Source organism: Sphingomonas sp. SP3 (assembly GCF_058514305.1).
Map to the genome: position 1 here is coordinate 717,268 of NZ_JBZSOE010000001.1, position 109,223 is coordinate 826,490.

General features: G+C 64.0%; 113 protein-coding genes and 2 tRNA genes (2 of these 115 only partly in view). 53 read left to right on the forward strand and 62 right to left on the reverse strand.

Going from position 1 to position 109,223, the window contains the following annotated elements; all coding sequences use genetic code 11:
- On the reverse strand, positions 1–840 hold the 5' end (the start) of the coding sequence (locus AC4K8G_RS03815) for a TonB-dependent receptor domain-containing protein (protein WP_491732846.1). Its footprint begins 1,800 nt before the window's first position; the window shows 840 of its 2,640 coding nt (coding positions 1–840); its start codon is at positions 838–840; the stop codon falls past the left edge of the window.
- A gap of 103 nt (positions 841–943) precedes the next feature.
- Entirely contained in the window at positions 944–2,527 is a 1,584-nt protein-coding gene (locus AC4K8G_RS03820) for a tetratricopeptide repeat-containing sulfotransferase family protein (RefSeq protein ID WP_491732847.1), read from the reverse strand.
- A 63-nt stretch (positions 2,528–2,590) separates the two neighbouring features.
- Between AC4K8G_RS03820 and AC4K8G_RS03825 the strand changes: the two genes are divergently transcribed.
- Positions 2,591–3,040, forward strand: coding sequence for a MaoC family dehydratase (locus AC4K8G_RS03825; protein WP_491732848.1), 450 nt, complete (start codon positions 2,591–2,593; stop codon positions 3,038–3,040).
- Here the strand turns inward: AC4K8G_RS03825 and AC4K8G_RS03830 are convergent.
- From AC4K8G_RS03830 to AC4K8G_RS03855, 6 genes are all read right to left on the reverse strand, one after another.
- Positions 3,037–3,534 carry a hypothetical protein gene (locus tag AC4K8G_RS03830; protein WP_491732849.1) on the reverse strand — a complete coding sequence of 166 codons (498 nt, stop codon included), beginning with the start codon at positions 3,532–3,534 and terminating at the stop codon, positions 3,037–3,039. The genes AC4K8G_RS03825 and AC4K8G_RS03830 overlap by 4 nt on opposite strands.
- A gap of 114 nt (positions 3,535–3,648) precedes the next feature.
- Complete coding sequence (locus AC4K8G_RS03835; RefSeq protein ID WP_491732850.1) at positions 3,649–5,244, reverse strand: M20/M25/M40 family metallo-hydrolase; 1,596 nt, start codon at positions 5,242–5,244, stop codon at positions 3,649–3,651.
- A 92-nt stretch (positions 5,245–5,336) separates the two neighbouring features.
- Positions 5,337–6,278 (reverse strand): cytochrome c1, encoded by a 942-nt coding sequence (locus AC4K8G_RS03840; protein ID WP_491732851.1) that lies wholly within the window; start codon positions 6,276–6,278, stop codon positions 5,337–5,339.
- A 16-nt stretch (positions 6,279–6,294) separates the two neighbouring features.
- Positions 6,295–7,611 carry a cytochrome b gene (locus AC4K8G_RS03845; RefSeq protein WP_491732852.1) on the reverse strand — a complete coding sequence of 439 codons (1,317 nt, stop codon included), beginning with the start codon at positions 7,609–7,611 and terminating at the stop codon, positions 6,295–6,297.
- A gap of 16 nt (positions 7,612–7,627) precedes the next feature.
- Positions 7,628–8,203, reverse strand: coding sequence for a ubiquinol-cytochrome c reductase iron-sulfur subunit (gene petA, locus AC4K8G_RS03850; RefSeq protein WP_491732853.1), 576 nt, complete (start codon positions 8,201–8,203; stop codon positions 7,628–7,630).
- A 161-nt stretch (positions 8,204–8,364) separates the two neighbouring features.
- Positions 8,365–8,685 carry a hypothetical protein gene (locus AC4K8G_RS03855; RefSeq protein WP_491732854.1) on the reverse strand — a complete coding sequence of 107 codons (321 nt, stop codon included), beginning with the start codon at positions 8,683–8,685 and terminating at the stop codon, positions 8,365–8,367.
- On the opposite strand from AC4K8G_RS03855, the gene AC4K8G_RS03860 reads away from it, so the two are divergent.
- The 3 genes from AC4K8G_RS03860 to AC4K8G_RS03870 all read left to right on the forward strand — a co-directional run bounded on the left by AC4K8G_RS03860 (position 8,684) and on the right by AC4K8G_RS03870 (position 11,525).
- Positions 8,684–8,944, forward strand: a complete 261-nt coding sequence (locus tag AC4K8G_RS03860) for a hypothetical protein (protein ID WP_491732855.1) — start codon at positions 8,684–8,686, stop codon at positions 8,942–8,944. The two genes, AC4K8G_RS03855 and AC4K8G_RS03860, sit on opposite strands and share 2 nt — an antisense overlap.
- 118 nt (positions 8,945–9,062) lie before the next feature.
- Positions 9,063–10,475 (forward strand): type I glutamate--ammonia ligase, encoded by a 1,413-nt coding sequence (gene glnA, locus AC4K8G_RS03865; RefSeq protein ID WP_491732856.1) that lies wholly within the window; start codon positions 9,063–9,065, stop codon positions 10,473–10,475.
- A 135-nt stretch (positions 10,476–10,610) separates the two neighbouring features.
- On the forward strand, positions 10,611–11,525 hold the full coding sequence (locus AC4K8G_RS03870) for a PilZ domain-containing protein (RefSeq protein ID WP_491732857.1): 915 nt from the start codon (positions 10,611–10,613) through the stop codon (positions 11,523–11,525).
- Here the strand turns inward: AC4K8G_RS03870 and AC4K8G_RS03875 are convergent.
- The 7 genes from AC4K8G_RS03875 to AC4K8G_RS03905 form a co-directional block, all read right to left on the reverse strand.
- Complete coding sequence (locus AC4K8G_RS03875; protein WP_491732858.1) at positions 11,522–12,907, reverse strand: hypothetical protein; 1,386 nt, start codon at positions 12,905–12,907, stop codon at positions 11,522–11,524. The two genes, AC4K8G_RS03870 and AC4K8G_RS03875, sit on opposite strands and share 4 nt — an antisense overlap.
- Positions 12,907–14,202: an MFS transporter gene (locus AC4K8G_RS03880; RefSeq protein WP_491732859.1), complete on the reverse strand. Its 1,296-nt coding sequence runs from the start codon at positions 14,200–14,202 to the stop codon at positions 12,907–12,909. Before AC4K8G_RS03880 ends, AC4K8G_RS03875 begins: the two co-directional genes overlap by 1 nt.
- Complete coding sequence (locus AC4K8G_RS03885) at positions 14,195–15,607, reverse strand: amino acid permease (RefSeq protein ID WP_491732860.1); 1,413 nt, start codon at positions 15,605–15,607, stop codon at positions 14,195–14,197. The genes AC4K8G_RS03880 and AC4K8G_RS03885 overlap by 8 nt, the downstream gene beginning before the upstream one ends.
- A 132-nt stretch (positions 15,608–15,739) precedes the next feature.
- Positions 15,740–15,976, reverse strand: a complete 237-nt coding sequence (locus AC4K8G_RS03890; protein ID WP_491732861.1) for a hypothetical protein — start codon at positions 15,974–15,976, stop codon at positions 15,740–15,742.
- Between the two features lie 14 nt (positions 15,977–15,990).
- Positions 15,991–20,166, reverse strand: a complete 4,176-nt coding sequence (locus AC4K8G_RS03895) for a translocation/assembly module TamB domain-containing protein (RefSeq protein WP_491732862.1) — start codon at positions 20,164–20,166, stop codon at positions 15,991–15,993.
- A gap of 2 nt (positions 20,167–20,168) precedes the next feature.
- On the reverse strand, positions 20,169–22,181 hold the full coding sequence (locus tag AC4K8G_RS03900) for an autotransporter assembly complex protein TamA (RefSeq protein ID WP_491732863.1): 2,013 nt from the start codon (positions 22,179–22,181) through the stop codon (positions 20,169–20,171).
- 101 nt (positions 22,182–22,282) lie between these two features.
- Positions 22,283–22,492, reverse strand: a complete 210-nt coding sequence (locus tag AC4K8G_RS03905) for a hypothetical protein (RefSeq protein WP_491732864.1) — start codon at positions 22,490–22,492, stop codon at positions 22,283–22,285.
- Positions 22,493–22,609: 117 nt separating this feature from the next.
- Here AC4K8G_RS03905 and AC4K8G_RS03910 point away from each other — a divergent pair, with 117 nt between their 5' ends.
- Positions 22,610–22,783: a hypothetical protein gene (locus tag AC4K8G_RS03910; protein ID WP_491732865.1), complete on the forward strand. Its 174-nt coding sequence runs from the start codon at positions 22,610–22,612 to the stop codon at positions 22,781–22,783.
- Here AC4K8G_RS03910 and AC4K8G_RS03915 read toward each other — a convergent pair.
- Positions 22,780–23,427, reverse strand: a complete 648-nt coding sequence (locus AC4K8G_RS03915; protein ID WP_491732866.1) for a S24 family peptidase — start codon at positions 23,425–23,427, stop codon at positions 22,780–22,782. The genes AC4K8G_RS03910 and AC4K8G_RS03915 overlap by 4 nt on opposite strands.
- A gap of 335 nt (positions 23,428–23,762) precedes the next feature.
- Here AC4K8G_RS03915 and AC4K8G_RS03920 point away from each other — a divergent pair, with 335 nt between their 5' ends.
- Positions 23,763–24,032 carry a hypothetical protein gene (locus tag AC4K8G_RS03920; RefSeq protein ID WP_491732867.1) on the forward strand — a complete coding sequence of 90 codons (270 nt, stop codon included), beginning with the start codon at positions 23,763–23,765 and terminating at the stop codon, positions 24,030–24,032.
- On the opposite strand, the gene AC4K8G_RS03925 is transcribed toward AC4K8G_RS03920, so the two are convergent.
- Both AC4K8G_RS03925 and AC4K8G_RS03930 read right to left on the reverse strand, forming a co-directional pair.
- A complete protein-coding gene (locus tag AC4K8G_RS03925) occupies positions 24,029–24,550 on the reverse strand; it encodes a hypothetical protein (RefSeq protein WP_491732868.1) in 522 nt (173 codons plus the stop codon). The two genes, AC4K8G_RS03920 and AC4K8G_RS03925, sit on opposite strands and share 4 nt — an antisense overlap.
- 54 nt (positions 24,551–24,604) lie before the next feature.
- The gene (locus tag AC4K8G_RS03930; RefSeq protein WP_491732869.1) at positions 24,605–25,186 is read right to left on the reverse strand and encodes a DJ-1/PfpI/YhbO family deglycase/protease; all 582 of its coding nucleotides are present in this window, start codon (positions 25,184–25,186) and stop codon (positions 24,605–24,607) included.
- Between the two features lie 87 nt (positions 25,187–25,273).
- On the opposite strand from AC4K8G_RS03930, the gene AC4K8G_RS03935 reads away from it, so the two are divergent.
- Genes AC4K8G_RS03935 through AC4K8G_RS03960 form a run of 6 tightly spaced genes read left to right on the forward strand, consistent with a single transcriptional unit; the run spans position 25,274 to position 30,688 of the window.
- Positions 25,274–26,275 (forward strand): DNA topoisomerase IB, encoded by a 1,002-nt coding sequence (locus AC4K8G_RS03935; RefSeq protein ID WP_491732870.1) that lies wholly within the window; start codon positions 25,274–25,276, stop codon positions 26,273–26,275.
- A gap of 32 nt (positions 26,276–26,307) precedes the next feature.
- The gene (locus tag AC4K8G_RS03940) at positions 26,308–27,351 is read left to right on the forward strand and encodes a mechanosensitive ion channel family protein (RefSeq protein WP_491732871.1); all 1,044 of its coding nucleotides are present in this window, start codon (positions 26,308–26,310) and stop codon (positions 27,349–27,351) included.
- Positions 27,351–27,806, forward strand: a complete 456-nt coding sequence (locus AC4K8G_RS03945; RefSeq protein ID WP_491732872.1) for a MaoC family dehydratase — start codon at positions 27,351–27,353, stop codon at positions 27,804–27,806. The genes AC4K8G_RS03940 and AC4K8G_RS03945 overlap by 1 nt, the downstream gene beginning before the upstream one ends.
- Positions 27,807–27,816: 10 nt before the next feature.
- Positions 27,817–28,995, forward strand: coding sequence for an acetyl-CoA C-acyltransferase (locus tag AC4K8G_RS03950; RefSeq protein ID WP_491732873.1), 1,179 nt, complete (start codon positions 27,817–27,819; stop codon positions 28,993–28,995).
- A 44-nt stretch (positions 28,996–29,039) separates the two neighbouring features.
- Entirely contained in the window at positions 29,040–29,294 is a 255-nt protein-coding gene (locus tag AC4K8G_RS03955; RefSeq protein WP_491732874.1) for a hypothetical protein, read from the forward strand.
- Positions 29,291–30,688: an MFS transporter gene (locus AC4K8G_RS03960; RefSeq protein ID WP_491732875.1), complete on the forward strand. Its 1,398-nt coding sequence runs from the start codon at positions 29,291–29,293 to the stop codon at positions 30,686–30,688. The genes AC4K8G_RS03955 and AC4K8G_RS03960 overlap by 4 nt, the downstream gene beginning before the upstream one ends.
- On the opposite strand, the gene AC4K8G_RS03965 is transcribed toward AC4K8G_RS03960, so the two are convergent.
- Positions 30,685–32,535 carry a DUF885 domain-containing protein gene (locus AC4K8G_RS03965; protein ID WP_491732876.1) on the reverse strand — a complete coding sequence of 617 codons (1,851 nt, stop codon included), beginning with the start codon at positions 32,533–32,535 and terminating at the stop codon, positions 30,685–30,687. The genes AC4K8G_RS03960 and AC4K8G_RS03965 overlap by 4 nt on opposite strands.
- 55 nt (positions 32,536–32,590) lie before the next feature.
- A complete protein-coding gene (locus AC4K8G_RS03970; RefSeq protein ID WP_491732877.1) occupies positions 32,591–33,820 on the reverse strand; it encodes a polyhydroxyalkanoate depolymerase in 1,230 nt (409 codons plus the stop codon).
- A gap of 151 nt (positions 33,821–33,971) precedes the next feature.
- On the opposite strand from AC4K8G_RS03970, the gene AC4K8G_RS03975 reads away from it, so the two are divergent.
- The 3 genes from AC4K8G_RS03975 to AC4K8G_RS03985 all read left to right on the forward strand — a co-directional run bounded on the left by AC4K8G_RS03975 (position 33,972) and on the right by AC4K8G_RS03985 (position 38,669).
- Positions 33,972–35,750, forward strand: a complete 1,779-nt coding sequence (locus tag AC4K8G_RS03975) for an ABC transporter transmembrane domain-containing protein (RefSeq protein ID WP_491732878.1) — start codon at positions 33,972–33,974, stop codon at positions 35,748–35,750.
- A 106-nt stretch (positions 35,751–35,856) separates the two neighbouring features.
- Positions 35,857–37,989 (forward strand): M13 family metallopeptidase, encoded by a 2,133-nt coding sequence (locus tag AC4K8G_RS03980; RefSeq protein WP_491732879.1) that lies wholly within the window; start codon positions 35,857–35,859, stop codon positions 37,987–37,989.
- Positions 37,990–38,177: 188 nt separating this feature from the next.
- Entirely contained in the window at positions 38,178–38,669 is a 492-nt protein-coding gene (locus tag AC4K8G_RS03985; protein ID WP_491732880.1) for a hypothetical protein, read from the forward strand.
- Positions 38,670–38,972: 303 nt separating this feature from the next.
- On the opposite strand, the gene AC4K8G_RS03990 is transcribed toward AC4K8G_RS03985, so the two are convergent.
- Positions 38,973–39,437 carry a hypothetical protein gene (locus tag AC4K8G_RS03990; protein ID WP_491732881.1) on the reverse strand — a complete coding sequence of 155 codons (465 nt, stop codon included), beginning with the start codon at positions 39,435–39,437 and terminating at the stop codon, positions 38,973–38,975.
- Between the two features lie 5 nt (positions 39,438–39,442).
- Entirely contained in the window at positions 39,443–39,961 is a 519-nt protein-coding gene (gene phaR / locus AC4K8G_RS03995) for a polyhydroxyalkanoate synthesis repressor PhaR (protein WP_491732882.1), read from the reverse strand.
- Here phaR and AC4K8G_RS04000 point away from each other — a divergent pair.
- Positions 39,960–41,024 (forward strand): alpha/beta hydrolase, encoded by a 1,065-nt coding sequence (locus tag AC4K8G_RS04000; RefSeq protein ID WP_491732883.1) that lies wholly within the window; start codon positions 39,960–39,962, stop codon positions 41,022–41,024. The genes phaR and AC4K8G_RS04000 overlap by 2 nt on opposite strands.
- An 8-nt stretch (positions 41,025–41,032) precedes the next feature.
- On the opposite strand, the gene AC4K8G_RS04005 is transcribed toward AC4K8G_RS04000, so the two are convergent.
- Positions 41,033–41,109, reverse strand: a tRNA-Arg gene (locus AC4K8G_RS04005).
- Between the two features lie 86 nt (positions 41,110–41,195).
- Here AC4K8G_RS04005 and AC4K8G_RS04010 point away from each other — a divergent pair.
- Both AC4K8G_RS04010 and AC4K8G_RS04015 read left to right on the forward strand, forming a co-directional pair.
- Positions 41,196–41,981 (forward strand): nucleotidyltransferase, encoded by a 786-nt coding sequence (locus AC4K8G_RS04010; protein ID WP_491732884.1) that lies wholly within the window; start codon positions 41,196–41,198, stop codon positions 41,979–41,981.
- The gene (locus AC4K8G_RS04015; protein WP_491732885.1) at positions 41,971–42,699 is read left to right on the forward strand and encodes a metallophosphoesterase family protein; all 729 of its coding nucleotides are present in this window, start codon (positions 41,971–41,973) and stop codon (positions 42,697–42,699) included. The genes AC4K8G_RS04010 and AC4K8G_RS04015 overlap by 11 nt, the downstream gene beginning before the upstream one ends.
- Here AC4K8G_RS04015 and AC4K8G_RS04020 read toward each other — a convergent pair.
- The 8 genes from AC4K8G_RS04020 to paaI all read right to left on the reverse strand — a co-directional run bounded on the left by AC4K8G_RS04020 (position 42,696) and on the right by paaI (position 50,846).
- Positions 42,696–43,859, reverse strand: coding sequence for a dihydrolipoamide acetyltransferase family protein (locus AC4K8G_RS04020; RefSeq protein WP_491732886.1), 1,164 nt, complete (start codon positions 43,857–43,859; stop codon positions 42,696–42,698). The two genes, AC4K8G_RS04015 and AC4K8G_RS04020, sit on opposite strands and share 4 nt — an antisense overlap.
- A 1-nt stretch (position 43,860) precedes the next feature.
- Positions 43,861–45,936 (reverse strand): alpha-ketoacid dehydrogenase subunit alpha/beta, encoded by a 2,076-nt coding sequence (locus AC4K8G_RS04025; RefSeq protein WP_491732887.1) that lies wholly within the window; start codon positions 45,934–45,936, stop codon positions 43,861–43,863.
- Between the two features lie 7 nt (positions 45,937–45,943).
- Positions 45,944–47,143 carry an amino acid aminotransferase gene (locus tag AC4K8G_RS04030; RefSeq protein ID WP_491732888.1) on the reverse strand — a complete coding sequence of 400 codons (1,200 nt, stop codon included), beginning with the start codon at positions 47,141–47,143 and terminating at the stop codon, positions 45,944–45,946.
- Between the two features lie 19 nt (positions 47,144–47,162).
- Complete coding sequence (locus AC4K8G_RS04035; protein WP_491732889.1) at positions 47,163–48,236, reverse strand: 2Fe-2S iron-sulfur cluster-binding protein; 1,074 nt, start codon at positions 48,234–48,236, stop codon at positions 47,163–47,165.
- Positions 48,237–48,245: 9 nt separating this feature from the next.
- Positions 48,246–48,989, reverse strand: a complete 744-nt coding sequence (gene paaC, locus AC4K8G_RS04040) for a 1,2-phenylacetyl-CoA epoxidase subunit PaaC (RefSeq protein ID WP_491732890.1) — start codon at positions 48,987–48,989, stop codon at positions 48,246–48,248.
- 82 nt (positions 48,990–49,071) lie between these two features.
- Positions 49,072–49,371 (reverse strand): 1,2-phenylacetyl-CoA epoxidase subunit PaaB, encoded by a 300-nt coding sequence (gene paaB, locus AC4K8G_RS04045; RefSeq protein ID WP_491732891.1) that lies wholly within the window; start codon positions 49,369–49,371, stop codon positions 49,072–49,074.
- Positions 49,368–50,348, reverse strand: a complete 981-nt coding sequence (paaA, locus tag AC4K8G_RS04050; protein ID WP_491732892.1) for a 1,2-phenylacetyl-CoA epoxidase subunit PaaA — start codon at positions 50,346–50,348, stop codon at positions 49,368–49,370. Before paaA ends, paaB begins: the two co-directional genes overlap by 4 nt.
- Positions 50,349–50,399: 51 nt before the next feature.
- On the reverse strand, positions 50,400–50,846 hold the full coding sequence (gene paaI / locus AC4K8G_RS04055) for a hydroxyphenylacetyl-CoA thioesterase PaaI (RefSeq protein WP_491732893.1): 447 nt from the start codon (positions 50,844–50,846) through the stop codon (positions 50,400–50,402).
- A 27-nt stretch (positions 50,847–50,873) separates the two neighbouring features.
- Here paaI and paaG point away from each other — a divergent pair, with 27 nt between their 5' ends.
- Genes paaG through AC4K8G_RS04080 form a run of 5 tightly spaced genes read left to right on the forward strand, consistent with a single transcriptional unit; the run spans position 50,874 to position 54,741 of the window.
- Positions 50,874–51,653 carry a 2-(1,2-epoxy-1,2-dihydrophenyl)acetyl-CoA isomerase PaaG gene (paaG, locus tag AC4K8G_RS04060; RefSeq protein WP_491732894.1) on the forward strand — a complete coding sequence of 260 codons (780 nt, stop codon included), beginning with the start codon at positions 50,874–50,876 and terminating at the stop codon, positions 51,651–51,653.
- The gene (locus AC4K8G_RS04065) at positions 51,653–52,057 is read left to right on the forward strand and encodes an OsmC family protein (protein ID WP_491732895.1); all 405 of its coding nucleotides are present in this window, start codon (positions 51,653–51,655) and stop codon (positions 52,055–52,057) included. The genes paaG and AC4K8G_RS04065 overlap by 1 nt, the downstream gene beginning before the upstream one ends.
- Positions 52,054–52,674 (forward strand): sulfotransferase family 2 domain-containing protein, encoded by a 621-nt coding sequence (locus AC4K8G_RS04070; protein ID WP_491732896.1) that lies wholly within the window; start codon positions 52,054–52,056, stop codon positions 52,672–52,674. Before AC4K8G_RS04065 ends, AC4K8G_RS04070 begins: the two co-directional genes overlap by 4 nt.
- Position 52,675: 1 nt before the next feature.
- A complete protein-coding gene (locus AC4K8G_RS04075) occupies positions 52,676–53,287 on the forward strand; it encodes an aspartyl/asparaginyl beta-hydroxylase domain-containing protein (RefSeq protein WP_491732897.1) in 612 nt (203 codons plus the stop codon).
- Positions 53,248–54,741 carry a class I SAM-dependent methyltransferase gene (locus AC4K8G_RS04080; protein WP_491732898.1) on the forward strand — a complete coding sequence of 498 codons (1,494 nt, stop codon included), beginning with the start codon at positions 53,248–53,250 and terminating at the stop codon, positions 54,739–54,741. Before AC4K8G_RS04075 ends, AC4K8G_RS04080 begins: the two co-directional genes overlap by 40 nt.
- On the opposite strand, the gene AC4K8G_RS04085 is transcribed toward AC4K8G_RS04080, so the two are convergent.
- Positions 54,736–55,686, reverse strand: coding sequence for a threonine ammonia-lyase (locus AC4K8G_RS04085; RefSeq protein WP_491732899.1), 951 nt, complete (start codon positions 55,684–55,686; stop codon positions 54,736–54,738). The genes AC4K8G_RS04080 and AC4K8G_RS04085 overlap by 6 nt on opposite strands.
- A 47-nt stretch (positions 55,687–55,733) precedes the next feature.
- Between AC4K8G_RS04085 and paaZ the strand changes: the two genes are divergently transcribed.
- Together paaZ and AC4K8G_RS04095 are read left to right on the forward strand one after the other, a co-directional pair.
- Positions 55,734–57,755 carry a phenylacetic acid degradation bifunctional protein PaaZ gene (gene paaZ / locus AC4K8G_RS04090; protein ID WP_491732900.1) on the forward strand — a complete coding sequence of 674 codons (2,022 nt, stop codon included), beginning with the start codon at positions 55,734–55,736 and terminating at the stop codon, positions 57,753–57,755.
- 59 nt (positions 57,756–57,814) lie between these two features.
- On the forward strand, positions 57,815–58,243 hold the full coding sequence (locus AC4K8G_RS04095; RefSeq protein WP_491732901.1) for a CBS domain-containing protein: 429 nt from the start codon (positions 57,815–57,817) through the stop codon (positions 58,241–58,243).
- Positions 58,244–58,258: 15 nt separating this feature from the next.
- On the opposite strand, the gene AC4K8G_RS04100 is transcribed toward AC4K8G_RS04095, so the two are convergent.
- Genes AC4K8G_RS04100 through AC4K8G_RS04120 form a run of 5 tightly spaced genes read right to left on the reverse strand, consistent with a single transcriptional unit; the run spans position 58,259 to position 60,703 of the window.
- Positions 58,259–58,804, reverse strand: a complete 546-nt coding sequence (locus AC4K8G_RS04100; protein WP_491732902.1) for a F0F1 ATP synthase subunit B family protein — start codon at positions 58,802–58,804, stop codon at positions 58,259–58,261.
- On the reverse strand, positions 58,797–59,288 hold the full coding sequence (locus AC4K8G_RS04105) for a F0F1 ATP synthase subunit B family protein (RefSeq protein WP_491732903.1): 492 nt from the start codon (positions 59,286–59,288) through the stop codon (positions 58,797–58,799). The genes AC4K8G_RS04100 and AC4K8G_RS04105 overlap by 8 nt, the downstream gene beginning before the upstream one ends.
- Positions 59,289–59,315: 27 nt before the next feature.
- The gene (locus tag AC4K8G_RS04110; protein WP_294072892.1) at positions 59,316–59,552 is read right to left on the reverse strand and encodes a F0F1 ATP synthase subunit C; all 237 of its coding nucleotides are present in this window, start codon (positions 59,550–59,552) and stop codon (positions 59,316–59,318) included.
- A gap of 23 nt (positions 59,553–59,575) precedes the next feature.
- Positions 59,576–60,325: a F0F1 ATP synthase subunit A gene (locus tag AC4K8G_RS04115; protein WP_491734406.1), complete on the reverse strand. Its 750-nt coding sequence runs from the start codon at positions 60,323–60,325 to the stop codon at positions 59,576–59,578.
- A gap of 30 nt (positions 60,326–60,355) precedes the next feature.
- Positions 60,356–60,703: an AtpZ/AtpI family protein gene (locus AC4K8G_RS04120; protein WP_491732904.1), complete on the reverse strand. Its 348-nt coding sequence runs from the start codon at positions 60,701–60,703 to the stop codon at positions 60,356–60,358.
- Between the two features lie 148 nt (positions 60,704–60,851).
- Here AC4K8G_RS04120 and AC4K8G_RS04125 point away from each other — a divergent pair, with 148 nt between their 5' ends.
- Positions 60,852–61,565, forward strand: coding sequence for a PdaC/SigV domain-containing protein (locus AC4K8G_RS04125; RefSeq protein ID WP_491732905.1), 714 nt, complete (start codon positions 60,852–60,854; stop codon positions 61,563–61,565).
- Here the strand turns inward: AC4K8G_RS04125 and AC4K8G_RS04130 are convergent.
- Genes AC4K8G_RS04130 through AC4K8G_RS04140 form a run of 3 tightly spaced genes read right to left on the reverse strand, consistent with a single transcriptional unit; the run spans position 61,553 to position 65,354 of the window.
- Positions 61,553–61,915, reverse strand: coding sequence for a YdbL family probable chaperone protein (locus tag AC4K8G_RS04130; RefSeq protein ID WP_491732906.1), 363 nt, complete (start codon positions 61,913–61,915; stop codon positions 61,553–61,555). The two genes, AC4K8G_RS04125 and AC4K8G_RS04130, sit on opposite strands and share 13 nt — an antisense overlap.
- The gene (locus tag AC4K8G_RS04135) at positions 61,915–62,130 is read right to left on the reverse strand and encodes a YnbE family lipoprotein (protein WP_491732907.1); all 216 of its coding nucleotides are present in this window, start codon (positions 62,128–62,130) and stop codon (positions 61,915–61,917) included. The genes AC4K8G_RS04130 and AC4K8G_RS04135 overlap by 1 nt, the downstream gene beginning before the upstream one ends.
- Before the next feature lie 2 nt (positions 62,131–62,132).
- Positions 62,133–65,354 carry an intermembrane phospholipid transport protein YdbH family protein gene (locus AC4K8G_RS04140; RefSeq protein ID WP_491732908.1) on the reverse strand — a complete coding sequence of 1,074 codons (3,222 nt, stop codon included), beginning with the start codon at positions 65,352–65,354 and terminating at the stop codon, positions 62,133–62,135.
- A gap of 117 nt (positions 65,355–65,471) precedes the next feature.
- Here AC4K8G_RS04140 and radC point away from each other — a divergent pair, with 117 nt between their 5' ends.
- The 3 genes from radC (at position 65,472) to AC4K8G_RS04155 (ending at position 68,492) form a co-directional block, all read left to right on the forward strand.
- Entirely contained in the window at positions 65,472–66,167 is a 696-nt protein-coding gene (gene radC, locus AC4K8G_RS04145; RefSeq protein ID WP_491732909.1) for a RadC family protein, read from the forward strand.
- Between the two features lie 33 nt (positions 66,168–66,200).
- Positions 66,201–67,526 carry an adenylosuccinate lyase gene (gene purB / locus AC4K8G_RS04150; protein WP_491732910.1) on the forward strand — a complete coding sequence of 442 codons (1,326 nt, stop codon included), beginning with the start codon at positions 66,201–66,203 and terminating at the stop codon, positions 67,524–67,526.
- Positions 67,527–67,607: 81 nt separating this feature from the next.
- Positions 67,608–68,492, forward strand: a complete 885-nt coding sequence (locus tag AC4K8G_RS04155) for a hypothetical protein (RefSeq protein ID WP_491732911.1) — start codon at positions 67,608–67,610, stop codon at positions 68,490–68,492.
- On the opposite strand, the gene dnaJ is transcribed toward AC4K8G_RS04155, so the two are convergent.
- The 4 genes from dnaJ to fabD form a co-directional block, all read right to left on the reverse strand.
- Entirely contained in the window at positions 68,489–69,610 is a 1,122-nt protein-coding gene (gene dnaJ, locus AC4K8G_RS04160; protein WP_491732912.1) for a molecular chaperone DnaJ, read from the reverse strand. The two genes, AC4K8G_RS04155 and dnaJ, sit on opposite strands and share 4 nt — an antisense overlap.
- A gap of 67 nt (positions 69,611–69,677) precedes the next feature.
- On the reverse strand, positions 69,678–71,627 hold the full coding sequence (gene dnaK, locus AC4K8G_RS04165; protein WP_491732913.1) for a molecular chaperone DnaK: 1,950 nt from the start codon (positions 71,625–71,627) through the stop codon (positions 69,678–69,680).
- A gap of 129 nt (positions 71,628–71,756) precedes the next feature.
- The gene (fabG, locus tag AC4K8G_RS04170) at positions 71,757–72,497 is read right to left on the reverse strand and encodes a 3-oxoacyl-[acyl-carrier-protein] reductase (RefSeq protein ID WP_491734407.1); all 741 of its coding nucleotides are present in this window, start codon (positions 72,495–72,497) and stop codon (positions 71,757–71,759) included.
- A complete protein-coding gene (fabD, locus tag AC4K8G_RS04175; RefSeq protein WP_491732914.1) occupies positions 72,497–73,435 on the reverse strand; it encodes an ACP S-malonyltransferase in 939 nt (312 codons plus the stop codon). Before fabD ends, fabG begins: the two co-directional genes overlap by 1 nt.
- A 71-nt stretch (positions 73,436–73,506) precedes the next feature.
- Here fabD and AC4K8G_RS04180 point away from each other — a divergent pair, with 71 nt between their 5' ends.
- Complete coding sequence (locus AC4K8G_RS04180) at positions 73,507–74,820, forward strand: APC family permease (RefSeq protein WP_491732915.1); 1,314 nt, start codon at positions 73,507–73,509, stop codon at positions 74,818–74,820.
- Here AC4K8G_RS04180 and AC4K8G_RS04185 read toward each other — a convergent pair.
- The gene (locus AC4K8G_RS04185) at positions 74,753–75,931 is read right to left on the reverse strand and encodes an aromatic ring-hydroxylating oxygenase subunit alpha (protein ID WP_491732916.1); all 1,179 of its coding nucleotides are present in this window, start codon (positions 75,929–75,931) and stop codon (positions 74,753–74,755) included. The two genes, AC4K8G_RS04180 and AC4K8G_RS04185, sit on opposite strands and share 68 nt — an antisense overlap.
- A 166-nt stretch (positions 75,932–76,097) precedes the next feature.
- Between AC4K8G_RS04185 and AC4K8G_RS04190 the strand changes: the two genes are divergently transcribed.
- From AC4K8G_RS04190 to AC4K8G_RS04210, 5 genes are all read left to right on the forward strand, one after another.
- The gene (locus AC4K8G_RS04190; RefSeq protein ID WP_491732917.1) at positions 76,098–77,741 is read left to right on the forward strand and encodes an amidohydrolase; all 1,644 of its coding nucleotides are present in this window, start codon (positions 76,098–76,100) and stop codon (positions 77,739–77,741) included.
- Between the two features lie 151 nt (positions 77,742–77,892).
- Complete coding sequence (gene rpsF / locus AC4K8G_RS04195; RefSeq protein ID WP_491732918.1) at positions 77,893–78,297, forward strand: 30S ribosomal protein S6; 405 nt, start codon at positions 77,893–77,895, stop codon at positions 78,295–78,297.
- A complete protein-coding gene (gene rpsR, locus AC4K8G_RS04200; RefSeq protein WP_491732919.1) occupies positions 78,297–78,521 on the forward strand; it encodes a 30S ribosomal protein S18 in 225 nt (74 codons plus the stop codon). The genes rpsF and rpsR overlap by 1 nt, the downstream gene beginning before the upstream one ends.
- 12 nt (positions 78,522–78,533) lie before the next feature.
- A complete protein-coding gene (rplI, locus tag AC4K8G_RS04205; RefSeq protein ID WP_491732920.1) occupies positions 78,534–79,178 on the forward strand; it encodes a 50S ribosomal protein L9 in 645 nt (214 codons plus the stop codon).
- Between the two features lie 171 nt (positions 79,179–79,349).
- Entirely contained in the window at positions 79,350–79,778 is a 429-nt protein-coding gene (locus tag AC4K8G_RS04210; RefSeq protein ID WP_491732921.1) for a hypothetical protein, read from the forward strand.
- A 53-nt stretch (positions 79,779–79,831) separates the two neighbouring features.
- On the opposite strand, the gene AC4K8G_RS04215 is transcribed toward AC4K8G_RS04210, so the two are convergent.
- On the reverse strand, positions 79,832–80,317 hold the full coding sequence (locus AC4K8G_RS04215; RefSeq protein ID WP_491732922.1) for a DUF6456 domain-containing protein: 486 nt from the start codon (positions 80,315–80,317) through the stop codon (positions 79,832–79,834).
- Positions 80,318–80,408: 91 nt separating this feature from the next.
- Between AC4K8G_RS04215 and AC4K8G_RS04220 the strand changes: the two genes are divergently transcribed.
- Both AC4K8G_RS04220 and AC4K8G_RS04225 read left to right on the forward strand, forming a co-directional pair.
- Positions 80,409–80,972 (forward strand): helix-turn-helix domain-containing protein, encoded by a 564-nt coding sequence (locus AC4K8G_RS04220; protein WP_491732923.1) that lies wholly within the window; start codon positions 80,409–80,411, stop codon positions 80,970–80,972.
- 41 nt (positions 80,973–81,013) lie between these two features.
- Positions 81,014–81,089 (forward strand) — tRNA-Val (locus AC4K8G_RS04225).
- Positions 81,090–81,600: 511 nt separating this feature from the next.
- Here AC4K8G_RS04225 and cysQ read toward each other — a convergent pair.
- Positions 81,601–82,425 carry a 3'(2'),5'-bisphosphate nucleotidase CysQ gene (gene cysQ, locus AC4K8G_RS04230; RefSeq protein WP_491732924.1) on the reverse strand — a complete coding sequence of 275 codons (825 nt, stop codon included), beginning with the start codon at positions 82,423–82,425 and terminating at the stop codon, positions 81,601–81,603.
- Between the two features lie 2 nt (positions 82,426–82,427).
- Positions 82,428–83,207, reverse strand: a complete 780-nt coding sequence (locus AC4K8G_RS04235; RefSeq protein ID WP_491732925.1) for an SDR family NAD(P)-dependent oxidoreductase — start codon at positions 83,205–83,207, stop codon at positions 82,428–82,430.
- Positions 83,208–83,406: 199 nt separating this feature from the next.
- On the opposite strand from AC4K8G_RS04235, the gene AC4K8G_RS04240 reads away from it, so the two are divergent.
- On the forward strand, positions 83,407–84,696 hold the full coding sequence (locus AC4K8G_RS04240) for a L,D-transpeptidase family protein (protein WP_491732926.1): 1,290 nt from the start codon (positions 83,407–83,409) through the stop codon (positions 84,694–84,696).
- A 3-nt stretch (positions 84,697–84,699) separates the two neighbouring features.
- Here the strand turns inward: AC4K8G_RS04240 and AC4K8G_RS04245 are convergent, their stop codons facing one another.
- The 5 genes from AC4K8G_RS04245 to AC4K8G_RS04265 form a co-directional block, all read right to left on the reverse strand.
- A complete protein-coding gene (locus tag AC4K8G_RS04245; protein WP_491732927.1) occupies positions 84,700–85,308 on the reverse strand; it encodes a GTA baseplate fiber-binding domain-containing protein in 609 nt (202 codons plus the stop codon).
- A gap of 14 nt (positions 85,309–85,322) precedes the next feature.
- A complete protein-coding gene (locus AC4K8G_RS04250) occupies positions 85,323–86,123 on the reverse strand; it encodes a phage tail protein (RefSeq protein WP_491732928.1) in 801 nt (266 codons plus the stop codon).
- Between the two features lie 272 nt (positions 86,124–86,395).
- Positions 86,396–87,223 carry a hypothetical protein gene (locus AC4K8G_RS04255; protein ID WP_491732929.1) on the reverse strand — a complete coding sequence of 276 codons (828 nt, stop codon included), beginning with the start codon at positions 87,221–87,223 and terminating at the stop codon, positions 86,396–86,398.
- A 37-nt stretch (positions 87,224–87,260) separates the two neighbouring features.
- Positions 87,261–88,586, reverse strand: coding sequence for a DNA-packaging protein (locus AC4K8G_RS04260; RefSeq protein ID WP_491732930.1), 1,326 nt, complete (start codon positions 88,584–88,586; stop codon positions 87,261–87,263).
- A complete protein-coding gene (locus AC4K8G_RS04265) occupies positions 88,583–89,092 on the reverse strand; it encodes a hypothetical protein (protein ID WP_491732931.1) in 510 nt (169 codons plus the stop codon). Before AC4K8G_RS04265 ends, AC4K8G_RS04260 begins: the two co-directional genes overlap by 4 nt.
- Positions 89,093–89,358: 266 nt before the next feature.
- Here AC4K8G_RS04265 and AC4K8G_RS04270 point away from each other — a divergent pair, with 266 nt between their 5' ends.
- The 3 genes from AC4K8G_RS04270 to AC4K8G_RS04280 all read left to right on the forward strand — a co-directional run bounded on the left by AC4K8G_RS04270 (position 89,359) and on the right by AC4K8G_RS04280 (position 90,369).
- Positions 89,359–89,532: a hypothetical protein gene (locus AC4K8G_RS04270; protein WP_491732932.1), complete on the forward strand. Its 174-nt coding sequence runs from the start codon at positions 89,359–89,361 to the stop codon at positions 89,530–89,532.
- A 210-nt stretch (positions 89,533–89,742) separates the two neighbouring features.
- The gene (locus tag AC4K8G_RS04275) at positions 89,743–90,114 is read left to right on the forward strand and encodes a cupredoxin domain-containing protein (protein WP_491732933.1); all 372 of its coding nucleotides are present in this window, start codon (positions 89,743–89,745) and stop codon (positions 90,112–90,114) included.
- Positions 90,115–90,180: 66 nt separating this feature from the next.
- Positions 90,181–90,369 carry a hypothetical protein gene (locus AC4K8G_RS04280; protein ID WP_491732934.1) on the forward strand — a complete coding sequence of 63 codons (189 nt, stop codon included), beginning with the start codon at positions 90,181–90,183 and terminating at the stop codon, positions 90,367–90,369.
- On the opposite strand, the gene AC4K8G_RS04285 is transcribed toward AC4K8G_RS04280, so the two are convergent.
- Together AC4K8G_RS04285 and AC4K8G_RS04290 are read right to left on the reverse strand one after the other, a co-directional pair.
- Positions 90,347–92,605, reverse strand: coding sequence for a glycosyltransferase (locus AC4K8G_RS04285; protein WP_491732935.1), 2,259 nt, complete (start codon positions 92,603–92,605; stop codon positions 90,347–90,349). The genes AC4K8G_RS04280 and AC4K8G_RS04285 overlap by 23 nt on opposite strands.
- Positions 92,602–93,672: a phospholipase D-like domain-containing protein gene (locus AC4K8G_RS04290; RefSeq protein ID WP_491732936.1), complete on the reverse strand. Its 1,071-nt coding sequence runs from the start codon at positions 93,670–93,672 to the stop codon at positions 92,602–92,604. Before AC4K8G_RS04290 ends, AC4K8G_RS04285 begins: the two co-directional genes overlap by 4 nt.
- Positions 93,673–93,803: 131 nt before the next feature.
- On the opposite strand from AC4K8G_RS04290, the gene AC4K8G_RS04295 reads away from it, so the two are divergent.
- Together AC4K8G_RS04295 and AC4K8G_RS04300 are read left to right on the forward strand one after the other, a co-directional pair.
- Positions 93,804–94,061 carry a hypothetical protein gene (locus AC4K8G_RS04295; protein WP_491732937.1) on the forward strand — a complete coding sequence of 86 codons (258 nt, stop codon included), beginning with the start codon at positions 93,804–93,806 and terminating at the stop codon, positions 94,059–94,061.
- Positions 94,058–94,306, forward strand: a complete 249-nt coding sequence (locus AC4K8G_RS04300; protein ID WP_491732938.1) for a YdeI/OmpD-associated family protein — start codon at positions 94,058–94,060, stop codon at positions 94,304–94,306. The genes AC4K8G_RS04295 and AC4K8G_RS04300 overlap by 4 nt, the downstream gene beginning before the upstream one ends.
- Here the strand turns inward: AC4K8G_RS04300 and AC4K8G_RS04305 are convergent.
- A complete protein-coding gene (locus AC4K8G_RS04305; RefSeq protein WP_491732939.1) occupies positions 94,297–94,836 on the reverse strand; it encodes a GNAT family N-acetyltransferase in 540 nt (179 codons plus the stop codon). The two genes, AC4K8G_RS04300 and AC4K8G_RS04305, sit on opposite strands and share 10 nt — an antisense overlap.
- A 20-nt stretch (positions 94,837–94,856) precedes the next feature.
- On the reverse strand, positions 94,857–95,414 hold the full coding sequence (locus tag AC4K8G_RS04310) for a PadR family transcriptional regulator (RefSeq protein ID WP_491732940.1): 558 nt from the start codon (positions 95,412–95,414) through the stop codon (positions 94,857–94,859).
- Between the two features lie 103 nt (positions 95,415–95,517).
- Between AC4K8G_RS04310 and AC4K8G_RS04315 the strand changes: the two genes are divergently transcribed.
- Entirely contained in the window at positions 95,518–96,591 is a 1,074-nt protein-coding gene (locus AC4K8G_RS04315; RefSeq protein ID WP_491732941.1) for a hypothetical protein, read from the forward strand.
- A gap of 5 nt (positions 96,592–96,596) precedes the next feature.
- Here the strand turns inward: AC4K8G_RS04315 and AC4K8G_RS04320 are convergent, their stop codons facing one another.
- The gene (locus AC4K8G_RS04320) at positions 96,597–97,151 is read right to left on the reverse strand and encodes a hypothetical protein (protein ID WP_491732942.1); all 555 of its coding nucleotides are present in this window, start codon (positions 97,149–97,151) and stop codon (positions 96,597–96,599) included.
- 907 nt (positions 97,152–98,058) lie between these two features.
- On the opposite strand from AC4K8G_RS04320, the gene AC4K8G_RS04325 reads away from it, so the two are divergent.
- Entirely contained in the window at positions 98,059–100,401 is a 2,343-nt protein-coding gene (locus AC4K8G_RS04325) for an ATP-dependent helicase (protein ID WP_491732943.1), read from the forward strand.
- Positions 100,402–100,404: 3 nt separating this feature from the next.
- On the opposite strand, the gene AC4K8G_RS04330 is transcribed toward AC4K8G_RS04325, so the two are convergent.
- On the reverse strand, positions 100,405–101,079 hold the full coding sequence (locus tag AC4K8G_RS04330) for a PilZ domain-containing protein (protein WP_491732944.1): 675 nt from the start codon (positions 101,077–101,079) through the stop codon (positions 100,405–100,407).
- A gap of 36 nt (positions 101,080–101,115) precedes the next feature.
- Between AC4K8G_RS04330 and AC4K8G_RS04335 the strand changes: the two genes are divergently transcribed.
- The 3 genes from AC4K8G_RS04335 (at position 101,116) to AC4K8G_RS04345 (ending at position 103,610) form a co-directional block, all read left to right on the forward strand.
- Positions 101,116–101,436 carry a GNAT family N-acetyltransferase gene (locus AC4K8G_RS04335; protein ID WP_491732945.1) on the forward strand — a complete coding sequence of 107 codons (321 nt, stop codon included), beginning with the start codon at positions 101,116–101,118 and terminating at the stop codon, positions 101,434–101,436.
- Positions 101,437–101,549: 113 nt separating this feature from the next.
- Positions 101,550–102,104: a L,D-transpeptidase family protein gene (locus tag AC4K8G_RS04340; RefSeq protein WP_491732946.1), complete on the forward strand. Its 555-nt coding sequence runs from the start codon at positions 101,550–101,552 to the stop codon at positions 102,102–102,104.
- A gap of 201 nt (positions 102,105–102,305) precedes the next feature.
- Positions 102,306–103,610 carry a L,D-transpeptidase family protein gene (locus AC4K8G_RS04345; protein WP_491732947.1) on the forward strand — a complete coding sequence of 435 codons (1,305 nt, stop codon included), beginning with the start codon at positions 102,306–102,308 and terminating at the stop codon, positions 103,608–103,610.
- A gap of 77 nt (positions 103,611–103,687) precedes the next feature.
- Here AC4K8G_RS04345 and AC4K8G_RS04350 read toward each other — a convergent pair whose 3' ends face one another.
- A complete protein-coding gene (locus tag AC4K8G_RS04350) occupies positions 103,688–104,200 on the reverse strand; it encodes a hemerythrin domain-containing protein (protein ID WP_491732948.1) in 513 nt (170 codons plus the stop codon).
- Positions 104,201–104,295: 95 nt separating this feature from the next.
- Between AC4K8G_RS04350 and AC4K8G_RS04355 the strand changes: the two genes are divergently transcribed.
- The gene (locus tag AC4K8G_RS04355; RefSeq protein WP_491732949.1) at positions 104,296–104,523 is read left to right on the forward strand and encodes a hypothetical protein; all 228 of its coding nucleotides are present in this window, start codon (positions 104,296–104,298) and stop codon (positions 104,521–104,523) included.
- Here AC4K8G_RS04355 and AC4K8G_RS04360 read toward each other — a convergent pair.
- Positions 104,520–105,764 (reverse strand): serine hydrolase domain-containing protein, encoded by a 1,245-nt coding sequence (locus AC4K8G_RS04360; protein ID WP_491732950.1) that lies wholly within the window; start codon positions 105,762–105,764, stop codon positions 104,520–104,522. The two genes, AC4K8G_RS04355 and AC4K8G_RS04360, sit on opposite strands and share 4 nt — an antisense overlap.
- A 192-nt stretch (positions 105,765–105,956) precedes the next feature.
- Between AC4K8G_RS04360 and AC4K8G_RS04365 the strand changes: the two genes are divergently transcribed.
- The 4 genes from AC4K8G_RS04365 to AC4K8G_RS04380 are packed head-to-tail and all read left to right on the forward strand — an operon-like array spanning position 105,957 to position 109,016.
- Positions 105,957–106,256 (forward strand): lipopolysaccharide assembly protein LapA domain-containing protein, encoded by a 300-nt coding sequence (locus AC4K8G_RS04365; RefSeq protein WP_491732951.1) that lies wholly within the window; start codon positions 105,957–105,959, stop codon positions 106,254–106,256.
- Positions 106,253–106,942 (forward strand): orotidine-5'-phosphate decarboxylase, encoded by a 690-nt coding sequence (gene pyrF / locus AC4K8G_RS04370; RefSeq protein ID WP_491732952.1) that lies wholly within the window; start codon positions 106,253–106,255, stop codon positions 106,940–106,942. Before AC4K8G_RS04365 ends, pyrF begins: the two co-directional genes overlap by 4 nt.
- Positions 106,939–107,796, forward strand: coding sequence for an acetyl-CoA carboxylase, carboxyltransferase subunit beta (gene accD / locus AC4K8G_RS04375; RefSeq protein WP_491732953.1), 858 nt, complete (start codon positions 106,939–106,941; stop codon positions 107,794–107,796). The genes pyrF and accD overlap by 4 nt, the downstream gene beginning before the upstream one ends.
- On the forward strand, positions 107,796–109,016 hold the full coding sequence (locus tag AC4K8G_RS04380) for a bifunctional folylpolyglutamate synthase/dihydrofolate synthase (protein ID WP_491732954.1): 1,221 nt from the start codon (positions 107,796–107,798) through the stop codon (positions 109,014–109,016). Before accD ends, AC4K8G_RS04380 begins: the two co-directional genes overlap by 1 nt.
- Here the strand turns inward: AC4K8G_RS04380 and AC4K8G_RS04385 are convergent.
- Positions 109,013–109,223, reverse strand: the end of a protein-coding gene (locus tag AC4K8G_RS04385; protein WP_491732955.1) for an AmpG family muropeptide MFS transporter. Its footprint extends 1,157 nt past the window's final position; the window shows 211 of its 1,368 coding nt (coding positions 1,158–1,368); its start codon lies beyond the right edge, outside the window; its stop codon occupies positions 109,013–109,015. The two genes, AC4K8G_RS04380 and AC4K8G_RS04385, sit on opposite strands and share 4 nt — an antisense overlap.

Genomic DNA, 109,223 nt, shown 5'->3' on the forward strand with positions numbered 1-109,223 from the left:
GAACTGGCTGTTGTCGAAATGGACCGTGTCTTCGGGATGCGGTGCAACGTAGGTCCGCTCACCGAAGATATTGTCGAAATAGCCGGCGTCGCGCTGGTAAAAGGCGGAGGCGCGGAATGCTATCCGGGACGCAATCGGCAGGTTGATCATGCCTTCGAGCTTGCCGCCGATGCCGCCGTGAGAGACCGAGTTCAGCTCACCGTCGATACGTCCAGTGGTGACCCCAAGTTCGGGCTTGTTGGTGATGATGCGGATTGTCCCCGCTTCGCTCGATGCGCCGTAGAGCGTACCCTGCGGACCAGCGAGGCTTTCGATGCGGGCGATGTCGTAAATGTGAACGTCAAGCGTTCCGCCGATCGTCGTGACGGGTTGCTCGTCGAGGTAGGTGCCGACCGATGGCAGCGAGCCCGAGTGGTTGCCGTCGCCGCCCGCGGCGACGCCGCGAATGTAAACCGTGGTGAAGCCCGGTTGCGCCGTTTGGAAGGTCACCGACGGGAGCTGCTTCGTATATTGCTCGAAGTTCGAGATGTTGAGCTGATCGAGCTTGCGGGTGCCGAGCACCTGGACGCTGATGGGGACGTTCTGGAGATTCTCTTCGCGTTTGGTCGCGGTGATGATGATCTCGCTCTCGTCAGGCACGCCGGCCGCGGCCTGCGCCTGCTTCACCGGTTCCGGAAGCGACGTGACATCGGTCGCGTTGGTCCCTGGCGCGGGCGACTGCGTCGTGGGCGTTGCCGGCGTTGCGTCTGACGGAGCCGGGGTCTGAGCAAAGGCCGGCGAACCAAGTGCGGTAGAAGCGAGAAATCCGAGCGTAAGTGCGCGGAACGAGCGATCAGTCATGCGAATGCCCCCATTCGGCTGTGTGTCAGCATTGCGACAGAGCGATGATCGATTGTCAACGGCTACCTATCGAAGGGCCCCAATTATTTCGCCACCGTTGCGCTCAGGACGCGGGAGCCTCGGGATAGGCGTCCAATATCGGCCCCAATGCTTGCTTGAGGTCACCAAGAAAGGGCTCGTAGTCACGCCACTCTTCCGTGGCGTCCCGGTATATCGGTTTTCTGACCTGCTCGGAGCTTGGGGTGCGGACCGCGCGGTCCGTATTATAAAACTCGAGAACCTGCGGCTCGAACTCCACGCCGCAGTACTCGAGCAGTCGACGCACCTCCGCCTCGGTATCCTCGACCATGTTCTCGTAAATGACGCGGTGGACCCGCCCCGGCAGCACCGCATCGATATGAGCCATGAGGCGAACGTAATCAGAGTAATAACGGCCGACGTCGCTAAGACTGTAAGTGAAGTCCTGGCCTCGCGCGAAATGCTGCCGGAAGTTTGAAAAGCAACATGAGAGCGGGTGCCGACGCGCGTCGATGATCTTGGCGTTGGGCAGGATCAGCTGGATGAACGGGACGAACAGCCAGTTGTTCGGAAGCTTGTCGATGAAGAGAGGGCGTTCGGTGCGACGCTGGACGCTGGCCCGCTTCAAATAGTCCTCGCCCAAAGCGCGGCGGGCATCGCCATCCAAATTCAGCACGTCGTCCGGATAATCGCCGACGTGGCGCGCAAGCGCCGGAATGTCGGGAAGCTCCGTCGTGCCTTCGATTTGGCTGTGGCTGGATAAGATCTGCTCGATCAGGGTCGACCCGGAGCGGGGCAAGCCGACGACAAAGATCGGATCTGGCGCGGTGCTCCCACCGGGCCTTTCCGCGAACGCCTTGGCGCTGAACGCTTCGACGCACTTATCAACTGTGCGCGTGATATGTCCCGGACGATAGGGACGCGATTCCAGACGCAGGGCATTGCCCTTCGAATAATGCTCAAACGCCTCGCTCGTCCGCCTTGCGTCGTGCATCGCTTTGCCGAGTGCAAAGTGCAGATGCAGACGGTCCTCATCGGTCGCCCGCGGCGCATCGAGCGCAGAGCGCATTGCGGCGATATCGGCTCGCTCGAACTTTACCGTCTTGAGGTTAGCCAGGCTCCACCATGCCTCACCCAGCGCCGGCCGCAGCGCGATCGCGTTCCGGTAAGCGGCCATCCCATCGGCGAGCCGGCCTACCGTCTTGAGCATATGGCCGTACCCGACCCAAATGCGAGGCTGCCGGGGCGAGCCGGCGAGGACGCGTTCATAGACCTCGATCCCCTGCTCGAAGTCACCGAGGCGGCCGAGCGTCGCGGCCCTCAGATTCCAATGAGCGAGGTCCTCCGGCTCTTCCGCCAGCACTTCCTCTAGCAGTTCCATCGCCTCGGCCGGTCTTCCCATACGTCCCAGAAGGTTGGCGAGATTGGCCCTTGCGGCGACCCAAGCCGGAGACAGCTCCACGGCGCGGCGCAACAATGTTTCCGCGTCACGAACTCGTCCAACACGCGCCGCAAGCTCGGCCAGCATGCGGATTGCGCGAACGTCGAATGGATCTTCCTTGAGATGCGGCTTGAGCAGCCTTTCAGCGACGTCGAGCCGGTTCTCGTTCAACGCCATCGCGGCCTCGATGAGGCGCGGATGGAAATGACTGGGAAGAGACGTTGCCACCTCCGCAGCCTAGGCAAGCCGCCGCCTCGCGCCAAGACGCATCGCCCGCTATGCCCCGCATCCATGATCTACTTCGAAGACCTGGAAGTCGGCACCGAAACCTATTTCGGCTCCTACGACGTGACGCGAGAAGAGGTGCTCGAGTTCGCCCGCAAGTACGACCCCCAACCATTTCACCTGTCCGATGAGGAAGCGGCAAAGACGCATTTTGGGCGGATCGCGGCCAGCGGCTGGCACACTTGCGCGATGACGATGGCTGTAATCGCCCGGTACGTCGTCGGCGAGAAGCAGGCCGGCCTAGGTTCGCCGGGCATCGACGAGCTGCGGTGGCGCCGCCCGGTATTTCCGGGCGACACGCTCCACGTTCGTGCGAAGATCGTCGACAAGACGCCGTCCCGGAGCAGGCCAGGCATCGGCTCCTTTCGCTCCGAAACGGTCGTTACCAACCAGGACGATCAACCGGTGATGACGTTCACCTCGATCGTCCTGATCAGGAAGCGTCCAACCGACTAGCGGTTGTCGCGGCGGTCGGCGCGGCGTTGTTCGCGCGCCGTTTGGCGGTCAGATCTCGCGGTCTGGCGATCGCTTCGCGCGGTCTGGCGCTGATTGAACGCGCTCCAGTTCGGCTTGGCGCGCGTAGTTGTCGTCGTGCTCGTCGAACGCAGTGCCGGCGAACGGGTCGACCAATATTGCCGCTGGGTGGTCGTCATCGCGTACGGACGGCGATAGCTGTCGTAAACGTAGTAGCCGGAGCCCGGATAATAATAGCCGTCGTTCCAGCCGTAGTAAGACGAGCCGTAGCCGTCGCCATAATAAGGCGAACCGTAGCCATAACCGCCATAGTAAGGCGAGCCGTAGCCGTAGCTTGCACCATAATAAGGGCTGCCGTAGCCGCCATAGCCATTGCCGTAGCCAAGGCCGACACCGAGGCCGCCCATGTCACCATAGGCGCAACCGCCGAGCGCAACCGCGCCGACGGCAATCATCGAGATAAAGGGGATACGCATGTTACACCTGCCAAAATCACTGGGGTCAGCTGTGCAAACGATCCGTCGCGGCCCGCGTTCCTAAGGATGAACGCGAATTCACATGAACCTAGAATAGCTTAGCGTCGGTAAAAGCTATTTGGGCTCGGGATAATCATATTTGAACGGGTCGCTTGCCAGCGGCTGTGTCGGCAGCGGCGGGCGCGGAAGCTCCCTGTCGCTGTTGGCCGCCGAGAGCAGCATGCCCGCCATTATGACCGCCGCCTGGCGCAGGTCATCGGCCTTCATATGATCGAGCGTGTCGATGCTCGAATGGTGGACGCGGGTCTCGTAATCGAGCGGATCCTGGATGAACTGGTAACCGGGGATCCCGACCGCCTGGAACGGTTCGTGGTCGGTGCCCGTCGTCGGCCCGGCGACCACCGCGCTGGCGCCCATGCTCTCGAACGGTGAGAGCCAGTCGCGGAGCATCGGCACCGCGGCGGCATTGCCTTCGGAATAGATGCCGCGGACTTTCCCTGAGCCGTTATCGATGTTGAAATAGGCCTTGAGCGAGCCATAGCCGGGCAGCGGCGTCGCCGGATATTTGCGGATCAACTCATCCCAGAGGAGCACGCCCCCTGGACCAAGCACGGGCGGGCGGCTGGCGAGATGCTGCTGGACGTAATTGGCGGAGCCGTAGAGTCCCTGCTCCTCACCCGTCCACAGCGCGAAGCGGATGGTTCGCTTGGGCCGCACGCCGAGCTGGCGGAGGATGCGCGCCGCTTCCATGACCACCACGGTGCCCGCACCGTTGTCGGACGCACCGTCGCCCGCGACCCAGCTGTCGAAGTGCGCACCCGCCATCACATAGCCCGCTTTCGGGTCGGTGCCGGGAAGGTCGGCGATGATGTTGTAGGCGTTGCGGTCGTCGTCGAGGTAGCGGACGTTGCTGTTGATCGAGAGCGTCGGGTTCTCGCCGAGCTTCGCCATTCGCGCGAGCCGACGATAATCTTCGGCGGCGATTTCAACGCCGGGAAGCTTGGGGCTGTCGCCGACCGCGTGCTGGTATCCTTCGCCAAACACCAATTTCCCGTCAGCCCTTGCCTTGCGCACCCACGCGACGGCGCCCTCGGCGGCGAGGAACTTGTCCATCTGGCGGTAGAAATCGATCCGCTTGAGGAAGCCGTTCTCCTCGTCCGGATCGAAGTGAGACGGCTGATATTTGTCTTCCTTGCCGATTTCCTCGTCGGTCAGGCGATGGAACGGCGGATCGGTAGTTTCACTGCCTTCCCCCGGAATTGTCACGAGCACGATCTTGCCCGCGAGCTTGCCGTGATAGGCCGCGAAATGCTCGGGGCGGTTCATCGGCGCGACGACGATCGGTGCGGTCAGCGCGCCATCGGTCGGCGGAGTCCACGCGATCGGGATTGCGGTGAGCTTGATCGGCCGGGGAGAAACCAGCCGCACGTCAGAATCGACGATGTCCCACCCGCGCCCGAACACGAACGGCTCGCGGTGAACGTTAGTTAGTCCGTAGCTGCTGAACTTTGCGAGCGCCCATTGCTGGGCACGATTCATGTTCGAAGAAATGGTCAGCCGCGGGCCGATGTCGTCCATCAGCTCATGCGCAGTGACCATGATCTGACTGCGGTTCATGCCTTCGTCGATAATCCGCGCGGTGTCGCTGGCGGCCGAGGCCGGGGCGGCAAGCAGCGCCGCCGACGCAAGCAAAAGCTGATTGAACCTCATCGCTTCATTCCCCTCCACGAAGCACACAAAAGAAGACCGCCGGTGCGCTTGTCGGCACTCCGGCGGTCAGTGTTTCTCAATCCAATTCAAATTTAACCGACTACGCCCTGCTTGGCTTTGGCGCCGCGGCTCTTCGCCTGATTCTTCGGTTCCAGTGCGCCCGTGACCCGGACCGCCCGCTTCGCGTCGTGCCAGATCTGCTGGTACGCTAGATAACCGAGGATCGAGGCAAACAGCAGGAAGATCGCGACCGCGATGCCCGCCGCATGCCGCGCCTCGAGCTTGGGCTCAGCCGTCCACACCAGGAAGGCCGCGACGTCGCGCGCCATCTGGTCAACCGTCGGCTTGGTCCCGTCCGCGTAGCTCACCTGCCCGTTGGCGGTGAGCGGCGGCGGCATCGCGATGTTGAGGTTCGCGAAGTACGGGTTGAAGTGAAGGTTCGGGGGCGTCTTGGCGTCCGGGAACTCTTTCAGGAGCTCCTCGCCCTTCTCGTTCTTGTAGCCCGCCTGGTTCGCGTAGCCCGTCAGCAGCGAATAGACGTAAGCGGCCCCACCCTCGCGAGACTTGGTGATCAGCGTGAGATCCGGCGGAAGCGCGTTATTGTTCGCCGCGCGGGCCGCAACCTCGTTCGGGAACGGCGCCGGGAAATTGTCGGACGGCAGAGCCTTGCGGGTGGCGGCCTCACCGGTGTCCGGGTTGATCGACGGAACCTGGGTCTTCCAATCCGACGCGATCTTCTTGATCTCGGCGTCGTTGTAGCCAATTCCCTTGAGGTCGCGGAAGGAGGCGAGGTGCAGGCTGTGGCAGGCCGAGCAGACCTCCGAATAAACCTGGAAGCCGCGCTGGACTTGAGCCTTGTCGAACTTGCCGAAGGGCCCGTCGCTCGAAAGGTGCAGTTCCTTATGCTCGCGGTGGAACTCGTCGGCCGCCAGCGGTGCCGGCGGGTTGCTGAAGTAACCGGCCGCATTGCTGATCATCGAGATAAGCAGCACGCCTGCAAAAACGGCGCCGATGAAACCAAGGATGAAACGCATGTGCTTGCCTGCCCCCTTAACCGGCGGTCGCCACTGAGCCGCGGCGCGGCTTCTTCTGCCCCAGGGGAGCAGCCTCGGCCTCCTCGCCGTGAAGCACGCTCGCCGAGATCGAGCTCGGCAGCGGGTCGGGCGTCTCGAACGCCGAAACCAGCGGCAGGATGACGAGGAAGTGGAGGAAATAGTAAGCCGCTGCCGCCTGGCCGAGCGCCGTGCGGAACGGTGAGATCGGCGCGCCGCCGACGTAGCCGAGGATGACCACGTCGATCACCAGCAGCCAGAAGAACCGCTTGAACACCGGGCGGTAGCTGCCCGAACGGACAGGCGACTTATCGACCCACGGCAGGAAGAACAGCAGCACGATCGAGCCGAACATTGCCAGCACGCCCCACAGCTTCGCCGGCAGGATGAAGTCCAGCGTGAAGGAGCGAAGGATCGCGTAGAACGGCCAGAAATACCATTCGGGCACGATGTGCGCGGGCGTCGCCAGCGGGTTGGCCGGAATGTAATTGTCCGGGTGCCCCAGATAGTCGGGCGCGAAATAGGTCACCAGCGCATAGACAAGCAGGAAGGCGCCGGCGAACCAGCCGTCCTTCGCCGTGTAGAACGGGTGGAACGGAAGCGTGTCGCGCTCGTCCTTGACGTCGACGCCCGTCGGATTGCCCGAGCCCGGAATGTGCAGGGCCCAGATGTGCAGGATCACGACCGCGGCGATCACGAACGGCAGCAGATAGTGAAGCGAGAAGAAGCGCGTCAGCGCGGCCTGGTCGGGCGCATAACCGCCGAGCAGCCATACGCGGATCGGCTCGCCGACCAGCGGGAAGGCCGAGAAGAAGCCGGTGATGACCTGCGCGCCCCAGTAGCTCATCTGGCCCCACGGCAGGACGTAGCCCATGAAGGCGGTCGCCATCATCAACAGGTAGATGACCAGGCCGAGCATCCACACGAGCTCGCGCGGCGCCTTGTACGATCCGTAGTAAAGGCCGCGGAAGATGTGGATGTACGTGACGATGAAGAAGAAGCTCGCGCCGTTCATGTGGGCGTAGCGAAGCAGCCAGCCCGCGTTGACGTCGCGCATGATCAGCTGGTTGACCGAGTTGAACGCACCGTCGGCGCTCGCGGTATAATGCATCGCGAGAACGATGCCGGTGACGATCTGGATCGTCAGGAATATCCCGGCGAGAACGCCAAAATTCCAGAAGTAGTTGAGGTTGCGCGGAACCGGATAACCGCCCCCGATCGCACCATAGACCACGCGCGGAAGCGGCAGGCGCTCGTCCAGCCACTTCATTGCCGGATGCTTGGGTTCGTACTTCTTGGCCCAGGAAAAGCTCATTTTCTGCTCAACCCCCTCAGCCGATCTGCACGGTCGTCGGCGACGTGAACTTATATTCCGGCACTTCGAGATTCTTCGGGGCCGGCCCCTGACGGATGCGGGCAGCCGTGTCGTACATCGAGCCATGGCACGGGCAGAAATAGCCGCCGAACGGCCCCTTATTCTCGCCCTCGCCGATGCCGAGCGGTACGCAGCCGAGGTGGGTGCACACGCCAAGCGTAATCAGCCAGTTGGCCTTGCCGGGCTTGGTCCGCTGGGCGAGCGTCTGCGGGTCGCGAAGCTCGGACATCTGGACCGCATTGGCCTCGGCGATTTCCTTTGGCGTGAGGTTGCGGACGAATACCGGCTGCTTCCGCCAGCTGACCTTGATCCCCTGCCCCGCCTGGACCTTGGAAATGTCGACCTCGGTAGTCGACAGCGCGAGGACGTCGGCCGACGGCGACATCTGGATGACCAGCGGAGCGAGTGCAGCAACCGCGCCGACGCCGACGAAGGCGACCGGAGCGATGTTCAGGAAGTCGCGGCGGCGAAAACCGTCGTCGCTTGAATCTGTGGCTGCGGAAACCTCAGCGGATTGTGCCTTGGTGGCCATCGTTCCCCTTTTGACGCTTGCTTGCCTTGAAGCCGGAACCGGCTCTCGGCGAACGCCGCTCCGGCGTTGCGCCGGCGCGATTGGCGGGCGTGATAGCGGCGGGTTTCGGGGATGTGAAGTAGCCGCGCCGGACTAAATCAAAACGCCGGCCGATATGGCCTTCATTCCTCCGGCGGAGGCGGCGGCGGGACCCAATCCTCCTCGCGAACCTCGACCACGATCAGGGTCGCGATGTGAACGACGAGAAGCACGATCATTGCCACGACTCCGGCAACGTTGACCCCGAAGTACAAGGTTGCGAGCGCCACGACAAAACAGGCCAGGATCGCCCCTCGCGAGATCCACAAGGTCGTCGGCGCCGGACCCGCCAGCCAGAACCACATGACGCTGCCGCGGTGGCGGTAACGGAAGTCGACATAGCTGAAATGGATCAGACAGACGGCAATGACGATCGCCAGGCTGGCCACTTTTGAGTGCATCATGAGGTCCGGACTGGCACGCCTGTTTCGCTATCGCAACAAGGGTCGCATGCGCTTTGGCCGAAAGCTGGTTCGATTAGAAATGGTGCGTGCACAAAGCGAGCAGGAGGATGATCGGGATCGGGATGCCGATCAGCCACAGGAGGATGGAACGCATGCTTTACTCCTCTACATCCCCGCCGCCGCACAATCGTTGGCTGCCCGTATCGGTTCCCTCACCGAAAGCGTGCGCGCCCAAGTGAAATATTCGCGGCCCTCCTGACTCTTTGAAGCTCCTCGGGAATCTGAAGGGACAAGCTCGAATCGCGCAATTGCCTCCCGGCACTGTCGGGTGAGCGGCATTTTGTTTCGGGCGTAGGCGAAGAGAGCGAGACGGCAAAATGGCGACTAGCGCGAGCAAGATCCTTTCGCGGATCAAGGACGATGAGATCGACTGGATCGACCTCCGATTTACCGATCCGAAGGGCAAGTGGCAGCACCTGACGATGGCGTCGGCAGTCATCGACGACGATATGCTGACCGACGGCTTCATGTTCGACGGGAGCTCGATCGCCGGCTGGAAGGCCATCAACGAAAGCGACATGATCCTGAAGCCGGATCTCGACGCCGTTTACGTCGATCCGTTCAGCGCGACACCGATGCTCGTGCTGTTCTGCAACGTCGTCGAGCCGTCGACCGGAGAACTTTACGGCCGCGACCCGCGCTCGACCGCCAACCGCGCCGAGGCGTACCTTAAGTCGACCGGCGTCGGCGACACCGTGTTCGTCGGGCCGGAAGCCGAATTCTTCATGTTCGACGATGTCCGCTTCGAGGACGGCTACAGCGCGAGCGGCTTCAAGATCGACGATATCGAGCTGCCAACTAACACCATGCGCGAATATGACAGCGGCAACCTTGCCCACCGTCCGCGCGCCAAGGGTGGCTATTTCCCGGTCGCGCCGGTCGACAGCGCCATGGATATCCGCGGTGAGATGGTCGCCACGATGCTCGAGATGGGCCTGCCGATGGACAAGCACCATCACGAGGTGGCCGCTTCGCAACATGAGCTCGGCCTCACCTATGGCGGGCTGGTCGAGACCGCCGACCGAATGCAGATCTACAAGTATGTGGTTCACATGGTCGCGCATGCCTACGGCAAGACCGCGACCTTCATGCCCAAGCCCATCGCCAAGGATAACGGCTCGGGCATGCACACCCACATGTCGATCTGGAAGGGCGGCAAGCCCTTGTTCGCGGGGAACGGTTATGCCGGCCTCAGCGAGACCGCACTCTATTTCATTGGCGGCGTGATCAAGCACGCTCGCGCGCTGAACGCGTTCACCAACCCGACGACGAACAGCTACAAGCGCCTGGTCCCGGGCTTCGAAGCGCCGGTTCTGCTGGCTTATTCGAGCCGCAACCGCTCCGCTTCATGCCGCATTCCGTACGGCGCCGGCGAAAAGGCCAAGCGTGTCGAGTTCCGCTTCCCCGACGCGCTCGCCAATCCGTACCTCGCTTATTCGGCTTTGCTGATGGCCGGCCTCGACGGGATCCAGAACCGCATCCACCCGGGCGATCCGATGGACAAGAACCTCTATGACCTCCCGCCGCAGGAGCTCGTCAACGTTCCGACCGTGTGCGGATCGCTCCGCGAAGCGCTGGTCAATCTGCAGGAGGATCGCGCGTTCCTCACACGCGGGGACGTGTTTAGCGACGACCAGATCGACAGCTACATCGAGCTAAAATGGGAAGATGTGATGCGTTGGGAAACGACACCGAGCCCTGTCGAGTTCGACATGTATTATTCTGGATAATTTTGAGGTAACATCATCCTTTCGGGACGCCGATGGGGGGAACCCTCCCACCTTCCCTTTCCTCCCATCGGCATCATCCGCGGCAATTCGCCGAAAACTTACCTTTCGATAACCTTATGGGTCCATTCTGGACCTATGACGGCTGAGCCGACCGCGAACAGCTTCCGGTCCGCCGTGCTCTCCGGACGCGGCGGACGGCACGACGACCTGGTCGTGCGCGACAAGCACGGCCGAATCGACTCGTCAGCCGAAGGCCTCGTCGGCGTGCCGGTTCCGAGAGCGGAATCGCGCCGTGGCGATCAGCGCGACGGCGACCGCCACCGCCTTTCAAGCGAGCAAGCCGTCCTTCGTCATGCTGGTTCCGAACACGCGGTTGAACTGATCAATCTCTCCGGCGGCGGCGCGATGGTGTCCGGCCAGCTTGATCTGATGCTGTGGGACGCGGTTGGCCTGGTGCTGGGCGAGGGCGAAGAGCTCGAATGCGCGGTCCGCTGGATCAAGGGCAAGCGGGTGGGCCTCGAGTTTGCGCACGAGACCCAGATCCGCTGCGACGACCAAGGCCGCGACGCGCTGCTGCGGGCCGTGATCCAGAAGAGCTTCCCGGATGCGGTGATTAAACCGCTGAGGCATGACACGCCCGCGGAAGAAGAGGTCCTCGAAGAGGCCGAAAAGCGCCGCGCCGCGACCCGCCATCCGCTGATCTGGAGCGGAGTCGTCTATCACGACTATGATTCAGAGCCTGTGCGCATCCGCAACATCTCGGTGACCGGCGCGCTGGTTCAAGGCAGCTATGACTTGCCGGAAGGTGCGCTCGTGTTCCTCGATCTCGGACCGGCCGGAAATCTTGAGGCAACGGTCCGGTGGACCCGCGGCGGACAATCTGGTCTCGCGTTCAGCCAACCGTTCGACGTGCAAGAACTCGCCCGGTCGAAACCCAAGGTCACGGCAAACACCGCCACGTCGGAAACCGCCTTCGGCAACCAAGAGCCGTGGGCGCCCGGTTGGAAGCGCTCGACGATCGATCAAATGGCCCGTTCGCTCGGCGGCTAAGCTCGAACGTAGATCAGTCCCGCTTCGTCTTCCTTGATCCGCCGCCAGCCGGGCGACCGGTCGAGCAACGCCACCAGCTTCGTGTAACGACGCGGCAGGATCGCCCAGCGGAGATTCCAGCGCTTCACCGCAGCATCCAGAGACGCCGCATCGCCGTCAGTGATCCGCTTGTAATCGAACACCAAGGCATCGCCGTACATATCGCTACGTCCGTCGATGTACGGGCGCATTCCTGACAGAATGAGCGGACCGCCCATCGCATAGCCGTTGAGCACGGGCTGTGACCTGAGCTCGGGCGGGATTGCAGCGATCAGCCGCCAGGGATTGGCCTCGTTTTCCGGAACCGTGACCGGAAGAGACGCCCGCACGGCAGCAGCGAGCGCCACTGCGGCCGGCACGACCCAACCCGCCACCGAAGAACTCCTCTCGGCGCGTCTCGCGAAACCGCTCGGGACGATCATTGCCGCGACGATCGCAAGGATCGCCTGGTGCCTCACCTGAAACAAGGCGAGCATCAGCAGCGCGCCGAGCAGCAGCCACCTTATCGCGGGAAGTTTCGGGCGCTTGATCCACAGCAGGGCCAGCACCGCCGCGAGAACGACGAAGAAGATTGGCGTGACCAGCGGGCTGGAGGGCTTCCACTCGTCGATCAGGGGGAGCGTCTGCAGCCCCGCGACCCGAAAGGGATGAAGCACCCCGTCAACTCCGTTCGCATTGACGCATGAGGCGACAAGGCAGGCCAGCCCGAACAGCCCCCATTGTTTCAGGACCCTGGCCTTGTCCTCCGACCCGACAAGCGCCTCCAGCCCAAAGGCTCCGGCGATGGCGAGGCCCATCACCCAGCTGCCGTGAAGGTTCACCCAGACGACCATGAGCAAGGCCGCCGCGAGCGGCGGGGCACGGTCCTGCTCCCGCGTGCGCAGCATCAGCCAGGTCCAACCGGCGACCAACGGCCAGGCCAGGACATGCGGCCGCGCGAGCATCATGGGGATCAGCACCAGATCCATCGCAACGACCGAACCCGCCGCGACCCACGGCCGGACGTACCTAGTCGCGTTCAAGAAGACGAAGGCGTGCAGCGCCATCAGCGCCGCCGTCACCAGCGCCGCGACGCCGCTATAGCGCGCAATAGCGAAAGCGCCCGCCAGCAGCACTTCGGCAAACCACTCAAATGCCACCCACGGTTTGCCGCCCCAGGTAAACGAGAATGGGTCGGTGTGCGGGATGGCCTTGTGCGCGAAGATCCACTGGCCCGTCGCGATGTGCCAGCTGACGTCGCCGTCGTTGAAGATGGTGGCCGAGCTCCCGAGAACCATCGCGACAAACAGCGCCACGATCAGCGCGAGGTTGAAGCTCCGCCGCGAGGAATCGGCGGCGTCCATCAATCTTCCTCGATCAGGCTGCTGGTCTTTGTCTCGCGCATCCTGACGTAGGCAATCAGCGACATCGCGGCGAGGCCCGCGATGTAGATGTAGAACCAGCGCTCATGCCCGATGTTCTTGAGGTAGAGCGCCACATATTCCGCCGTGCCGCCGAAGATGGCGTTGGCGATCGCGAACGGCAGAGCCACGCCGAGCGCGCGAATGTCGGCCGGAAACATCTCGGCTTTGATGATCGCGTTGATCGAGGTGTAGCCGCTGACGATGATCAGGCTCGCCATCACAAGGGCGAAGGCGGTCATCACGTTGTTGGTCTGCTCAAGCGCGACGAAAATCGGGTAAGTGAACAGCGTCGCGCCAACGCCGAAAAAGATCATCAGCGGCTTTCGCCCGACCGCGTCGGAAATCCGACCGCCGATCGGCCCGATCACAAGCATCACCGTCAGCGCCACGGTCATGATCCGCGAGGCGGTCGCCTTGTCGAAGCCACTCGTGTTGGCGAGGAATTTCTGCATGTAGATGGTGTAGGCATAGAAGGCCGCGGTCCCGCCCGCGGTCAGCGCCATCACCAGGAATGCCTCGCGAGGATGGTCGCGGAACAGGTTGCCAACGGTCGAGCGGCGGCGGTCGGCCTTTGCCGCGACATTCTCGTAGCTCAGCGTTTCGTCGAGCCCGCGGCGGATGAAATAGACGACGATCGCCAGGACGGCGCCGGCAGCGAACCCGATCCGCCATCCCCACGCCTGCATCGCCTCGTCGCCGAGGAAGATCTGAAGCACCACCAGCAGCGCGAGCGCGGTCAGCTGGCCGCCGATGATCGTGACATATTGGAAGCTCGACCAGAAACCGCGCCGGTCGCGGTCGGCCATTTCGCTCAAATAGGTCGCGCTCGACCCATATTCGCCCCCGAGGCTCAGGCCCTGGATGATCCGCGCCAGCACCAGGATCGTCGGCGACAGCACCCCGGCGCTGGCATAGCTCGGCGCGCAGGCGATCATCAGCGATCCGATGCACATCAGCGACACCGACAGCATCAGGCCCGCCTTGCGGCCCTTATGATCGGCGTAGACGCCCATCGCCCAGGCGCCAATCGGCCGCATCACGAAGCCGACCGCGAAGATTGCCGCCGTATTCAGCAGCTGCGCGGTCGCATCGCCCTTGGGAAAGAAGATGTGGGCGAAATAAAGCGCGAAGGCCGAATAGACGTACCAGTCGAACCATTCGACCAGGTTGCCGGCGCTGCCCCCGACGATGTTGCTGAAGCGACTCCGCCGGGGGCGAGCGACGACGTCAGGCACGGGAGCGAGCCCGCTCCGCCGCGCCGCTGCCGTAGATGCCGTACAGCACTAGCCCGATGATCTGCGCGCAGACGAAGAAGATCTGCGTCCGGTTGGGCAGGCTGATGAACAGATAGATGCAGCCGAAGATGCCGATGACCGCGACAAGGGTGGCGGCGGGGGCGCGGAACTTGCGCACGGCATTGGGCTCGCGCTTGCGAAGGACCAGCATCGCCGCACACACCGCGATGAACGCCGCGAGTGTGCCGGCATTGGCCAGCGCCGCGATTGCGGTCAGCGGAATCAGCCCCGCGAAGATCGAGGTCACGATCGCCGTGAAGATAGTGATCCGGACCGGCGATCCGCGGCTCGACACCTTGGCCAACGACGGCGGCAGCAGGCCGTCGCGAGCAACAGTGAAGAAGATGCGGCTCTGGCCGAAGAAGAAGGCTAGGATGACCGTCGGCAACGCGATCACGGCGGACGCGCCGAGAATTCGCGCGGCCCATGGCTGGCCGATATCGCGCAGGATAAGCGCAAGTGGCTCGGCGCTGTCGGCAAAGCCCGAATAAGCGACCGCGCCGATCGCGGCGGCGGCGACCGCCATGTAGATGATGACACACACCACCATCGATCCGACGATGCCGATGGCAAGGTCGCGGCTCGGGTTCTTGGCCTCTTCCGCGGCCGTCGCGATCGCGTCGAACCCGTAGAAGGCGAAGAAGATGATCGCCGCCGCGGCCATCACGCCGACCTCGCTACCCGACGGGCCGCTGCGCGGGAAACCGTAGGGCATGAAAGGCTGGAAGTGGTCGGCGTTGAACACCGGCAGCGCAACCGCGATGAACAGGGCCAGCGCGGCGAGCTTGATCAGCACCAGGATGGCATTCAGCGTCGCGCTTTCACGCGTACCGGCGATCAGCAGGCCGGCCACGACCCAGATGATGAAGATCGCGGGGACATTGACGACCCCGCCCAGCTCCGGCCCCTGTATGAGGGAGTCGGGCAGGGCCATCCCGACCGATTTGAGGAAGCCGGCGGCGTAGCCGGACCAGCCGACCGCGACCGCGCTGACGACAAGAGTATATTCAAGGATCAGCGCGACCCCGATCATCCAGGCGATCAGCTCGCCGAACACAACGTAGGAATAAGTATAGGCCGATCCCGACGCCGGGATCATCGTCGCGACTTCGGCATAAGCGAGCGCGGCGCAGGCGCAGATCGCACCGGCAATGGCGAACGACAGGATGACGGCGGGACCGGCCTTGCCCGCGCCGACGCCGATCAGTGTCAGGATTCCGGTGCCGACGATCGCACCGACGCCGAGCGCGACGAGGTGCGGCCAGGAGAGGGTCTGCTTGAGGCGATGCTGTTCGGGCATGTCCTCGCGAGCGACTACGGGCTTGCGGAATTTCCAATTCTTCATGTTTAGGGCTCCCCCCTCCCCTCGGATTGGAGCCTAGCCGCGCGGACGCCGGTCGCGCAATGGCGTGAAGCTTATGGCTGCTTTCGACCCATTGCAGACATTACCTCGCGACGCGTGATCGCGCCTTGGCTCTCACTGCGAGTTCTCCGCACAAAACCTTTTCGCGTCATCCAAGAGAGCTTCGAGAACACGCCGCCCATCATCGTCCAGCGGCAATTCAACAGCGAGCGCGGCTCTCCGGATACGCTCCAGCTCTGGATATTTTGATGATGTACTCGTGAAGTCGTCCCAGTCCCACGCCCCGCCACCTCCCGTCAGAAAGTCCTCGAGCGACTTCACCGTGTATTGGCACTCATCGACAAATTTCATCGGACGGCCTCAGGCTAATAATCCTTGCTGACCCGGACGCTGGCACTGGTCCGGCCGATGGTCGAGACGGTCGACAGCAGGGATAACCAGCGCGTCATCTGATATTCGACCCGGGTCGCGGAATAGCCCTGCCCGTCGGTCACGACCTCCACGAACAATTTGCGCGTGATGTACTTGCCCGCTGCGATCGCCGTCTTCTGGCCGGTCGCGACGTCGGCCGGAACCACCCTCAGTCGATCGAGACCGACCGCGCGGCGAAGCGCATTGATCGGGTCGAGGCTGCCCGACCCCGACTGGAGCGCCGCCACGGCCGAAGCGAGCTGGAGCGCTTCCGGCGCGCTAAGGTTGGTTATCGAGGTTCCGAACAGAATCCGCGACAGCAACTCGTCCTGCGGCAGCGGCGGGGTACTGGCGAATGTGATCTCGGGCTTGAGCCCCGTGCCGGTGACGATCACGCTCGCATCAAGCCCCTGGACCTGCGCCGAGGCGTGGATGTCGAGCAAGGGATTGGGCGGGCTTTCACCGAGGAAGCGAATCGTGCCGCGGTCGAGCTTGAAGTTGCGCCCGGCAAAATCATAGTCGCCGCGAACGAGGTCGGCGCGCCCGGTGAAGCGCGGCGCGTCGGCCAGACCCCCAACCTGAAGCTTGGTCGTCCAGCGGCTGTTGATGCCCAGGCCAACGACCTGAAGGTCGCTTCCGGCAAGCTTGAAGTCGAGCTTCCACGGATGAAGGTCGGCAACCTCGATCACGTCTTCGGGGTCGAGATCGCTTTCGCGCACGTTGAGCTGCGGCACGGCAGCGGCGGAGCTTGCGCGGCCAAGCTGGAAGCGGCCCTTGTCGAGGTGCAGGTCGCCCGAAATCGTCCCGCCGTTGGCGTCTGACTTGATCTGCAACGGGCCCGTGACGCGCGCCGCCACATCGTCGCGGTTGAGCAGCAAGGCCTGCTTCGCGTTGAACGACAGGTTGAGCAGCGTTTTGCCGCCCGAGAAAGTGATCGAACCGCTCCCGGTCACCGAGCCGTTGCCGGACGTTGTTCCCGAAATCTGCGAAAAGATCAGCTGCGGTCCCGAGAAGCGCGCCTGACTCGAGACGTTGGTGAGCGACATGCCGGTGACGGCGCTTTCGAGACGCGCGTTTTGCGTCCGCAGCGACCCGTGGATTTGTGGGTCCGCCAGCCGCCCGCTGATGTCCGCGCCAACCGCAAGCGGGCCCGACATGTCGATGATCTCGCTGCCCGTCAGCCGCCACAAGGTGTCCGCCGGCCCGGTGTAGCGAAGCTGCGCGAACAGCGGTGCGTTGAGCAACTCAGCCATCAGCGGCCCGCCGCCGAGCGGCGCGAAGCGCGCCTGCGCCCGCCCGACGATTGCCCCGTCGCTTGCCGCCACTGCGCGCATCGCCGCCTGGTTGCCGTTGACGATCGCGGCAACGCCGACGTCGATCGGTTTGGACGACAGGACCAGTCCCGCGCGGCTCAGGCCGCGGACCTTGAGGTCGAGGCGGCCGCTGCGATTGCCCTTCCACGCATAATCGAGGCGGCCGGTGGCCGAGCCGCTAAGGTCAGTTCCGGGCCAGAACAGATCGATCACTTCAAGCGGCATGCCCATCAGCTGCGCGTGCACCTCGGGCCGGGAGCCGCTGCGGCCCGAGACAGTCGCGGTGCCGCCGGCAAAGCTCAGGTTCGTCGGCGCAAGCGACCAGCCATCGCCCTCGCGAGTGAGGACGGCGGCCTGGTTGAGCACCAGCGGCTGGCGCTCGATCCGCCCGCTTCCGGTCAGCCGGATCGTGTCGGGCGAAATGTCGGCCAAAGTCGAGAAGGCGAAGGCCGCGCCACGCCGACCGGCGAAGGCCGCGCGAACCTGCCCGACGCCATTGACCAGCTTGGCGTTGGCAGTGAGCCGCGCGAGCGACAAAGCTCCAGAAGAAATGCCGCGTGCGTCCACCGACCCATCGATGGTCGTGCGGTCGTCCGCGAGGATGATCGTCCCGTCGGCTCGTCCGCTTCGGACCGCAAATGCATCGGGGAAGTTGGCGTTGTTGGCCGTGAGGTGCGCGTCGATCCGCTGGTTGCCCGCCACCGGCGAGAAATCGAGCGTTCCGCCAAGCGTGCCATTGGCGAGGATCAGCCGCCCGCTAAACCCGCCCGGGTCGGAGCGGAGGCTGCCGCTCGCATGCGCGCCGCCGGCATCGAGCGAGGCGATCGCGATCACCGTTGGCGCATTGTGCGGGAGCAGGATCTGGCCAGCGCTGGTGAACGGCCCGAGCTTTGAGCCGCCGCTGGCCTTGTAATCGAAGCCCGCAGCCGTCGGCAGCAGCAGCAAATGCATCGCGCGGATGCCGAGCGCGTCGTTGGGGCGGTCGAGCAGCAGGTCGATGCGCGGCCGCTCGATATGGCCGTCGAGCACCAGCTTCACCGGGCCGTATTTCGCCTGCCGTCCGGAAGCCGTGATGTGGAACGTGCCGTCCTTGAAGCGCATCCCCCCGCCCGACAGCCTCAGCTTGGGCGAATAGATTTGCAGGTTGGAGAAGTGGACGATCCCGTCGTTACCGCGCTCGAGGTTGGTGGTAAGCGACGGCAGGCCGCCGGTAAGGTCGCGGAAAAAGCTGTTGTCCAGCCGCCGGACCCAGGCCTTGGCGGTGCCGACGACATGGCTGCCCTTGTTGTTCGGGCCAGGTTCGACGTGCAGGTCGGTGACGACGTCGACGATGCCAAGGCCCGGAATCAGGTAGCGCTGCATCGCACCGGACAGGCTGACCTCGAACCGGCCGGTAACGAGGTCGATGAGGAGCGCGATCTTGCCGTTCCACTTGGCGCTGGTGAGCTTGAGGCCGTCGCCGCGGACGAGCTTCGGCGTGATCGCGAGCCACCCTTCGATCCTCGGGTTGGCGAGCATTGCACCGGCGACATCGCCGACCCCGGTGATCGCGCGCGCAGACAGCCGGATCGGCACGCGCATCGGCCACGGCGTCAGGCGTCCGCGACCTTCGGCATGAAGACCGGTGAAGCCGGTGTTGTCGAACTGCACGAACTCGGACGTCAGCCGGTAAGAATAGTCGGCGGTCGAAAAAGGCCCGTTCAAGGTCCACACCATCCGCACGCTTCGCCCGGACATGTTGCGGAACAGGGCCGGCGGCTTGATCAGGTCGATCCCCAGCCGAAGCGCCTTGAACTCATTGTTGGCGAGGTCGAGCCCGCCGCGCGCGACCGCGCGTAGCTCGGGCGACCCAATCGAGAACTGGCCGTCGAGAATCCGGTTCTTGAGCGTCCCATCGCCGCGAATGTCGACGACCGGCGTCGTCAGCCGCTGGAACTTCCCGGTCAGGAACTGAGCCGGCGCCCATCTGCCCTGAAGCCGATAGCGGCCGCTGTCCACGCCGAGCGCAAGACGGGCCGTCGGACGCCCGGATAGGTCGAGCTTCGCCGCGCCGCGCCAGCGCGACCAGCTGCCCTTGCCCCCAATCTCCAGGTTCATCGCCCGCTTCGTGCCGATCATCGCCGGGACCAGGCCGTTGGCCGGTGCAATCACCCGCGCGAACAGGTCGAACTTGTCGCGGTCAGGCTCGGCATCGAGGTGGAAGGTGATGTCGTCGCCGCCATTGTTGATGAGCGCCTTGAGCTCGACCAGCGCGCGACCCGAATGAATGTCCGCCTTGCCGATGAGGCGGCCGCTACGCGGCTGGCCGCCAACCGCCTTGCCAATGTCGAGCCGGTCGATCCTTAGCTCGCCGACGTGGATGTCGAAGCCGGGCAGGATCGGCCCCTTCTTGGTGCTCGGCTTGAGCTTGGGCAGCCGGATCAGGCTGACGCGCTCGGCCGTCACGCTGTCGATCGACAGCTTGTTGTAGAGCCAGGCGCCCGGCGCCCAGTCGAGCTTGATGTTGGGCGAGGTCAGGAACACGCCCTTGGTGTCCGACACCGTGACGTTGCGCAGCTGCGACTTGCCGAAAATCGACCCGTCGATCCGACCGATGCGGATGTTGAGCCCCGATGCTGTCTCGAACTTGCCCAACCGGTCGACGATGAAACGGTGGCCAGGGGCGGTGTCGAGCAACACCAGGGCGACGGCGAGCACGAACAGCAGCGCGACGAACAACGCGAACAGCTCGTTGAGCAGCCGCCGCGGCCAATCCTGCCTTAACCGGCGCGGCGGCGGAGGCTCGGAGCCGCTGGTGACGACCGCCGCCTCGGCCATTGCTAGAAGGCCTGCCCGAGCGAGACGGTCACCGCGACCGGCCCGTCGCCCTTCTCACGGTTCAACGGAACGCCGACATCGATGCGGATCGGCCCGAAGCTCGAATAATAGCGGACCCCGAGCCCGGCAGCGAAGTGCCAGTCCTTGAAGTCAGGCAGCGCCTCGGTGGTCAGCGATCCCCCGTCGAAGAAGGGTACTACGCCAAAATTCCCGCCGAACTGCTTGAGCCGGATGCGCGCCTCGAGCGCAAATTCGGCGAGCCCACGCCCGCCGATCGGGTCGCCATCGACGTCCTTCGGTCCCAGGCGCTGGTAGCCATAGCCCCGCACCGATCCGCCGCCGCCCGAATAGAAGCGCCGCGATGGCGCGATATCGTAGACCCCGGCGCCGAGGATGGTGCCGAGCCGCACCCGGCCGGCCGCGACGACATTGTCGCTGATCGGGTGGTAGGCGCTCGCATCGAACTGGGTGCGGGCATAAGTGAATTGGCCGCCGTGGGCGGAGATCTCGGGGCTGATGCGACCGCTCAGGCGAAATCCGCGCGTCGGGTCGAGCAGGCTATCGCTGCCGTCATAGCCAAGGCTGAGCGGCGCGGCGGCGATCAGGAAGGTCCGCGTGTCCTTGACGCCGGCATCGCTGAATACCCCGCGCTCATCGGTCGCGAGAAGCTCGGCCCCGTAGGTCCAGGTCCATTTCTTCTGCCAGATGAAATTGCTCTGCCGCTCGATGTTGCCGGCAAGCAGTACGGTTCTCGCTTCGTAGGCGTCGAAATTCTGGTGTGACGCGGTCGCCTGCAGGTTGAGGGTCTGATCGCGCCGCATGAAATTGGACCGGCGGAATTGCACGCCGAACAATTGCTCGGCGGTGCCCGCCACCCCGCGCAAGGTGAGCGCGCCTTCAGGATTGAAGAAATTGCGATCGGTCCAGCTCGCTTCGAGGCGAGCACCCTGCCCCGTCCCGTAACCCAGTTCCCCGGCGATCGTGTGCGAGGGGGCAGGCTCGAGCCGAACGTTGAGGTCAACGGTCCGCCCGTCGTCTCTCGGCACAACTTGGATGTCGGCATTGGCCACCAGGGTGGTCGCGATCAGCGCGCGCCTGAGGTCGTCGACCTTGGATCGCTTGAATGCATCGCCCGCCTTGAACCTGGCGATGGTCGCGACGTGGCGGCTACTGAAGGGCGGCTTGCCGCTGACCGTGATCTTGCCGAAATGCGCGACCGGGCCCGGGTCGACCGGCAGGCTGAGGGTCGCGAGATGCGTCTGGTGATTGATCTCGATGTCCTGCTCGCCGACCCTCGCGCCGGCGAAACCTTCCTCGCCCAGCTTTCGAGTGAGCTCGAGGCCGCCGGCGATGATGTCCTGCGCAATCACCGGGTCGCCGGCCTTCACCGCGAAGGCATCGCGCAGCTTCGCGGCGTCCTCGCCGGCCGCTTCCAGCCCGGGCAGTTCTACGGACGCGAAGCGGTACTGCGTTCCCGGATCGGCAGCCAGGATGACGCGCAGCTGAGACCCTGCGGCCTCCGTCCGCGCCTCCACGGTCGCGTCATAGTAGCCCTGGCTTCGGAGCAATTCGGTCAAAAGATCCGCATCGGCGCTCGAACGCCGTCCGATTTGCGCCGCGTTGGCGGGGTCCTTGCGGTCCGCCTGGAGAGCGGATTGCTGGCGAAAGGCCTTCAGCAGGTCTTCGGAATTGCCGATCGCGGCCAGCCCTTCGACTTCGACCGTGTAGCGGATTTCGTTATTCTCGTCGGTCACGGCCGATGCCGCGGCCTGACCCTTGGGACCGGCCGGTTGGGTCAGTGGGGGCTCGGCGTCCTTGGCGTTGAGGTCGGGCCAGTCAACGCCGAGGTCGGGCATCGGCGCGAGCGGAGCCGACGGATCGAGCTCGGCCGCATCCGGCGGTGGCGAAGGCGGTGGCTGCGCGTCTTGCGCGAACGCGGGCGCGCCCGCCAATGCAGCCGAGGCGGCCGCGCATAGCAGCCGCGCGGCAATCGCCCGTGAACCCCGCCCGCTCATTCGGTTACCAGCCTTAGCCAGCACTCCTGAACGGCGCCAGTATCAATGCGCCGGTTCGCTGGTGTTGCGCGCCGGGCTTATCTTTTCGCGAAATCAGAAACTTAGTGGACGGTGCCGACGACCTCGTCGCAGCTCAGTGTTGCGATCACGCGCTCGATCTGCCGCCAGTGGCAAAAGTGCGCCACATTGCCGATGTCGCGGCTGCGTTCGGCACGCGCCGCCGCCTCATAGGCAGCGTCGTCGCCGAAGCGCTCGATCAGGTCGGCTGCATCGGCAAGGGCGCCGCGGCCATGGATGAACAGGCTCTCCATGGCAAAGCATGTACATCGCAGCCTGTTTCGCGACTGCCGACAAATGTCGTCAACGGCTCGTTGACCATCTTTTCGGGAGGCTGGCGCTGACGTCCCTCCTTTGGCATTGCGCGCTTCATGCAGCGACCGAGCGCCAAAGCCGGGGGATGTTTCCTCACCCTGTTCATCCTGGCGGGCTTCGTCGCCGGCTTGGCGATCGATAATCCGATGAAGGGTGTCTTGGCCGGCACGGCGTTCGGCGCGTTCGCCGCCCTACTCCTATGGTTGGTCGACCGGCGCCGCGCCGGCTAGACGATCTTTCGTCCCGACCAGATCACGCGGCCGATGCAATTAATGTCATTCAACTCGCAATCGGGCCAGTCCGGGTAGGCGGGATTATCCGACTGGATCGTCACCCGGCGCCCGAGCGGATTGAGGGCAATGCGCTTGACCACCAACGCATCGTCAATGCGCAGCACGTAGATGCCGTCCCGAAGGCGCTCCATGCAGTCACCAAGGTCGACAAGAATGTCGTCTCCGGCATTCAGGGTCGGTGTCATGGAATCGCCTTCGACCCGGACGATCGACAGTTTTGACGGCCCACTCGACGTCAGTGCCTTCAACCAGCGCTCGTCGAACGCGAAATAAGGCTTCCCCAGTTCCTCGGTGACCAGTGATCCCGGACCCGCCGAAACCATGACAGGGTGCCGCTTGACGCTGAGTAGTCCCGCCGCCTCGCTCGGCTCCTCCGGCGGGCCCCCAAGCAGCGATTCAGAGATTGAAAAGTAACGCGCGAGCTTGCGCCTTTCATCTTCCTTCAGGCGCTTGGGGACACCGCGGCGGACGAACTGCTGGATGTAGGCAGGATTTCGACCGAGCATTCGCGACAGGCCCGCAAAATCTTCGCCACGCTCGGCACACAGACGCTCAATTAATAGGCGCGGATCCGAAAGCATTAACGTCCTTTTAGTGATAGGTAAGTGCCTAGACAAGTAGGAATTCGCTTGGAATTTAAGCGGTTGCCGAGTCGCTTGAGACTATAAGGACGCAACTCGTGAATTTGCTCAGAGAAGTAGAAAAATTTCTTCGTCAAAATGACACAGCTCCGACCCGCTTCGGTCGGGAAGTGGTTGGAGATCCAAGGTTTGTGTTTGATCTGCGCAACGGCCGCCGATCCCCGGCCCCGGACTATCGCGCGCGTCCGCGCCTATCTGGAGGCGCTGCAATGATCAAAATCGCGATGTCGCACGCGGCCTCGGCATTTATCCGAGCCCTGATCGGGCGTGCCCGAGTGCCTCGTGATAGGATTTTACTTACCGAAGCTCATTCGGTCGATTGGCGCTCGCTGACGTTCAACGGCGAGCGGCATCAGATCGAAATGCGCGTACCCGGCCCAGACGCGCGAGCGGTCGTCGATCGCATCTGCGACCGGCTGGAGGATGCCGAGTGCAGCATCCCAGGCCAATATGTTGCTGACATTGCGGTGCTGGGGGCACCCAAACGGGCACTCGACGGCTCGATCAGCCTGACGATCGAAGCGTTGACGGTAACCGCCGACTAACGAAGCGAACGGCGGAGGTCCGCCAGGGCCTCGAACAGCGCCTCAGACGCGTCGGGGGACGGGGATTGGGAGGTCCCCCCGTTGAGGTGCCGGTCGATCCGGGCCTGCATCTGGCCTGGCGTCGGCATTGCAGCCCGATCGAACAGCCGAACGACCCGCGAGTCCGGAGAAACGCCGGGAAGGACATCGTCGAGCATCAACGGTTCTTCGACGACAGGAACGAAGCGGTCGGCTTCGGTGAGCTCAAGAACTTGAAGAGCGTCAGTCTCAACCGGCTCGATTTTCAAAATGTCGAATACCGGCTGGGCAAAGGGCTTGGCGCCACCTTCCAACAGCCGGACGAGCTTCTGGCCCGCGATGAATCCGATGATGGATGCGATTGTGGCCACAGTGATGAAGCCGGGCGGCGTCGTAAAGCCTGACGCAACTTTATAGACCGCGAAGCCCAGCGCTGCCGCCAGCGCAGCAGCAGCCGCCGCGCCAACAAGCGTCTCGATCCTTTGAACCCCACTCGCCATGCGTGCGGCGGATAATCCAAATTCCTTGCTAGTCGGTTTAGAGCCGCAACGTCCCTAAGCGGGAAGCTCGCTTGGATGGCGGATTTCCGTCACTTCCGGCGCATTCTCGATCAGGTCGATTATCGCATTCGTGAACGCTTCCACGTCCTGCGGATTGCGGCTGGTGACGATATTGCCGTCGGTGACCGCGGCTTCGTCGATCACATTCGCGCCGGCATTGCGCAGGTCGGTGCGGATCGAGGGCCAGCTCGTCGCGGTCTTGCCGCGCAGCAGGTCGGCTTCGACCAGGAGCCACGGGCCGTGGCAGATCGCGCCAATCGGCTTGCCCTGCCCGTCAAAGTCCTTGATCAGCTGGATCGCCCCGGCGTTCATGCGCAACTGATCGGGGTTTCTAACTCCGCCGGGTAGGATCAGGGCATCGAAATCGTCGACATTGGCTTGATCGACCGTCAACTGAGGGCGGATCGTCTTGCCGGGATCGTCATGGACGGTCGCCTGGATCGGGTCGAGCTTGGGTGAGGCAAGCACGACCTCGGCCCCGCGCTTCCGAAGGATTTCGAGCGGGCCAAACAGCTCCCATTCCTCAAAACCGTCAGTCGCGACGATGAGGATTCTGGATTCGGGAATCAGCGGCATTACTAATCTCCTTCGCGTGACCTCAGGAACCTGCCCGCCGCTCGCTCGTCTATGCGCCTCGATGAGTCGAGTGAAGCGTAACGCGCCATGCTGAGGCACAGCAGCGACAGCGAGCCGGGATACACGCGCAAGCGGCAGGGCCGGTACTGGGCATATTTCGACGGCGACAAGCGCGTGACCGATCGCGACACGATCGACCGGCTGAACTCGATCGCACTGCCGCCGGCCTACAAGGACGCTTGGTTCTGCAAGGATCCGGACGGTCACCTACAGGCGACCGGGATCGATGACCGGGGACGCAAGCAGTATCGCTATCATCCAGAATTTCGCGCCAAGCGAGAACTCTCCAAGTTCGCCGGCCTTGCCGAATTCGGGATGGAGCTCCCGAAGATCCGGCGGAAGGTCGACAAGGATTTGAAGAAGCGCGCGCTCAGCCGGGACAAGGTCGTGGCCGCGGTCATCCGCCTCCTCGACGAGGAATATCTTCGCGTCGGTAATCGCGAATACGCAAAGGAGAACAAAAGCTTCGGCGCGACCACTCTACTCAGCCGCCAGGTTCACGACGACGGCCGCAAGGTGAAGATGAGATTTAAGGGGAAGAGCGGCGTGATGCACGAAGTGACGATCAGTGACCGCACCTTGAGGCGTGTCGTTCGGCAGCTGCAGGAGCTGCCGGGCCAGCAGTTGTTCCAATATATCAACGGCGATGCCAACCCCCACCCGATCAACTCGAACGAGGTGAACGATTACATCCGCGAGGCCACAGGCAGCGATTTTACTGCCAAGCATTTCCGTACCTGGGGCGCGACCGTCCTGGCGTTCGAACAGATGCTCGACAAGGCCGAGAACGCGCGGATCAGCGTCAACACGATGATCGAACCGGTCGCCGAAGCGCTCGGCAACACCGTCGCGATGAGCCGCAAGGCCTATGTCCACCCGGCGCTGATCGCAGCGGTCAAGGACGACCCGCGCGATCCCTTGAAGGGCCTTGAGCGGCCGCGCGCGCGCAAATGGCTGTCTGCCTGCGAGGTTGCGCTGATCCCCTTCCTCAAGAAAGTCGCAAGGAAGGCCAAGCGAAGCGCCGCTTGATTGCCGCTCTATCGCCCGCCAAGACGTTGCTGATGGGGGATCGCCTCGTAAGCTGGTTCGACGCCAACCGGGACGGGCTGCTGCTCGGGATCGCCGTCGGCGCGCTGATCGTCGCGGTCATGCTGGTGCTGAGAAGCATCGGCCAGGCGTTGGTGAAGCGCGATCCGCATGGCCTCGGCTGGCGCACGGTGATCGGCCGGGTGTTTGCCAAGACCAGCCTCGCCTTCATGGTCCTCGCCGCGGCCGACGTCGTCTCAACCTACGCCGACCTTCCCCACAAGGCAGCGCGGCTCATCGATATCGGCTTCGTCATCGCCTTCGCCCTCCAGGGCGCGGTGTGGGGCCGCGAGCTGATCCTCGGCATGATCGGCCGCCGCGTCGCCGAGGAGAACGGATCCGGCGCGCTGTCGAACGCGATGGCGATCATCCGCGTGCTGATCAGCGTCGCCTTGTTCGCGATCGCGGGGATCCTGATCCTGGACAATCTCGGCGTGAACGTCACCGCGCTGGTCGCCGGTCTCGGCATTGGCGGCATCGCGATCGGCCTTGCCGCGCAGGGCATTTTTTCCGACCTGTTCGCGGCGCTTGCTATCCTCTTCGACAAGCCATTCAAGCGCGGCGACACCATCCGCTACGACAACAGTACGGGGACGGTGGAGAGGATCGGGCTTAAGACGACGCGGCTTAGGTCGATGACCGGCGAGCAGCTGATCATGTCCAACACCAAGCTGCTGGAACGCGAAATCCACAATCTCGCGCAGGCAAAGGCGCGGCGGATCACCGTTTATCTCGCCATCGGCGGCAAGGCGTCGGCCAAGTCGATCGACGCGGTTAGCGCCGCGGCCGCCGATGCAGTCGCGGCGCGAAAGGGCTGCACACTCGTGCGCTGCGCGCTGTCCGGAGCAGGCAGCGACGCGCTCACCTACGACCTCGTCTATGATGATTCGAGCCGCGACCCCGACGCGCTGGCAAGCAACCGCGCCGCGATCCTGCGCTCACTGATCGAGATGCTCGAGCCGAAGAAGCTGGTACTGGCCCGGGCGTCGGACCAGCCGACCGCGCCCCTGCCTTTCTGATGCCGCTTGCCAGTCTCGACGAAATCCGCGGCAAAATCGGTCATGAAATCGGCGTATCCTCATGGATCCATGTGGATCAGGCGCGGATCGACGCCTTTGCCGACGCCACCGACGACCGCCAGTTCATCCACGTCGACCCGGATGCGGCTGCGCAGACGCCGTTCGGCGGCACCATCGCGCATGGCTTCCTCACCTTGTCGCTCCTGTCGCGCATGGGCGCGGAGGTGATGTTCCTGCCTGAAAGCAGCAAAGTCGTCGTGAATTATGGGGTGGACCGGCTGCGCTTCCTCGCGCCTGTCCGCGCCGGCAGCCGCGTTCGCGGCCGCTTCATCCTTGACTCAGTCGAGGAGAAAGCGCCCGGACAGCTGCTGATGCGCCATATTGTCACCGTCGAGATCGAGGGCGAAGAGAAGCCCGCGCTTAGTGCCGAATGGCTGGGGTTGGTGTTCGCTTGAGGAGAGTTTGATGCGTGAAGCCGTGATCGTTTCGACTGCCCGAACCCCGATCGGCCGCGCCTACAAGGGCGCATTCAACGCGACGCTCGGCCCGACCCTCGGCAGCTATTCGCTGAAGCCTGCCATCGAGCGTGCCGGCATCGAGCCGGGCGACATCGACGACGTGGTGTGGGGCGCGGTGCTGACCCAAGGAACCCAGTTCGGCAATATCGGGCGCCAGGTCGCGCTCCGCTCGGGCTGTCCTGTCACCGTTTCCGGCATGACTATCGACCGCCAGTGCTCGTCGGGCCTGATGGCGATCGCCACCGCCGCCAAGCAGATCATCGTCGACAAGATGGATGTCGTCGCCGCGGGGGGCCAGGACAGCATCAGCCTCGTGCAAACGCCGGAGATGCGGATCACGCCCGACCCGGCGCTGATGGCCGTGCACAAGCATATCTACATGCCGATGCTGCAGACGGCAGAGACGGTCGCGCGGCGCTATGGCATCAGCCGCGAACGGCAGGACGAATATGCGCTGAAGAGCCAGCAGCGCACGGCGGCGGCACAAGCCGAGGGTCGCTTCGACGACGAGATCGTGTCCGTCACGACGACGATGAATGTGACGAACAAGGAGACGGGCGAGGTCTCGCAGAAGCAAGTCACGATCGCCAAGGACGAGGGCAATCGCGCAGACACGACGTTCGAGGGGCTCTCGGGACTTAATCCCGTGCTCGGGCCGGACACGTCGATCACCGCAGGCAATGCGAGCCAGCTCTCGGATGGAAGCTCAGCCTGCATCCTGATGGAAGCGAAGGAAGCGGAGCGGCGTGGGATTGCGCCGATGGGCCGCTATGTCGGGATGGCGGTTGCCGGGACCGAGCCGGACGAGATGGGCATCGGCCCGATCGACGCGGTCAACAAGCTGCTGAAGCGCTTCGACCTCAAGGTCGACGACATCGGCCTGTGGGAGCTGAACGAGGCCTTTGCAGTCCAGGTCCTCTACAGCGCCGAGCAGCTCGGCATCCCCGAAGATCGCATGAACGTCGACGGCGGGTCCATCTCGATCGGGCACCCCTACGGCATGAGCGGCGCGCGCATGACGGGTCACGCGCTAATCGAAGGAAAGCGCCGCGGCGCGAAGCATGTCGTCGTCACCATGTGCGTCGGCGGCGGCATGGGCGCGGCGGGTCTGTTCGAAGTGCTCTGAACCCAAAGGTGCTCGCGCGGGTTGAAGCGGAAAAGAGGGAGCAAATGATGGCCGTTTCCGAAAAACCCCTGGTTGAACGCGTGGCGCGAGTCCTCGCCGGCGCCGCGCACAGCAGCAATGCCGAGGGCAGCGACCCGTCTGCAGGCGATAAAGTCGACCGGGTCTGGCATGAGCATGTGAACCAGGCGCTGGCCGTACTTCATACCGCGCGTGAGCCAGACGAGGCGATGGCGGCAGCGGGCGATCCCGACGTGTGGCGTAAGATGGTCGAGACGGCGATCGCTCAGAAGATCGATTGAGCCCGCGCGATTCCAGCGGAGAGGGGAAGGCGCGGGTTGACCCGCGCTGGACGCTCGTCACCTGCATCCTCGCATCGAGCCTGTCCTTCGTCGAAGGCTCGGTGCTCAGCGTTGCCCTGCCCGCGATCCGCGCGAGCTACGGCGCCGGCGCCCAGGAAGTGCAATGGGTGGTCAACGCCTATTTGCTGCCGCTGTCCGCGCTTCTACTGCTCGGCGGTGCGCTCGGCGATCATTTCGGGCGTCGGCGATTGCTCGTCATCGGCACCAGCATCTTCGCGGCGACGTCGCTCATCTGCGCGCTTGCGCCGAGCCTGCCGGTACTGCTCGCGGCCCGCGCGGCCCAAGGCATCGGCGCCGCGCTCCTCTTGCCCAATAGCCTCGCTTTGCTCAACTCCGCCTATTCGGGCGAGAAACGCGGGCGCGCGGTCGGCATCTGGGCCGCGTCGGGCGCGGCCATGGCCGCAATCGCGCCGCTGATCGGCGGCTGGCTCGTCGGCACGGTCGGCTGGCCCGCGATCTTCTACATCAACTTGCCGCTGGCGCTGGGCGCGATCGCCCTCGCGATCAAATTCGTCGCCGAGAGTAGCGAAGCCGGCGCCGGCCGCACCGACTATCCCGGCGCCGTCCTGGCAACGCTTGGCCTTGGTGGCCTGACCTATGCGCTGACCCTGTGGTCGGCGACGCGCCAGTTCAGCACACCAGCCGCCATCACCCTGGCCGCGGGCCTGGTCATGCTCGGGGCCTTCTTGTGGAACGAGAACCACCGCGGCGGGCGGGCGATGATGCCGCTCACGCTCTTCGCGAACCTCTGCTTCTCGGGTCTCAACCTGCTGACTTTCCTGCTCTACGCGGCGTTCGCGGCGGCGATGCTGCTGATCCCCTATGTGCTCATTACCAGCGGCGGCTATTCACCCGTGCAGGCAGGCCTGGCGATGCTTCCCCTGCCGATCCTGATGACCTCCGTCTCGCCGTTCATGGGCGGGCTCGCCATGCGGATCGGACCGCGCATCCCGTTGACGATCGGCCCGCTGGTAGTCGCGGCCGGCATGATGCTGTCCCGAATCATGGAGCCCGATAGCAGCTATTGGCTTGGCCCCTTCCCGACCATCCTGGTGATGGCGATCGGCATGACCATCGCCGTCGCTCCCTTGACCTCGTCGGTCCTCGGCTCGGTCGAGGAGCAGCATGTCGCCATGGCATCGGGCTTCAATAGCGCCGTCGCCCGCACCGGCGGCCTCATTGCAACCGCGCTTCTCGGCGCCGTGCTGGCGAGCGAAGGCGAGAAGCTCTTCGCCGGCTTTCACGGTGCGATGTTCGTGTCCGCCGCCGTGTCCGCACTGGCGAGCGTCGTTGCGCTCACCATGCTCGGCAAGGTGAAAATGAAGAAGGCCTAGCCCTTTGCCTTGGCGATGAAGCCGTCGATCACCGTTTCAAGCAAGGTCATCGGGACGCTTCCGCCCAGCACCACCGCATCATCGTAGCGCCGCAGGTCGAATTTATCGCCGAGCGCGGCCTTCGCCTTGGTGCGCAGCCGATCGATCTCCAGCTGGCCAACCTTGTAGCCGCACGCCTGTCCCGGCATCGCGCAGTAGCGGTCAACTTCTCCAGTGACGGAGCCGCGATCGTCGCCATTGGTCTTCACGAACCAGTCGATCGCTTGCTCGCGGGTCCACTTCATCGCATGGAGCCCGGTGTCGACGACGAGGCGGCAGGCCCTGAAGCCCATCGACTGGAGGTAGCCGAGCTGCCCCAGCGGATCGTCGGCATAGACGCCAAGCTCATCGGCCAGCTGCTCCGCATAGAGCGCCCAGCCCTCGCTATAGGCGTTGAACGCCAGCATCGAGCGGATCAGCGGCATGCGGTTGGCATAATCTCCCTGCCAGACGTGGCCAGGAACGCCCTCGTGATAGCAAAGCGTCGGAAGCGAGAATTTCGGCCATTCCGACGTGTCGCGAAGGTTGATGTAATATTGCCCCGGCACCTTGCCGTCGATCGAACCGGCGGAAGCGTAGCCGCCCGGCGCACCCGCCTCGATCGCCGGCGGCACGCGCTTGATGATCAACCGGCCCGGCACCATCGTCGCGAACGCGTTCGGAAGCCGCGTGCGAACATCCGCAATTCGGCCGTTGAGGTAAGCGAGCAGCTGCTCGCGGCCCGCCGCCGTGTTCGGGTAAAGCTGTGCCGGATCCTTCCCCAGCGCCGCCATGCGCTCGCCGACTGTGCCGCCGGTCAGGCCCTGCTTCTGCATGATCGTTTCCATGCGGGCCTGGATTTCCTTGATCTGGTCCAGGCCGAGCTGGTGGATGTCCTCGGGCGTGCGCGTGGTCGTCGTGCCCGCCTTTAGCGCCCAGCGGTAATATTCGTCGCCATTGCTGAAGTGCCACACGCCGGCGTCGGACGTGGCGACCGCGCGATGCTGCTTCAATTCCTCGACCTGCCGCTGCAGCGCCGGGATGACCTTGGTCGCCATCGACTGCGCAACGCGGTCGGTGAGCTTGTCGTCGGTGAGTTTGGCCTCGCCCATCTTGCGCTTGAAGGTCGCGAGCACGGCTGACTGGTCCGGCTTTTCCGCCGCCCCGCCGCTGATGATCCCGATCGTCTTGTCGAGGTTGAAGTCGGGCGCGACGACACCGATCCCGCGGTCGTGCTTCAGTCGCTGGGTCTCGCCGTCAATGTTGCGCGCATAGGCATCGACTCGGTCGGCAAAGGCGATCGCGTCTTCGCCGTTCGCAATCGTGTGCCGGCTCTCGAGGAAATCGGGCAGGTCGGTGTAGCTGCTGCCCAGCTGGTTCACGACGTATGGCGTGTTGCGAAAGCCGTTGTTCGGATCGAGCACCAACGGATCGCCGAATGGAAACGCGTATCCGGCCTGCGCAAGCTCATGCGCCTGCAAGGCGACGGCACCGTTCAACTGGTCGTGATTGCTGAGATCGCTGAGGTCTAAGCCCTTCAGGGTCTGCAGGCGCTCGCCGATATGCTGCTTGCGCGCTGCAACCCCCGCGGGAGTCTGGTCCTGCCACTGGTGGGCAAGCGGCGCGAACTTGTCCTTGGCAATGCCGAGGATAGTCGCATTCTGCGGATATTCGGTGAGAAGCTGATCGGCGATGCCCTGAAGCTGCTGCGCAAGGTCGCCGCTCGCCGCCTGCCCGCTCTTGCTTCCGCCGCCTACCTTGCAACCCGCGAGCAGGCCCGCTGCCGCCGCCGTTCCGAGAAATTCACGCCTGCCAAGCATCACCGTCATCCGCGCTCTCCTTCGATGAGCGGCCTATAGCGTCGGCGAACGGGGCGAAAAGCCTTCAGTCGTTGGCGGCGATGAAGGCGTCGACGACGGGCGCGATCTTCTCGCGCCACTTGCGGCCGTTGAAGATGCCGTAATGGCCGACATCCTTGGCCATGAAATATTGCTTCTTCGAAGTCGGCAACTTGGTCGCGATGTCGAGCGCCGCCTTGGTCTGGCCGAGGCCGGAAATATCGTCACGCTCGCCTTCGATCGCGAGCAAAGCCGTATCCTTGATCGCCGCCGGATCGACGCGCCGGCCGCGGTGCATCATCTTGCCCTTGGGCAGCAGGTGGCGCTGGAACACCACGTCGACCGTCTGCAGGTAGAATTCCGCGGTCATGTCGCACACCGAGCGATATTCCTCGTAGAATTTCTGCGTCGGCTCGGCGCCTTCTTCGTCGCCGACGACGAGATGCTTGAACATCTCCCAGTGCGAGATGAGGTGCGAGCCAAGGTTCATCGTCATGAACCCGGCGAGCTGGAGGAAGCCCGGATAAACCTTTCGCCCCGCGCCCGCGTAGATCATCGGCACGGTCGCGATCACATTCTGCTCGAACCAGTGGAACGGCCGCTGCGTGGCCAGCGTGTTGACCGCGGTCGGCGCCTCGCGCGTGTCGATCGGCCCGCCCATCATGGTCAGGCTCTTCGGCCGCCATGCATTCCTGTCGGCGTTCATCAGCGCGGTCGCTGCGTACGCGGGGACAGCAGGCTGGCACACGGCCAGCAGGTGCGGTCGCTCGCCGGTCGCCTTGCCGATATGCTCCAGGAATTCGATCAGGTAGTCGATGTAATCGTCGAGATCGAAGCTGCCGTCCGACGCGGGGACCAACTTCGCGTCGCGCCAGTCGGTGATGTAGACGTCGTTGTGCGGAAGCAGCCGCTCGACCGTGCCGCGAAGCAAGGTCGCATAGTGGCCCGACATCGGCGCCACGATCAGCAGCGGCCGACCGGACTCGGCCCCAACCTTGCGGAAATATTTGAGCTGACCGAATGGCTTCCTGAGAACGATGTCCTCATCGACCGCGATGGTCTTGCGGCCGACCTTGGTCTCGACGATGCCGAACTCCGGCTTGCCGCGCGGCGCGGCGGCGTGCGCAAAGACCTCGAGGCTCGCCGCGACCAGCGGCCCCATCGAGCTGTAACCCCAGGGATTGGACGGATTGTTGAGCCAGCCCGCGCCGAGCCCGGCAAGCTTGCTCGCACCTGCGAGAAGCGAGCGCTGCACTTCATAGGCGTCGTAGAGCATCGGACCTCGGGGGATTGCCTTCGCGGAAACAACAGATGTGGCCCTCAAAAGGGTCCCTTGCAAGCGAATGCTGCGGCGCAGCACCGCGCGGGAGCGATTGCCTGTGGAAAAGTCGCTTGGTGCGGCTCTCGCCACCCTTTAGGGGAGGGCCATGGCCAACCTGCCGAACCGCCCCAAGGGCCGCTCGCTCCGCAGCCTGCGGATGATCTGGGGCTTCACCAGCCGTTACCCAGGCCACATCGCGATTGCGGCGCTGGCGCTGCTGGTTGCGGCGGCCGCGACCTCGGGCGTTCCCTACGCCTTCAAGCTGATCATCGACAAAGGCTTCGCGGCGGGCTCCGGCACCCGCGATATCGCCCGCTGGTTCCAGTATCTCCTGCTGCTGGTCGGTGTGATGGCCATCGCCACCGCGGTCCGATATTTCTTCGTCTCCTGGCTTGGCGAGCGCACCGTCGCGGACATCCGCCTCGCCGTGCACCGGAACCTGCTTCGTCTGTCGCCCGGCTTCTTCGAGGAGAACCGCCCGGCTGAGATCACGTCGCGCATCACGGTCGATACGACGATCATCGAGCAGGTGGTCGGCACCACCGTCTCGGTCGCGCTCCGCAATACGGTGATGGGGCTCGCCTGCATCGCGATCCTGTTCGCACTCGCGCCAAAGCTTGCATCGATGATGCTGCTCGGTGTGCCCCTGGTCGTCGGCCCGATCGTGTTCCTCGGCCGCAAGGTGCGGCAGGTATCCACGCGCAGCCAGGACCGCATCGCCGATGTCGGCACGGTCACCAGCGAAGTGCTGGGCGCGATGAAGATCGTCCAGGCCTTCAACCAGCAGGGCCGCGAGACGTCGCGTTTCACCGAAGCGGTCGAGCGCGTGTTCTCGACCGCCAAGCGCCGCATCCTGCTGCGCGCACTGATGACCGCCATCGTCATTTTCCTCCTGTTCAGCGCGATCACCTGGATCATCTGGCAGGGCGCGAACGAGGTTGCGGTCGGGAGAATGAGCGGCGGCACCATTGCCGCGTTCGTTCTCTACGGCGGATTGCTGGCAGGCGCGTTCGGCAATTTGTCCGAAGTCTATGGCGACCTGCTCCGCGCGTCAGGTGCGTCGGAGCGGCTTGCGCAATTGCTCGATGCCGAGCCCGATATCCGGGCACCGGCCAAGCCAAAGGCCCTTCCGGAGCCGGCCCGCGGTGAGCTGACGTTCGACAACGTCACCTTCCACTATCCGGCCCGGCAAGACACGTCGGCGCTCGAAGGCTTCAACCTCGAAGTGAAATCGCATGAGCGGCTGGCGGTTGTCGGTCCGTCCGGCGCGGGCAAGACGACGCTCTTCCAGCTCGCCGAGCGTTTCTACGACCCGCAGGACGGGCGGGTGCTTCTCGACGGCGTCGACCTCAAGGACGCCGACCCCGCCGACATCCGCCAGCGCATCGCGATGGTGCCGCAGGAAGTGGTGATCTTCGCCGCCTCCGCCCGCGACAATCTCCGCTACGGCAATTGGGACGCGAACGAGGACCAGCTGTGGCAGGCGGCGCGCGACGCCAATGCGGAAGACTTCCTCCGCGCGCTCCCTGAAGGGCTCGACACTTTCATGGGTGAAGGCGGTGCCCGCCTGTCCGGCGGCCAGCGCCAGCGGATTGCCATCGCCCGCGCGCTGCTGCGCGATGCGCCGCTGCTTCTTCTCGACGAGGCGACCTCAGCGCTGGACGCGGAAAGCGAGCGTCTCGTGCAGGACGCATTCGACCGGCTGATGGAGCATCGCACCACGATCGTCATCGCGCACCGGCTCGCGACCGTTCGCGCCGCCGACCGGATCGTGGTCATGGACCAGGGCCGGATCGTCGAAGAAGGCACCCACCGTTCATTGAACGCGCGTGGCGGGCTCTACGCGCGGCTCGCGCGCCTCCAGTTCGAGGACCGCGCCGCCTAGCGCCGTTCGCCGAGGCCTGTGGCGCTTCGTCGAATAATCTTAGGTTCCCCTCGAACGCTAACGCTTTATCTTCGCATCGTTTTTTGATTCGGGGGTTGGGGTAATCATGAAAAAGTCAGCGCTTCTTCTTGCCGTCGCTGCGGCAGCTTTCGCCGTGCCTGCTGCCGGCTTCGCCCAGAGCGCGGCCGCGCCTGCGGCCGAGCAGGAATATAAGCCGCAAATGACCTTCCCGCGCTGGGGTTTCGACATCAAGGACCTCAACAAGTCAGTGAAGCCGGGCGACGACTTCTTCGCTTATGTGAACGGCAAGTGGGAAGCGCGCGAGACCATCCCGCCGCAATATCCCTATAGCGGCGTCGCGCTGGCCCTGCGGCTCGGGGCGGAGCGCGACGTGCGCGCCATCGTCGAGGAAATGGCTGCGACCACGCACCCGGCTGGAAGCCTCGAGCAAAGAATTGCCGACGGCTACCGCGCGTTTCTCGATGTCGACGCGATCAACGCGGCGGGCCTGACGCCGGCAAAGCCCTATCTCGATCGGATTGCCGCAGCGAACAGCCGCGACGATCTCGCCCACCTGTTCGCCGATCCGTCGATGCCGTCGCCGGTCAACGCGTTCGTGTCGATCGACCGGCAGAACCCTGACGCCAACACCGTCTATGCCGGTGTCGGCGGCCTCGGCCTGCCCGACCGCGACTATTACCTCGTCGACAGCGACAAGAACGTCGCCATTCGCGCGAAGTATAAGGAATATCTGGCGTTCCTGCTCGGCAAGGCCGGTTATGCTAACCCCGCGGCAACCGCGGACCGGGTGTACAACCTCGAAAAGCAATTCGCCGAGATCGGCTGGGATCGGGCCCTTTCCCGCAACCCCGAGCTGACGACCAACCGCGTGACGCGTGCGGACCTTCAGGCAATGAGCGGCGGCTTTCCCGTCGCGACCATGCTGACCGACCTGAAGCTCGACACGACGCCGAGCTTCATCGTCGCCCAGGTCCCGCCGACTGCAGAGGAAGTGGAGAAAATCGGCCTGACGCCCGACCAGCTGAAAAAGCTCGGCGGCGGCATGCCGGCCATGCTGCAGTTGCTCAACACCGCGCCGATGGACGACATCAAGGCGTGGGCGGCAGCGCAATTCCTGTCCAGCCAAGCCGCGGTGCTGCCGAGCGACATCGATAACGCCAACTTCGATTTCTACGGCAAGACCCTGCAGGGCCGGACGAAGCAGCGCGAGCGCTGGCAACGGGCGATCAGCTTCGTGGAAGGCTCGATGGGCGAAGCCGTCGGCAAGATCTACGTCCAGCGACATTTCCCGCCGTCGAGCAAGGCGGCGATGGAAAAGCTTGTCGGCAACCTCCGCTTGGCGCTGGCGAGCAACCTCAAGACTTTGCCATGGATGACTCCGGCGACCCGCGTCGCAGCTCAGAAGAAGCTCGACGCGTTTGGCGTGAAGATCGGCTACCCGGTCAAGTTCAAGACCTATGACGACCTCGTGATCCAGCCGGGACAGGCGCTTGCGAACAATGTGTCGGCGGCTGATTGGGCGTGGCGGGACCAGCTCCACGACCTGGCCGGCCCGGTCGACAAGACCAAGTGGCTGATGACGCCGCAGACGGTGAACGCTTATTACATGCCGCCGGCGAACGAGATCGTCTTCCCCGCCGCTTACCTTCAGCCGCCCTATTTCAACCCGAAGGCGGATGCCGCCGTGAACTATGGCGCGGTCGGCGCGACGATCGGCCACGAAATCGGCCATGGCTTCGATGACCAGGGCAGCAAATATGGTCCGACAGGCGCTCTCAGCAACTGGTGGACCGATAAGGACCGCAAGACCTTCGACGCGCTCGGTGCAAAACTCGCCGCTCAGTATGACAAGATGTGCCCCCTCGACGACGGCAAGACCTGCCACAATGGCAAGCTCACGCTTGGCGAGAACATCGGCGACTTGGGCGGCATTTCGATGGCCTACCAGGCGTACAAGCTGTCGCTGAAGGGTAAGCCCGCGCCGGTGATCGACGGGCTGACCGGGGACCAGCGCTTCTTCCTCAGCTACGCCCAGGGCTGGCGCTGGAAGTATCGCGACGCGTTCGCCCGCCAGTTGCTGCAGACCGATCCGCACTCGCTCGCGGAAGCGCGCGTCAATGCGGTCGTTCGCAACTTCGACCCCTGGTACAAAGCGTTCAACGTGAAGCCGGGCGACAAGCTTTACCTGCCGCCCGAGCAACGCGTTCGCATTTGGTAAGCGACGCGTGCCCGAGACGAATCTCGGGCACTAATCGCTAGGCGTTTCCGCCACCGCTAGGTTTGGCAGCCGGCCGTTTGCGCGCCGTCGTGCGACGGCGAGCAGGCGCCTTGCGCGCAGGCTTTGCGGCGGTCGAAGTTTTCGCTGCGCTGGTCGAGCGCTTGGCGGCGCTCCGTTTCGCCGCGGGCTTGCGCGCAGTCGAAGCGCGGGTTGCCGTTTTCGTGCGCGACGCGGTTGAACGCTTCGCTGTCGAGCGCTTGGCGGTCGACTTTTTCGCGGTCGAACGCTTGACGGCGGGCTTGCGCGCGGCGCCGGAACTCGCGGTGCTGCCGCTGGCTTCCATTGACCATTTGCCGGACATCACGCGGTTCGCGGCATCGGCAACGGCTTCTGCAATCAATGATCCCAATTTGGTTGCGCTGGCAACCATGCTCGTCGCGGCTTGTGAAGCGGTATCGGCGGCATCGAGGCCGGCGTCGCGGATGGCGCGGCGCGCCTTCGGGCTCGCGCTGATCGCGGCTGCTGCGGCCGCAAGACCGGCGGCGAGCATCTCTTTGCTCATCGCGGCTTTCGCAAGTTTGTCGACGGTATCTGACGAACTCGACGAGGAACGTTTGGAAGTTTTCTTCGCGGATTTTGCCATGTGCTGTTCTCCTGCGTCGCGGATGAAAGCTCTTTAATCCCGTAACGGTTCCCAAATGAAGCCGGAATTGCGCGGAAAACAAAGCGCAATCTTCAGATATGTTAAAGGGCACCGCTGCATCACGCTGCGGTGCCCTTCGACATGGTCAGCGGCCGAAGGTGTGGCCGTTCGTCAGCATCTAGGGCTTACGAACACCCCTCTCCGACCTCCCTGCTGAACCATGAGACATCGGATCACCTCCTTTCGCTGCGTTAAAGCCAGGTAGAAGATGATTCTTTGTTTGCCGCAAAGCAAGACTTGTAATCGTGTGAATTATCGTCACACTTCTGCGCTTCGCGTTTCAGGCGCGGCAATCCTCGACAACATGCGCGACCTCCGCCCAGGCGGGTACGACCAGCGGCGGCCTTCCCGCCACGACCAGGCCGACGCGCCCGCGGCTGGACACGAACGCATCCAGCAAATTGTCGAAGGCCGGAAGCGCAATGCTGAGCTTTCCGGTGGCGGGGTCGAAGCTCGAAGGCAGGCTGCGCGTTTGCGTGCCGGTCCACACGCCCATGAAAGGTGCCGCGGCCGTCGCCGATTTCGAAATCGAAACACGCCGCGAAATCCGCGTGCAGTGGACCGTCATCTGCGCCTTCGAATAAGCGTCGGTGAACACGGCTTCGCTGCCGTCCGCGGTTTGTGCCCATGACCAGGTGCCGCCGATCGGCGTCGCGATGGCGAGGTCGGGAATTGCAGGCGCGGATTGCGCAGCCAGCGGCGAAGCGGTGAGCAGCACAAACGCCGCGACGATCGATGCCCTCATGACGGTCAGTGGCCGAGCTTGTCGACTTTGGCCTTGAGCGCGGCGAGCTCCGCCTTCAGCTCGTCGACCTCGCTGCCGCCCTGCTGGGCTTCCGCCTTCTTGCCCGACAAAGCCTGCGCCGCATCCTCAAACATCGCCATGTTGCGCTTGGCCATGTCTGCAAACACGTTGCCGCTGAACGCGTTCTTCACCGCGCTCTGGTTGCGCTGGAACGCGTCCATCGCGGCCTCGAGATATTGCGGCACGAAATTCTGCATCGAATTGCCGTAGAGGCCGATCAGCTGCTTCAGGAAATTGATCGGCAGCATCGTCTCCCCGCCCCGCGCTTCTTCATCGACGATGATCTGCGTCAGCACCTGCCGCGTGATGTCCTCGCCGGTCTTCGCATCGACCACCTGAAACTCGCGGCCTTCGCGCACCATTTGCGCAAGCCGGTCGAGCGTGATGTAAGTTGAGCTTTCGGTGTCATACAGACGCCGGTTCGCATACTTCTTGATTGTCACCTTGCCCGAAGACTTGGCCATGGACCGCTCCCAAAACGCGAAGCGCGACTTACTACCGCTTGATAGTGCGGTGCAACATGAACGCGCACCGCGCCCCCTTCCGCTGTTCCTGGAGTTACTGCGTGAGGTATCCGAGCGGGACCCCGCATTAGCGCGCGACGCACTGGCTGGCCTCAAGGCCTACGAAACAGTGCCACGCCGCGAGCGTCCTGCACCAAAGCCCGAGATTGCGCGCGTAAACGGAGCGTGCCTGCGCGACCACGGCGGCAGCGGGCCGCCGGTCGTGCTGATACCGTCGCTGATCAATCCACCGCGAATCCTGGACCTCGATGCGGACGTGTCGCTGACTGCAGCAATTGCCGGCATGGGCCGCCGTTCGCTTCTCCTCGATTGGGGTCCGGCCGAAGCTCGGAAACAACTCACCGTTGCCGCGCATATCGAAGAATTGCTGCTTCCATTGCTGCGCAGCATAGACCGACCGCCGGCCCTCATCGGCTATTGCCTCGGCGGCACAATGGCGATCGCTGCGGCCAACGTCGCGCCGTGCGAGCTCCTCGTCACGCTCGCGGCGCCTTGGAACTTCAATCATTATCCCGCTGCCTCGAAAGGCGCGTTGCAGGACATGTGGCGGCATTCGGAATCCGCGGCAAAAAGCCTCGGCGCGCTGCCAATGGAAGTGCTGCAGGCGGCCTTCTGGTCGCTCGACCCGACCCGGACGGTGCGTAAGTTCGCGGAGTTCGGCCGGCTCGACCCCGCAAGCGACGACGCGCGTCGCTTCGTCGAGCTCGAGGAATGGGCCAACGAAGGCGAAGCACTCCCGTACCCTGCTGCGAAAGAGTTGATCGAACAGCTTTTCGGCGAAGACCGGCCCGGGTCAGGCAAATGGGAGGTGGGCGGCAGGGCCGTCACGGATGAACTTACCGTACCTGCCTTGCACCTGACCGCGACGCGCGACATGATCGCGCCCGCGGCAACGGCTCCGTCCGGCCGGTCGGTAGATATCGACTCCGGCCATGTCGGAATGATCGTCGGCTCGGCGCGCAAGACCTTGCTCGAAGAGTTGAGCCGCTTCCTGCGATCATAATGAGAGGCTGGCGCACCCGACAGGATTCGAACCTGTGACCTCTGCCTTCGGAGGGCAGCGCTCTATCCAGCTGAGCTACGGGTGCGTGGAGGGCGGACTTAGCGATGGCGCATGCGAGCGGCAAGGTCACAAACCGGAACCCCCTCCGCCGCGTCCCGTTGAGCCACCCGCATGGACCAGCAGGTAGCATCTCGCCCGGAGAATGGATCGCTAATGAAGCCACCGCCTGAGGCGGAGGCCTTCTATTCCGAAGTGCTTCAGCTGATGGCACAGTCGGAAATCCCGTTCCTCGTATCGGGCACCTACGCGCTCGCGAGCTACACGGGCATCGACCGCCCGACCAAGGACGTCGACGTGTTCGCCAAGGCCGGCGACGCGCTGAAGATGCTCCATTTTTTCAAGGAGCATGGGTTCGACGTCGAGATCGTCGACGACCGCTGGCTGTACCGGATCACGCGCGGCGAATTGTTCGTCGATGTCATCACGAACATGCCGACCGTCACTACCCATGTGACCGACGAATGGTTCATCGGCGCCCCAGAGGCGGAGCTGTTCGGCGCCAAGGTACGCCTCGTGCCACCGACGCAGTTCATATGGTCGAAGGTCTTCGTCCAGGACCACCACCGCTACGACATGGCCGACGTCGCGCATATGATCCTGAAGTGCCACGACCGCGTCGACTGGAAGCAGCTCCTGAGCCACATGGAGCTTTACTGGGAAGTGCTGCTTATGGCGCTCCTCAACTTCCGTTTCATCTACCCGAGCGAGCGCCACCTCGTCCCGCGCTGGCTGATGGATGAGCTGCTCGAGCGGCTGCGCGACCAATATGACGTGAAGGGACCGGGCAAGAAGGTTTGCCGCGGCCGCATCTTCTCACCCCGCGATTATGCGATCGACGTCGAGCAATGGGGCTTCTCCGAGGCCGTCGGCAATCTCGAAGAGCAATATGGCGAGTGAAGCCCGCAAGTTGAGGGTGGCAGCGATCGGCGACCTCCACGTGATGGAGGACAATGTCGCGCCCTATCGCGAGCTTTTCGGCGAAATCGCAACCAATGCCGATGTCCTCGTCCTGTGCGGCGACCTCACGAATTTTGGCAAAACGAGCGAGGCGGAGATCCTGGCGGAAGACATTCGCGCCTGTCCTATCCCGGTCGTCGGGGTGCTCGGCAATCATGATTACGAATGCGGGCAGCCGGACAATGTCGCGGCGATCCTCCACGAAGCCGGGATGACTGTGCTCGACGAGCAGGCGATCGAGATCGACGGTGTCGGCTTCGCTGGCGTAAAAGGCTTTATGGGCGGCTACGGGCGTGGCGAGCTCGCCCACTTCGGCGAGCCGGTCGCCAAGGCGTTCGTCCAGGAAGCGATGGACGAGGCGCGCAAGCTCGAAAACCAGCTGCGGACGCTACGCACCGAGCGCAGCGTCGCCGTGCTCCATTACTCACCCACGGCCGACACACTCGAAGGCGAACCGGAGGCGATCTACCAATATCTCGGTACGCAGCGCCTGGCAGACGCGATCGACCGTTTCGACCATGTGAAGGCAGTGGTCCACGGCCACGCCCACCATGGCAAGTATGAAGGCGCCACGCCGCGCGGCACGCCAGTCTACAACGTCGCCCAATTCGTGTTGAAGCCGCTGTTCGGAAAGCCCTATGCCGTGCTGGAGATTTAGGCTGCCGGCCAGCTCTCGAGCACATCGACGAAGCGCGTAAGCCAGGCATTGGTCTGGTGCCCGTCGACCACACGGTGGTCGATCGTCAGCGTGACATAAGCCATGGGCAGGATGACCATCGCATCCTCGCCGTCCATCTCGCGCACGACCACCCGCTTCTGCAGCTTGCCGACACCCAGGATCGCCGCCTGCCCCTGGTGAAGGATGATCGGGGCGGCAAGCAGCGAACCCGACACGCCGTGGTTGGAGATGGTGAAGCTACCGCCCGATACGTCGGCGCGCTCGAGCTTTCCTTCGCGGGCGCGCCTGGTCAGGTCGTCCAGCTTCGAGCCGATCTCTTCCAGGCTAAGCGAGCCCGCGTCCTTTACGACCGGAACGACCAGGCCCTTTTCGCCGAGCGCTGTGCCAACGCCGATGTCGATCGTCGGCGAGATCGCGATCCGGTCCTTCTCCCACCGGCCATTGATCGCCGGCGCAATCGCCATCGCTTCGGCTGCGGCCTTCACGATATAGGCGGTATAGCTGAGCTTCACGCCCTTCTTCGCCTGCGCTGCCTTGTTCGCGGCAACCGCCGAGAAATCGGCTTCGAACAAGGCGGTTACATGCGGCGCTTCTGAAACCGCGCGAACCATATTCTCGGCGATCGTCAGCCGCATCCGATCGTGCGGAATGTCGTGCGACGAGATTGTCGCAGCCTGCTGCGGCGCCGGCGCATCGCCCGCAAGCGCTCGGTCGACGTCCTCGCGCGTGAGGCGCCCGTTGCGTCCGGTGCCGCGGATCCGGCTCGGGTCGATATTGTGCTGCAGGCAGGCTCGGCGCACCGATGGCGACAGCCGCGTTTCGTTGCCGTCCACCGGACTCGCCGCCGGCACGCGAAGCTCCGGGTGACGCGATTCCACCTGGCCGATTGGCTTGGCGTCGGCGACGCCTTCGGGGTCGATCACCGCCAGCAGTGCCCCCGGCACAGCCTCCGCGTCGGTATCGAGCAGGATTTCAGCGAGCACGCCAGCCGCGGGCGCCGGCACTTCCTGCGTCACCTTGTCCGTCTCGAGCTCGACCAGCGGATCGTTTTCAGCAACCTGGTCGCCGACGGCCTTGAGCCATGCGCGGACGACGGCCTTGGTGCCTTCCTGCTCGTCGGGAACGCGGACTTCGATCACGTCAGAAACCCACCAGCCGGTCGATCTCGGCGCGAATGCTTGCGAGCGAAGGCAGCGCCCATTCCATGAGCTTCGGGTGATGCGGGCTCGGAATGTCAGGCATCGTCACCCGCGCGACCGGCGCGTCGAGATCGAGGAACGCCTCGTCGGCGACCACCGCCGCAATCTCCGCGCCGAAGCCCCCGGTCCGCAAATCCTCGTGAACGATCAGGCAGCGCCGGGTGCGGCGCACGCTGTCGAGCACCATCTCCTTGTCCCACGGCTGCAGCGTGCGCAGGTCGATAACGTCAGCGCTGACGCCTTCCGCCGCGGCCTCGCAGCGCGGCACCATCGCGCCCCAGGTGACGATCGTAATCTGATCGCCCTCTCGGGTCTTCCTCGCCCGCCCGAACTCCAGCACATAATCGTCGCCCGGCCACGGCCGCCGCGCCCAGGCCTCGTCCAGCATCGCGCGATGCTCGAAGAACAGCACCGGGTCGTTGCCGCGCAAGCTTCCGCGCAGCAGCCCGACCGCATCCTCGGCGTTCGACGGCACCGCCACCTTCCAGCCCGGATTGTGCACGAACTCGACCTCGTTGGTCATCGAATGCCACGGGTCGCCGCATTTGAAGAAACCGCCCGGCACGCGCAGCACCATCGGCGCGGCGAAGCGGTTGTGCGTCCGCCAGCGCATCGTGCCGACATCGTGGATCTGCTCGGTCGCGGGCTCCGCATATTTGCGGAACTGGATTTCCGGCACCGGCATCAGGCCGGCGAGCGCCATGCCGACCGCGCGCCCGACGATCCCCTCTTCGTTCAGCGATGTGTCGAACACCCGCTCCTTGCCGAACTTCTCCTGTAACCCGAGCGTCACCGCATGGACGCCGCCCTTGGGGCCGACATCCTCGCCAAACACCAGCACGCGCGGATTGGATTCAATCTCTTGGTCGAGCACGCGGCGGATCGCGGTGACCATGTTGATCCGCTGGCCCTCGCCGCGCGGCTGGTCTGTCGACGCGGGCGCGTCGTAGCCGGCGTTCCACAGTCCGCCGACCTGCTGCAGCTCGCCCTCGTGAAACACGTGGCTCGTCACGTTCTCGGGCGACGACACGCCGCGCGCCTCGGCTTCCGCGCGCGCCGCCTCGACCTGCCACGCCGCCTCGCGCTCAAGATCGGCCCATTGCGTTTCGCCGACCTGGTGCCGCGCGACGTGCGCCTTGAGCTTGGGCAGCGGGTCGCGCGCCCATTCGGCCGCGACTTCTTCTTCCGACTTGTAGGTCTGGGTGTCCTGGTAGCTATGGCCTTCGAGGCGCGGCACGGTCAGCCGCAACAGCACCGGCCCGCGCCGGCCGCGCACATGGGCGACCGCCTCGTCGATCAGCCGCGATGCTTCGACCGGGTCGGTGCCGTCGCCGTTGAAGATCGTGAGGCCGGTGAAGCTTTCGAGGTTCGCCGCGATATTCTTGCCCGGCGTCTGGTAATCCGACGGCACGGAGATGCCGTAACCGTTATCTTCGATGTAGATTAACATCGGCAACTGTTGCGTAGTAGCAATAGTTAGCGCGGACCAAAATCCGCCGGTTGCGCAGCTCGCGTCTCCGCCCAGCACCAGGCTCAGCGAGTCTTCCGGCCCCTCGCCCAATACCTGCTGCTTGTAAGCGATCGCCTGCGCCCATCCGGCGGCCGGCGTATATTGCGCGCCGACCCCGCCGCACATCGGCAGCGCGTGGGCGCCGCCGGGGTTGGGGTAGTTGAATACGACGCCAATATCGCGCCCGTCCGAATAGCCGCCGGCAAGTCCCATGCCCGAGCCCAGCGCATCGGCCAGCGGCACGCCGAGCGACAGGAGCAACGGCCGCGACCGGTAATAGCCGAACACCCCGTCGCCATCCTTCAGGTGGAGTCCGAGCAGCACCTGCGCCATGTCATGACCGCGCGCGGAAAATTGGTAGAGGACCTTCTTCGCCGGAACGAGCTCTTCTTCCTCGATCCGATCCATCTCGCGGCTGGTCAGGACCAGCCTTGCGACCTCACGCCAGTCCACGTCGGCGGACACCTCAAATCGCTGCGCAGCTTGGCCCGGGTCGCGATCGGCCATGGTCGGGTTACGCTCCGAGCGCTTCGACCACGGCGGCCGTAAATCGGTCGATCTGGCCGTCGCCCATGCCGACGACGTTGAAGCGGCCGCTGTCGGCCATGTAGATTGCATGGTCGGTGCGCAGCTTCAGCACCTGCTCCTTGCTCAGCGGCAGCATCGAGAACATGCCGAATTGCTTGCCGATGAAGGCGAGCCTCGGGTCGGCTGACGCGATCCGCTGGCGAACGCTGTTGATCCGGTCCCGCATCGCCTCAAGCTCGACCAGCCAGCGCGCGTGAAGTTCCGGATCCTCGAGAATGATGTGGGCGCAGGCCGCGCCATGATCGGGCGGCATCGACCACATCTCGCGCGCGCGCTGGAACACGTGCGCCATCGCGGTCGCGGTCGCTTCGGGCGAGCCCGTCTTGATGAACAGCGAGCCGACGCGGTCGCGATAGCAGCTGAAATTCTTGTCGCAGCTTTGCGCGATGATCACCTCGTCGCACGCGTCGAGCATCAGCCGCACGCCGAACGCATCCTCGTCGAGTCCGCGTCCAAAGCCCTGATATGCGATGTCGATGAGCGGAATGAGTCCGCGCTCGGACACGACCCGCACCACTTCGCGCCACTGGTCCTCATCGAGGTCGGCGCCCGTTGGGTTGTGGCAGCAGCCGTGCAGAAGCGCGACGTCGCCCGGCCGCGCGCCGTTCAATGCTGCAATCATGTCGTCAAAGCGAATGACGCCCTGCCCGCGCTCGTAATAGGGATATTCGTCCATCCCGAGCCGCACCGCCTCGATGATCGGCGGATGGTTGGGCCAGGTCGGCGTTCCGACCAGCACACGCGTATCGGAATTCATCGTCGCGAGGAGCTCGAACCCTAGGCGAAGAGCACCGCAGCCGCCGGGTGTCTGCACGCCAAGGATGCGGTCGTCGCTGGCATGGTGGCCGAGCAGGATCGGCCGGATAAGCTCCGCGAAGCGCTTGTCGCCCGCGCTCCCGAGATAGGCCTTGGTCGTCTGCGTATCGAGCAGCCTTTGCTCGGCTTCTTTCATCACCTTCAGGATCGGCGTGTTGCCCGCACCGTCCCGGAATACGCCGACGCCGACGTCGATCTTGTCCGGCCGCGGATCGGCATTGCACAGCGCAATCAGCGCGAGCAGCGAATCGCTGTGAACGGGCGGAAGATCGGCCAGTCCCTTGGGCCGCGCTTTGGTCTCGGTCAGCATGGAATGGCGATTAGCGACTTCACGCGTCGTAATCCACCGCAACGCCGTCCCCGACCGGGACCGACTGGCAGGTCAGGACATAGCCCGCGGCGACTTCCTCGTCGGTCAGGCCGTAGCGCGCAGCCATCTCGACCTTGCCGCTGGTCACGCGGGCCCGGCATGTCGCGCACACGCCCGCCTTGCAGGCGAACGGCGCGGGAAGGCCGGAAGCGCGCGCGCTGTCGAGGATGTTGCCGGCCGTGAACGGCACGCGCCGCGTCCGCCCGTCGAGGGTCACCGAAACGCTGACCCCTTCCGCCTTGGTCTGAAGCTCGGCGATCTCGCGCGTGACTTCGCCCGGCGCGCGGTCGGCCGTGAAGCGCTCGATATGGATCCGGTCCCTGGGCACGTTGCGGTCGAGCAACGCGCCCTCGGCCGCATCCATCATCGGCCCGGGCCCGCAGATGAACCAGCCATCGACCTGGGCCGCGTCGCGCACTAGGGCCGCAATAGCTTCGTCCAGCCGCTCGCGATTGAGCATCCCGTTGAACAGCTCGATGTCCTGCTCTTCCTGGTCGAGGAAATGATAAATCTCGAACCTTCCGAGATATTTGTCCTTGAGCGCTGCAAGCGCTTCGAGGAAAATGACTGAGCTGCTGTCGCGGTTTCCGTAAAGCAAGGTGAAGCGGCTGTTCGGCTCTGCTTTCAGCAAGGTCCGGATCAGCGACATCACCGGCGTGATCCCCGACCCACCAGCGATACCGACCAGGTGACGGCTGTTCGCGTCGGAAAATTCGGTGGTGAAGCTGCCGTGTGGCGGCATCACCTCGACCATGTCCCCGGCCTTTAGTTCATCGCCGACCCAGTTGGAAAACAGGCCCCCGCCGATCCGCTTCACGGTCACCAGCCAGTCGCTCGAATCCGGCGCGGTGCATAGCGAGTAATTGCGCCGCACCTCTTCACCGTTGAGGGTCGTGCGAAGCGTCAAATGCTGGCCGGCCTTGAACGCGAACTTGTCGCGAAGCTCGGGCGGCACCTGGAACCTGATCGAGTTGGCGTCGGCCGTCTCTGCTACGATCTCCGCAACCCGAAGCGCGTGAAAATGCTCGGCCATCTCGCGGGCTTACCAGGTCGCGTCGGGGTAGGTGCGCGGCAGATATTGCATCACCGCGAGCAAATGGCCGAGATGCTCGCTGTGGTGACCGCGCCGTCCGCCGAGAATCGGGCGTTGGTCCGCGGGTACTTCCAGCTTCGCGTCGGCGAGGATCGCGCCGATCGCGGAACGATAGTCTTGTTCGAACTCGCGCGGGTCGAGCGCGATACCGGCGTCGATCGCCGCCTGCATGGCTTCATCGACCTCGAACAGTTCGGGCACGAAGCGCCAGTTCCATTCGAGCCCCTCGGCCATGCGTCGCGCGCTTTCCTCGGTGCCGTCGCCGAGCCGCACTGTCCATTCATTCGCGAGCTCGCGGTGATAGGCGACCTCCTTGACCGCCTTGGCCGCGAACTCACGCAGGAACTGGTCGGACGATTGGGTGAGCCGCTGAAGCAACATTTGCTGCCAGGTGGAATAGAGGAGGTGCCGGGCGATGGTTTGTGCGAAGTCGCCGTTCGGTTGCTCGACCAGCAGGCAATTGTGGAAGTCGAGGACGTCGCGGTGGAAGGCGAGCTGGTCCGCGTCCCCGGCCTGGCCGAGCAGCAGGGTCGCCTGCCCCACATAATCGAGCGCCAAATTGGCAAGGCTGATGTCGACCTCGAGCACCGGCCCGTGGCCGCACCATTCGGACAAACGCTGCCCCAGCACCAAAGCGTCATCGCCAAGGCGCAGCAGATAATCCGTGCGGGGATCGACGGCGACGCTCGCCATTAGCGGTTCCCCTGCGCAGGCAGGGGTCCAGTCCGGACGACAAAGAGTCTGGGCTCCTGCCTTCGCAGGAGCACAGTCCGGATCATATGTGCTTCACCTCGTCCGGGATGTCGTAGAAGGTCGGGTGGCGGTAGATCTTGCTTTCCGCTGGCTCGAACAGCTCGCCCGCCTGGTCAGGGTCGGAAGCGACAATGTCGGCGGAGCGCACCACCCACAGGCTCACCCCTTCTTGCCGCCGCGTGTACGTATCCCGGGCATGAGCGAGCGCGAGCTCCTGGTCAGGAGCATGAACGCTGCCAACGTGGCGATGCGAAAGACCGCCTTTCGCACGAACGAAGACTTCCCAGAGCGGCCAGTCACCTTTTGTCCCTCCACTACTCACGCCGCCTTGCGCTCCTGGCGCTTGGCTTGATGCGCGGCGGCCGCCTCGCGGACCCAGGCGCCATTGTCCCAGGCATCGCGGCGCGCCTTCATCCGCTCCTTGGCGACCGGGCCTTCGCCGCGAACGACCGCGTAAAACTCTTCCCAATCGACCACGCCGAAATCGTAGCCGCCCTTTTTCTCGTTCCACTTCACCGCCGGGTCGGGGACGGTCAGCCCCAGGAAGTCAGCCTGCGGGACGGTGATGTCGACGAACTTCTGCCGAAGCTCGTCATTGGTCTCGCGCTTGATCCGCCAGCGCATTGACTGGGCGGTGTTGGGAGAATTCTCGTCCGGCGGCCCGAACATCATCAGACTCGGCCACCACCAGCGGTTGAGCGCATCCTGCGCCATGCGCTTCTGATCCGCCGTGCCGTTGGCGAGCGCGATCATGATCTCGTAGCCCTGGCGCTGGTGGAAGCTCTCTTCCTTGCAGATGCGGACCATCGCCCGCGCATACGGGCCATATGACGTGCGCTGCAGCGGCACTTGGTTCATGATCGCCGCGCCATCCACCAGCCAACCGATCGCGCCGATGTCCGCCCAGGTCAGCGTCGGATAATTGAAGATGGTCGAATATTTGGCTTTGCCGCTGTGCAGCGCCTCGATCATCTGCTCGCGGCTCGTGCCGAGCGTTTCCGCCGCGCAGTAGAGGTAGAGCCCGTGGCCCGCCTCATCCTGCACCTTGGCGAGCAGGATCGCCTTGCGGCGCAGCGACGGCGCCCGCGTGATCCAATTGCCCTCGGGCAGCATGCCGACGATCTCGCTATGCGCATGCTGGCTGATCTGCCGCGTCAGCGTGCGCCGATAGGCCTCCGGCATCCAGTCCTTGGGCTCGATGAAGTCGTCCGCGGCGACGCGCGCCTCGAACGCTTCGAGGAGTTTGGGATCCTCGAGATTCTCGATCTTGGCCGTCTTCTGGAGCTCGGTCGTGTACATGGGTCGCGATGTAGCCTCTGGGCGGTCAACGTTCAAATGATGCCAAAGGCGTCACCCCGGACTTGATCCGGGGCCCAGGCTAACAACTTCGCCGCCGAGCGTCCGCGAATAGCCGGTGAATTCCGCGACCGTCCGCCCGTCGTCGGAGCGCACCGTCACCCGGGTGACCCCTGCCCTGCCTTCGCGTGCGACCTCCTGCGCTTCGGCGATCAGCGTTTCGCCTTCGCTCACCTTGTCGAGGAAGATGATCGACGCCTGCGCGGCCATGCTCGCGTGGTTGGCGCCGTTGCACACGTAAGCGAACGCCGTATCGGCGAGCGCGAAGGTCATCCCACCGTGCAGATAGCCGTGGCCGTTCAGCATGTCGGCGCGAACCTTCATCGAAATCCGCGCATAGCCTTCGCGCGCTTCCTCGATCCTAATCCCCCACGCGGGACCCGTGCCCTCCGCAGCGAGCATCGAGCGCGCCACGCGATCAGCAAGTTCGTTTGCGTCCACGCCCTCTCCTTCGCTACTCCGCAAGGAATGGCTTACGAGACCATCGACTTCAAGGCGGACGGCGGCGTTGCGACGATCACGCTCAACCGGCCCGACCGGCTGAACAGCTTCACTCGCGCGATGCACGGCGAACTGCGCGACGCGCTCGCCAACCTCGGCGATGCGCGCGTCGTCGTGTTGACCGGCGCGGGCCGCGGCTTTTGCGCCGGGCAGGACCTGAACGACCGAGCCGTCGCCCCGGGCGAGGCGGTCGATCTCGGCGATACGGTCAGTGAATGCTGGAACCCGCTCATTCGTACGCTGACCACCCTGCCCCAACCGGTCATCGCCAGGGTCAATGGGGTCGCCGCGGGCGCCGGTGCGAACATCGCGCTCGCCTGCGACATCGTAATCGCGGCGAAATCGGCGAAATTCATTCAAAGTTTCTCTGCAATCGGCCTGATTCCGGACAGCGGCGGCACCTGGGTACTGCCGCGGCTGGTCGGCCAAGCCCGCGCCCTCGGCCTCGCGCTCACCGGCGACCCGCTCCCCGCCGAAACCGCCGCTGAGTGGGGCCTCATCTGGAAGGCCGTCGACGATGCCGCCCTCGATGCTGAGGTGGCGGATATTGCGAAAAGGCTTGCGAACTTGCCGCCACTTGGCCTCTCCGCGATCAAGGAGATGATCCGCGCGTCGTGGCAGCACAGCCTGGATGAGGAGCTGGAGTTGCAGGCCGGGACCATGCGCCGACTCGGCTTCACCGAAGATTATCGCGAAGGCGTCGCCGCCTTCCTCGAGAAGCGCCCGCCCAAGTTCGTCGGCCGCTGATGACCACCATTGTCTATCGTACCTTGCCCGGCACCCGCGCCGCGGTCGGCCGCGCCGATCGTCACAGCGTCGTGGTCGACCGGCCTGAAGGCCGCGCCGGCGGCCTGGGGCTTGGCTTCAACGGCGGCGAGCTGCTCGCGCTCGCGCTCGGCGGCTGCCTCTGCAACGATCTTCAGGTGCTGGCCGAGGAGATGGGGCTGGTCGTCGAGGACCTCGAGATCGCCGTGTCGCTCGATTTCGACGGCAGGCCATCGCGCACCACAGCAGCGAAGATCGAGATCAAGTGTGATCTGGCCGATGGTGCCGACCCGATCGAACTGATCGAGCGCGCCAAGGCCTTCACCAACATCGGCAATAGCGTCCAGGCCGGCATCCCGGTCACGATCAAGGCCGCGCCGAGATGATCGTCTCTGCGCTCCACAAGTTCATCTTCGTTGCCATCCCCAAAACGGGTACTCATTCAGTCCGTCAGGCGCTTCGGGCGCACCTGGGCCCGCAGGATCTTGAGCAGGTCGGGCTGTTCGTGCAAAAGAAATTCCCGATTCCGGAGCTGGCGCGGCTGCAGCATGGCCATCTCAGCCTGGCCCAGGTTCGGCCCTACCTGCGTCGCGAGGAATTCGCCGAATTCTTCAAGTTCGCCTTCGTTCGCAATCCGTTCGACCGCTTCGTCTCTTACTGTGCCTTCATGAGCCGCCAGTCGGGGGAATTCGAGCGCGATCCCAAGGCGGTGATGCAGCATTTCATCGCCGACCCGCCATGGCCGCACATCCTGTTCCAGCCGCAGCACAGCTTTGTGACGAGCAGTGAAGGCGAAATGCTTGCCGACGATGTCGGCCGCGTCGAGGAAATGCAGGCATCATACGACCGGATCGCGGCGCGCATCGGCATTCCGACCGCCGCGCTCGACAAGGTGAACAGCTCCGACCGCAAGGACTACCGCGACTATTATGATCAATCGCTGATCGACGGGGTAGCCAAGCTCTACGCGCGCGACCTAGAATTGTTCGGCTACGAGTTTTGAGATGATCGCCCCCAACCCGCGCAAGACAACGTCCATTCGCCAACTCGGCAAGGTCGAGATTGAGCCGCTGCGCGACGCCGTCCTGGCGCTCCCTGAAGCCCTGTGGGACGCGGAGAATGAGACCAAGCCCAACCGTTTCGGCGCGCTCGATGCGACACGCCACATCATCTTCCGCTTCGTCTCAAATTTCCTCGACTGGCGCGATTCCTACGAGCGGCCGCTGTGGGATGAGTGGAAGTCGCTGCTCGAGCCGGTGCTCAACGCAGCAACGGCTCCCTACGGCTATGAACGCGGCGCCTTTCCCCGCGTGATGCTGGCGCGGATGGCGCCGGGCGGCGTAATCCACCCCCACCGCGACCAAAACCCGGCGGCGAAATGGCCGCACAAGATCCATGTGCCGCTGCTGACCAACGAAGACGTCACCTTCTACGTTGACGGAAATGCTTACCACTTTGCCGAGGGCGAGGCGGTGGAGGTCAACAACATGGGGCTCCATGCGGTCGAGAACCGCGGCACGACCGACCGCATCCATCTGATCTTCGAATATTACGACCTCGACCAGCCGGAGCCGGCGTGGCTGGCGCAGGTGCAGCAGGCGGCCGCAGCACGATAGCCATGGAAATCAGCGCGTTGCTCGACCACGCGAGCGCGCTCGAAGAGGCCGGTCGGCTGGAAGAAGCGCTGGCTGAGGCATGGCGTGCGCTCGATCTTCAGCCTGATGATCCACGTGCGAAACGCATGATCGCGCGACTCTTGCGATTCCATCCCGCTCTCGCCTCCGATGACCGAAAGCCAGATCTAGAACGGTTGCTATCGGACCCCGATTTCGATCCCGATGCCATTACCTCGGCCGGCTGGATGCTTCTGATCAAGCAGCAGAAGCTCTCGCCTGGTGACGATGCCCAAGTGATGGCTGAAACTCTCGAGGATGAGGCTCTGGCCATCAGCTTGCTCCACGAGGGATGCGTTTGCGTTCTGGACGCCGAGCTGGCGTTGGCGAGCGTGCGCCGCTTTCTGCTGTTCGGTGAAAGGTGGCCGGATTTCCCCCTCCTCACCCAGGCACTCGTCGCGCAGGCCGCGCACAATGGCGGCGCGTGGCCGTTCAATGCGAAAGAACATTCGGCCTTGGAAAGAGGCGATGCAGGAGCGTTCGCCGCCGCTTATTTTCCTGAGCGCCCCTCTGTCTCCAACGGCGCAGCCTTCGGCGAAGTCGTGACTCAGGCGATCGCAGACCAATATGTTGGTTGGCCATACCCGGTGTGGTCTCGGCTGCTGGCGCCGAACCCGACCACGGTCCCGCGAATGGTCGAGAAACTGGACGGCGGGCGGCAGTCTGGGCTGACCGTCGAGGCGGATGTGCTCGTTGCCGGTTGCGGCACTGGGCACGAAGCGGCCTTGCTCGCTAAACGATTTCCCGACGCGCGCATCACCGCGATCGACATCAGCACTACTTCGCTTGCTTACGCGGCCGAGCGTTGCCGTGGCCTGGGCATCGAGTTTCATTTGGTCGACCTGCACGAAGTGGCTCGTCTCGGACGCCGCTTCGACCTCATTTCCTGTTCCGGCGTTCTTCATCACCTCCCTAGTCCGGAAGGTGGCTGGGCGAAGCTTGTCGAGGTGCTGAAGCCTGGCGGCGTCATGAACATAATGGTCTACAGCCGGGTGGCGCGCCTCACTGTGCAGGCCGCGCAGTTTCACATTGCCGACCTTCGCGATCAACCGGTCGATGACGAGCTGCTGCGTACAGTGCGCCTGCGGCTGATTGAGAAGGCGCCGCGGTTCGTGGCCGGTTCCCCCGATTTCTTCAGCCTCGGCGGCGTGCATGACCTGCTGCTCAACCGGCACGAAGACCCATTCGATGTGCCGCGCATTGCGCGAGCGGTGGACCAGCTCGGGCTGGAGTTGCTGAAATTCAGACTGCCGACTCGTGCTGCGGAAGCGCGCTATCTGCGAGAGCATCCGGAAGACGGCCTGTTTCGCGATGTTGACGCTTGGGCGGCGCTCGAGAGGGCGGAGCCGTTCCTGTTTTCTGAGATGTACGATTTCTGGTGTCGCCGAGCGCTATGACGTCTCAGTGCTAATGAGGGCGGCAAATTTGTTGAGGTCGATATTGCCGCCCGAGACGACGCAGACGATTGGCCCCTCCGCCTGATCCGTCAAAGCCGCGGCAAGCGACAGCGCGCCCGCTCCTTCCGCGATCGTCCGCGATTTCTCCGCGATCAACCGCATCGCGTCGCGCGCCTGGTCGAGCGTCACGGTGATCGCTCCGTCGACCACCGGTTGCATCCGCTGCCACATGCGCTCCGTCACGCTCTTGCCGCCGGCGCCGTCGACGAAGCTCGCCTCCCAATCGGTAAACTTGCGCGGTCCGCCCTCACGCAATGACAAGGCATAGGGTGCAGCGGTCTCGGGTTCGGCGCCGATCACGGTGACGTCCGGCCGCATCGCCTTGATGGCGCTCCCGACGCCAGTGATCAGGCCGCCGCCGCCGATCGCGCAGATGACGGTGCGCACGTCCGGACAATCCTCCAATATCTCAAGCCCCATCGTCCCGTGACCGGCGATGAAGTCATGATTGTCGAACGGATGCACGAAGGTGGCGTCCAATCCCTCGAACGCATGTTCTTCTGCCGCGACCCATGCCTGTTCGTAGGAAACCGGGACAATCGTCGCGCCGAGCGCCCGCATCCGATCGAGCTTGGTCTGTGGCGCCGTCTCGATCGCGACGACCGTGCACGGCACGCCATGCTTGCGCGCGGCAAAGGCGACGCCTTGGCCGGCATTGCCGGCGCTGATCGTCCAGACGCCCTTCGCGCGCGCTTCGTCCGACAGCTTGGCCACCGCATTGCTCGCGCCGCGAATCTTGTAGGCGTTGGTCGGCTGGAGGTTCTCGAGCTTCAGGTAAATGCCGTCGTCGAACTTTACGAGCGGAGTGCGCAACACAGTCCCGGAAATGCGGTCGCGAGCGGCTTCGATGTCGCCGATCGCAATCGGTCTGACCGGATCAATCATCACGTGCGCCCTTCCTGCTCACTGCCGACTTCTTCTAAGGAGCCGACATGAAGACTCTCAAGCTCCTAAATTACGAGCGCGACCGCTGGATCGGCGGCGACGGCAACCTGGCGGAAATCCCGAGCGCCATCGACGGTACCCCGGTGGCGATGACGGGTTCAAACGGCGTCGATTTCGGCGGCATGCTGCGCCATGCGCGCGAAGTCGGCGGCCCGGCGCTGCGCAAGCTGACCTTTCACGACCGGGCACGAATGGTGAAAGCGCTCGGCCTCGCGATCATGGCCCGCAAGGAGGAGCTGTACGAGCTCAACTATCTGACCGGCGCGACGCGCAAGGACGGTTGGATCGATATCGAGGGCGGCGCAGGCACGCTCTTTTCCTTCTCGTCCAAGGGCCGGCGCGAGCTTCCCGACGCCCATGTGTTGCTTGATGGCCAGCTCGAAGGCCTGTCGAAGCAGGGCACGTTTGTCGGCCAGCACATCTACACGCCGCTCCAAGGCGCGGCGGTCCACATCAACGCCTTCAACTTTCCGGTCTGGGGGATGCTTGAGAAGCTGGCCCCTACCCTTCTCGCCGGTGTTCCAGCGATCGTGAAGCCCGCGTCGGCCACCGCTTACCTGTGCGAAGCGGCGTTCCGCGTGATGATTGAGGCAAACATCCTCCCGCCTGGCGCGATCCAGCTGATCGTCGGCGGTGTTGGGGACCTGTTTGACCACCTGACTGGCCAGGACGTGGTGAGCTTCACCGGATCCGCGCAGACTGCGCTGAAGCTCCGGACTCACCCGATTGTCGTACGAGAGTCGGTCCGCTTCGTTGCCGAACAGGACAGCCTTAACGCCTCGCTGCTTGGGCCGGACGCCGCGCCGGGCACGCCGGAGTTCGACCTCTTCATCAAGGAAGTTGCCAACGAGATGACGGTGAAGGCGGGGCAGAAGTGCACCGCGATCCGTCGCGCGATGGCCCCGGCCGAACATCTCGATGCTGTGCAGCAAGCGCTCAGCGAGCGGCTCGCCAAGACCAAGGTGGGCGATCCGCGCGCCGAGGATACGCGCATGGGTGCGCTCGTCAGCGTCAGCCAGCGCGACGATGTCCGCCAGAAGATCGCCGAGCTCGAGGCCGCCGGTGCCCGCATCGTTGCCGGCGATCCCGCCGCCGAGCCCCCCGTTGCAGGCGGCGCATTCATGCCCCCGGTGCTGCTCCGCGCTGACGATCCGTGGGGCGCCGCGGCGGTTCACGATTGCGAACCGTTCGGTCCCGTTTCCACCATCATGCCCTACCGCGACATCGACGACGCGATTGCGCTCGCCAACCGAGGCAAGGGCAGCCTTGTCCTCTCGATGTTCACCCACTCACCGGAGGCGGCACGAGAGTTCGTGCAAGGCGCCGCGGCCTATCACGGGCGAATGCTGGTGCTGAACCGCGACAATGCCGCGGAATCGACCGGCCACGGCTCGCCCCTCCCCGTCCTGGTCCATGGCGGGCCGGGCCGTGCCGGCGGCAGCGAGGAAATGGGCGGCGTGCGTGGGGTCAAGCATTACATGCAGCGCACCGCGCTCCAGTCGTCGCCGGCCATGATCGCCGCGATCACCGAGCAATACATCCACGGCGCGCCCAAGCATCCGATCGACGTCCACCCGTTCCGCAAGAGGATGTCGGAGCTTGCCATTGGCGATACGCTCAGGACCGCCAGCCGCACGGTCACGCTCGAGGACATCGAGCATTTCGCGAATTTCACCGGCGATAAATTCTACGCCCACATGGACGAGGAAGCGGCCAAGGCTTCGCCGATCTTCGAAGGCCGCGTCGCCCACGGCTATCTGATCCTGAGCTTCGCGGCGGGCCTGTTCGTCGACCCCGACCCGGGCCCGGTGCTGGCCAATACCGGCCTCGAAAATCTGCGCTTCCTTACCCCGCTCTATCCCGGCGATTCGATGCGCGTGGAGCTGAGCGTCCGCGCAAAATCGCTGAAGAGCGAGGATACCGGCGTCGTCCGCTGGGCCGTCGAGATCTTCAACCAGCGTGACGAGCTGGTCGCGACCTACGACCTGCTTACGGAAAACGTTCCGTAACGAAGGCACATTCAGCGACAACCGTTCGTTGACGCGTTGAATTCCTCAGGAGAGCGACGATGAAGATCAGCGATGTGATGACGCGAGACGTGCAGACCGTTCGACCCGACCAGCCCGTCCAGGATGCCGCGAACTTCATGCTGAGCGCCGATGCGGGCTCGATCCCTGTCACTGAAGGCGATCGGCTGATCGGCATGATCACCGATCGCGACATTGCCGTTCGCGGCATCGCCAAGGGTTACGGCCCGGATACGCCCGTCCGCGATCTCATGACCGACGATCTGATCGTGGTCCGGATCGACGATGACATCGAGGAAGCGGCGAGCAAGATGAGCCAGGCGCAGGTCCGCCGCCTGCCGGTGATTGATTCCGAGGAGCGCCTGTGCGGGATCGTCAGTCTCGGCGATCTAAGTCGCGAAACCGACAGCGAAACCGCTTCGCAAGCGTTGGAAGGCGTTAGCCAGCCGGGCGGCCAGCATCAGCAATAGGACTTAGCGCCCCTATTAGCGCCCGGCGATTTCCTTGATAGCCTGATCGACGACCTTCGCGTCCGTCGCCGCATCGTGGCGCTCGGCGATCAGCTTGGCTGCGGCTTTCGAAGCGGCGTCAGCAGCCGCGGCGCGCAGCTGCTCGACGGCAGAGCGTTCTTCGGCGGCGATCTTGTCCTCGGCCATGCGCGTGCGGCGCTCGATCAGCGCTTCGGCGTCGGTCTTAGCCTTGGCGACGATCTCGTCGGCCTCATGCTTCGCGCGCTCGATCAGCGCGGCCCGGTCCTTGTCTGCCGACTTGGCCTTCTTCTCATATTCGGCCTTGAGCGCTTCCGCTTCTTTCCGGAGTGATTCCGCCTCGGCGAGCTGGTCGCGGATCAGCGCAATCTTGGAATCCAGAGAGTTCGCAACGGTTCTGTGAAGTTTGCCGCGCAGGAGAATGGCAATCACAACGAGCATCGCGATTGCGATCCAAGAAGGTGCCGTCAGCCCGAACGCGCTCGGCTCAGCCGATTCCGGGGCTTCCGCGATGATTAGCGTGGCGAGGGCAATATTAGACATTCAGCTCGGCCTTCACCGCTGATTCCGCTTCCTTTTTATCGATGGTTATGCCGGTCAGGCGCTTCACCATCTCCTGGCTGGCTTCTGCCGCCACCGCTTCGATCTCGGCTCTTGCGGCTTCTATGGCTTCGCGGATCTTCGCACTGGCGCCGTCGGCCTTGAGCCCGATCTTGTCCGCGGCCTTCTTCACCTTGGCCTCGGTCGCCTTGGCGCTTTCCTGCCTAGCTTCCTGGGCAATCCGAAAGGCCTCGGCGCGCGCGACATCCATGCGCTCGCGCCACGCCAACTCCGTGTCGTCGGCTTTGGCGCGAGCGGCTTGCGCGGCCTCCAGATCGCCAGCGATGCGCTGCTCGCGAGCATCGACGGTCGACCGAATTTTCGGAACCATACCCCGCCCAATGACGAAATAAATGATCCCAAACACAATCAGCAGCCAGAACAGCTGGGAGAAGAATATCTCCGATAGTTGGTTGATCTGAGGCATGACCGGGGCCGCGTTTGCTGTCGCTTCTTACGCGTGCGGAGGAGCGTAGAGGATGATCATCGATACGACGAACGCGATCAGGCCGAGTAGCTCGGCCAGCGCGAAGCCGATGAGGACGCGTGTGAACTGACTGTCCGAAGCAGCGGGATTGCGCACGGCGCTTTCCAGGAACGGGCCCCAGACATTACCGACGCCGATTGCGGCAGCGCCAACGCCAATGGCGGCGAGGCCTGCACCGATTACCTGAGCAGCTGCAAGATCCATAACGAGAACTCCTTAGATTGAACTTAGTGAAGATTGACGGCGTCGTTGAGATAGACGGCAGTCAACAAGGTGAAGACGTAGGCCTGGATAAGACAGACCAAAATTTCCAGCAGGCCGATGAACACCACGAACAGGAAGCTGAGGAATCCAACCCCGATTCCGAGTGCTCCGCCGCTCAACCCATTAACGATGAAATTGCCGAACACCTCCATCAGCACGTGGCCGGCGAAGATTGCGACAAACAAACGCAGGCCGAGACTGAACGGACGAACGAGAAAGCTGATGAGCTCGATCGGGAACAGGAACAGCTGCATGTACCAAGGCACGCCAGGAGGAAGAAACAAAGAGAAGAAATGAAATCCGTGGCGGGAAAAACCCACGATCAGAACAATAGAAAAGCTGATTATGGCAAGCACGCCCGTGATTGAAAAATGACTGGTCGACGCAAAAGGGTGCACACCCGGAATCACCGCGAAAGGCAGAATCCCGAGGAAGTTTGCAACGAGGATGAAGGCGAAAAGCGAGAAAAGTAGTGGCTCAAACTTTTTGCCCTCCGGACCAATGGTCGTGCCCGCCATCTTATTGATCATGCCGGTCAATTCCTCGACCGCCATTTGCCACCGGCCGGGTACGAGCTGGCGCTTCATTCCGAGTGCCATGAACCCAACAATCACGCCGAGCGCGATGAGCATCCAGAGCGCGCTATTCGTCAGGCTGACGTCGTAGCCACCAATATGAAGTGGAACGATCGGCTGCACCTGAAACTGGTGCATCGGATCGAACTTACCCTCGCCCGCCAACTGCTAATCCTTATCTACTTTCGAACCGTCCGCCGCCGACGAAGGCGTCGTCTTGGTCCAATAATAAACGTTTCTGATGCCCACGCCGAAGCCTACGAACATCAGCACGATCATGAACAACGGCTTGGTCTTGAACAGCGTGTCCAAGCCCCAGCCGAACAAAAATCCGCCCGCCGGAGCACCAATCATCTGTCCAGCCAGTCGTTGACCAAACTGGCGGACGCGATCCGGTTGCTCTTTGCCGGTCCGCTTGGCTTCCGCCTGCTGCAAGCGGTCGAGCCGCTGATCGAGCGATTCGAGCCGTGCGTCTGGTGGAAGCTTCGGAACCTCGGTGGCTTCGTCCTCTGCCATGCGTCTCTCCTGTGCGTCGCCCCGGCTGAAATCCTAGGGCCAGACGGGTACGAGAAGCATGGCGGAATTCGACACCGCCAAGGCGCCGCTCCTTTATGAACCGGGGTGTCGATAGTCAACCGCGCGCTTGGCCTGTAGGGTTGCCCGAGTGAAACGACTGGCGGCCATCATCCTCCTCGCGCTTACCGCGGCTGCCGGCACCCACAAGGTCAGCCGGGACACCGCGGCGCTCGAGTTCAACTATGAGTGGCCGGCCGAGGCCGCTGCGATCCCGAAGCTCGATCTCATCCTCTACAAGAAGGCGAAGGCCGCGCTTGCCGAAGCGCAGAAGTTCGCGGCGGAGGACGTCGCTTCAGCGCGGCAAGACAAGCGCGACTTCCAGCAACATTATTATGACGCGGGCTGGCAGGTCGCGGGGGCTAGCAAAACCTTGCTCTCGCTTCAGTATGGCGACGATACGTTCGAAGGCGGCGCACATCCCAATCACAATTACGGGGCGCTGCTGTGGGACAAGCTCAAGGCGCACGAGATCGCGGTGAGCTCGCTTTTCAGCGGCGACGCCTTCGATGCGCTGACGCGACGCGCCTATTGCGCGGCACTCGACAAAGAGCGGCTCGAGCGGCGCGAGGGAGAGAAGATCGGCGGCGAATTCGACGAGTGCCCAAAATATTCGGAGCTGGCGATCGCGCTATCGGACAAGGATCACGACGGGCGCTTCGACGCGATCGCCTTCGGCGCCTCACCTTACGTCGCGGGCCCTTATGTCGAAGGGCCTTACGACATCGAGCTTCCGGTTTCGCAGGCACTAATTGCGGCGCTCAGGCCCGAATACCGGGCATCGTTCAAGGTTCAGCGGCAGTAGTTCGGAACGGGCGCTGCCTGCCCCGCCCCGCGCCGGCGCCAGACCCCGTCGGGCAGCATGTACGTTTGACCAACCCCGACCCGAGCGAGCAGTTGGCACCCCGCGGTTACCCCCACATCTTGCGGCGTCGCGCCCTTCTGGGCGGCAAGATTGCTGTAGAGCGACCGGCGCTGGATATTGATCCTCGATACCTGGCTCTGGACGGCCGCCGCGACCGGTCCGGAAACCCCGAGGTAGCCGTCATACCGTTCGCCGACCGCGCCCGCAGCGCGCGCAGCGTCGACCGTCGGCGTTTGCCCGACAGCCGGAACCGCCACGGCTAGCGCGAGGCCTGCGAGCAACATGCGCATCACGGCCTCGTCGGCGCCGGCGGGAAGGCTTGCGGGTTCTGCTCGATCAGCCGCTGCACGTCCTGCTGGAGGCGAACGACGACCTCCTGCTTGATCGCCACGTTCAAGTTGATTTCGATTGGCTTGTCCGGCGCCTTGACCGTGACGCAGCTCGCAAGCGGCAAGGCAAGCCCAGCGCCCGCAATCTGTAGCATCGCTTTCGATAAGCTTCTCATGTTCACTTCTCGCTCGGTGGGGGTTTGGTTGAAACGTCGACGTCGTTGGCGGGCGTCAGTTGCTTCTGCTCCTCGTCTTTTCGCTGCTGGACGACGACGACGTCGAGGCTCGGAGAGTCGATCGGGAATGGCATCACCGGCGCGATTGCTTGGCGCGGGTCCTTGAACGCCTTGGCCATCTGGATGAGCGCGCGGAATGGCCCGCTGATGTTGAGGTTGAGCTTCAGCGGCACCTTGCGGAACGCGCCGCGGATGAGCTTGCCGGTAAGGCCCCCGCCCTCACCCAGCGCGACCTGGTCGATGGTGATCCGGGTCGCGAATTCGCCGGCGAGGTCGCCGTCAAGGCGCACGATCATCGACCGGTATTTGAGATCTCGGAGCAGCTCGAACACGGCGCCCGCCATCATCCCCGCCTTGGGCTTGGTACCGGCATATTTGAACTCGCCGCCCGGAGGCCGGGAGTCGAGCCGGCCACCGACGATCCGGCCGCCATTCTCATCGAAGATCATCGGCAGGACACCATCGAACTTGCCGGTGACTTCGAGACCTGCGAACCCGAGAGTATCGACGAATTGCTTCGCGTCGAACCCGACGACTTCGAAGGTCAGCCGCTTGGCGGTTGGACGAGCGAAATTCAGCACTGTTTCCCGAAGAATGAGGCGTCCGCCCATGAAGGGCCATTCGCCGCGCTCGATCTTGACCAGCTGGTGCGGTAGCAATTGGTAGGTGATGACCCCGTTCTCGACGAGAATGCCGGGGTTGATCGACTTGACGTTGAGCACCTGGCCCGGTGGAGTCTGAAGCCCGAGCAGGTCATTGAAATGCATCGTCCCGCTGACACCGGTCACCGGGCCGAATGGCGCGGCAAGGTCGAGGTTCGCTGTCGAAAAGTCGCCGGTGGACGTCACGTGCCCGGTTGCCGTCCAGTCGATCTGCCCGCGGCCGCTGATCGTACCGTTCACAAGCGCGATCACGCCCTCGGTCAGCCGGGTAATCTCGTCAGGTTGGAAATTCGGTCCGAAGTTCAAGCCCGGCACATTCAGGTCGGCATGCCCGGCGCCGGTCGATAGCCGGTGCTCGATCTCAACGTTGGTGACGAGGTTCCCGCTCGCAGGGTGACGGAGGCTGCCGGTAGCGCGAACAAAATCGCCGCCCAGCGTGAAGTGCACGTTGTTGCTCTTCAACGGATAGAAACGCGGGTTCGGGTCGCGGTCGGAGACGGTCAGCGCGCTGTCGACGCTGAAATTGCCGTTACGGAGCAGCCAGCTGCCGCTTGCGTCGCTAAGAAGGAGCGGCACCCGCCCGATGGTCGCCTTCGCTCCGCCAAACTGACCGCGAATGTCGCGACCGATCATCGTCCCCGTCAATCGCGACGCGTCGAAGATGATTGGCGCGTCCAGCTTGCCAAGCCTCATGCCGACGCCGTTCAGCGTGAATTGATTGCCGACAAACCGGCCGCCCTGGGTGGCGAGGCGCAGCGGAGATTTTCCGAGGCGTCCGTTCAATATTGTTGAACCGATGCGCGCGTTGGCGAGGACCGGTCCTCCTGCGCGCTTGACGATCATTGCCGGCCCGACCGGACAGACGGGTATCCGGGTAGCGCCGAGCTGAAGCGATCCCGTTTGCAGCCGGTTGAAGCTCACGACTGCGCAAGACGTGCCGAACGCGAAGCTTCCACCGCGCCCAACCTGGCCGGTGATGGGAAGGCGCAGCGCCTGCACCCTACCGTTCGGGAACGGCCCGTCGAGTTGCGCGACGGTGCTGATCGCGGTCGACCCACCTGGTCCCGGCCCGAAGCGGATCGGCGTCAGCGCCAAGCGAGTGCCGTTCACCGTGTAGGCGCCGATATTGGCGACGCCGCTCATCGGTGCGCCGGCGCGCGGCTGGCTGAGGGTGACCTGCGCGTTGGGGAGGCCACCGCCGGTCATCTGGATGTTGCCGTCGATGCGCAGCCCGCCCGACGGCCAATAATAAGTGACGCCACTCCCGCCGAACACACGGGCATGGGCACCATTCGGCCCCTTGATGTCGGCGCTGGTAATGCGCGCCGCTCCGCCGCCCGGGAAATTCACGACTCGGATCGTGCCGGACGAGTTGAAGTTGCGCGCGGTTCTGCTGATCGCGTTCCCGATTGCACTGGCGACCGGTCCGATCGGCGTCTTGGCGGCCGCAGCGAGCGGCTGGGTGACGCCCGCGATCATCGACGGGTCGAGAGTGGCGCTGTCCGCAGCGAAATCACCGGTCATTGCGAACGTGCCGGCGCGAACGCCGAGGGCGTAGCCGCCGCTGAGCCGGGTGCGGTCGGCATAGATCGTTCCCATGCGCGAACGCTGTGCCGACAGCCTCACCGCCCCCCGAACGTCGGTCAGCGGGCCCTTGTACGTCAGCTCACCGGCAAAGGCAGCGAGACCGTTGGCGCCGGCTGTCATCGTGCTGATCGCCATACGGCCGCTGCCGTCGATGGTCGTGAAGCTCTCGTTGAAGCTCGCCTTGGCATCGAACCTAGGCGTGACCACGGCGAGTCGGCTCGCCGGACAGGCGAAGCTGTCGAGCGTCACCGGGCCTTCGATTTGCGGGCGCCTCGCGACGACGGCGACTGCGACATTGGTGTGCAGGTTGACGGCCGCGCACCGGCCCGGAACGAGCCGGGGGCTGATGACAGCGGCACGGCCCTTGAAGCCGCCGCTCAGCATCCCACTGCCCTCAAGCGCAATGCCCACCGGGCCGAATGGCGTGGCGAGCGCAATCGTGCTGTCGCGAACGTCGAGCGCGAAATTGGGCAGCTGGAATGGCTTGTTGCTCGGCGGCGGCAGCAATTTGTCGATCTGTCCCCAGCTGACCTTGCCGTTGACCAGCCGCCCGCGGAGCCGCACGCCGCGCGCATAGACACGGTAGACTTCGAAGCCGCCGTTCCATTTGAGCCGCATCTGAATGATCGCATGCCGGGCCGTGACGTCCGGGTGCATGGGATCGCCGATGACGAGGTCGTGGACCTCCTGGGTTCGCAATCCCACCCGGTCGAGATGGTAGCTGGCGGTAACTCCCCGCCGCTCAAACTCCCCTTTCAGGAAGTGCGTGGCGATCGGGCGCCGCTCGATCCACACGACCGCGATGGTCGCGACGAGGAGGAGCAGAATCGCGAGCGCGGCAATGCTGGCGATCCGACCCCATCGCGGGCCTCGCCTGACAACCACCACGCGGTCTTCGTTCGGCCGCTCCGCCATCGGCTCCTACTAACCCCTCCCGGCCATGACCGTTCCAGATACGGCATGATCGCTTCCACGCAGCCTTTTTCTGTGGTTGATTGGATACGCTCGGACCAGTCGCAACAAAGAGGCGGCATGCACGGGCGCGTTTCCGAAACGGATGATAATGATTCAGCGGGTCATCGTGCCCGCCTGCGCAAGCGGTTGCTCAGCGCGGGGCCCGAAGGCTTTCACGACTACGAGCTGCTCGAATATCTGCTCGCTCTGACGATACCGCGCGTTGACACCAAGCCGCTCGCAAAGCGGCTGATCCAGGACTTTGGCGGAATCGGGCCGCTGCTGTCATCGAGTAGCGATACACTTCGCAATGAAGGTTTGACGGACCCGACAATCGCCGCGATCAAAATCGCGGAGGCGACGGCGCTCCGCCTGCTTGAAGTCCGGATCGAGCAACAGCCCATCCTGTCGAGCTGGGACGCGCTCGGCGACTATCTCCGCGCGGCGATGGCTCACAAACGTGTAGAGGAAGTGCGGGTCCTGTTCCTCAATGCGAAGAACATGCTGATCGCCAACGAGGCGCTGTGGCAGGGCAGCGTCGACGAAGCCTCAGTCCATGTCCGGGAGGTGATCGCCCGCGCAGTCTCGCTTGGTGCGACCGCGTTGATCATCGTCCACAACCACCCGAGCGGCGATCCTACGCCCAGCAGCCAAGACATCCGCCTCACCCGCGATCTGATTGAGGCCGGCCGGCACATGAAAGTCGCGGTGCATGATCACGTTATCGTGGGCGCCTCCGGTCGTGCCAGCATGCGGGCGCAGGGCCTGATTTGATGCCGTGCGGCTTCCCTGCTAGCCGCCTCGGCCATGGTTCCCCGCTACTCGCGCCCCGAAATGACGGCCATCTGGTCGGCCGAAAACCGCTATCACATCTGGTGGCAGATCGAAGTCTTCGCCGCTGAGGCGATGGGCAAGATCGGCATGATCCCCGCCGACGACGCCACGACGATCCGCAAGGCCTATGATTCCGACGCGCTAGGCAAGATCGACATCGACGCCATCGATAGGATCGAAGCCGTCACAAAGCATGACGTGATCGCCTTCCTTACCTGGGCGGGCGAGAAGCTGGGCCCCGAGAAGCGCTGGCTTCACCAGGGAATGACGAGCTCGGACGTCCTCGACACGGCGCTTGCGGTGCAACTGAAGCAAGCGGCCGACCTCCTCATCAAGGACCTCGACGCATTGCTTGAGGTGATCAAGCGCCGCGCGTTCGAACACAAGCTGACCCCGACCATCGGCCGCAGCCACGGCATCCACGCCGAGCCGACCACGTTCGGCCTTAAGCTGGCGCAGGCCTATGCAGAGTTTTCCCGCAACCGCGAGCGGCTGATCGCGGCCCGCGACGACATCGCCACCTGCGCCATCTCCGGCGCCGTCGGCACGTTTGCGCAAATCCCGCCAGACATCGAGCAGCACGTCGCCAAGGAGCTCGGCCTGGCCGCCGAACCTGTCTCGACCCAGGTCATTCCGCGCGACCGCCACGCGATGTTCTTCGCGACGCTCGGCGTGATCGCGTCGTCGATCGAGCGCCTGGCCACCGAGATCCGCCACTTGCAGCGCACCGAGGTCCTTGAGGCTGAGGAGTATTTCTCGCCAGGGCAGAAGGGTAGCTCGGCGATGCCGCACAAGCGCAACCCGGTACTGACGGAGAATCTGACCGGCCTTGCGCGCATGGTCCGCGGTTACGTGACGCCCGCGCTCGAAAATGTCGCGCTGTGGCATGAGCGCGACATTTCGCACTCATCCGTCGAGCGGTTCATCGGCCCCGACGCGACGATCACGCTCGACTTCGCCCTCGGCCGCCTCACCGGCGTGGTCGACAAGCTGCTCGTCTACCCGGAGCGGATGCAGAAGAATCTCGATCGCATGGGCGGGCTGGTTCATTCGCAGCGCGTCCTGCTCGCGCTTACCCAGGCCGGCCTTAGCCGCGAGGACAGCTATGCGCTCGTCCAGCGTAACGCGATGAAGGTGTGGGAGTCCGACGGCGAGTTGTCGCTGCTCGACCTCCTCAAAGCGGACAAAGAGGTCAGCCAGCGCCTCTCGCCTCACGAGCTCGATGCCCTGTTCGACCTCGATTATCACTTGAAGCACGTCGGCACGATTTTCGACCGGGTGTTCGGCCCGTCCGCTTAACCGTTTCAATCCGCGCCATTTTCAACGTGCGGAGCGCAATTTCTCCGCTATGGTGGTGACAGGGTTGGGCACCGGGGCCGGATGGACGACGTACAGGAACTCCGCACTGAATTGACCGCTGCGCCGCAGCAGCACGAGGGCGATCGCATTCAAGGCGGCGCTTACGTCCTTGAGCTGACCGCTGACTGGATCGTCACTCGAGCCTCCGAGAACATCCACCGCTTACTGGGCCAGTCACACGTCACGCTTATCGATGAGCCGCTTGGCGATTTCGTCCAGGCCCAGCCGTTGCACGACCTCCGCAACCTGTTCTCGAGACTGAGCGGCAGCACCGGCGTGGCGCGCGCCTATCGGGTCCGCCTGACCGACAATTCGGAATTATTCGACGTCGCTTTTCAGCATTGCGAAGAGCGGGTGATCATTGAGGCTGTGCCAAGTCCCGAAGGGCGCTTGGGCGAGGCGTTGAGCGCTATAGGCGGTCTTGCTGCGGGTTTGTCCCGGGAAAAGGGCCTGACGTTGCTCGACGCCGCGGCGCGGCGCATGCGCGCCTTGACGGCATTCGATCGCGTGACCCTGCTGGTTGGAAGCGACAAGGCCACTAGCAGCAGGACGGGCGTTCCGTTTCGCGCCGGGGCCAACGCGAGCCTCAGTGATGACCTGCCGGCGCTGGTGCCGGACACGCAGGCAGAATCGGTGTCCTTGTTCCCGCGTGAGGACCGGGATTCAGCGGCATCCGGCGCACTGCTTCGCGCTCCGACTGCCGATCAAATCGAGGAGCTCATCGATCGTGGGTTTGCAGCGACCATGCGGGTCCCAGTGCTCATGGACGGAGAGGCAGTTGGGGAATTCCGGCTGGCTCATACGAAGCCGCGCTCTCCGAACTTCGAGCTTCACGCCGCGGCCGAACTGTTCGCGCAGCTATTCGCGATGCGCCTCGAAATCGACCGGCTGAAAAGCGGCGGCTAGCAGCCGCCCAGCGCGTCCCGGATCCGTCCGAAGAAGCCCTTCGCCGCCGGACATTCGTCACCGGTCTCGGTCGAGCGGAACTCTTCCAGGATTTTCTTCTGCTCTTTGCTGAGCTTGGTCGGCGTCTCGACCAGGATTCGCGCAACAAGGTCGCCCCGGCCGCGCCCATTCAGCACGCTCATACCTGAGCCACGATGGCGGAGCTGCTCGCCGGACTGAACGCCGGCGGGAATCTTGATGTCCACCGCCTGGCCATCGAGCCCCGGCAAATTGATAGATCCCCCAAGTGCAGCAGTCGTGAACGTCACTGGGCACTCAGCGATCAGGGTCGTGCCTTCACGTGCGTAGATCGGATGCCGCTTCATATGAATGAAGAGGTAGAGGTCGCCGCTCGCAGCACCTCGGACGCCCGCTTCGCCCTCGCCCGCAACGCGAATGCGCGTACCCTCGTCGACGCCTGGCGGGACCTTAACCGCGAGCTTGCGCTGCGTGATGGCGCGGCCTTCGCCATGGCAGTTGCCGCACGGGTCGGAGATGACTTCGCCCGAGCCGCGGCAATTCGGGCACCCCCGCTCGACCACGAAAAAGCCCTGCTGGGCGCGGACTTTGCCCATGCCCCCGCAAGTCTGGCAGGTGTCGGCGCACTTGTCGGTGCGGGTGCAGCCGCGCCCATGGCAGACGTCGCAGGTTGCCAGCGCATCGATCGTCACCGTCTTTTCGGCGCCGGTGAATGCTTCTTCTAGTGTCAGCTCCAGATCGTAACGGAGGTCGGCACCGCGCGCCGCGTTCTGGCGCGCTCCCCGCGGGTCCATGAACTCGCCGAAAATGGTCGAGAAAATATCGGAAAAGCCATTGAAGCCGGCTTCGCCGAACGGATCGGCGCCGCCGCCGTTCTGGAACGCCGCCTTGCCGAAGCGGTCGTAGGCGGCCCGCTTCTGCGGATCTTTGAGGACGTCATAGGCTTCGCTGATAGCCTTGAAGCGCGCTTCCTGATCGCGGCAGCCGTTGTGCCGGTCAGGATGGCATTCCTTGGCCAGCCGCCGGTAGGCAGCCTTGATCGCGGCGTCATCCGCGCCGCGCTGAATGCCCAGCAGATCATAATAGTCCTGCTCGACCATCAGAGCTCCCCACTACGCCTTACAGGACGTGGCGCGGCCTCCGATTGGTGGCGACCGCGCCGCATCATCAGCCCTTGTTCTCGCCTTCGTCGACTTCGGAGAATTCCGCGTCGACCACTTCCTCGTCGCCAGCCGGCTGTTCGCCGGCCTCACCCGCAGCACCGGCTTCGGCGCCCGGCTCGGTCTGAGCCTGCTGAGCCTGCTGCTGCTCGTAGACGGCCTGGCCGAGCTTCATCGCCGACTGGGTCAGCGCCGCAGTCTTCTGCTGGATGTCGTCGGTGTCGCCACCTTCGACTGCAGTCTTGGCTTCGGCGAGCGCCTTCTCGATCTCTTCCTTCACGTCACCCGAAACCTTGTCGCCATGCTCGGCGAGCTGCTTCTCGGTCGTGTGAATGAGGCTTTCGGCGTTATTCTTCGCTTCGGCAGCCGCGCGACGCTTCTTGTCGTCTTCGGCGAACTGCTCGGCCTCCTGGACCATCTTTTCGATGTCGCTGTCGGCGAGACCGCCCGATGCCTGGATGCGGATCTGCTGTTCCTTGCCAGTGCCTTTATCCTTGGCGCTGACGTTGACGATACCGTTTGCGTCGATGTCGAACGTGACCTCGATCTGCGGCACGCCGCGCGGTGCAGGCGGGATTCCGACCAGGTCGAACTGGCCAAGCGCCTTGTTGTCCGCGGCCATCTCGCGTTCGCCCTGGAAAACGCGGATCGTCACCGCATTCTGGTTGTCCTCGGCGGTCGAGAAGACCTGGCTCTTCTTGGTAGGGATGGTCGTGTTGCGATCGATCATCCGGGTGAACACGCCGCCAAGCGTCTCGATACCCAGCGACAGCGGCGTGACGTCGAGCAGCAGGACGTCCTTGACGTCGCCCTGCAGAACGCCGGCCTGGATCGCAGCGCCCATCGCCACGACTTCGTCCGGGTTCACGCCGGTGTGCGGTTCGCGGCCGAAGAATTCCTTCACGCGCTCGCGCACCCGCGGCATGCGGGTTTGGCCACCGACCAGGACAACGTCGGCGATGTCCTTCGGATCAATGCCGGCGTCCTTGAGCGCCTTCTTGCACGGCTCCATGGTCCGCTCGATCAGGTCGTCGACCAGCTTCTCGAGGTCGGCGCGAGTCAGCGTTTCGACCAGGTGAAGCGGGGTGGTCGCGCCGCCTTCCATGCGGGCGGTAATGAACGGCTGGTTGATTTCGGTACTCGCAGCCGAAGACAGCTCGATCTTCGCCTTTTCCGCCGCCTCCTTGAGGCGCTGAAGCGCGAGGCGGTCGGTGCGAAGGTCGATGCCTTCCTTCTGCTTGAACTTGTCGGCGAGCCAATTGACAATCCGCGCGTCGAAGTCCTCGCCGCCGAGGAAGGTGTCGCCGTTGGTCGACTTTACCTCAAACACGCCGTCGCCGATTTCCAGCACGGAGACGTCGAAGGTGCCGCCGCCGAGGTCGTAAACGGCGATCGTCTTGCCGTCTTCCTTCTCGAGCCCATAGGCGAGAGCGGCCGCGGTCGGCTCATTGATGATGCGCAGCACTTCAAGGCCCGCGATCTGCCCGGCGTCCTTGGTCGCCTGGCGCTGCGCGTCGTTGAAGTAAGCAGGGACGGTGATCACCGCCTGGGTGACGGTCTCGCCGAGATAAGCCTCGGCGGTTTCCTTCATCTTCTGGAGGATGAAGGCCGAAATCTGCGACGGCGAATAATCCTTGCCGCCGGCGCCGACCCACGCGTCGCCGTTCGCGCCCTTGACGATCTTGTAGGGCACCAGCTCGGTGTCCTTCTTGGTGATCGGGTCATCGAAGCGGCGGCCGATGAGGCGCTTTACCGCGAAAATCGTATTGTCGGGGTTGGTGACCGCCTGGCGCTTTGCCGGCTGGCCGATCAGCCGCTCACCGTCCTTGGTGAAAGCGACCGTCGAAGGCGTCGTGCGCGCGCCTTCGCTATTTTCGATGACCTTGGGCTTGCCGCCTTCCATGACGGCAACGCAGCTGTTGGTCGTGCCCAAGTCGATCCCAATGACCTTGGCCATGCTTTTATCCTCTTCTTCAGCCCCTGTTCCGGCCCCCAAACTGGAGAGCCGCATTGTTGAATTTCAAGGGCGATATAGGTGCGATGAAATGAGCGACAAGGAGCGCGGTAAGACTGAGTTAACCGCCACTTAGAGCATCGCCATCCCGCCATTGACGTGAAGTGTCTGGCCGGTGACGTATCCGGCCTCTTTCGAGGCGAGGTAAACGCAGGCCGCACCGATGTCCTCGCCGCTTCCCATCTGGCCGAGCGGGATGCGGGACAAAATGCCCTCGCGCTGCGCGTCGTTGAGAGCATCGGTCATCGCGGAGGTCATGAACCCGGGCGCGATCGCATTGACCGTGATCCCACGGCTCGCGAGCTCCTGCGCGACCGACTTGGTCATGCCGATCAGGCCGGCTTTGGAGGCGACGTAATTCGCCTGGCCAGGATTCCCGGTGACGCCGACCACCGAGGTGATCGAGATGATGCGCCCGAAGCGGGCCTTCATCATCGGCCTCGCCGCCGCGCGCATGAGTCTGAACGCAGCCTCAAGGTTGATCCGGATAACCTCCTCGAATTCCTCGTCTTTCATTCGCATCAGGAGGTTGTCGCGGGTGACACCCGCGTTGTTGATCAGGATATCGAGCTTACCGCCGAGTGCCTCCACCGCAGAAGGGACCAGCTCGTCGACCGCGACGCCGTCGGACAGGTTGCAGCCGATCGCGACATGGTCGCCGCCCAGCTCCTCGCGGAACCGCTCGAGCTTCTCGACATTGCTGCCGGACACCGCGAGCCGCGCCCCCTGCCCGGCCAGCGACTTGGCGATCGCGCTTCCAAGCCCACCCGAGGCCCCGGTCACGAGCGCGGTCATCCCGCTCAGGTCGAACATCATGCAATCTCCTTCGCGGTGGCCTCGATGTCTTCCATCGTGACCACGCTTGTAACCTTGGCGTCCGGGGCGATCCGCTTAACCATCGAACCGAGCACCTTCCCGCCGATCTCGACGAACTCTTCAGCCCCAGCCGACGCCATGTTGGCGACGCTCTCGCGCCAGCGGACCATCCCCGTGACCTGCTCGACCAGTTGGTTGCGGATCGTGTCTGGGTCGGTCTCAGGCTCGGCCGTGACGTTCGCGTAGAGCGATACTTCCGGCGCCTCTACCACTACGTAGCTCAGCGCATCGCGCATCGCCTCGGCCGCCGGCTGCATCAGCGGACAGTGAAATGGCGCGGAAACCGGGAGCGCCACGGCGCGCTTGGCGCCCATTTCCTTGGCGATCTCAATCGCGCGGTCGATCGCGCCTTTGTGCCCCGAAATGACCACCTGGCTCGGGTCGTTGTCGTTGGCGACGGTGCAGACCTCGCCCCGCGCAGCGGCCTCGGCGATCTTTTGCGCGAGCGCCAGGTCCGCGCCGAGCAGGGCAGCCATCGCGCCCTGCCCCACCGGCACCGCTTGCTGCATCGCCTGACCGCGCAGCTTGAGGAGCTTGGCGGTCGTCGCCAGGTCGAAGGACCCGGCCGCGCACAAAGCCGAATATTCGCCCAGACTATGGCCGGCGACGAAACTCGCGGCTTTCGTGAGGTCGACGCCGCCGTCCTTGGTCAGCGCCCGATAAACCGCGAGCGAATGGGCCATGATTGCTGGCTGTGCATTTTCGGTGAGCTTGAGTTCGTCCTCAGGACCGTCGCGCATCAACCGAAACAGATTCTGGCCCAGCGCTTCATCGACTTCATGAAATGTGTCGGCCGCGGTTCGGCTCGCTTCGGCGAGTGCGGCACCCATGCCAACCGCCTGACTGCCCTGCCCCGGAAAAATGAATGCGCGCATCGTCGCCCCTGCTATGAACCGCCGCGGCGACTAGGCCGACGAGCCACAATTGCCAAGGTTGGGGAGGGAAGATGACCAAAGATCGCGGCGCGAAGTTGCTTGGCCCGTGGATGAGCACGGCGATGGTCATGGGCTACATGATCGGCTCGGCGATCTTCCTTCTGCCGGCGACTCTCGCTCCATACGGGGTCAACGCGCTCATCGCCTGGGGAGTGACGGTCGGCGGCACGATGTGCCTTGCGCTGGCTCTCTCGCGTCTTGCCGCTCGCAATCCCGGCGGTCCACAGTCCTACGTGCAGCAAGCGTTCGGCCGGACCCCGGCCTATTTCATCATGTGGATGTATTGGGTCTCGGTGTTCACCAGCACCGCGGGCATCGCCGTTGCGTTCGGCGGCGCCGCCACCGCTACCCTGGGAAGCCTCGCCGGCCCCGCATGGGTCGTACCGCTCGCGGTCTGTGCGATTTTCGTTGTTGCCGCGATCAACTTGCGCGGGGTTCACTCTGCCGGCGAGTTCCAGGTTTTGACCACCTTGATCAAATTGCTTCCGTTGATCGGCGTGATCCTCGTCCTCGCCATTCACGTCGGAAGGGGAAGCCCGACCGAAGCCCTGTCTCCCCTCCCGGTCAGCGCTGCCTCGGTCGCTTCCGCGAGCGCGCTCATCCTCTTCTCGCTCGTCGGTTTCGAGGCCGCCGTGGTTGCCGCGCGCAAGACCCGCGATCCCGAGCGAATCGTGCCCTTGGCAACCTTGGCGGGAACCGGCGCGACCGGCCTTCTCTATTTCTTCAGCTGCACCGCCGCGATGCTGCTTCTGCCTTATGCATCGGCAGCCGCTTCGACGTCGCCCTTCGCGGACGCGATCTCACCCACCGTTGGCGCGGGTGTCGGCCGGATCGTCGCCGCGCTGACCGCCGTCAGCGCGATCGGTGCGCTCAACGCGAGCGTGCTGATCCAGGGCGAAGTCGGCCAGCAGCTTGCCCAGGCCGGTGGCCTTCCCCGCATCATGGCGCGCGGCAACGCACGGCTGGCGCCGACCGTGTCACTGATCGTCACAAGCGTGATCAGCGCGTTGTTCGTCAGCTTCAACGCGAGCAAAAGCTTCGTCGGGCTTTACGTCTTCATCACCCTGATCTCGACCGTAGCGTCGCTCGTCTTTTACGCCTGCGGCGCGGTGGCGGCGCTGAAGCTCAAGCTTGGCGGTATCACCCAACTGCTGATCGTGGTCGGCCTGCTCTACGCGATCTGGACTTTTTACGGTGCCGGGCTTGAAGCGACGGCATGGGCCTTCGCGCTTCTCGCCGTCGGTGTACCCGTCCTGCTTATCTCGCGTTGGCTAAACGGCTCCAACCGGGCGGAGGAGGTGAATCCAGCCGCGCCTCAGGAATAAGCTTCCGCAGCTTCTGGCTGAAGCTGCGTAGGCAGACTTCGCTCGTTCCGAGCGGACCGGCCTTATAGGCCGGTGACTGCATGCCGAGCTGCACGCGCGTGATCAGCTCGGTGTCCTCGGCGTTGACCTGGCGATTGATGCGCCAGTTGAGGTGGCGCGCGATCTTCATCTCGCGGCGATCGTCGGGAAGCGCATAGCTGATCTCCCGGATCACCGTCTCAGTCGCGCTCACCGGCAGGAACTGCATGAAGTCGACCTGGTCGGGGTAGATGTCGAAAGCAACGTTGGGGAACAGCTTGTAGTAGAGCCACTTGCGTTGGTGCGTCTCGGGCAGGTGCTCAACCCGCGGCAGATGCTTCTGATAGGCGCGCTCGGCCGGATGCGCCGAAGGCTTCTCGACCAGGTCGCCTTCCATGCGATCGACGTGCGCGTTGGCTTCGATGCGGTAGTTCCTGCCGAACAAGCGGGTGAGGCCCGGGTGACCGACCGGGATGTGCAGGCCGTCCGAATAATTATCGGCGATCGTCTTCCAGTTGAGCGGACGCGGACGAAGCGTGACCCGGCCAATCGCGCGCAAATCTTCGAAGCGATAGGGCGCCACCTCATCCTCGTAAGGCGCCATCATCTCCGCCACGGACGGAGCGCCTGGCTCGAGTGTCACAAAAAGGAAGCCGCGCCAATTTTCGAGTGGCAGTGGAAAAAGCCCGAGATTATCGGTTTGTAGTCCAGGATATTCGCTCCGATGCGGCACGCCGACCAGCTTGCCGTCGCGGCCATAGCTCCACGCGTGATACGGACAGGTGAGGACCTTGGCGCAGCCCCCGGTTCCATCGACCAGTCGCGAACCGCGATGGCGGCACACGTTCGAAAACGCGCGCACCTCGCGGTCATCACCACGGATGACGATCACACTCTCCCCGAGATACTCCATGCTGCGCCATTCGCCCGGCTCGGGAATCTCGCTTTCATGACAAACGACCTGCGGCGCTGCGCGAAGGAATGCGCGCTTCTCGGCCTCGAGGAATTCCGGATCGTAATAGAGCCAGCCCGGCAGGCTCATATCATCGAGTGGATCTGCCGTCGGTTGCACGGATTTGAGCTGTGTCGCCATGCGCCGCTTGTAACTGGCGATGTGCCTCTTGTCGAAGAACCTCCTTCGGAAAAGACTTGCGAAACGGCCGCGGCTGGCGCTGTCTCCTGTTTCCGTCGGCCAATGGGGGGTGAGCCGGATGCTGAACAATAGCCGTCGTGAATTTCTCATAGGAACGGGGGCCAGTGTGCTCGCCGGCCTCCTCGGCGCACCGGCCAACGCTGTGAGGCGTGGTTCGGTCGACTGGGCGACCGTGATCTACCGTAACGCAAGGGTCTGGACGGGCATTCGATCGATGCCGTGGAGTGATGCAATTGCCCTTAGCGGCAATCGCATTGGCGCGCTCGGTGAGCGCGCATCCACCTCTATTGCGACGCGCAGGACCCGGACGATCGATCTTGGCGGCGCGCTGATTGTGCCGGGAATGATGGACAACCACACCCATTTCATCGCCGGCTCTAAGTCCCTCACACAGATCGACCTGCTCAGCACCAAGACCCGGCAGCAATTCATCGACACGATCGCGAAGGGCGCGGCAGCGCTGCCGGCGGGACGTTGGCTGGAGGGCTGGGGCTGGGACGAGCAGCGTTGGGGCGGCGAGCTTCCCAATCATGCGTGGATTGACGCGGTCACGCCGGACACGCCGGTTTCGATCGGCCGCACCGACGGCCACAACCTGTTTTTGAATGGGCTGGCGCTGAAGCTAGCCGGGATCGACCGCAACACGCCCGATCCCGCGGGCGGCGAGATTGCGCGCGATGAGGCGGGCAACCCGACCGGCGTTCTGCGCGACAACGCAATGGATCTCGTGACCAAGGTCATTCCCGCCTGGTCTGACGCCGACATTGACGCCGCGGTCCAACTCGGGATCAAGAACGCCCTCTCTCGCGGGACGACCCAATGCCACGGCGCGGACATGGACTGGGTTACGTTCGATGCGTTGCGCAGGGCACGGGCCAGAGGCGAGACGAACGTTCGCTTCTATCCATCCGTTTGGGCCAAGGACTGGGAAAAGCTCGCGCGGATCATTCGGCGCGAAGGGCGCGGCGATGAGTGGGTGCGGTGGGGGATCGTCAAGGCGATGGCCGATGGCGCTCTCGGCAGCCGGACGGCCTACATGGACAAGCCCTTTGCCAATGATCCCAAGAATTCGGGACTGCTAATCCAGCCGATCGCCGAAATGCACGGCTGGTGCGAGCGCGCGGACCGCGCTGGCCTCCAACTCGAGGTTCATGCGATCGGCACCAAGGCGGTCGACATGACGCTCGACATGTTCGCGGCGATTTCGGCGAAAAACGGCGCGCGCGACCGACGCTCCCGGATCGAGCACGCGCAGCATATCAACGAGGGGTCGATCCCGCGGTTCGGCAAGCAAGGCGTGATCGCCTCGATGCAGCCCTACCATGCGATCGATGACGGACGCTGGGCCGCGGGCCCGCTCGGCCCCGACCGCATCAATGGCAGCTGGGCGTTCCGTTCCCTCCTCGATTCAGGCGCGATCGTGACCTTTGGATCGGACTGGGCCGTTGCCCCGGTTGATCCGCTGGGCGGGATAGAGGCTGCCGTGCGCCGTGTGACCACCGACGGAAAGGGCGTGTTCGGGCCCGGGCAGCGGATCACCGTCGCCGAGGCGCTCCACGCCTACACCGCGGCCAATGCCTTTGCCGGGTTCCAGGAAGGTAAGCTCGGAACCCTCGCTCCAGGTAAACTCGCGGACCTTGTGGTCTTGGACAGCGACATCTTTGCGATTGCGCCCGAGCGGATCAGCAAGACCCAGGTTTTGCGAACGGTGGTCGATGGCAAGGAGCGGTACACGAACAGCGCCGCTTAAGGGTTCAACCCTTGCCATTTCAGTGACTTTGCGGCATTGGCCGCCGCGATGGGGCGCAGTCTTCGGCTGTGCCCCAGTGTTTTTGAACGACAGCCGGAGGGGCGTCGCACTGGGCGGCGTCAGCGATCGGCCAAAAGAGAGACGAAGAAACATGCCGCTCTACGAGCATGTTTTCCTCGCGCGTCAGGACCTGGCTCAGGCCCAGGTCGATGCGCTCGCGGAAAACGCCACCAAGATCATCACAGATAATGGCGGTAAGGTTGTGAAGACGGAGACCTGGGGTCTTCGCTCGATCGCCTACCGCATCGCGAAGAATCGTAAGGCGCATTATGTCGCCCTCGACGTCGACGCGCCGCCGGCTGCAATCGCCGAGCTCGAGCGCCAGTCGAACATCAATGAAGACGTGATCCGCTTCCTCACGATCAAGGTCGACGAGCATGAAGCCGGCCCGTCGGCGATGATGCGCCGCGGTGAGAAGGAGCGCGAGCGTCGCTCCGACCGCGGTGACCGCGATGACCGCCCGAGCTTCCGTGCTCGTGAAGAGGAGGTTGAATAATGGCCCGGGCTTTCTTCCGCCGCCGCAAGTCCTGCCCCTTTTCCGGCAAGGATGCGCCCAAGATCGATTACAAGGATATGCGCCTGCTCCAGGGTTTCATCTCGGAGCGCGGCAAGATCGTGCCGTCGCGCATTACCGCCGTCTCCTCCAAGAAGCAGCGTGAGCTGGCGCGAGCGATCAAGCGCGCCCGGCACATCGGCCTGCTTCCCTACGTCGTGAAGTAAGGAGAGCTTGAGATGGAAGTGATCCTGCTTGAACGCGTCGAGAAGCTCGGCGCCATCGGCGATGTGGTGAAGGTCAAGGACGGCTTTGCCCGCAACTACCTGCTGCCGCGCAAGAAGGCGCTGCGCGCCAACGACGCCAACCGTAAGGTCTTCGAAGCCAATCGCGCGAAGATTGAGGAAGATAACGCCAATCGCCGGAGCGATGCGGAAAAGTCCTCGAAGGATGTCGACGGCAAGACGGTTCAGTTGATCCGTCAGGCCTCGAATACAGGCCAGCTGTACGGCTCGGTTTCTGCTCGCGACATCGTCGAAGCCCTGGAAGGAACTGGCGCTCACGTCACCAAGAGCCAGATCGTTCTCGATCGCCCGATTAAGGCGATCGGCGTGCACGAAGTGAAGGTTGCCCTCCATCCGGAGGTTTCCGTCACGGTAAAGGTCAACGTCGCTCGTTCGCCGGAGGAAGCCGACCTGCAAGCGCAGGGCGTCGACGTCCTCCAGCAGATGTTCGAGGAAGATGCCGCACCGGCGGCAGCCGAGGCGCTGGCGTCGGCCGATGAGGCCCCTGAAGCTGAGGTCCCGACCGAGGAAGCCGCTCGCGCCGAAGAAGCCGCCGCCGAGGAAGCGCCTGAGGCCGAGGACCAAAGCGAGAACGCCTAGCTCGTTCAGCGTTACGCGACGCGAAATTGGGCCGCTCGTCGATCCGACGGGCGGCCTTTTTTCGTTGCGCCGAGCCGTTCGTCGCAAAGTTCGTTCGGCAACAGGAACGGTTGCCGGATCACCCTTGTTTAAGCCGGCGGAGCAAGCGGGGTCATGTAAGGAGTAAGCGCCATGGCTGAAGAACGCGACGAAGAACAATTCGGTGAGAATGAAGGCAAGGCTGGTCAGCAGCAGACCACCGGTCAGCAAGGAAAGCAGAGCGAATATGGCCAGCAGGGCCAGGAAAGCGGCAATTTCGGTTCGCAGCAGCCCACCGGCGAGAGCTCGAGCGGCCAGACCGATGCGCAGGGCGGGTCCGGCACGTTGACGTCCGATCAGATGTCCAGCGGCGGCAACGACAGCAGCGGCCAGAGCGGCTCCCAGCAGGGCTTCATCGGTTCCCAGGGCTCGGGCGGCGACGACCTCGTCCAGGACGAGGAAAGCGCCTCTGACGAACAGACGACCGGCGGATCCGACTTCGCCAGTCAGGGTCAGGGCGCCCAGGAAGTTGACGAAGACGATTCCGAGTCCGGCGGGTCCGGCGGTGGAAGCTCCTTCTAACTCACCTTCAATCTAACACAGGCGCCGCGCTCTTGCCGAGTGCGGCGCCAATTCTATGGAATGCGATAAAAGGACGCGATCCGGTCCAGCGCAAAAGTAAGGACGAGCTTTCCAGCGCGCGCCGGCCAACCGAGTGCGGTTTCCGCTTCCCGCATGCCCTCCCCCGCACAAACGATGCGCCACAGGATATCGGCCAATCCCGGGCCGGCGCTCGCTACCGCACCATCGAACCGCCGGCGCGCGTCAATTTGCCCGGCCCGCGGGTCGCAGCCCGGCCCAGACCCGCCCCGACCACGAGCGATCGGACTGGCGTCCCAGACCATGGTGACCTTTGGAGCCAGCTCGGCACGCTCCCAATCGGACCTAAGCCGCTCTCCGGCCTCGAATTGGCGTCGAGTCACGAACCCCCGGGCAAACAGCCAGCCGAGCGGAGATTCGGCAAGGTTCACCGTCACTGAGCGAACAGCGCAACGGTGAATGCCTTCACCGCCTTCGCCTGTCTTGAGCGGGCGTTCGAAGAGCAGGCGGCTAGCAGTCATAAGAGGCACTCCTGATGATTCGCTCCCTCTTGCCACAACGGCGAAAGTGTAGGACATAGCAAAAACCATATAGGTTAGATACGGGGCGCGAATGATCACTCGAATCCGGGAAGTACGCAGGGCGCGGGGGATGACCCTCGATGATGTCGCCCGCCGGTGTGAGCCCGCCACGACCGCGCAAACCATCGGCCGCCTCGAAACCGGCACGCGCACAGTCTCAGTGGGCTGGCTCAACCGAATCGCAAAGGCGCTGGGGGTCGATGCGCAAGATTTGGTCGGCGCGGGCGAAACAGCGGAGCTCAACGTGGCGGCTATCTTGGGTCCCGGCGGCGCAATGGCGCCACGTAAGCCTTCGATCGTAGTCTCGCCTCGCGTCGACCAAGGCCAGATCGCGATATTAGTGGGTGGGAGCGTCGGCGATTATCGTGCCGGTGACGAAATCTGGTGCGAGACGCTGCAGCCACAAGACTTTGGTCGCGCATTGAACCGCGATGTCCTCGTGCCGCGGCCAGCCGGACGATTCATGTTCGGACGGCTCATCAATCGCGATGAGGAGAAGCTTCAGATCCTTCCGCTCGAAGCAGGCGGGAGGCAACAAATTGTCGCCAATCCGCCTTGGCTCGGCGTGGCGTCAAAGCTGGTCCGGAGCCTGTAACGCTTGTCCGCGGCTTCCAGCCGTGGCACCGCGATTGGCAAGGGCGGTTAGCTCAGTTGGTAGAGCATCTCGTTTACACCGAGAGGGTCGGCGGTTCGAGCCCGTCACCGCCCACCATCCATCAAATCGCGACCACTTTCCCCACTTCGGCGAAGTAGCGGCGAAGAGCGCTGCTCGCGTCTGGCGCCAGCTCGCGTCCATAGGGTCCACCCCAGGCGTTGAATCGGAACCGAGCATGGCGGTGATAACGCGCAATCTGGAGAAAAGTCAGACGATTTCGGCTCCAGAACGGATCAGTGGCAATTGCTGAGCAACGATCTGGGTGCATAGCCCGATTTCATGCCCGGGGAGTTGTTGTGGATCAACTATCAGCTGAATCGTCTGGAGCTGCGCGCGCACAGTGGCTGGCAGAGCTTTCTGACGCGCTGGAGCAAGCTCACAATCTGATGTGGAAGCTCGGTATCGGCGATGGCGGCGGGCCCGCCGCGATGGAACTGTATCTGAGAGTCGAGGCCGCAAGACTCGAGGTGCAGGCGCTTCGACTTGGCCGACGCTATCGACCGGTCGACGAGATTGATCCGCAATGGACTGAAGCTTCGCCTTGGAAACGAAGCGGAACCGACGGCTGTTAAACGCCCTGCGGGAGGTCGCCGCCGCCCGAGAAAGGTTCGAGGAACGGTTCCAGTCGCGGCGCCTTCCAGCCCGACGTCGCAACGAAGGCGCGATTGAGGAACGCCGGCTTGCCATAGCGCAAGGCGTCGCCGTCCGGACCGTCCACTAGGCCGCCAGCCGCAAGGAGGACGGCATGTCCGGCAGCCGTATCCCATTCGCTTGTCGGGGCAGCGCGCGGGTAGATGTCCGCGCGGCCTTCCGCGACAATGCAGAATTTCAGGGACGAGCCCACCGACACGTAGCCGCACGTCCCGACGGCAGCCTCGAGATAGTCGATTGTCGCCTGGTTGAGGTGCGACTTTGACGCGACTGCAGTCGTCTCGTCCCCCCGCTCACGTGTCCTGATTGCGCATCGCCCTTGCCCTTCATCGAGCCAGGCACCCGCGCCAACACAGCCGCCGTGCAACCGGCCCGTGGCGGGCGCAAAGACGACGCCGAGCTTGGGCGCGCCGCGTTCAATGAGGCCGATATTGACCGTATAGTCGTCGCCGCCGCGAATGAACTCTTTGGTCCCGTCGAGCGGGTCGACCAGGAAATAGGTATCGTTGTGCGCGGGAATGCGCCCGGCAGCCACTTCTTCCTCGGCGATCACCGGGACGCCGGGGGCAACCCGCGCCAACGCGGCCAGTATCACGAGTTCGGCAGCGCGATCCGCCTCGGTAACCGGCGACATGTCGCTCTTCGATTCAACTTCAAACCCACGCCGGACGAGGGTCAAGATCGCGTCCCCAGCCTCGCGCGCGGCTTCGGCGAGCTCGTCGACCAGCCTCTGGTGATCCATGCTCAGCGGGGCGCCATCCGGATGCCGCCGTCCAAGCGAACGGACGCCGCGTTCATGTAGACGTTTTCGATCAGGAACAGCGCCAGCCGCGCATATTCCTCTGCCTCGCCCAACCGCTTCGGGAACGGCACCTGCTGGCCGAGCGCATCCTGCACGTTCTGCGGCATCATCGCGACCATCGGGGTCTTGAACACGCCCGGGAGGATCGTGTTCACGCGAATGCCGTCGTTCATCAGGTCGCGCGCAATCGGGAGGGTCATCGCCAGCACGCCGCCCTTCGACGCCGAATAGGCCGCTTGGCCGATCTGGCCATCTTCGGCCGCCACCGACGCAGTGTTGATGATCACGCCCCTCTCGCCGTCTTCCATTGGGTCGAGGTCGACCATGCCCAGCGCCGCATTGGCGATGCAGCGGAAAGTGCCGATGAGGTTGATCTGCAGGGTCATTTCGAACTGCTGCAGCGGATAAGGCTTCGCCGCCTTCGTCTCCTTGTCGCGGCCAACCGTCTTCGCAGCGGTCGCAACGCCGGCGCAATTGACCAGGATTCGCTCCTGACCATGGGCCGCGCGCGCCTTGGCGAACGCCTCAGCGACCTTCTCATCGGACGTAACGTCCACCGAGCAGAAAATGCCTCCAATCTCGCTTGCGACCTTCTCGCCGCGCTCGGCATCGCGATCCAGCACGGCGACCTTGGCTCCGCGCCGGGCCAGTTCCCGAGCGGTTGCTTCTCCAAGACCTGATGCCGCGCCGGTTACGACGGCGGCCACTCCATTCACGTTCATGCTGCTTCCTCTGGTCGATATCTCGCGACGCCTAAAGCCGTGAATGGCGGGGAAGACAAGCCGTCGAGGAAGCGATCGCCCTGTCGCGATTCCGTCACAGCCCATGGTCGTTCGCCACGGTTAATCACGAATGCAGGTTGGATCGTGGATAAGCGGAGGTTAGATCCTTTTGCGTATCGGGATGGGGGAAGTAGTGAAGGTGACTAAGCTTCGGATTTTGGCGGCGCTGCTGGCTACTGCGTCAATTGCGGCTCCTGCGTCGGCGCAATCGACTGCTCCATCTGCGATGCAGGCGGCAACGGCGGTCAGCGCCTTCTACGACAGCTATCACAGCCCGTTGTGGTATCGCGGCGGCGCCGAAAGCCCCGCAGTTGCCCAGCTCGTTTCAGTTCTCCAGCGTGCCGCCTTTGATGGCTTTCCACAGGGGCCCCTCCTGGCCACGCAGGTCCAAGCTGCCGCGGCGCAAGCAAAAAGCGGCAATCGGACCGATATCGACGCCGCCGAGCGCGTGCTTTCGACTGCCTGGGTCCAGTATGTCCAGGCGATCAAGCAACCGACCCCGGGTATGGTCTATTCTTATCCGATCCTCGCCCCGCAAGGCTCGCGTCCGGACCAGATCCTGCTGACGGCCAGTGCAGCGCCGTCGCTAGAGGCCTATGTCTCGCAAACGTCGGCTGTGAATCCGATCTACGCGCAGCTGCGCAATGCCGCTTGGGCAGAAGCGCAGGCATCTGGAAACATGAACCCGGATCCGCGGCTGCTCGCCAACCTCGATCGAGTGCGCTCGTTGCCCGCCACAGGCAAATTCATCCTGGTCGATTCCGGCTCGCAGATGCTGACGATGTTCGAGAACGGCGCGCCGGTGGACTCGATGAAAATCGTGGTCGGCAAGACCGATTACAAAACACCGATGATCGCCAGCATCATGTACTACATCGTGTACAATCCGTACTGGAACGCGCCCGATCACCTCGTTCGCAAGATCGCTCAAAACTATCTGACGATGGGCGACGGCTATTTGAGAAGCCGGGGCTATCAGGTGATGAAGGATTGGACCGCCGCGTCGGAAGTCGTGCCGGCTAGCCAGATCAACTGGAAAGCGGTCGCCTCGGGCAAGGAGCAAATCCGCATCCGGCAGAAGCCGCAGGACGACAACAGCATGGGGGATTTGAAATTCCCCTTCCCGAACAACCTCGACATCTTCCTGCACGACACGCCGCATAAGGAATATTTCGCAAAGTCGACGCGCTTCCTGTCCAACGGCTGCGTCCGCCTCGAGGACGCGAAACGTTTTGGACGCTGGCTGCTCGGGAGCGAGCCGGTGTCGCCCGGAGCGGATGCGGAGATTCAGGTGCAGCTGCCGCGCGGCGTGCCGGTCTATCTGACCTACATTACGGCGCAGGTTCGCGACGGCAAGGTAAGCTATCTTCCTGACGTCTACGGCTGGGATAAGCAGGCGCCGGTTATCGCTTCGGCCGCCGCCAACTGATCGCTAGTCCTTTAGCGTAAGCGAGCACTGGGCGCTTCCGTCGAGGGCGGAAGCTCCCACCGGCTTGCCGGGAACCAACCGGGGCAGGTTTACAGGCTCGAGCGCCGCCCGGTCGATCAGTACGAACCGCTCTCCGCTCGAATGACAAGCGCCCTCGGTTCCTGCCCGGCCTCGCAGCAGGTTTGTGAGGCGAAAGGAGCCGCCACCAAGCGATATGGCCTCGCCAAATTGAATCGCTTCGCTGCCCAGCATCGCAAGATTGTCGCCAAGCTCGAGATCGTGATCGTGATCGTGATCGCTGCAGGAAATGAGCCAATGGTGCGGATCATCAAGCACGACTTCAATGCTGGGCTCGTCCGCACCAGCCGCGCTGACCAGCTTCCCAAGCACAGATTTATTCCGCGGCGTTCGCATGGCGAAGTTCCTGCCGGCGTGATCGACCTGAATGCTCTGCCTCAACCACCCGACCGTTGCCGTCGATGCAGCCAGCATCAGCCCCGAACCATCCGAGGATCTCAATCGTAGCTCGTCTGGAACTTCGAACAGAGCGAGCGCGAGCGGTCCCATTGCGACATCGGGATTGGCCGCAATCCGCCCGGCGTCAGCTTTCATCTGCGCGCGGTTGGTCAGCGAGGACTTAGCTCCGCAATCACGACGTACGCATCGATTGTGCATTTTTCCACCGTCCAGTCTTGGGGTGAGAGCGGCAGTTCGATCGCTTCACCCGGCTCCACATCAAGGAAGGCCGGGGGCAAGCGCAGCGTAATCAGGTCTCGTTTGGCCCATCTTCTCGCGATGATCTCGTGGACCAGTCCCTTCGCCTCATCCGCCGTCAGCACCGCTGGAAGTTCTACGCGTACTTCGCGGCCATTTTGCTCGGTGACGGCGGCGCGCGCCTCGCCCGATTGGAAGTCCCTGGCCGGATCGTAATAAGAAATCCTGAGGACCGCTGGTTGCGACGACGTCGTACCCTGTTCGCGTTGAATCCGTGGTGCCTGGCTGCCGTCTGCGCTATTGCCGAGCATATCGTCGCCGGCGATTATCGCGCCGCTGCCCGTCGCACCCCGGATATTCGTCCCATCGTCGAAAAGATCGATCGCATAGCTATCAATCAACGGCTCGATTGCGGCCCTGACCGACGAGCCATAGGCGGCATAACCGATCACGGCGCGGCCACTGCTCGAAGCGACGTCACCGGTTGAAGCATCCGACAGGATCGAACCGATAGGAACAGGCTCGAAATCCGCCAAAATTTCGAAGGTCAAAAACGGGATCCGGTTGCCAAACTCGGCAAGTTCCAGGTTCTCGAAAACGGCAAGCGCGAGCCCGCGATAGGCCGGCGTATTTGCAATGCCCTCGACGGAGCCGATCAGCGGATCGATGATCTGGTTTTCACTGCCGTCATAAAAGCGGAAAATCGTGCTCACCTTAAACAAGCCGTCGGCACCTCTCAGGAGCTTCCCGTCCGCCCAGATCCGACCAATCGCCGATACCGGCCGCGACGACAGTGCCACCGCGAGCGAAACCGAATAGCTGTTCCCATTGCTCGCTCGCTCCTATTTGAATAGCCGAGCATAAGGCTCGCGATTGCAAAGCAACCGCGGCCTTATGTCGAAGAGACTATGAAAATCGGACGGCCTGCTGCGCAGCAGACAGGACCGACGGCGCGGATTCACTCCGCGCCGATTATCTCACCGCTTTAAGCGACCCGCATGATCGCCTTTGCCGTGGCGTGCCACCATGGGGTGTCCCACAACAGGTTCACCCCGATCACGACCGCCGCGAAGATGGGCAGCCAGATCTTATATGCTTCATGCACCCGCCGGTTACGGATCACGTCCCAAACGAACATCGGCGCGATCGCCAAGAGTACGAACAGGTTGATCGACAATGGGCTCGCCGGCATCGTCGTCGGCAACCAATCAATGCGACTGATCGCCGCGCCGAGCGGCACAGCGACCGCCAGGAACACCATCCTTTTGTGCAATCCGGCATCGCGGGCCCTCGCCGTCAGCCCGATCGTGATGAATAGGGCGAACATGATCCCGGCGGAAATCTGCAGGAGCAGGATATTCTCGACGTGCGGCACTACCGGCGCCAACGCTGCACGAACCTCCGGCGGCCCGAACGTGGCCCCGCCCCAGACCTGGTAATACATGGTCGGCGCAAGGATGAAGCCGACCACCACCAGCGCCGCGGCTAGCACCATCCCGAGCACGCCAAGCTGCATGTGAAGCGCCTTGCGGCCCGTCGCCATCAGCCATGTTTGCAACAGCAGCAACAACAGGAACGATCCCATCAAGGCCGCATGAACGTGCAGGATCGGCGGGAACGGTGGCCGCGCTCCAGCTTTCACCATCGCCACCTTCATCATCGCGTCGGGCACGAACCCAACCAGGGTGATGACGATGAACCACACCGCCATGAACACGTAGATCCAGCGGTCGATCGCATGCGCTCGCGGAGTCCCCGAAAGCGCATCCGGAAGCCGCGCCCGCTCAAAATTACCCGATACAATCGTTGCCATGGAGACCCCCGCCGCCAGAACTAGCTAGGGATCGGTATCACAACCTTCGCACTCTCGGCACCCCGCTTTTTGTCTCGCTAAGCGCGGTCAGCGCCCACACCATGGCGTCAGCCCGGTCGGGCGATCTCCCCGGCCCTTCATATCCCCCGCCGGCGATGATTCCGGCTAGTTCGTCCTCGAGCGCGGTGAATTCTCCGGCCAGGCGCACCCGGCCCTTTTCGAACAGCAATGCGACCGGCTCGGCCCGCGCTGCCTTGCCCAACGAAGCGTGGACCAGCCGCACGTTCAGCCCGTCGTCGGCCGCGTTGAGCACGCTCTTGACCATCGCCCCGCCATTATTGGCTTCGGCGACGACCTGCGTCGTGTTCCATCGCGCCGCGACCGCCGCGACCTTGCTCGCCCACCCTTCGGGGCTGAGGCCGCGCGCACTGTCGTCCGCCAGCACATAATAATCTCCGCCGGCCAGCCCCGCGACGACGATCCCGCACGCGTCGCAATCATCGCCCGTGCCCGCAGGCGGGTCGACCCCGACCAGTACCCGTTCGAACCGCGGATGCGGCCCCGCCCACCGGCTTTTCGCCAGCAGCTCGCGCGGCCACAGCGCACCGTCCATGTCGAACAGCAATTCACCGTCCAGCTCCTGCCGGCCGAGCTTGGTGCCGCCATAGGTCGCGTTCATCACCTCGATGAACTTCTCGTCCAGGTTGATGTTGTCGCTCGTCCGCCCGCGCGTCGTCACGGTCCACTCCATCTCGCTGATCAGTTGCAGCAGGCGAAGCGGCCGCGGGGTGGTCGTAACCAGCGCCCGCGGCCTTGGCCCTCGCCGCAGGGCCATCTGCAAATTGTCCCACGCCAGCTGCGCTTCGCGCCATTTGGCGAGCTCGTCGCACCATGCGAAATCGAACTCCGGGCCGCGCAGGCCGTCGCCATGGTCGCCCGAAAACAGCTGGGCCTGGCTTCCGTTGGGCCAGGTCAGCCGGCCAATGCTCGGCTCCCAGCCCATGCGCCGCCGCGGCTCATTCATTTGCGCTATCTTGAGCAGCCCGCTCACCCCTTCGACCATGATGCTGCGCGCGTCGGCTATGCTCGCGCCAACCAGAGCGATCCTCACACCCGGCCGTGCCCTGGCCAGCCCGAAGACCCACTCCGCGCCGGCCCTGGTCTTCCCGAACCCGCGCCCGGCCATCATCAGCCAGGTGCGCCAGCCCTCGCACCGCGGCGGCAATTGGCTCTTGTGTGCCCAATTTTCGAACCGCCAGTCGAAGCGAAGCAGCTGTGCGGGTGTCATGTTGCGGATGATCCGCGCCCTTGTCTCCTCGTCTGCTGCCAGCAGCCGCTCCAGTTGCCGCTGCTCGGCCTTCATTCTTCCTCGGCTTTCTCCTCGTCGCGCCGGCGCTTCAACCGGGCGAGCTTCTTGAGCACTCGGTCGCGCATTTCATCGAGATCTTCCTGCAGCGTTTCCGCATGCGCCTCGGCGGCCGAGGTGCGATGCATCTTGAGCAGCGAAAGGCCCATGTGGTTCGGATATTCGCGCATCCGGTCCTCTGACCCGTCGCTTCGCGTGATGATTTTCTCGGTGCCGTTGAACGCGCGATCGAGGAGCGCGAGCTCGAGCCTTGAATAAGCCGTGCCGATCGCCTCCAGCCAGGCGGCGCGGAAAGCGGCGTTGCGTGCCCTTCGCCAATATGCGCCGCGCGCCGACAGGCCGACACGTTCGGCTGGCCGGGTGACGTTGCAGGTTTCCGCCAGCGCCGCGATGAACTCCGCTTCCTTCTCCTTGGTCCAGTTGCGGCTGGTCACGCGCTGCATTTGCGGTTTGCGCTCGCCGGCGAGCACCAATCTGATCTCGGTTCCTGCCTTGCCGCTCACGCTTACCTCCCAAAGAAAAAGGCCGCCTTCCGGGTGGGAAGCGGCCTTGCCGTGAACCGGGCTTCGCGGCCCGACTCGCAATTCTTCACTGTTCCTGACGTGTACCGATTGAGCGTGACGCTGTCAAGTTATATTTTGCCTATTTGGTTATTTCCGCCCACCGATAACTCGCTCGTGCCGACCGCGTGTGCGTACGGATGATCAGATCGGGTTGCCTTCGACCTGTGGGATGAAACAATGGTGCTCTGAGGCCGTTGGGCCGTCCGATGGACAACGAAGACCTAATCAAGAAAGCCCGGAACAGGGTGGAGCAGTGCCGCCGGCTCGCGGGCATGATGACCGACACTCGCACCCAAGCTGTCCTCAATCAGATGGCGGACGAGATCGAGGCGGACATTCAGACCTTTGAAGCTCGCGAGCGCGATGGCCGCAAGGCCTGAACAGCAGCACTGCCTTTTGCGGCTCACCGCGTAGCGAGATGCCGCCAGACGGAGAACGCTACCCCAATCAGTGCGAACGCTAGAACGACGAAGAGCAAGGGGGAGTGACCATTCATAGCCGCTCAACGGGTGCGACGCTTGCGGCGTTCCCCAAATATAAGAACCATTTGTGCCAACATGCGCACTAACCGCGGCAAAAGGAGAGTTCCGATGCACGCGTTTCGTATGTTCACCGCCGCCGCGCTCATGTTCGCGAGCGCACCGATCCTGGCCCAGCCCGCGGCCGTGGTCGTCGATGTCCAGAATTTCAGCTTCAACCCGCAGCCGATCCGCCTGCGCGCGGACCAGCCGGTCACGCTGACCTTCGTCAACCGCTCGGGCAGCGGCCATGACTTCACCGCGAAGAAATTCTTCGCCTCTTCGCGCATCACCGCCGGCGCCGCGCCGGACGGCGAGATCGAGCTTGCTGGGCACCAAACCAGAAGCATCACGCTGGTCCCCGCTGCCGGCACCTACAATGCCCATTGCAGTCATTTCCTGCACAAGCAGATGGGCATGAGCGACCTGATCATCGTCAACTAGGCCCACGGTCGACGATACCGGTTGGTAAGAATTTCGCGCTTACTCCGGCTTCGCTCGCCTGGCTGAATGCCGGGTTGCCTGAAAGGCGAGCGGGAGGCAGCGATGAAGCCTTATATCTACGGCGCGATCATCATCTGGTTCGTCATGGGCATCGCCGGCGCGGCTTTGCTCGGGCAGCACAAGCTCGACGTCCCGACCATCGCCGGCGGGCCAATCACCCTGTGGAACGGCCTCAACCGGCCCGTAAACTCCTAGCCGGGGCCTGCTCCGGCGCGTGGAGTGAAAGGCCGAGCGCGTCGGCATGACTGGCGACGCCTTCCCTGATTCCGTAGCGCGCGGCCCATTGGCGGGCTCCCGCCGCTGGCTTCGTTTGCCCTCGGAGCGCTGACTTTATCGCCACCGCGAGCGCATCTTTGTCGTCTGGCGGCACGAGGCAGCCGAACCGGCCTTCACCCAACACGCCGGCAACCGCGCTGGTGGACCGCGTTGCTACCACCGGGCAGCCGCACGCCATCGCTTCCAGCAATACCGCGCCCTGCCCTTCCCACGACGATGACAGGACCAGCGCGCGTGCGCTCGTAAGATAGGGCACGGGGTCGGCGACGAAGCCGCGGAACCGGACGCGCTCCGCGATTCCAAGCGCCTCCGCCTGCGCGATGAGCGCCGAAAGCAAGGGCCCGTCGCCGAGGATGTCGATGGTCCACGCGCGATCCTTGATCAGCGCGAGCGCGTCGAGCAGCAGCGGGTAATTCTTCTGCGGTGCCAGCCGGCCGATCGCCAGCAGCCTCCCCGGCTTTCCGCCATTGCGCTGCTGGCCCGCCGCAAACATCGCCTCGGTGATGTAAGGGTTGTCCACCACCGCAAGCTTTTTTGCGATCTCCGGCTGGCTGCGCGCCAGCTCCTCCTTCGCGACATCGGTGATCACCAGCACCTCGTCCGCCCGCCCGAATGCCCAGCGGTACCAGGCTCGCCGCATGCTGTTCGACAGCGCAGAGCCGGACGGCTTTTCAATCGGATTGGTCATCTTCAGCACCAGCGCGCATCCCGGAACGCGCGCCAGCGCATGCGCCAGGGTAGCGAGCACGTGCATATGGTTGCCGCTCGACACGATTTGCGCGGGCCGCTCCGCGCGAATGCGCCTGACCAGTGCCGGCAAGGCACGGAGCATGCCTGCTCCGCGGATCGCACCGGCGTCTTGCGGCAGGTATTTCACCCTCTGATCCAGCTCGGGCTCCAGGATCCCGCCGCGGCGCATGACCACCAGGTCGACGCTGACCCCGCGGTCGGCGAGGCCGTTGACCGTCAGCATCGTCGCCCGCCCCGTGCCGCCGGTGCCAAGGTCGGACAGCAGGAACATCACCGGACGGGCCTCGGGGCGCGAGCCGAGGAAGGTAGCGATCGCATCGGCCGCCCGCCGCGCTGCGCGAGGTTGGCCGTCGACCGAGGCGTCGATCTGTTTCTGCTGCAGCTCCCGGTACAAATGATGGCGCGCGTTCGCGCTGCGGATCGCGGCGATCGCGTCCGCCGCCGTCTCCACCACGTCGCCCAGGTTCCAGTTCGCGAAATCCCTGTTTCCCCGCCAGCCGATCTTGTGCGCGTTCAAGAACACGCACGGCTTTGGGCGCGTGAGGAACTCGGACAGCTGGCTGCTGACGTCCCCGGCATACATGTCGGCTGCGACGCTATAGGTCATGTCGAACGAACGGGCCGAGCCGAGGTCGACGATCACACGTCCCGGGACGGCGAGCCGCTCCCAGCGCCGCCACAGGAATTTCGGCCGCCGCCGGAACAGCTTTGCGTGCGGCGCGACGACCAGCGCGAACTCGCCGGTCCTCGCCGCATGGTCGATCAGTGGCTTCGCGAACCGTTCCCACGAACGCAGGCTTCGCTTCGAATGTGGGTTGAACAGCACGACCGGCCGATCGCCCTCGAACGGCTGGGCGCCCGCGCGCCCGAGCGCTTCCGCGAGTTCGAGTTTCGGATAGCCGACCACATAATGGCCGGGCCGGATGAGATGGTCCTCGAGCAGCCGCCGCTCGTCCTTCCGGCTGGCGACGACTACGAAATCGAAATTGAGATATTTGTCGGAATAGGACGCAGCGCGCCCGCCTATCCCGTGGTTCACATAGATCATCACCGGCCGCGGACTGAGGGGCCCCCGCAAGGCCCCGGCGTGGTCGGTCGGCGTCACGATCGCGTCGTATGAGGAAAGCAGATCGCGATTGGCGCGATACCGCATGATCGCGGTCTTGAGACTGCCGAATATCGCGAGCTTTTGGAGCAGTCCAAAATGCGCCGGAATATGCAGCAGGCGCGTGGGCATCGGCTTCGCGCCGGCGCGCCGCGACAGCGCTTCAAATTCCGCCAGCGTCTCCGGCAGTGCCGCGACGACCTCGACGTCGAGCCCGTCCCTCGCCCCCAGCTCCCACGCTATCCCCGCAACATGGAAGACCTGGTACGGCTCCGCGCCGAGCAGGATGGCGATCTTCAACTGCTGCCCGCCGCTTCGATCTCGTTCCAGCGCTCGTCGAGCTGGTCCCAAAGCTCCGGACACGAGGAAAACATCAACAGCTCGTGGTTCAGCCAGCGCGAGGTCAGCGTCAGGTTGTAGCTGCCGAACGACGCCCAGCGCTCGTCGCCGCATTCGGCGAGCATGAACTTGCTGTGCATTGGCAACCCGTCGGGATGGCTGAACCTCTGCACCGCAATGCCGTGCTGCGCCAGGTAGCGCTCGGTGCGCCGCGGCGTGCGCCGCGCGGTGTGCCCCGTAAGCAGCGTTACGTCTACGCCGCGATCGACCAGCTTTCTCAGTGCCCGCGCCATGAACGGGTCGCGAAAATGCGACGCCGCGATGCGGAGCGACGCGCCCGGCTTCAGCGCTTGCAGCCGGCCAAGCAACGGATTGCGCGCGAGCAACGGGAAGAACAGGCTTTCGCAATTGCCGCCATGAAGCGCGGAGGCGCTGAACGGCCAGCGGAACGCGCCACGCCTCGAATGGAGATCGCGCACCCGGTCGACCAGTCCCGCGACGAGATCCGGGTCGGTGAGCTCGACCAGTAGATTGTGGCCGCGGTCCTGGTCGCCGATGTCGGCGATGACCTCCGCATCCTCAGGGTCGTTTCCGGACGGGTTGAACGAACCCACCAGTGCGTGCGGATAGGGATGCGAAAAGGCATAGAGCTTGGTGTGCAGATGAAGCGGCAGCAGGTGCCCGACCGCGGCCAGCCCCCTTCCGATTCCCCCGACCGGATCGGCAAGAAGCTTGATCACCCGGTCGTTCGCGTGCCCGTGCCTCGGCCGCTTCTCGACGCAAAGCCGGACCGATACGCCGCGTTGGTGAGCGCGCACTAGGGCCTCCGCCAGCGCCTCATCGCGAAAATAATAAGTCGCCCAATCGATCGATCCGCCCGCGGGCACTGCGTCGATCCGCTGCTCGAGCAAGTCTCTTTGGACACGCGGCGGCCGGTCCGGGCCTCCGGCATAAAGCAGAGCCTCGGGCGCGCGCAGCTCCACCGGCTCCGGCGCGCCGTAAGCGAGTGCAAGAGAACGTCCGGCCATCCGCGGCCACCATGGCGCGTCCGATGTGCCGTCCCGATGGACGCTGGATTAACTTTACATGACATGATCATTACCTGGCGCCGGGCCGAGCAGGCTTGCCTGCCACCGCTTCGCGGGTCAGATGACCGGTCATGAACCTCGACGATCAGATCCGCCGCTACTTCGGCACGACGGACCTGGCCTCCGTTCCTCCGCCCGCGCTGGCCGCCGGCATCGAGCAGATGCAGGTCACTCTCGGCCTCACGAAGGATCGGGGCGAGCGCTTCGCGCTGTGGGCGTTGCTCTACACGGTGGGCGCGGCGCCGGATCTCGACGTCGCCTTCAAGGACGAGGCCGACCGCGAGGCGGCGCGCAATTTCATGGACCTTGTCCAGGGGGCTGGCGAATGATTGGGGCGATTCCCGGCGGCGTGGTTCACGACCTTCCCGCCGATTTCGAGACTGCCCTGAAAGCCGACCCTGAAGCGCTCGCCACCTGGCAGGACATCACGCCGCTCGCTCGCAATGAATGGATCTGCTGGGTCGAGTCCGCGAAGAAAGCGGAAACACGCGCTAAGCGCATCGACTGGGGCCGTGAAAACCTGCGCGATGGAAAGCGCCGGCCCTGCTGCTGGCCCGGCTGCCCTCACCGCTGATTGGGCGCGTGGTCGCGGTAATAGCGCCAGACCGTCAGCCGCCTTCCGAACCTCGCGCTATGGACCCGGCGCGAGCCTTGCCGGCGAAAGTCTAGGCCCTCCAGCACGGCGATCGATGCTTTGTTGCTTGGGAAAACATCCGCGCGAATGGTTTTGAGGGACAGATATTCGCTAGCCATCGCGATGGCTGCGGCGGCTGCCTCGCTCATATAACCCTGCCCGCGAAACTCGCTGCCCAGCCAATAGCCGATCGACCCCAACCCGGCGCGCACCCGCGCCATCCGAACCCACCCGAGCAGTTGCTCGTCCTCCTTGCGCAAGATTGCCCAGTTGACGGTTTGACAGCACCCCAACTCTTCCTGCGCGGTCCGAATGCGCTCCATCAATTGCTCGGGCGTCATGGGATAATCCCAGCTCAGCAGGTTCTCGCTTACGTCCGCGGTGACCAGCTGGGCGGTAGGTTCCGCGTCCCCGTCCGTCACCGGCCGCAGCATCAGGCGGGGCGTCCTTGCAACCAATGTCGTCAACATCAGCACAATCCGCCCACGTCCTATTCGGCGTTGATCTGGTCGTAGAGAAGCTCGTCCAGCCATTCCATCTTCACCCGGAGCGTCTCCATCGTGCTCATGAACGCGAACCGCTGGTAGGGGACCGTGACGCTGCGATTGAACTCCTCGACGATCTCGCGCCGCGCCTTCACCAGCGCTTTGGCGTTACTGATCCAGGCGATCCGCTGGTCTTTCGTGAGCAAGTCGAATGACAGCATTCGCGTCCTCAGCGGATCGTCCAGGCTGATGTGATCGCCATTGATCTGAAGCACCCACGCGGTCGCCGCATGCATGCCCGCCTGGGTCACGCTCAATTCCTCGGCGTTCCGGCCATCTCCGCTCACTTGCTTGCCGACGACCAGGCCTTTGGCCTTCAACCGGCGGATAGCCGGATAGAGCTGGCCCTTGCTCGAGTTGATGGACGTCACGGGCGAGCCCTCGAACAACTTGTACAGTTGGTAAGGCCGAACCGGCTGCTCGCGAATGACGAGCGCCAGCAGCATTCCTTCATGCTCCGTCAGCTTGGCCGGCTGCGTCTCACTACTCTTGCGCGTGACCAATTCGACCCCCCGGCTTTCGCGAATGTTTTAGTGCTCTCAGCACTAACTTTCCAGCATCTAGTGATAGATCAGTTTTTGAGATAATAGTGCGATTCGCACTATTATGGCTACGCATGCGATCCCAACCTTCTCGCTCGACGAGGTGCTGGCTGAACCGCGATACTTTCCGGTCCGCGCGGACTTCGCGCGCGATCGACTTGTTTTTGTCGAAACCGGCAGGACTCGGCTGGCGCCGCTTCCTTTCATCGACGGAAGATTTCCGCTGGCGAGCGGCGAGCCCGTGGAAGTCCGGCTCGGCGACGCGCTACAGGCAAAATGGTCAGCACCGGCCGGACCGGACCGTTTCATTTTTCACGTTGCCTTCTGCGGGTCGACGCTGCTGGCAACGCTGCTCGATGCGCCGGGAAGAAGCTTCGGCCAACGCGAGCCTCAAATTCTCAACGACATCGCCGACGCTTGCGGAAGCCGGCCCAGGTCCACGGTCGTCGCCGCCCTCGGCTTGACCCGCTCGCTGCTCCGGCGCCCATGGCAGCCGGGAGAACGGAATTTCTGCAAACCCTCCAACTGGGCGAACAACCTTCTTCCCACGCTTACGCGGCACTCGCACCGCATCCGGCCTTTGTTCGTAGCGATCGATGACCGCGATTATCTCGTTGCGATGTTTCGCGGCGGGCGCGAGCGCGTCGAATATGTCTTTCGCGCCACCAGGCACCTGCTCGGGCACAATTTGAAGGACCGGGCGCTGTGGGAAGACGCGCTTCGTGCGCCGGGGCCAGCGCTCGACGTCGCGGCCCGCATCGGTCTCCTCTCGCTCCATCGGCAGCTGGGTTTGTTCGGCGAGTCAATGAGACGCGGCGGGTGGAGCAGTGCCAACCTGCTGTCGCTTCGCCAGATTGAGGACGATCCCCTTTGTGCCTGCATGTTGGCGGAGCGCGCACTCGGCCTCGGCGTCTCCTGGGCCGAGATCAATCGGGCGATCGATCGGCACGCCAACGGTTATGCGAAGGTTCCGGGCGAACCATATTCGCGCGAAGCGCGACGCCAGCTCAACGCCCAAATCGAGCGAGACTATGCGACGGTATTCGACCGGGCGCTCGATTGGGCCGCAGGCGCCGGCCTGCAGACGAACTTCGGCTCACTTTTGCGTTTCGTCGAAACCCAGGACCGCGCGGCTTAGCCGGCTTACACCACGTGTTCGGCGTGGCCGTAAACCAGGATGGTCAGGAAACCCTCGTGGCCGGCGGCCGCGACGGCCTTGGCCGCGCTCGCCTCGAATTTCTCGGCCTGAGCTTCCTTGCACCCATAATCGGGCGTCATCGCTCCGTCGGCGGAAACGATCTTGCAGCCCTTGACGCTGCCCTCGGAGTCGATCGCGAGCGCCATCACCTGCTGGCCGAGCAGGGTTTCGCCCGGTGACACTTCAGCCTTGGCGACCTGCGCGCCCGGGGTGAAGCGGCGCTCGAAGGTAATTCGCGTCAGGTCGGACTTGTTCGACCCGCCTTCGCTGCTCGCCATCGACGCCTGGTCGCCGGTCACGTCGCATTCCGCGCCCGCGTTGGGCTTGAGGCTGGTTTCGTAACGGCACGATTGCGCCTTGCCATTGCCGGCGATGGTCACGGTGACCTTCTCCCACCACGGGGCGGTCGAGCTCAGGGCATCGCTGGCCTTGGGGGCCGAGGCTGCGACGCTATGGGCGGAAGCGGTAAGCAGGGCCAAAGCGGCAATCGCGCGGATCACTAGTCGTCACTCCGTCGCCCGCCGCTCCGGCGACTTCATTGCCGCCGTCCACCTATTCGCCCCAACGCGCGATTGGGGCTTTGGTGTCCGGCCCTGCGGCTCGCGTGCACGTGCTCGCGTGCGTGTCCGCGTCTCTGCCCGACGCGCCATGCCGCCGCCGCTTTGCGATGAGTTGATGGGGGTTCCTGAAAAGGAACTCGAGCTGCCGTGCCGGCAGCGTAGGGTCCCGGCAGGGCAACAACGCGCAGCGAGTTGGCCCATAGGAAATGGGGGCCGGCATTGCTGCCAGCCCCCACTGCGCCGAGCGAAGGATCTGCCGGTGTTCGTAACCTGGTCAGAAAAACCCGAAGGCCCCCCCGACCCGCTCTCGATCCTGGCTCACCAGCTCAGGCGTCGCTTCCTATCGAACAGCTCTCTCCGAAGAGAAGCCCGACCGTTCTACCAGACTGCGCGGCCCGAAGGTTCGCTGGTCTTTCGTCCGTCCCGGCCTGCTCGAGAACCGAAGTTCACGCTCAAAACCGTCCGATGCTCTGCGGCCCTTCTTGGGTCGACCACTCTTGCGTCCCGCTTCGTTCACCGAACCTAACCAGACCTCCCGAAGGAGACCCGGAAAATCCGGGAACCGCGTCGCGCTTGAGGAAGATCAACTCTTCCGGCGCCTCATACCAGCTGACCCCAAAAAGAACCCGAAAGTGCTTCTTACTGCCTGCCGGCGGAGATCGGACCTTTGGTCACCTGCCGCTCTTTCCTGCCGTTGCCGGCTCTCTGGAGAGGCCGGGACCGCCGTCCCGATCACATGAGCAACATGCACGTGTCCGCCGAGTCGCAAAAGCGAAAAATGGGTGCTCAAGCCTGTGGATAACGGGGATATCGGTAACAACCCGCGGAACCTTTTCGATTCCGCAAAATGGCCCCGCCTTCGGTTGCCGTTCCGTTCTCCTCCGCCTACTTCGGCCAAGTGCCTGAATCGCCTGCGATCAACCCGGACCCGCCCTACATTCAGGGCCTGAACCCGCCCCAGCGCGACGCCGTCCTTTCGACCGAAGGGCCGGTGCTCGTGCTCGCCGGCGCGGGCACGGGCAAGACCGCGGCGCTGACTGCCCGCCTTGCCCATTTGATCGCCACCCGCCGCGCCTGGCCGTCGCAGATCCTCGCCGTCACTTTCACCAACAAGGCGGCGCGGGAGATGAAGGAGCGCGTCTCGAAGATCAGCGGCGGCGCAATTGAGGGCATGCCGTGGCTCGGCACCTTCCACTCGGTCGCCGCGCGCATGCTGCGCAGCCACGCCGAGCTGGTCGGCCTCCAGTCCAACTTCACCATCCTCGATACCGACGATCAGCTGCGAGTCCTCAAACAGCTAATCAGCGCCGCCAACCTCGACGAGAAGCGCTGGCCCGCGCGCCAGCTCGCCGGGCTAATCGACCGGTGGAAGAATCGCGGCTGGACTCCGGAGCAGGTCGACGCCGGCGAATCCGAGGCCTTCGCGGCCGGCCGCGGCTCGGAACTCTACGCGCAATATCAGGAACGGCTGAAGGCCTTGAACGCCTGCGACTTCGGCGACCTCTTGCTCCACATGCTGCGGATCTTCCGCGCTTATCCGGACGTGCTGGCGCGTTACCGCGAGCGCTTCCTTTATCTGCTCGTCGACGAATATCAGGACACCAACCAGGGCCAGTACGAATGGCTGAAGCTTCTCGCCGAGCCGCGCCGCAACTTGTGCTGTGTCGGTGACGACGACCAGTCGATCTACTCGTGGCGCGGTGCGGAGGTCGCCAACATCCTTCGCTTCGAGAAGGACTTCCCGGGCGCCAAGATCATCCGCCTCGAGCAGAATTACCGTTCGACCAGCCATATCCTGTCAGCTGCCGACGGGTTGATCGCCCACAACGCCGGCCGCCTCGGCAAAACGCTTTGGACCGCCGCCGGCGAAGGCGAGAAGGTCCGCGTCATCGGCGTCTGGGACGGCCCGGAGGAAGCACGCCGAGTCGGCGAGGAAACCGAATCGCACATGCGTTCGGGCGGCAGCCTCGACGATGTCGCGATCCTGGTCCGCGCCCAGTTCCAGACGCGTGAGTTCGAAGAGCGCTTCATCGCCATCGGCCTGCCCTACCAGATCATCGGCGGCTTCCGGTTCTACGAACGCGCCGAGATCCGCGACGCGATCGCCTACCTGCGCCTGATCACCCAGCCGGCCGACGACCTCGCGTTCGAGCGAATCGTCAACCAGCCCAAGCGCGGACTCGGCGACAAAGCGGTGGCGACCATTCACCGCCACGCCCGCGCCTCGCAACAACCCCTGCTGCTCGCCGCCGCCACCTTGCTCGACAGCGACGAGCTGACGCCGCAGGCCAGGCGGTCGCTCGGCGCGTTCGTCGCCGACATCGCGCGTTGGCGGCAGATGGCGGCGGAGCTTCCCCACCCTGAGCTCGCGCGCATCATGCTCGACGAGAGCGGTTATACCGCGATGCTGCAGGCCGACCGTTCTGCCGAAAGCGCTGGCCGTCTAGAGAACCTGGCCGAGCTTGCCCGGGCGATGGAGGAGTATGAATCGCTCCAGGCGTTCCTCGAGCATGTGAGCCTGGTCATGGACAATGACGAGGCGCGTCAGGGCGAACGGGTCACCATCATGACGATCCACGCGGCCAAGGGCCTCGAGTTCGACATCGTCTATCTCGCGGGCTGGGAAGAGGGCGTGTTCCCGTCGCAGCGCTCGTTGGACGAAGGCGGCCTTGCCAGCCTCGAGGAGGAGCGCCGTCTCGCCTACGTCGCGATCACTCGCGCCCGGCGCAAGGCGACGATCATCCACGCCGCCAACCGCCGCATCTACGGACAGTGGACGAGTTCGATCCCGAGCCGCTTCCTCGCCGAGCTGCCCAAAGCGCATATCGATGAAGAAACCACGATGACGGGGGGCGAGAGCCTGTGGCGCGCTCAATGGTCCGAGCGCGCAGATCCGTTCGCGCACCTCGGTCCCGCGCAGTCGATGCGCGCCAGCACCCGCGGCCCGGGCTGGCAGCGCGCCAGCCGCGACGGCCGCTACAGCGCGGAGCCGCAACGCGTGATCGAGGCGCGCGCCTCCGCCGTTTCGCTAGGCAACAAGGGCCGCGACGATTTGTCGCTCGGCCAGCGCGTGTTTCACGGCAAGTTCGGCTACGGCATCATCGCCGCGATTGAGGGCAACAAGCTGGAGATCGATTTCGAGCATTCCGGCCGCAAGAAGGTGCTCGACAGTTTCGTCAGCGCGGGCTGAAAATCAATTGCCGCCCTTGCGGATCACGTCGCGGACCCAGGGGATAATCGAACTCCAGCTCAATTCCTCGAAGATCTCGATCCCGACCAGCCCGTTGCGCGCCCACACGACCTCGCCCGCGGGAATGTTCAGCCCATCGACGAAAACTGAGACGTAGCTTCCAACGGCGGGAAGTCCGTCGCCTTCCAGCTGCAATCCGCGCGCCGAGATATTGCGCAGGGTAGTGCCAAGCAGGTGCTCGCCCCATTTGATATGCGCCGCGCATCGCACCTCCAGGCGCGGCATGGTCCGGCGTTCGCGCGCTTGACTGACGAGCTGACGATTGAGCAGCGCGACCACGTCGACATTGTCGTCGAACCGCACACCCAGTTCGCCGTTGCGATTCCACGCGACGCGGCCCGCTGGGCGCTGGCCCGTCCCGAGCTCGACTGCAACCCGCTCGCCGAGCGCCGGTGACAAGCCGCTTTCGACCATGGCGCCCAGCGCGCTGATCTTCCGGATCGAGCAGGGCTGGCGGGACCCGTCGGCGAAGATAGTGCCCGCGTCGAACGGGCCCTTTTCTTCGGGGGATGAATTCTCGTCGCCCCACGGAAGACGGTCGCCGACGACAAAGGTGGTCGCAGAGGAGCTTTCGGTCATTTCCAGGTCCAGCACGTGCGCAACCGCTCTGCGCTTCATCGACTAACAAGTCGCTAACGGTTACCTCAGCGCCCAATGGCCGCTGACATCTCCATTCACGACAATCCCGAAAGGCGCCGCTTCGAAGCGGACCTCGGCGACGGCAGCCTCGCCCTTGCAGATTATATTCTGCGCGACGGGAAGATCATCTTCACCCACACCGAGGTCCCGCCCGCTCACGAAGGCCAGGGGATCGGCACCGCCCTCATCCGTTTTGCTCTCAAGGCCGCTCGCGATCGGGGCTTGAAGGTTGTCCCAGTCTGCCCGTTCTTCGCCGATTATCTGCGCAAACACCCCGAGGAACAGGACCTCATCGACCCCGAGTCGTTTTTTCGTATAAACACATCAATCCATTGATATCACTATAGTTTTTTCAAACTAGGCAGCGGCGAAACAAAAGAAAGCGGGAACCCGAATCGGCCCGCGTGCATTCTCGCAGCAAAAGTCAACAGATAAATTCAGGTGCAACAATGAAAAAGCAGCTAGCCATCGTGCTCGCGCTGACGGGAACGTGCGTCTTCGGTTCTACCCTTGCTTCCACTCCGGCCTACGCGCTGGAAACCTATGAGGCCAAAATGGCGGCCAGCGATGCAGCGTCGCAGGCCCGGGTCGACATGCTCGACGCGTTCGGCCCCAAGGCGCTGAAGCCTGGTCAGTATCTTTGGCGCGATGTGCCCGGCAACGGTGCCGAGCGCGTCGTGATCAGCCTTTCTGACCAGATGGCCTACCTCTATCGGGGTGACGCATTGGTCGCGGCCTCGACCATCTCGAGCGGCAAGGACGCAAAGCCGACGCCCGACGGGATCTTCTCGATCCTGCGCAAGACCCCGATGTGGCGCTCGAAGAAGTACGACAACGCCCCGATGCCGTTCGCCCAATTCTTCGATCCGGCCGGCATCGCCCTGCACGCCGGTTTCAACCCCGGATATGCCGCAAGCCACGGCTGCATCCGCCTGCCGAGTGCCTTCGCCAAGAAGCTCTACTCGGTCACCGACGTCGGAACGCCAATCTATATCGGCGCGTAATTTGCCGAGGGCCGCGCCTCTGCACCTGGCGCGGCCCCAGTACCTTTTGGTGCACCGCAGCGAATCGCCGCTGCTTGAATTGTTCCGGGCCGAAACACATTTCTCTTTCTGTCAATAAATATTTGAACCCCTGCCTTTCTTCGGCGTTTAGGGTCTCAGGTGGGCTCGCAAGAGCCTGATATTGAATAGGAAGTTCAACCCGTGAAAAAGCGGATGCTGGCTAGCGTCGCCTGTGCGGCGCTGACGATCTTTGCTGTCCCCGCGACCGGAGCGGTCAATCCTCAGCTCCCGGCGCAGTTCTCCACCAACGCTTCGGCGGACCAGGCGGTTAGCGCGTTCTACGCGTCGCGCCGGAATGCGCCTTTGTGGCTTCGCGCCGGCGCCGATAGCTCGGCGGCGCGCGAGCTGATCGGCGTGCTTCAGCGCGCGTCGCTCGATGGGCTTTCGACCGGCCCGGCGCTGGCGGCCCAGGCGCAGGCGATGATGGCGCACGCGCAAGGCGGCGACCCGGCTGCGCTTGGCGCGGCCGATCGCTTCCTCTCGTCCGCCTTCGTGTCGTACGTCCAGGCGCTGCAGACGCCGCCGGCGGGAATGAGCTACGCCGACAATTGGGTGGCGCCGCGCCGCGACACGCCGGGCCAGATCCTCGCTCGCGCCGCCGCTGCTTCCTCGCTGCCCGCTTATGTCCGCAAGGTCTCGGACGTGAACCCGCTCTACGCGCAGCTTCGCGATGCCGCCTGGACGCAGATGCAGTCTGGCGGCTCGGTCGACCCGCGCGTCCTCACCAGCCTTGACCGGGTCCGCGATATGCCGACCCAGGACCGCTACGTGATGGTCGATACGGCCGGTGCGCGCCTGTACATGATCCAGGGCGGCCAGATCGTCGATTCGATGAAGGTTATCGTTGGCAAGGCCGATCCATCGACCCAGACGCCGATGCTCGCCAGCACCATCTATTACGCGACGCTCAACCCCTACTGGCACGTAACGCCGGAGCTGATCCGTTCGCTCATCGCCAAAAACGTCCTTGAGCAGGGCTACGGCTATCTCAAGTCCAAGGGCTATCAGGTGATGTCGCCGGACGGGGACATGCTCGATCCGGCCAAGGTCGATTGGCATGCCGTCGCCGCTGGTACGGAGAACGTCCAGGTCCGTCAGCTGCCGGGTCCGGCCAACTCGATGGGCCGGATGAAGTTCGGCTTCGCCAACTCGGCCGACATCTACCTGCATGACACGCCGTCGAAGGATCTGTTCGCGCAGGACGACCGCAACCTCAGCCATGGCTGCGTCAGGCTGGAAAATGCCGAAGCGCTCGGCCGCTGGCTGCTCGGCCGCGATCCGCAGTCGGCGTCAAGCGATCCCGAGCTCAACGTCCAGCTCCCGACCCCCGTGCCGATCTACGTCACTTACCTGACGGCCCAGGCGAACAATGGGCAGTTGAGCTTCACCGACGATGTGTACGGTCGTGATTCACAAACCGGGATCCACGTCGCCGCGATGCGCTGAGCGCGGTTCGACCCCACCAAAAAAGGCCCGCCGGCGCTGAACCGGCGGGCCTTTTTGTTGGCTGGATTGAACGCGGCTTAAGCCGAGACTTCGCTCATCGTCGTCAGCTTGGGCGTCGGAACGCCGTTCGCCTTGAACTGCTCGGTCAGCTCCTGCTTGCGCATGGCAAGCTGCTCACCCAGCGCATCCATGTCGAGCCCGGCTTTGCGCGCCTGCGCAAACAGGCCCTCTAGGCGCTTCTCTTCTTCCTCGACGTGGTGCTCGATCTCTTCGGACAGCACCTTGACCTTCGCCTCATAGAATTCGTCGTCGGGCCCGCCGGCCAGGATCTCGGCGATCAGAACCTTCGCGCCATCATGCTCGACATAGCTTTCCTTGAGCAGGTCTTCGTCGACCTTCCCCTCGCAAGCCGGGTAGAAAATCTCTTCCTCGATTTGCGCGTGAACCGAGAGGTCCAGGCAAATCTCTTCGGCGATGCTTTGCTTGCGCCCGTCGCCGGTCGCTTTCTCGAACTTTTCGAACAACGCCGCGACAGTGCGGTGATCTTCTTTCAGCAACGCAATCGCGTCCTGCTGCGTGGTCTCGGCCATTACGCATACTCCTTTGATTTGGTCTCTCGCGAAACCAACGGCGGGGAATGGATGTTCCTTCCACCGCTATGCGTAACGAGCCTGTCAAACTCCCCATGCAGCACGGCCCTGACTGGAAAGGGATCGGTTACCTGGTCTCGATCGTCAGCGTCTTCTTCCTCGGATCGATTGCCTGGCCCGGCCCCGACGAGCCCAAGTGGCATATCCTGGCCTTGGTCGTGGGCATGGCGACCTCGATCATCGGCATGGGCTTCCGCTACAAGGCGCACCTCGACGAACAGCGCGAGATCAAAAAGGCGCAGGCGGAAGCCCGGCGCAACTAGGAGCGGTCGCCGCTCCCGTTCTCAGGTTCTGAGGTGGCGCTGGCGATCGTCTCGGCCGGGAACTTGCTGTTGAGCTCGAGCCAGTCGCGGAATGGCAGGTGGTAGATCATGTCCATCACCTCGAACTCGAGCCCGCCAGGCTGGTTGGTGTTGCTGTTCCACAGAGCGACGACACCGCTTTTCTTCTGCGGGTCGAACAGGATCAGCGATCGGTAGCCGTTGATTCCTCCGCGATGCCCGACGATGCGGTGGCCGGCATATTCATAGCTTCGCCAGCCGTAGCCGTACCAGGCGGTTTGCAGGCGCTCGAGGAACTTGCGGAGGCGTCCGCGCTCGGTCGGCGTGACCACATAAGGCGCATGGATGGTGTCGAGTACCTTGCCGTCGAGCACGTCGGGCATCTCTCCCATCTGCGCTAGCATCCATAGGGACATATCTTTGATATTGCTGTTAATTCCGCCCGCGCCAGGCACCTTGTAATAGGTGTCGACCATGGGCAGCGCCTTCTTGCCGACGGTGTGGGGATGGGCCCAGCTTTTGTTGGATTCCAGGCCTCCCATCGAGACACTTCCGCTGCTCATGCCGATCGGGTTGAACAGGTAGCGCTTCACCGCTTGCTCGTAGGGCATGCCGGTCGCGCGGCTGACCATCTCGCTCGACGCGTCGTAGGCGACGTTCTGGTAATTCCAGCAAGTGCCCGGCGGGCAGACGGCGTTCAGCTGCGCCAGGCTCGCCCGTAGCAGGCTCGGGTCCTGCCCTTCCTCCAGCTTGTTGTCGTAGGCGTTGCGGTAGAGGCCGAGGCGGTGCGACAGCAGGTCGCCGACCGTCGCGCGATATTCATTCCCGGCGGGCAGCTTCAGGTCTGGCGCGTAGTTAGCGACAGGCGCCTGGAGGTTGATCTTCCCCTGCTCGGCGAGCTTGGCGACCATCGTCGCCGCAACGCCCTTGGACACCGACGCCCAACGGAACACCGTCTCCGGGGTCACCGGATCGCCCGACCCTTCGAGCGTCTCGCCATAACCCTGCAGGAACGTGATCCGGCCATTCTCGACCACGCCCACTGCGAGGCCGACCATCGACGGCTTGGTCATCAGCTGGCGCAAGCGCGTGTCGAGCAGTCGGTAATCGACGTCCCGGCGGGCATCGGTTGAAAGCGCCGCGAGCTTCAAGTCTGCGCTGGTGGGTTTTGGAGCATCCGGCGCGGCGCTGTGCGGCCGCATTGCGAACAATGAAGCGCCCATCACGAGGACGAGCGCGCCGATCCCTATCTTTTGCGTTGTTCGCAAAGCTCTTTTTCTCCCACCCGCAGCGATTGTTACGGGCACTGGCCGAAGCCTCAACGGCTCGTTTAACGCGCTTGCGACAGAGCGATTCTCCCACGCGACGAACCGCTTGCTGGCGTTGAACGCACGGCTCGCCTAAACGACCCAACCATGCACTTTCTCAAGACCGTTTTCTGGGTCCTGGTCGCAGTCATTGTCGCGCTGTTCGCCAGGGCAAATTGGTCGGATGCCACATTGAACCTGTGGGGCGACATCCAGGCCGACATCAAGATCCCGCTTCTCCTCCTGATCGCCTTCCTGATCGGCTGGCTGCCGACGTGGCTGATCCTCCGCGCGCGGATCTGGTCGCTCAACCGGCGTATCGAGGCGCTCGATCGTAACCGGGCCGCTGCGCTTCCGGTGGAGCCGGCGGCCGAAGCAGAACAAGCGGAAGCGGAGCCGGCGGAATGAGGCCGATCTTCGTCGCTCTCGACACGCCCGACGTTCATCGCGCGGCGGGCTTTGCGCGGGACCTTTGCGGACTTGCGGGCGGCATGAAGCTGGGGCTCGAGTTCTTCTGCGCCAACGGTCACGACGGCGTGCTTCGGATCGCCGAGCATGGCATGCCCATCTTCCTCGACCTGAAGCTTCACGACATCCCCAACACGGTCGGCAAGGCGGTCGAGGCCATCGCCCGCCTCTCGCCCGCAATCCTCACCGTTCATGCGGCTGGGGGAAAAGCGATGATGGCCGCGGCAAAGGCCGCCGCTCCGCCGTCGACCAAGGTCGTCGCGGTGACCGTGCTGACCAGCCTCGATGGAAGCGACTTGGCGGCGACCGGCGTCTCCGGCTCGCCGAAGGATCAGGTGAAGCGGCTCACCGAGCTGGCCGCCGAAGCGGGCATCGACGGTATCGTTTGCTCGGGCGAAGAGGTGGCTGCGGCGCGCGATATTTGGCCGGAGGGTTTCTTCGTCGTTCCCGGCGTCCGGCCCGAGGGCGGCGACGTCGCCGACCAGAAGCGCGTCGTGACGCCTTATGATGCGTTGAACGATGGCGCTTCCGTGCTGGTCATCGGCCGTCCCATTACCGCCGCAGCCGACCCCGCCCAGGCCGTGCGCGACATCGCCGCGAGTTTGCAGAGAGAGGTTTTCCCATGAGTTGGCTCAGCCGCGTTCGCAGCGGGATTCCCTTCCTCCCCAAGCGCCAGACCGCCGAGAACCTGTGGCACAAGTGCAAGAAGTGCGGGACGATGGTGTTCGTCAAAGAGTGGGAAGAAAATTACAGCGTCTGCCCGCGCTGCGACTTCCACGATCGCATCGGCCCCAACAAGCGCTTCGAGCAATTGTTCGACGCCGCTCAATTTGAAATTCTGCCCGCGCCGGAGGTCAAGGAAGACCCGCTCCGCTTCAAGGATACCAAGCGTTACACCGAGCGGCTCAAGGCCGCGCGCGCTGCCAACGGAGAGCGCGACGCCTTGGTGAACGCGCGCGGCAAGATCGACGGCCACAAGGTCATCGTCGGCGTGCAGGACTTCGCTTTCATGGGCGGGTCGATGGGTACCGCGGTTGGCGCGGCCTTCCTCGCCGGCATCCAGGCCGCGATCGAAGAGAAGGCGCCCTACATCATCTTCACCGCCTCGGGCGGCGCGCGCATGCAGGAAGCGATCCTGTCCCTCATGCAGCTTCCCCGCACGACCGTCGCCATCGCGCAGCTCAAAGAAGCGGGCTTGCCCTACATCGTGGTGCTGACCGATCCCACGACCGGCGGCGTCACCGCGTCCTACGCGATGCTCGGCGACATCCAGATGGCCGAGCCGGGTGCGCTCATCGGCTTCGCCGGCCAGCGTGTGATCGAGCAGACGATCCGCGAAAAGCTTCCGGAGGGCTTCCAGCGGGCGGAATATCTCCTCGACCACGGGATGATCGACATGGTCGTCCCGCGCTCGGAGCTGAAGGAGAAGCTGGCGCTTCTCATTTCCTACCTCGCGCCGGAGTCGAAAGCGGCAGCCTGATGGCCGACTTTGCGCGCTCGACGCATCCCCGTGTCCAGGCGCAGCTCGACCGGCTCCAGATGATGTCGCCTTCGGGCGACCGCTTGGGGCTGGAGCGGGTCGCCGCGCTTCTCGACCGGCTCGGTCGGCCGCAGGACGGGCTGCCGCCCGTCTTCCACGTCTCCGGGACCAACGGCAAAGGCTCGACGGTCGCGTTTCTCCGCTCCGCGCTCGAAGCCTCGGGCTACGCGGTCCACGTCTTCACCAGCCCGCACCTCGTCCGCTTCAATGAGCGGATCCGTGTCGCCGGCCGCCTGATCGAAGACGAGCCGCTCGCCGAATTGCTGACCGAAGTGCTGAACGCGAGCGATGACATCGAGCCGAGCTTCTTCGAGGTCGCAACCGTGGTTGCCTTGCTCGCTTTCGCCCGCGCCCCGGCCGACGCGTGCATCCTCGAAGTGGGTCTCGGCGGCCGATTGGACGCGACCAACATCATCGAGCGGCCGCTCGTGACCGGCGTCGCGAGTCTCGGCCTCGACCATGAGCAATTCCTCGGGTCGGACATCGCCTCCATCGCCCGCGAAAAGGCGGGTATCGCGAAGAAGGGTGTGCCCCTCGTGTCGCTGGCCCAGCCGGCTGAAGCCGAGGCAGCGATCGCTGAAGTCGCCGCGGAACGCGGTGCGCCATTGCTTCTCGAAGGCCGCGATTGGCGGGTCGATGACGCACTGGTGCCCAATCTTGCCGGCTATCATCAGGTTCGCAATGCCAACCTCGCCTGGCAGATGCTTCAGGCCCAGGGCGACATTCCCGCCTCCCGCGAGGCGTTCGAGCAGGGCCTTCGCCAGGCGCGCTGGCCGGCGCGGTTCGAGAGGCTCGGTCCGGGCCCGCTCGCCGGCCGCGCCGAGACCTGGATCGACGGCGCCCACAATGGCGATGCCGCGCGGGCCCTCGCCGCTATCCTCGAACAGCGCGGCCCGATGCATCTCGTCCTCGGCATCCTTGCCAACAAGGAAGCGGAAGAGATCGTGGCTCCGCTTGCGCCGCATGCACTTTCGCTGACCTTCGTCCCGGTGCCGGACCATCCGCATCACGATCCGCAAGCGCTCGCAGCCAACTTCGGTGGCCGCGCTGCGACCAGTCTCGAACAGGCCCTTTCGGGTCTCGCGGCCCCTCGCCTGGTTGCCGGCTCCCTTTACCTGGCGGGCGCGGCGCTCGCTGCCAATGAAGAAGTGCCCGCCTAGCGCTTGCTCGGCTTGTCCTGCGGGTGCTTGGACCTCACGTCCCCCTCGCCTTCCTTGCCCGCGTCGCCGATCGATTCATCGATCAGCCCGGCCTTCAGCATGTAGGCGTAGAGAAACACGCCCGGCAGCGCGATCACCGTCGTGAGCAGGTAGAAGTTTACGTAGCCGAGGTTCTCGATGAGCGCGCCCGCGGTCGTCCCAGTCAGG

Excerpts from the sequence above, each read along its gene's own strand:
- AC4K8G_RS04035 (WP_491732889.1), bottom strand. The coding sequence starts at position 48,236 with ATGGCCGAGCATTTTCACGCGCTTCGGGTTGCGGAGATCGTAGCAGAG.
- AC4K8G_RS03860 (WP_491732855.1), top strand. The coding sequence starts at position 8,684 with ATGAGGTCCGGACTGGCACGCCTGTTTCGCTATCGCAACAAGGGTCGC.
- AC4K8G_RS03925 (WP_491732868.1), bottom strand. The coding sequence starts at position 24,550 with ATGGCGAGTGGGGTTCAAAGGATCGAGACGCTTGTTGGCGCGGCGGCT.
- AC4K8G_RS04300 (WP_491732938.1), top strand. The coding sequence starts at position 94,058 with ATGATTGGGGCGATTCCCGGCGGCGTGGTTCACGACCTTCCCGCCGAT.
- AC4K8G_RS04180 (WP_491732915.1), top strand. The coding sequence starts at position 73,507 with ATGACCAAAGATCGCGGCGCGAAGTTGCTTGGCCCGTGGATGAGCACG.
- AC4K8G_RS03900 (WP_491732863.1), bottom strand. The coding sequence starts at position 22,181 with ATGAGCGGGCGGGGTTCACGGGCGATTGCCGCGCGGCTGCTATGCGCG.
- AC4K8G_RS04100 (WP_491732902.1), bottom strand. The coding sequence starts at position 58,804 with ATGTCTAATATTGCCCTCGCCACGCTAATCATCGCGGAAGCCCCGGAA.
- rpsR (WP_491732919.1), top strand. The coding sequence starts at position 78,297 with ATGGCCCGGGCTTTCTTCCGCCGCCGCAAGTCCTGCCCCTTTTCCGGC.
- AC4K8G_RS04015 (WP_491732885.1), top strand. The coding sequence starts at position 41,971 with ATGGCGAGTGAAGCCCGCAAGTTGAGGGTGGCAGCGATCGGCGACCTC.
- AC4K8G_RS04365 (WP_491732951.1), top strand. The coding sequence starts at position 105,957 with ATGCACTTTCTCAAGACCGTTTTCTGGGTCCTGGTCGCAGTCATTGTC.
- AC4K8G_RS03840 (WP_491732851.1), bottom strand. The coding sequence starts at position 6,278 with ATGCGTTTCATCCTTGGTTTCATCGGCGCCGTTTTTGCAGGCGTGCTG.
- AC4K8G_RS03885 (WP_491732860.1), bottom strand. The coding sequence starts at position 15,607 with ATGAAGAATTGGAAATTCCGCAAGCCCGTAGTCGCTCGCGAGGACATG.
- AC4K8G_RS03970 (WP_491732877.1), bottom strand. The coding sequence starts at position 33,820 with ATGCTCTACGACGCCTATGAAGTGCAGCGCTCGCTTCTCGCAGGTGCG.
- AC4K8G_RS03950 (WP_491732873.1), top strand. The coding sequence starts at position 27,817 with ATGCGTGAAGCCGTGATCGTTTCGACTGCCCGAACCCCGATCGGCCGC.
- glnA (WP_491732856.1), top strand. The coding sequence starts at position 9,063 with ATGGCGACTAGCGCGAGCAAGATCCTTTCGCGGATCAAGGACGATGAG.
- AC4K8G_RS04075 (WP_491732897.1), top strand. The coding sequence starts at position 52,676 with ATGATCGCCCCCAACCCGCGCAAGACAACGTCCATTCGCCAACTCGGC.
- AC4K8G_RS04210 (WP_491732921.1), top strand. The coding sequence starts at position 79,350 with ATGGCTGAAGAACGCGACGAAGAACAATTCGGTGAGAATGAAGGCAAG.
- AC4K8G_RS04315 (WP_491732941.1), top strand. The coding sequence starts at position 95,518 with ATGGCTACGCATGCGATCCCAACCTTCTCGCTCGACGAGGTGCTGGCT.
- petA (WP_491732853.1), bottom strand. The coding sequence starts at position 8,203 with ATGGCCACCAAGGCACAATCCGCTGAGGTTTCCGCAGCCACAGATTCA.
- AC4K8G_RS04275 (WP_491732933.1), top strand. The coding sequence starts at position 89,743 with ATGCACGCGTTTCGTATGTTCACCGCCGCCGCGCTCATGTTCGCGAGC.
- AC4K8G_RS04305 (WP_491732939.1), bottom strand. The coding sequence starts at position 94,836 with ATGTTGACGACATTGGTTGCAAGGACGCCCCGCCTGATGCTGCGGCCG.
- fabG (WP_491734407.1), bottom strand. The coding sequence starts at position 72,497 with ATGTTCGACCTGAGCGGGATGACCGCGCTCGTGACCGGGGCCTCGGGT.
- AC4K8G_RS04270 (WP_491732932.1), top strand. The coding sequence starts at position 89,359 with ATGGACAACGAAGACCTAATCAAGAAAGCCCGGAACAGGGTGGAGCAG.
- AC4K8G_RS04260 (WP_491732930.1), bottom strand. The coding sequence starts at position 88,586 with ATGAAGGCCGAGCAGCGGCAACTGGAGCGGCTGCTGGCAGCAGACGAG.
- AC4K8G_RS04290 (WP_491732936.1), bottom strand. The coding sequence starts at position 93,672 with ATGGCCGGACGTTCTCTTGCACTCGCTTACGGCGCGCCGGAGCCGGTG.
- AC4K8G_RS03875 (WP_491732858.1), bottom strand. The coding sequence starts at position 12,907 with ATGGACGCCGCCGATTCCTCGCGGCGGAGCTTCAACCTCGCGCTGATC.
- paaA (WP_491732892.1), bottom strand. The coding sequence starts at position 50,348 with ATGTACACGACCGAGCTCCAGAAGACGGCCAAGATCGAGAATCTCGAG.
- purB (WP_491732910.1), top strand. The coding sequence starts at position 66,201 with ATGGTTCCCCGCTACTCGCGCCCCGAAATGACGGCCATCTGGTCGGCC.
- AC4K8G_RS04220 (WP_491732923.1), top strand. The coding sequence starts at position 80,409 with ATGATCACTCGAATCCGGGAAGTACGCAGGGCGCGGGGGATGACCCTC.
- AC4K8G_RS04105 (WP_491732903.1), bottom strand. The coding sequence starts at position 59,288 with ATGCCTCAGATCAACCAACTATCGGAGATATTCTTCTCCCAGCTGTTC.
- AC4K8G_RS04355 (WP_491732949.1), top strand. The coding sequence starts at position 104,296 with ATGCAGCACGGCCCTGACTGGAAAGGGATCGGTTACCTGGTCTCGATC.
- AC4K8G_RS03835 (WP_491732850.1), bottom strand. The coding sequence starts at position 5,244 with ATGAGGTTCAATCAGCTTTTGCTTGCGTCGGCGGCGCTGCTTGCCGCC.
- AC4K8G_RS03980 (WP_491732879.1), top strand. The coding sequence starts at position 35,857 with ATGAAAAAGTCAGCGCTTCTTCTTGCCGTCGCTGCGGCAGCTTTCGCC.
- cysQ (WP_491732924.1), bottom strand. The coding sequence starts at position 82,425 with ATGGATCACCAGAGGCTGGTCGACGAGCTCGCCGAAGCCGCGCGCGAG.
- AC4K8G_RS04120 (WP_491732904.1), bottom strand. The coding sequence starts at position 60,703 with ATGGCAGAGGACGAAGCCACCGAGGTTCCGAAGCTTCCACCAGACGCA.
- rplI (WP_491732920.1), top strand. The coding sequence starts at position 78,534 with ATGGAAGTGATCCTGCTTGAACGCGTCGAGAAGCTCGGCGCCATCGGC.
- radC (WP_491732909.1), top strand. The coding sequence starts at position 65,472 with ATGCACGGGCGCGTTTCCGAAACGGATGATAATGATTCAGCGGGTCAT.
- AC4K8G_RS04065 (WP_491732895.1), top strand. The coding sequence starts at position 51,653 with ATGACCACCATTGTCTATCGTACCTTGCCCGGCACCCGCGCCGCGGTC.
- AC4K8G_RS04340 (WP_491732946.1), top strand. The coding sequence starts at position 101,550 with ATGAAAAAGCAGCTAGCCATCGTGCTCGCGCTGACGGGAACGTGCGTC.
- dnaK (WP_491732913.1), bottom strand. The coding sequence starts at position 71,627 with ATGGCCAAGGTCATTGGGATCGACTTGGGCACGACCAACAGCTGCGTT.
- AC4K8G_RS04110 (WP_294072892.1), bottom strand. The coding sequence starts at position 59,552 with ATGGATCTTGCAGCTGCTCAGGTAATCGGTGCAGGCCTCGCCGCCATT.
- AC4K8G_RS04185 (WP_491732916.1), bottom strand. The coding sequence starts at position 75,931 with ATGGCGACACAGCTCAAATCCGTGCAACCGACGGCAGATCCACTCGAT.
- AC4K8G_RS04115 (WP_491734406.1), bottom strand. The coding sequence starts at position 60,325 with ATGCACCAGTTTCAGGTGCAGCCGATCGTTCCACTTCATATTGGTGGC.
- AC4K8G_RS04280 (WP_491732934.1), top strand. The coding sequence starts at position 90,181 with ATGCCGGGTTGCCTGAAAGGCGAGCGGGAGGCAGCGATGAAGCCTTAT.
- paaC (WP_491732890.1), bottom strand. The coding sequence starts at position 48,989 with ATGGCGAGCGTCGCCGTCGATCCCCGCACGGATTATCTGCTGCGCCTT.
- AC4K8G_RS04335 (WP_491732945.1), top strand. The coding sequence starts at position 101,116 with ATGGCCGCTGACATCTCCATTCACGACAATCCCGAAAGGCGCCGCTTC.
- paaZ (WP_491732900.1), top strand. The coding sequence starts at position 55,734 with ATGAAGACTCTCAAGCTCCTAAATTACGAGCGCGACCGCTGGATCGGC.
- AC4K8G_RS04295 (WP_491732937.1), top strand. The coding sequence starts at position 93,804 with ATGAACCTCGACGATCAGATCCGCCGCTACTTCGGCACGACGGACCTG.
- AC4K8G_RS04255 (WP_491732929.1), bottom strand. The coding sequence starts at position 87,223 with ATGGCAACGATTGTATCGGGTAATTTTGAGCGGGCGCGGCTTCCGGAT.
- paaG (WP_491732894.1), top strand. The coding sequence starts at position 50,874 with ATGGCTTACGAGACCATCGACTTCAAGGCGGACGGCGGCGTTGCGACG.
- AC4K8G_RS03845 (WP_491732852.1), bottom strand. The coding sequence starts at position 7,611 with ATGAGCTTTTCCTGGGCCAAGAAGTACGAACCCAAGCATCCGGCAATG.
- AC4K8G_RS04010 (WP_491732884.1), top strand. The coding sequence starts at position 41,196 with ATGGACCAGCAGGTAGCATCTCGCCCGGAGAATGGATCGCTAATGAAG.
- AC4K8G_RS04095 (WP_491732901.1), top strand. The coding sequence starts at position 57,815 with ATGAAGATCAGCGATGTGATGACGCGAGACGTGCAGACCGTTCGACCC.
- AC4K8G_RS03895 (WP_491732862.1), bottom strand. The coding sequence starts at position 20,166 with ATGGCCGAGGCGGCGGTCGTCACCAGCGGCTCCGAGCCTCCGCCGCCG.
- AC4K8G_RS03990 (WP_491732881.1), bottom strand. The coding sequence starts at position 39,437 with ATGAGGGCATCGATCGTCGCGGCGTTTGTGCTGCTCACCGCTTCGCCG.
- AC4K8G_RS04025 (WP_491732887.1), bottom strand. The coding sequence starts at position 45,936 with ATGGCCGATCGCGACCCGGGCCAAGCTGCGCAGCGATTTGAGGTGTCC.
- AC4K8G_RS04030 (WP_491732888.1), bottom strand. The coding sequence starts at position 47,143 with ATGCTGACCGAGACCAAAGCGCGGCCCAAGGGACTGGCCGATCTTCCG.
- AC4K8G_RS03855 (WP_491732854.1), bottom strand. The coding sequence starts at position 8,685 with ATGATGCACTCAAAAGTGGCCAGCCTGGCGATCGTCATTGCCGTCTGT.
- AC4K8G_RS04155 (WP_491732911.1), top strand. The coding sequence starts at position 67,608 with ATGGACGACGTACAGGAACTCCGCACTGAATTGACCGCTGCGCCGCAG.
- AC4K8G_RS04350 (WP_491732948.1), bottom strand. The coding sequence starts at position 104,200 with ATGGCCGAGACCACGCAGCAGGACGCGATTGCGTTGCTGAAAGAAGAT.
- AC4K8G_RS04215 (WP_491732922.1), bottom strand. The coding sequence starts at position 80,317 with ATGACTGCTAGCCGCCTGCTCTTCGAACGCCCGCTCAAGACAGGCGAA.
- AC4K8G_RS04360 (WP_491732950.1), bottom strand. The coding sequence starts at position 105,764 with ATGGGCGCTTCATTGTTCGCAATGCGGCCGCACAGCGCCGCGCCGGAT.
- AC4K8G_RS03940 (WP_491732871.1), top strand. The coding sequence starts at position 26,308 with ATGGGGGATCGCCTCGTAAGCTGGTTCGACGCCAACCGGGACGGGCTG.
- fabD (WP_491732914.1), bottom strand. The coding sequence starts at position 73,435 with ATGCGCGCATTCATTTTTCCGGGGCAGGGCAGTCAGGCGGTTGGCATG.
- AC4K8G_RS03955 (WP_491732874.1), top strand. The coding sequence starts at position 29,040 with ATGATGGCCGTTTCCGAAAAACCCCTGGTTGAACGCGTGGCGCGAGTC.
- AC4K8G_RS03870 (WP_491732857.1), top strand. The coding sequence starts at position 10,611 with ATGACGGCTGAGCCGACCGCGAACAGCTTCCGGTCCGCCGTGCTCTCC.
- AC4K8G_RS03935 (WP_491732870.1), top strand. The coding sequence starts at position 25,274 with ATGCTGAGGCACAGCAGCGACAGCGAGCCGGGATACACGCGCAAGCGG.
- AC4K8G_RS04245 (WP_491732927.1), bottom strand. The coding sequence starts at position 85,308 with ATGAAAGCTGACGCCGGGCGGATTGCGGCCAATCCCGATGTCGCAATG.
- AC4K8G_RS04380 (WP_491732954.1), top strand. The coding sequence starts at position 107,796 with ATGGCCGACTTTGCGCGCTCGACGCATCCCCGTGTCCAGGCGCAGCTC.
- AC4K8G_RS04325 (WP_491732943.1), top strand. The coding sequence starts at position 98,059 with ATGGCCCCGCCTTCGGTTGCCGTTCCGTTCTCCTCCGCCTACTTCGGC.
- AC4K8G_RS03965 (WP_491732876.1), bottom strand. The coding sequence starts at position 32,535 with ATGACGGTGATGCTTGGCAGGCGTGAATTTCTCGGAACGGCGGCGGCA.
- AC4K8G_RS04130 (WP_491732906.1), bottom strand. The coding sequence starts at position 61,915 with ATGCGCATGTTGCTCGCAGGCCTCGCGCTAGCCGTGGCGGTTCCGGCT.
- dnaJ (WP_491732912.1), bottom strand. The coding sequence starts at position 69,610 with ATGGTCGAGCAGGACTATTATGATCTGCTGGGCATTCAGCGCGGCGCG.
- AC4K8G_RS04235 (WP_491732925.1), bottom strand. The coding sequence starts at position 83,207 with ATGAACGTGAATGGAGTGGCCGCCGTCGTAACCGGCGCGGCATCAGGT.
- AC4K8G_RS03915 (WP_491732866.1), bottom strand. The coding sequence starts at position 23,427 with ATGCTTTCGGATCCGCGCCTATTAATTGAGCGTCTGTGTGCCGAGCGT.
- rpsF (WP_491732918.1), top strand. The coding sequence starts at position 77,893 with ATGCCGCTCTACGAGCATGTTTTCCTCGCGCGTCAGGACCTGGCTCAG.
- AC4K8G_RS03825 (WP_491732848.1), top strand. The coding sequence starts at position 2,591 with ATGATCTACTTCGAAGACCTGGAAGTCGGCACCGAAACCTATTTCGGC.
- AC4K8G_RS03975 (WP_491732878.1), top strand. The coding sequence starts at position 33,972 with ATGGCCAACCTGCCGAACCGCCCCAAGGGCCGCTCGCTCCGCAGCCTG.
- AC4K8G_RS04140 (WP_491732908.1), bottom strand. The coding sequence starts at position 65,354 with ATGGCGGAGCGGCCGAACGAAGACCGCGTGGTGGTTGTCAGGCGAGGC.
- phaR (WP_491732882.1), bottom strand. The coding sequence starts at position 39,961 with ATGGCCAAGTCTTCGGGCAAGGTGACAATCAAGAAGTATGCGAACCGG.
- AC4K8G_RS04000 (WP_491732883.1), top strand. The coding sequence starts at position 39,960 with ATGGACCGCTCCCAAAACGCGAAGCGCGACTTACTACCGCTTGATAGT.
- AC4K8G_RS04135 (WP_491732907.1), bottom strand. The coding sequence starts at position 62,130 with ATGAGAAGCTTATCGAAAGCGATGCTACAGATTGCGGGCGCTGGGCTT.
- AC4K8G_RS03830 (WP_491732849.1), bottom strand. The coding sequence starts at position 3,534 with ATGCGTATCCCCTTTATCTCGATGATTGCCGTCGGCGCGGTTGCGCTC.
- AC4K8G_RS04085 (WP_491732899.1), bottom strand. The coding sequence starts at position 55,686 with ATGATTGATCCGGTCAGACCGATTGCGATCGGCGACATCGAAGCCGCT.
- AC4K8G_RS04070 (WP_491732896.1), top strand. The coding sequence starts at position 52,054 with ATGATCGTCTCTGCGCTCCACAAGTTCATCTTCGTTGCCATCCCCAAA.
- AC4K8G_RS03890 (WP_491732861.1), bottom strand. The coding sequence starts at position 15,976 with ATGAAATTTGTCGATGAGTGCCAATACACGGTGAAGTCGCTCGAGGAC.
- accD (WP_491732953.1), top strand. The coding sequence starts at position 106,939 with ATGAGTTGGCTCAGCCGCGTTCGCAGCGGGATTCCCTTCCTCCCCAAG.
- AC4K8G_RS03910 (WP_491732865.1), top strand. The coding sequence starts at position 22,610 with ATGCAGCGACCGAGCGCCAAAGCCGGGGGATGTTTCCTCACCCTGTTC.
- AC4K8G_RS03930 (WP_491732869.1), bottom strand. The coding sequence starts at position 25,186 with ATGCCGCTGATTCCCGAATCCAGAATCCTCATCGTCGCGACTGACGGT.
- AC4K8G_RS03945 (WP_491732872.1), top strand. The coding sequence starts at position 27,351 with ATGCCGCTTGCCAGTCTCGACGAAATCCGCGGCAAAATCGGTCATGAA.
- AC4K8G_RS03905 (WP_491732864.1), bottom strand. The coding sequence starts at position 22,492 with ATGGAGAGCCTGTTCATCCATGGCCGCGGCGCCCTTGCCGATGCAGCC.
- AC4K8G_RS04330 (WP_491732944.1), bottom strand. The coding sequence starts at position 101,079 with ATGAAGCGCAGAGCGGTTGCGCACGTGCTGGACCTGGAAATGACCGAA.
- pyrF (WP_491732952.1), top strand. The coding sequence starts at position 106,253 with ATGAGGCCGATCTTCGTCGCTCTCGACACGCCCGACGTTCATCGCGCG.